The organism is Pseudomonas sp. JAI120, from assembly GCF_014207255.1.
Lineage (GTDB): Bacteria > Pseudomonadota > Gammaproteobacteria > Pseudomonadales > Pseudomonadaceae > Aquipseudomonas.
On the sequence record NZ_JACHCZ010000005.1, the window covers coordinates 230,167 to 345,509 of the forward strand.

Annotated in this window: 68 protein-coding genes and 8 pseudogenes (1 of these 76 running past the window's edge); 24 read left to right on the plus strand and 52 right to left on the minus strand. The window is 62.6% G+C overall.

Translation table 11 applies throughout. From position 1 onward, the window contains the following. Positions 1 to 25: 25 nt before the first annotated feature. Entirely contained in the window at positions 26 to 463 is a 438-nt protein-coding gene (locus HDC32_RS24825; RefSeq protein WP_184745889.1) for a carboxymuconolactone decarboxylase family protein, read from the minus strand. Between the two features lie 107 nt (positions 464 to 570). After that, the gene (locus tag HDC32_RS24830; protein WP_184745891.1) at positions 571 to 1,041 is read right to left on the minus strand and encodes an Lrp/AsnC family transcriptional regulator; all 471 of its coding nucleotides are present in this window, start codon (positions 1,039 to 1,041) and stop codon (positions 571 to 573) included. A gap of 123 nt (positions 1,042 to 1,164) precedes the next feature. On the opposite strand from HDC32_RS24830, the gene HDC32_RS24835 reads away from it, so the two are divergent. Then, positions 1,165 to 2,448 carry a methionine gamma-lyase gene (locus tag HDC32_RS24835; RefSeq protein ID WP_260403720.1) on the plus strand — a complete coding sequence of 428 codons (1,284 nt, stop codon included), beginning with the start codon at positions 1,165 to 1,167 and terminating at the stop codon, positions 2,446 to 2,448. On the opposite strand, the gene HDC32_RS24840 is transcribed toward HDC32_RS24835, so the two are convergent. Further along, positions 2,384 to 4,015 (minus strand): PvdJ/PvdD/PvdP-like protein, encoded by a 1,632-nt coding sequence (locus HDC32_RS24840; protein WP_184745893.1) that lies wholly within the window; start codon positions 4,013 to 4,015, stop codon positions 2,384 to 2,386. The two genes, HDC32_RS24835 and HDC32_RS24840, sit on opposite strands and share 65 nt — an antisense overlap. Before the next feature lie 142 nt (positions 4,016 to 4,157). Between HDC32_RS24840 and pvdM the strand changes: the two genes are divergently transcribed. From pvdM to HDC32_RS24855, 3 genes are read left to right on the plus strand one after another with little or no spacing between them, the layout of a single operon-like run. Next, a complete protein-coding gene (pvdM, locus tag HDC32_RS24845) occupies positions 4,158 to 5,507 on the plus strand; it encodes a pyoverdine-tailoring dipeptidase-like protein PvdM (protein ID WP_184745895.1) in 1,350 nt (449 codons plus the stop codon). 18 nt (positions 5,508 to 5,525) lie between these two features. Further along, positions 5,526 to 6,797, plus strand: coding sequence for an aminotransferase class V-fold PLP-dependent enzyme (locus HDC32_RS24850; protein ID WP_184745897.1), 1,272 nt, complete (start codon positions 5,526 to 5,528; stop codon positions 6,795 to 6,797). A gap of 31 nt (positions 6,798 to 6,828) precedes the next feature. Next, on the plus strand, positions 6,829 to 7,701 hold the full coding sequence (locus tag HDC32_RS24855; RefSeq protein ID WP_184745899.1) for a formylglycine-generating enzyme family protein: 873 nt from the start codon (positions 6,829 to 6,831) through the stop codon (positions 7,699 to 7,701). Positions 7,702 to 7,804: 103 nt separating this feature from the next. On the opposite strand, the gene HDC32_RS24860 is transcribed toward HDC32_RS24855, so the two are convergent. Then, complete coding sequence (locus HDC32_RS24860; RefSeq protein WP_184745901.1) at positions 7,805 to 8,650, minus strand: N(5)-hydroxyornithine transformylase PvdF; 846 nt, start codon at positions 8,648 to 8,650, stop codon at positions 7,805 to 7,807. 200 nt (positions 8,651 to 8,850) lie between these two features. Between HDC32_RS24860 and HDC32_RS24865 the strand changes: the two genes are divergently transcribed. Both HDC32_RS24865 and HDC32_RS24870 read left to right on the plus strand, forming a co-directional pair. Continuing rightward, on the plus strand, positions 8,851 to 10,503 hold the full coding sequence (locus tag HDC32_RS24865) for a cyclic peptide export ABC transporter (protein ID WP_184745903.1): 1,653 nt from the start codon (positions 8,851 to 8,853) through the stop codon (positions 10,501 to 10,503). Positions 10,504 to 10,603: 100 nt separating this feature from the next. Further along, positions 10,604 to 13,045, plus strand: coding sequence for a TonB-dependent siderophore receptor (locus HDC32_RS24870; RefSeq protein ID WP_184745905.1), 2,442 nt, complete (start codon positions 10,604 to 10,606; stop codon positions 13,043 to 13,045). A gap of 152 nt (positions 13,046 to 13,197) precedes the next feature. On the opposite strand, the gene HDC32_RS24875 is transcribed toward HDC32_RS24870, so the two are convergent. The 6 genes and pseudogenes from HDC32_RS24875 to HDC32_RS24885 all read right to left on the minus strand — a co-directional run bounded on the left by HDC32_RS24875 (position 13,198) and on the right by HDC32_RS24885 (position 49,987). Beyond that, on the minus strand, positions 13,198 to 28,158 hold the full coding sequence (locus HDC32_RS24875) for a non-ribosomal peptide synthase/polyketide synthase (protein WP_311771984.1): 14,961 nt from the start codon (positions 28,156 to 28,158) through the stop codon (positions 13,198 to 13,200). A 10-nt stretch (positions 28,159 to 28,168) separates the two neighbouring features. Continuing rightward, positions 28,169 to 28,423 (minus strand): phosphopantetheine-binding protein, encoded by a 255-nt coding sequence (locus HDC32_RS32535; protein ID WP_390897267.1) that lies wholly within the window; start codon positions 28,421 to 28,423, stop codon positions 28,169 to 28,171. A 162-nt stretch (positions 28,424 to 28,585) separates the two neighbouring features. Beyond that, a pseudogene (locus tag HDC32_RS32540) lies at positions 28,586 to 32,656 on the minus strand (amino acid adenylation domain-containing protein); the annotation flags it as partial. A gap of 147 nt (positions 32,657 to 32,803) precedes the next feature. Beyond that, positions 32,804 to 34,525, minus strand: a pseudogene (locus HDC32_RS32545) (amino acid adenylation domain-containing protein); the annotation flags it as partial. 21 nt (positions 34,526 to 34,546) lie between these two features. After that, positions 34,547 to 35,950: pseudogene (locus HDC32_RS32550) on the minus strand (condensation domain-containing protein); the annotation flags it as partial. A gap of 3 nt (positions 35,951 to 35,953) precedes the next feature. After that, on the minus strand, positions 35,954 to 49,987 hold the full coding sequence (locus HDC32_RS24885) for a non-ribosomal peptide synthase/polyketide synthase (RefSeq protein ID WP_184745909.1): 14,034 nt from the start codon (positions 49,985 to 49,987) through the stop codon (positions 35,954 to 35,956). Between the two features lie 211 nt (positions 49,988 to 50,198). Between HDC32_RS24885 and HDC32_RS24890 the strand changes: the two are divergent. Both HDC32_RS24890 and HDC32_RS24895 read left to right on the plus strand, forming a co-directional pair. Continuing rightward, positions 50,199 to 50,449: pseudogene (locus HDC32_RS24890) on the plus strand (type II toxin-antitoxin system HicA family toxin). After that, positions 50,446 to 50,811, plus strand: a complete 366-nt coding sequence (locus tag HDC32_RS24895; RefSeq protein ID WP_184745911.1) for a type II toxin-antitoxin system HicB family antitoxin — start codon at positions 50,446 to 50,448, stop codon at positions 50,809 to 50,811. Before HDC32_RS24890 ends, HDC32_RS24895 begins: the two are co-directional and overlap by 4 nt. Before the next feature lie 31 nt (positions 50,812 to 50,842). Here HDC32_RS24895 and HDC32_RS24900 read toward each other — a convergent pair whose 3' ends face one another. From HDC32_RS24900 to urtA, 13 genes and pseudogenes are all read right to left on the minus strand, one after another. Continuing rightward, positions 50,843 to 52,015, minus strand: a complete 1,173-nt coding sequence (locus HDC32_RS24900) for an MFS transporter (protein ID WP_184745913.1) — start codon at positions 52,013 to 52,015, stop codon at positions 50,843 to 50,845. A gap of 40 nt (positions 52,016 to 52,055) precedes the next feature. Then, positions 52,056 to 53,411 (minus strand): MATE family efflux transporter, encoded by a 1,356-nt coding sequence (locus HDC32_RS24905; protein ID WP_145337233.1) that lies wholly within the window; start codon positions 53,409 to 53,411, stop codon positions 52,056 to 52,058. Between the two features lie 37 nt (positions 53,412 to 53,448). After that, entirely contained in the window at positions 53,449 to 54,441 is a 993-nt protein-coding gene (locus tag HDC32_RS24910) for an AAA family ATPase (protein ID WP_131700173.1), read from the minus strand. 3 nt (positions 54,442 to 54,444) lie between these two features. Further along, entirely contained in the window at positions 54,445 to 55,488 is a 1,044-nt protein-coding gene (locus HDC32_RS24915) for an aliphatic amidase (RefSeq protein WP_131700172.1), read from the minus strand. A gap of 15 nt (positions 55,489 to 55,503) precedes the next feature. After that, the gene (locus HDC32_RS24920; RefSeq protein ID WP_131700171.1) at positions 55,504 to 55,851 is read right to left on the minus strand and encodes a zinc ribbon domain-containing protein; all 348 of its coding nucleotides are present in this window, start codon (positions 55,849 to 55,851) and stop codon (positions 55,504 to 55,506) included. Between the two features lie 2 nt (positions 55,852 to 55,853). Beyond that, the gene (gene fmdA / locus HDC32_RS24925; protein WP_131700170.1) at positions 55,854 to 57,083 is read right to left on the minus strand and encodes a formamidase; all 1,230 of its coding nucleotides are present in this window, start codon (positions 57,081 to 57,083) and stop codon (positions 55,854 to 55,856) included. Between the two features lie 89 nt (positions 57,084 to 57,172). Beyond that, positions 57,173 to 57,313 (minus strand): annotated as a pseudogene (locus HDC32_RS32135) (GntR family transcriptional regulator); the annotation flags it as partial. Positions 57,314 to 57,563: 250 nt separating this feature from the next. Beyond that, on the minus strand, positions 57,564 to 58,724 hold the full coding sequence (locus HDC32_RS24935) for a hypothetical protein (RefSeq protein WP_184745915.1): 1,161 nt from the start codon (positions 58,722 to 58,724) through the stop codon (positions 57,564 to 57,566). Positions 58,725 to 58,973: 249 nt separating this feature from the next. Next, positions 58,974 to 59,663 carry an urea ABC transporter ATP-binding subunit UrtE gene (gene urtE, locus HDC32_RS24940; RefSeq protein WP_145337231.1) on the minus strand — a complete coding sequence of 230 codons (690 nt, stop codon included), beginning with the start codon at positions 59,661 to 59,663 and terminating at the stop codon, positions 58,974 to 58,976. Between the two features lie 10 nt (positions 59,664 to 59,673). Then, positions 59,674 to 60,432, minus strand: a complete 759-nt coding sequence (gene urtD / locus HDC32_RS24945; protein WP_145337230.1) for an urea ABC transporter ATP-binding protein UrtD — start codon at positions 60,430 to 60,432, stop codon at positions 59,674 to 59,676. Beyond that, positions 60,429 to 61,580, minus strand: coding sequence for an urea ABC transporter permease subunit UrtC (urtC, locus tag HDC32_RS24950; RefSeq protein ID WP_145337229.1), 1,152 nt, complete (start codon positions 61,578 to 61,580; stop codon positions 60,429 to 60,431). Before urtC ends, urtD begins: the two co-directional genes overlap by 4 nt. A gap of 10 nt (positions 61,581 to 61,590) precedes the next feature. Then, positions 61,591 to 62,508, minus strand: coding sequence for an urea ABC transporter permease subunit UrtB (gene urtB / locus HDC32_RS24955; RefSeq protein WP_178116768.1), 918 nt, complete (start codon positions 62,506 to 62,508; stop codon positions 61,591 to 61,593). 103 nt (positions 62,509 to 62,611) lie between these two features. Continuing rightward, positions 62,612 to 63,820 carry an urea ABC transporter substrate-binding protein gene (gene urtA / locus HDC32_RS24960; RefSeq protein ID WP_131700166.1) on the minus strand — a complete coding sequence of 403 codons (1,209 nt, stop codon included), beginning with the start codon at positions 63,818 to 63,820 and terminating at the stop codon, positions 62,612 to 62,614. 215 nt (positions 63,821 to 64,035) lie between these two features. Between urtA and HDC32_RS24965 the strand changes: the two genes are divergently transcribed. Together HDC32_RS24965 and HDC32_RS24970 are read left to right on the plus strand one after the other, a co-directional pair. Then, complete coding sequence (locus HDC32_RS24965) at positions 64,036 to 67,419, plus strand: ATP-binding protein (RefSeq protein ID WP_131700165.1); 3,384 nt, start codon at positions 64,036 to 64,038, stop codon at positions 67,417 to 67,419. Next, the gene (locus HDC32_RS24970) at positions 67,394 to 68,059 is read left to right on the plus strand and encodes a response regulator (RefSeq protein ID WP_131700164.1); all 666 of its coding nucleotides are present in this window, start codon (positions 67,394 to 67,396) and stop codon (positions 68,057 to 68,059) included. Before HDC32_RS24965 ends, HDC32_RS24970 begins: the two co-directional genes overlap by 26 nt. Positions 68,060 to 68,068: 9 nt before the next feature. On the opposite strand, the pseudogene HDC32_RS24975 reads toward HDC32_RS24970, so the two are convergent. Beyond that, positions 68,069 to 68,170, minus strand: a pseudogene (locus HDC32_RS24975) (IclR family transcriptional regulator); the annotation flags it as partial. A 31-nt stretch (positions 68,171 to 68,201) separates the two neighbouring features. Between HDC32_RS24975 and HDC32_RS24980 the strand changes: the two are divergent. Further along, a pseudogene (locus tag HDC32_RS24980) lies at positions 68,202 to 68,445 on the plus strand (ABC transporter substrate-binding protein); the annotation flags it as partial. A gap of 34 nt (positions 68,446 to 68,479) precedes the next feature. Here HDC32_RS24980 and nadE read toward each other — a convergent pair. The 3 genes from nadE to HDC32_RS24995 are packed head-to-tail and all read right to left on the minus strand — an operon-like array spanning position 68,480 to position 71,164. Continuing rightward, positions 68,480 to 69,286: an ammonia-dependent NAD(+) synthetase gene (nadE, locus tag HDC32_RS24985; protein ID WP_184745917.1), complete on the minus strand. Its 807-nt coding sequence runs from the start codon at positions 69,284 to 69,286 to the stop codon at positions 68,480 to 68,482. 1 nt (position 69,287) lies between these two features. Next, positions 69,288 to 70,505 carry a nicotinate phosphoribosyltransferase gene (pncB, locus tag HDC32_RS24990; protein WP_184745919.1) on the minus strand — a complete coding sequence of 406 codons (1,218 nt, stop codon included), beginning with the start codon at positions 70,503 to 70,505 and terminating at the stop codon, positions 69,288 to 69,290. 11 nt (positions 70,506 to 70,516) lie between these two features. Then, positions 70,517 to 71,164, minus strand: a complete 648-nt coding sequence (locus HDC32_RS24995) for a nicotinamidase (RefSeq protein ID WP_184745921.1) — start codon at positions 71,162 to 71,164, stop codon at positions 70,517 to 70,519. Positions 71,165 to 71,310: 146 nt separating this feature from the next. Here HDC32_RS24995 and HDC32_RS25000 point away from each other — a divergent pair, with 146 nt between their 5' ends. After that, positions 71,311 to 72,003, plus strand: a complete 693-nt coding sequence (locus tag HDC32_RS25000; RefSeq protein ID WP_167655420.1) for an NUDIX hydrolase — start codon at positions 71,311 to 71,313, stop codon at positions 72,001 to 72,003. A gap of 140 nt (positions 72,004 to 72,143) precedes the next feature. Here HDC32_RS25000 and HDC32_RS25005 read toward each other — a convergent pair whose 3' ends face one another. Together HDC32_RS25005 and HDC32_RS25010 are read right to left on the minus strand one after the other, a co-directional pair. Beyond that, complete coding sequence (locus HDC32_RS25005; RefSeq protein WP_145337226.1) at positions 72,144 to 72,917, minus strand: L-iditol 2-dehydrogenase; 774 nt, start codon at positions 72,915 to 72,917, stop codon at positions 72,144 to 72,146. 21 nt (positions 72,918 to 72,938) lie between these two features. Then, entirely contained in the window at positions 72,939 to 74,198 is a 1,260-nt protein-coding gene (locus tag HDC32_RS25010; protein WP_405046434.1) for an ABC transporter substrate-binding protein, read from the minus strand. A 262-nt stretch (positions 74,199 to 74,460) separates the two neighbouring features. Here HDC32_RS25010 and HDC32_RS25015 point away from each other — a divergent pair, with 262 nt between their 5' ends. The 3 genes from HDC32_RS25015 (at position 74,461) to HDC32_RS25025 (ending at position 77,545) form a co-directional block, all read left to right on the plus strand. Further along, positions 74,461 to 75,399, plus strand: coding sequence for an AraC family transcriptional regulator (locus tag HDC32_RS25015; RefSeq protein WP_167655419.1), 939 nt, complete (start codon positions 74,461 to 74,463; stop codon positions 75,397 to 75,399). A 155-nt stretch (positions 75,400 to 75,554) separates the two neighbouring features. Next, positions 75,555 to 76,502: a nucleoside-specific channel-forming protein Tsx gene (locus tag HDC32_RS25020; protein ID WP_027607506.1), complete on the plus strand. Its 948-nt coding sequence runs from the start codon at positions 75,555 to 75,557 to the stop codon at positions 76,500 to 76,502. A 14-nt stretch (positions 76,503 to 76,516) separates the two neighbouring features. Next, entirely contained in the window at positions 76,517 to 77,545 is a 1,029-nt protein-coding gene (locus HDC32_RS25025) for a purine nucleoside permease (RefSeq protein WP_167655418.1), read from the plus strand. Positions 77,546 to 77,561: 16 nt separating this feature from the next. Here the strand turns inward: HDC32_RS25025 and HDC32_RS25030 are convergent, their stop codons facing one another. From HDC32_RS25030 to HDC32_RS25040, 3 genes are all read right to left on the minus strand, one after another. Next, positions 77,562 to 78,521, minus strand: coding sequence for a zinc-binding alcohol dehydrogenase family protein (locus HDC32_RS25030; protein ID WP_184745925.1), 960 nt, complete (start codon positions 78,519 to 78,521; stop codon positions 77,562 to 77,564). A gap of 30 nt (positions 78,522 to 78,551) precedes the next feature. Beyond that, positions 78,552 to 78,725, minus strand: a complete 174-nt coding sequence (locus HDC32_RS25035) for a DUF1427 family protein (RefSeq protein WP_131700718.1) — start codon at positions 78,723 to 78,725, stop codon at positions 78,552 to 78,554. 69 nt (positions 78,726 to 78,794) lie between these two features. Next, entirely contained in the window at positions 78,795 to 79,571 is a 777-nt protein-coding gene (locus HDC32_RS25040) for a helix-turn-helix transcriptional regulator (RefSeq protein ID WP_184746063.1), read from the minus strand. A 117-nt stretch (positions 79,572 to 79,688) separates the two neighbouring features. Here HDC32_RS25040 and HDC32_RS25045 point away from each other — a divergent pair, with 117 nt between their 5' ends. Both HDC32_RS25045 and HDC32_RS25050 read left to right on the plus strand, forming a co-directional pair. After that, positions 79,689 to 79,931 carry a DUF6555 family protein gene (locus HDC32_RS25045; RefSeq protein WP_131700717.1) on the plus strand — a complete coding sequence of 81 codons (243 nt, stop codon included), beginning with the start codon at positions 79,689 to 79,691 and terminating at the stop codon, positions 79,929 to 79,931. 16 nt (positions 79,932 to 79,947) lie between these two features. Beyond that, on the plus strand, positions 79,948 to 80,211 hold the full coding sequence (locus HDC32_RS25050; protein WP_145337223.1) for a hypothetical protein: 264 nt from the start codon (positions 79,948 to 79,950) through the stop codon (positions 80,209 to 80,211). Positions 80,212 to 80,256: 45 nt separating this feature from the next. Here HDC32_RS25050 and HDC32_RS25055 read toward each other — a convergent pair whose 3' ends face one another. From HDC32_RS25055 to HDC32_RS25065, 3 genes are all read right to left on the minus strand, one after another. Then, positions 80,257 to 80,427 (minus strand): metallothionein, encoded by a 171-nt coding sequence (locus HDC32_RS25055; protein WP_131700715.1) that lies wholly within the window; start codon positions 80,425 to 80,427, stop codon positions 80,257 to 80,259. 88 nt (positions 80,428 to 80,515) lie between these two features. Further along, the gene (locus HDC32_RS25060; protein ID WP_131700714.1) at positions 80,516 to 80,968 is read right to left on the minus strand and encodes a DMT family transporter; all 453 of its coding nucleotides are present in this window, start codon (positions 80,966 to 80,968) and stop codon (positions 80,516 to 80,518) included. Positions 80,969 to 80,972: 4 nt separating this feature from the next. Beyond that, positions 80,973 to 81,461: a DMT family transporter gene (locus tag HDC32_RS25065; RefSeq protein WP_065939787.1), complete on the minus strand. Its 489-nt coding sequence runs from the start codon at positions 81,459 to 81,461 to the stop codon at positions 80,973 to 80,975. Positions 81,462 to 81,579: 118 nt separating this feature from the next. Here HDC32_RS25065 and HDC32_RS25070 point away from each other — a divergent pair, with 118 nt between their 5' ends. From HDC32_RS25070 to HDC32_RS25080, 3 genes are all read left to right on the plus strand, one after another. Continuing rightward, positions 81,580 to 82,512, plus strand: coding sequence for a LysR family transcriptional regulator (locus tag HDC32_RS25070; RefSeq protein ID WP_145337222.1), 933 nt, complete (start codon positions 81,580 to 81,582; stop codon positions 82,510 to 82,512). A gap of 126 nt (positions 82,513 to 82,638) precedes the next feature. Next, positions 82,639 to 82,989: a type II toxin-antitoxin system Phd/YefM family antitoxin gene (locus tag HDC32_RS25075; protein WP_371920983.1), complete on the plus strand. Its 351-nt coding sequence runs from the start codon at positions 82,639 to 82,641 to the stop codon at positions 82,987 to 82,989. Then, positions 82,986 to 83,363, plus strand: a complete 378-nt coding sequence (locus HDC32_RS25080; protein WP_131700710.1) for a type II toxin-antitoxin system VapC family toxin — start codon at positions 82,986 to 82,988, stop codon at positions 83,361 to 83,363. The genes HDC32_RS25075 and HDC32_RS25080 overlap by 4 nt, the downstream gene beginning before the upstream one ends. Positions 83,364 to 83,384: 21 nt before the next feature. Here the strand turns inward: HDC32_RS25080 and HDC32_RS25085 are convergent, their stop codons facing one another. The 3 genes from HDC32_RS25085 to HDC32_RS25095 form a co-directional block, all read right to left on the minus strand. After that, positions 83,385 to 84,704: an Nramp family divalent metal transporter gene (locus HDC32_RS25085; protein ID WP_131700709.1), complete on the minus strand. Its 1,320-nt coding sequence runs from the start codon at positions 84,702 to 84,704 to the stop codon at positions 83,385 to 83,387. A 41-nt stretch (positions 84,705 to 84,745) separates the two neighbouring features. Next, entirely contained in the window at positions 84,746 to 86,299 is a 1,554-nt protein-coding gene (locus HDC32_RS25090) for a DUF726 domain-containing protein (RefSeq protein ID WP_131700708.1), read from the minus strand. Between the two features lie 93 nt (positions 86,300 to 86,392). After that, a complete protein-coding gene (locus HDC32_RS25095; protein WP_184745927.1) occupies positions 86,393 to 87,175 on the minus strand; it encodes a helix-turn-helix domain-containing protein in 783 nt (260 codons plus the stop codon). A 103-nt stretch (positions 87,176 to 87,278) separates the two neighbouring features. Between HDC32_RS25095 and HDC32_RS25100 the strand changes: the two genes are divergently transcribed. From HDC32_RS25100 to HDC32_RS25110, 3 genes are all read left to right on the plus strand, one after another. Beyond that, complete coding sequence (locus tag HDC32_RS25100) at positions 87,279 to 88,136, plus strand: EamA family transporter (protein ID WP_131700706.1); 858 nt, start codon at positions 87,279 to 87,281, stop codon at positions 88,134 to 88,136. Positions 88,137 to 88,262: 126 nt separating this feature from the next. Further along, positions 88,263 to 90,071, plus strand: a complete 1,809-nt coding sequence (locus tag HDC32_RS25105; protein ID WP_131700705.1) for a monovalent cation:proton antiporter-2 (CPA2) family protein — start codon at positions 88,263 to 88,265, stop codon at positions 90,069 to 90,071. A gap of 72 nt (positions 90,072 to 90,143) precedes the next feature. Next, positions 90,144 to 90,698, plus strand: a complete 555-nt coding sequence (locus HDC32_RS25110) for a hypothetical protein (protein ID WP_145337217.1) — start codon at positions 90,144 to 90,146, stop codon at positions 90,696 to 90,698. A 131-nt stretch (positions 90,699 to 90,829) separates the two neighbouring features. Here the strand turns inward: HDC32_RS25110 and HDC32_RS25115 are convergent, their stop codons facing one another. From HDC32_RS25115 to HDC32_RS25125, 3 genes are read right to left on the minus strand one after another with little or no spacing between them, the layout of a single operon-like run. Further along, positions 90,830 to 91,549 carry an alpha/beta hydrolase gene (locus HDC32_RS25115; RefSeq protein WP_184745929.1) on the minus strand — a complete coding sequence of 240 codons (720 nt, stop codon included), beginning with the start codon at positions 91,547 to 91,549 and terminating at the stop codon, positions 90,830 to 90,832. A gap of 11 nt (positions 91,550 to 91,560) precedes the next feature. Beyond that, positions 91,561 to 92,316, minus strand: coding sequence for a precorrin-6A synthase (deacetylating) (cobF, locus tag HDC32_RS25120; protein ID WP_184745931.1), 756 nt, complete (start codon positions 92,314 to 92,316; stop codon positions 91,561 to 91,563). A 45-nt stretch (positions 92,317 to 92,361) separates the two neighbouring features. Further along, positions 92,362 to 92,916, minus strand: coding sequence for a histidine phosphatase family protein (locus HDC32_RS25125; RefSeq protein ID WP_131700701.1), 555 nt, complete (start codon positions 92,914 to 92,916; stop codon positions 92,362 to 92,364). A gap of 158 nt (positions 92,917 to 93,074) precedes the next feature. Here HDC32_RS25125 and HDC32_RS25130 point away from each other — a divergent pair, with 158 nt between their 5' ends. Beyond that, positions 93,075 to 97,685: a dermonecrotic toxin domain-containing protein gene (locus HDC32_RS25130; RefSeq protein WP_184745933.1), complete on the plus strand. Its 4,611-nt coding sequence runs from the start codon at positions 93,075 to 93,077 to the stop codon at positions 97,683 to 97,685. Positions 97,686 to 97,711: 26 nt separating this feature from the next. Here HDC32_RS25130 and HDC32_RS25135 read toward each other — a convergent pair whose 3' ends face one another. The 11 genes and pseudogenes from HDC32_RS25135 to HDC32_RS25185 form a co-directional block, all read right to left on the minus strand. After that, complete coding sequence (locus HDC32_RS25135) at positions 97,712 to 98,689, minus strand: LysR family transcriptional regulator (RefSeq protein ID WP_145338847.1); 978 nt, start codon at positions 98,687 to 98,689, stop codon at positions 97,712 to 97,714. Positions 98,690 to 98,740: 51 nt separating this feature from the next. Further along, positions 98,741 to 99,682 (minus strand): peptidylprolyl isomerase, encoded by a 942-nt coding sequence (locus tag HDC32_RS25140; RefSeq protein ID WP_184745935.1) that lies wholly within the window; start codon positions 99,680 to 99,682, stop codon positions 98,741 to 98,743. Further along, positions 99,679 to 100,140, minus strand: coding sequence for a YbjN domain-containing protein (locus HDC32_RS25145; RefSeq protein WP_167655409.1), 462 nt, complete (start codon positions 100,138 to 100,140; stop codon positions 99,679 to 99,681). Before HDC32_RS25145 ends, HDC32_RS25140 begins: the two co-directional genes overlap by 4 nt. Positions 100,141 to 100,160: 20 nt before the next feature. After that, on the minus strand, positions 100,161 to 100,787 hold the full coding sequence (locus tag HDC32_RS25150) for a DNA repair protein (RefSeq protein WP_184745952.1): 627 nt from the start codon (positions 100,785 to 100,787) through the stop codon (positions 100,161 to 100,163). An 18-nt stretch (positions 100,788 to 100,805) separates the two neighbouring features. After that, the gene (locus HDC32_RS25155) at positions 100,806 to 102,506 is read right to left on the minus strand and encodes a putative porin (RefSeq protein WP_145338844.1); all 1,701 of its coding nucleotides are present in this window, start codon (positions 102,504 to 102,506) and stop codon (positions 100,806 to 100,808) included. Between the two features lie 46 nt (positions 102,507 to 102,552). Beyond that, a complete protein-coding gene (locus HDC32_RS25160; protein ID WP_131700694.1) occupies positions 102,553 to 103,257 on the minus strand; it encodes an energy transducer TonB in 705 nt (234 codons plus the stop codon). Positions 103,258 to 103,260: 3 nt separating this feature from the next. Then, positions 103,261 to 103,686, minus strand: coding sequence for an ExbD/TolR family protein (locus tag HDC32_RS25165; RefSeq protein ID WP_131700693.1), 426 nt, complete (start codon positions 103,684 to 103,686; stop codon positions 103,261 to 103,263). 11 nt (positions 103,687 to 103,697) lie between these two features. After that, positions 103,698 to 105,497, minus strand: a complete 1,800-nt coding sequence (locus HDC32_RS25170) for a DUF2341 domain-containing protein (protein ID WP_184745954.1) — start codon at positions 105,495 to 105,497, stop codon at positions 103,698 to 103,700. A gap of 24 nt (positions 105,498 to 105,521) precedes the next feature. Further along, positions 105,522 to 107,111, minus strand: a complete 1,590-nt coding sequence (locus HDC32_RS25175; RefSeq protein ID WP_131700691.1) for a ShlB/FhaC/HecB family hemolysin secretion/activation protein — start codon at positions 107,109 to 107,111, stop codon at positions 105,522 to 105,524. Positions 107,112 to 107,376: 265 nt separating this feature from the next. Further along, positions 107,377 to 107,473, minus strand: a pseudogene (locus HDC32_RS32555) (transposase); the annotation flags it as partial. A 1,215-nt stretch (positions 107,474 to 108,688) separates the two neighbouring features. Further along, positions 108,689 to 115,343, minus strand: the 3' portion of a protein-coding gene (locus tag HDC32_RS25185; protein WP_184745956.1) for a filamentous hemagglutinin family protein. It continues 5,627 nt past the right edge of the window; 6,655 of the gene's 12,282 nt are visible here — the last part of the coding sequence; the start codon falls outside the window, past its right edge; it ends in the stop codon at positions 108,689 to 108,691.

A 115,343-nucleotide genomic window follows, 5' to 3' on the forward strand; every position in this document is an offset into this window, starting at 1 on the left:
ACAAAAGAGCCCTTCTCAACCACCTTTACTTGGGCATCTTGCGAAACCCTACCGCGAGTCGATTCCAGCTGTTGATGGTGGCGATGGCCACGCTCAGGTCGACTTGCTCCTGGGGGGTGAACTCAGCGGCAAGCGCAGTGAAGTCTGCGTCCGGGGCGTGAGTCTGGCTCAGCAGTGTCAGGCTCTCGGCCCAGGCCAACGCCGCGCGTTCACGCGGGGTGAAGAACGGCGTTTCGCGCCAGGCCGACAGGGTGTACAGGCGACGCTCGGTCTCGCCACCCTTGCGGGCATCGGCGGTGTGCATGTCGAGGCAGAACGCGCAGCCGTTGATCTGTGATACACGCAGGCGTATCAGTTCCAGCAATGGCAGCTCGATGGACAGTTTGCCGACGGCGGCTTCCAGGGCGAGCATGGCTTTCATGGCGTCTGGGGAAGCGGTGTAGAAATCGGTACGGGCTTGCATGAGGAACTCCAGAACGGTGGGAAGTGGTGGCTAGGTTAGCCACCGGGCCGTACGGGAGAAATAGCCAATTGCGGGGAAGAACAGGTGACCAATGGGGCGGTGTGTGATCAACCCGGCAATGGAATCACCCGCAACGGCCTCACCGATTTATAGGAAAAACTCGAATAGATCTCCTTGACGCAAGGCAGCGTCTGCAACACCTCCCGCGCAAACTCGCCGAACGACTCCAGGTCCTTCGCCACCACCTCCAGCAAAAAGTCATAGCGCCCCGACACGTTATGACAGGCCACAATTTCCGGAATATCCAACAAGCGCTGCTCAAACGCGCGGGCAATTTCCTGGGTGTGGCTCTCCATCATGATGCTGACAAACGCCGTCACCCCATACCCCAGCGCCTTGGGCGAGAGGATCGCCTGGTAGCCACTGATCACCCCGCTCTCCTCCAGGTTCCTGACCCGCCGCCAGCACGGTGAAGTGGTCAGGGACACGCGCTCGGCCAGCTCGGCCACGGTTAGACGGGCGTTGCCTTGCAGGGCGTTTAATAGTGCTTTGTCGGTGCGATCCAGCGTGACGGGCATGATGTGCCTCTGTTTATTGTTTTTAGCGATTTTTCATCCCAGGACAGGGGACTTGTCGGCAATATTTGGAAAATACAGCCGTGGTTATGAGCATAGCATTGTAGGAAATAAGGAGCGTCCGACATGAACAATAAACACAACGCATTCGGCTTTTCCACCCGTGCCATCCACCACGGCTACGACCCCAAGGACCACCACGGCGCACTCGTGCCGCCGATCTACCTGTCGGCCACGTTTGCCTTTCCCACCGCCGAATACGGCGCCGCCTGTTTTGCCGGTGAGGCCAGCGGCCATTTCTATACACGCATTTCCAACCCGACCCTGGCGCTGCTGGAGTCCCGCATGGCCACCCTGGAAAACGGCGAGGCAGCGGTGGCGTTCAGTTCCGGCATGGGCGCAATTGCCGCAACATTCTGGACCCTGCTGCGCCCAGGCGATGAGGTGATCGTCAGCCAGACACTCTACGGCTGCACCTTCGCCCTGCTGCATCACGGTATCGGCGAGTTCGGCATCAAGGTGCGCCACGTCGACCTCACCGACCTGGCCGCCCTGCAAGCGGCGCTGAGCCCCGCCACGCGCATGATCTACTGCGAGACCCCGGCCAATCCCACCCTGCGACTGGTGGACATCGCCGCCGTGGCCGCCCTCGCCCATCAACAGCCGAATGTGACCGTGGTGGTCGATAACACCTACTGCACGCCGTACCTGCAACGGCCCCTGGAACTGGGCGCCGACGTGGTTGTGCACTCCGCCACCAAATACCTAAGCGGCCATGGCGACATCACCGCCGGTATTGCCGTCAGCAACCAAGCCCTGGCCCAGCGCATTCGCCTGCAAGGCCTCAAGGACTTGACCGGCGCGGTGATGTCGCCCCAGGACGCTTCGCTGTTGATGCGCGGCCTCAAGACGTTGGCCCTGCGCATGGACCGCCATTGCAGCAACGCCCAGGCCGTGGCCGAAGCCTTGCAGGCGCATCCCGCCGTGGAGTGGGTGACGTATCCGGGGCTGCGCAGCTTCGCGCAATACGCATTGGCGGCGCGGCAGATGAGCCAGGCCGGCGGCATGATCGCCTTCGAACTCAAGGGCGGGATCGACACCGGTCGACGCTTCATGAATGCCCTCAAGCTGTTCACCCGCGCGGTCAGCCTGGGCGACGCCGAGTCACTGGCCCAGCACCCGGCGAGCATGACCCATAGCACCTACACCCCTGAAGAGCGCGCGCATCACGGTATCAGCGAAGGCCTGGTGCGTTTATCAGTGGGGCTTGAGGACGTTGCCGACCTGTTGGCGGACGTGCAGCAGGCGCTGGCCAAGTGCAGCCGCGCCGTGCCGCGCCAAACGCTCAAGCCTCCCGCACCTTCACCTTCAAATGCCGCGCATACCAAGGCCGCTGCGGCACGCGCTTGAACAGGCCCTGCAACAGGTTCTCGTCCTCGCCAAAGGTAATGCGCAATGCGAGCTTCATGGTTTCCGGGTCCATCTCCATCGACTTGCCCATCTGCAACCCCGGTGTGGTGCTGCAGCCATGAGTGTCCGGGCCCAGCCACGGGTCGCCGACTTCGACCCAGCGCCCCGGCGCGAACCAAGCCACGCCATTGACGTCCAGGCGCCTGACCTCGCCGGGGTTGAAGCGTTCGTGGGCGCGGTACCAGTCTTCTATGCGGTCGTCGATCCAGCCGTGAAAGTGCCAGAACACCGGGTTTACGTGGGATGAAAACGGGTCGCCGAGGAAGTCGTTTTCTGCCGCGTACCAGCGCGCGGCAAAGTCTGCCGGGTCGCGGGCCAGGGGTACCGGGGCGCCGTTGGACGGGTCGCGGGGCACCGAGGCCCAGCGCATGTGCAGCCAGTCGTGCAGGCCCAGTTCCATTTCGGAGCCGAGTTGACCAAGGGTGCGTTTGGCCAGGTAGCGCGGGTCGCGGTATTGGGATTCCCAGACCTGGAAGTTGCTGTGGTAAGTCTCGGCGGCCTTGATGTCGGCGACCCACTGGGTGTACTCGCTGTCATCCGGCTCCGACCAGGTGGGCGGCAGCGCGAAGCCGTCGTGGTTGTCGAAGTAACGCAGGAAACCAAGGCGATCACGCTCCAGCGCCGGTTGCGGTTCGGGGAATGCGGGCCACGAGGGCAAGTCCTGCATGGAACGCGCGGTGCCGAGCATATGGCGGTGCATGAAGAAGAAGTCGATGCCCGAGCCGTTGCGGTCTTTGAGCTTGCCGCGGGCGTCGCGCTCTTTACCGCGCGGGCCGGGTTGCCAGCCGATGCCGCGCAGGGCGTCGCGTTTTGCTTCGGAGAGTTTGTGCCACTGGTCACGGGTGGCGTGCCATAGCTGGTGAAACAGGCGGTGCTCGGGGGCGATCAGCCAGGCCAACAGGGTCGGATTGAGGCCGATGCGTTGGCGGGCTTCGGGAAACAGCTGTTTGTGGGCGATAAAGCGGTTGTCGTGCTCGGTCAGGGCAAGCGGCCGATCCAGGTCGAGGATTTGCCCACTGAGGGTGCCGCTGCCGGCATTGCCGAAGTCGGCCCAGACCTCATCGAGGGTCATCTTGAACTCATAGGCGGGCCTGCCGTCGAGGGCATCGCGGTCGATCAGGCGCCAGTAGAGCAACGCGCCCTCGCCCGTCAGCAGGTCACCGAGCACGCGGTAGCGCGGTTCGCCTTCGCTGCGCAGGTTGGCGGCGGTGTCCAGGTAGCCGCGCAGGCCACGGCCACGGGGAGCGATGTCGAGCAGCAGTTCCAGGCCTTGCAGCGGCAAGCCCTTGAGGCCGGCGTCGCGGCCTTCCAGGCGCAGGCTCCACACCCCGCGCAAGGTGTTGGCCAAGTGCTGCCCGGCGGTGTCGGCCAGGTCAACGGTGGCTTCGCCGGGAGTGATGGGGAATTCTTCTTCGCGCGTCAACTCGCGATGGGCATAGAAGGCGGCCGGCACAGCCGCGCCGGTCAGCGCCAGGCCTGCGATGAACCCACGTCGAGAGATGGTCATTGTCTACCTTAGGAAACGGCTTTATCAGAGCTAGAACGTTTGCAGGCCAGGGAAATTTACCGCCCTGCCCGCGCCGCCTAAATTTCCCAGCGCATCACTCGTTCCTCCCTGATAGCGAAGGCCTCAACTGACTGAGATGGCAATGACAAAACCACGTTCGAAAAAGGCGCTGTACATCGGCTTGCCGCTGGCATTGGCCATCGGTGCCGGCGCAGGCTTCCTGGCCTGGGATCATTGGTTCAAGGGCAATGCCGGCTACCCGCTCGCAGTGATCAAGCAGGCCAATGAAATGCAGGACCGCTTGCTGTCGTTCGACAGCCATATCACCGTCCCCATGGACTTCGGCACCGCCGGCAACGAGGTGGACAAGGACGGCAGCGGCCAGTTCGACCTGGTCAAGGCGGCACGCGGGCGCTTGTCCGGCGCTGCCCTGACGATTTTCGGCTGGCCGGAAATCTGGAATGGCCCCAACGCGCCGCACAGGCCCACTGACGGCTTTGTCGAGGAAGCCCGCCACGAGCAGGAGGTGCGCTACAAGATCATCTCCGGCATGGTGCGTGATTTTCCCAATCAAGTCGGCATCGCCTATACCCCGGACGACTTTCGACGCCTGCATGGCGAAGGCAAGTTTGCGATCTTTATCAGCATGCTCAACGCCTACCCGCTGGGCAATGACCTGAACCAACTGGACCTGTGGGCGGCACGTGGCATGCGCATGTTCGGCTTCAGCTATGTGGGCAATAACGCCTGGTCGGACTCATCGCGCCCGCTGCCGTTTTTCAACGACTCGGTGGATGCGCTCGACGGCCTGTCGGACATCGGCAAACAAGCGGTGCAGCGCCTCAATGACCTGGGGGTGATCATCGATGTGTCACAGATGTCGACCAAGGCCCTGGAGCAGGTGGCGCAGTTGAGCCGCACGCCGATGGTGGCGTCGCACTCGGCGCCGCGCGCAGCGGTGGACATCCCGCGCAACCTCAGCGACAAGGAACTGCAACTGATCAAGCGCAGCGGCGGCGTGGTGCAAATCGTGGGCTTCTCGGCCTACCTGCGCCCGCTGAGCCAACCGACCCAGGACAAGCTCAACACCCTGCGCGTCCGCTTCGACCTGCCCCCCCTGCCCAACCTGGCCGTAGCCTTGATGCCGGGTGACGCGATCATCGCCGCCTGGCCCGAGCACAGGTTCGGCGAGTACGCCAGCGCGTTGTACGCGATCCTCGATGAGGAACCCAAGGCCACGCTCAAGGACCTGGGCGACGCCATCGACTACACCGTGCGCAAGATCGGTATCGATCACGTCGGTATCGCTTCGGACTTCAATGACGGCGGCGGCCTCGACGGCTGGAACAACGTCGGCGAAATCCGCAACGTCACCGCCGAGCTGATCCAGCGCGGTTACTCCGAAGCCGACATCGCCAAACTGTGGGGAGGCAACTTCCTGCGGGTGTGGGACCAGGTACAAAAAGCCGCCAAGCCCTTGGCCAATCGTTAATCACCTAGAAGCAAGTCCATGACTGACCGCCGTACGTTTCTCAAGTTGGCCGGGGTAGTTGCCGCCAGCCTGCCATTGGGCGCTGCACGCCTCCCGCAAGCACTGGCTGCCAACACAACAGATGACCCATGGACGGGGTTCAAGCAGTTGTTCAACCAGGATCCGGATTACCTGCACTTCTCCAATTTCCTGGTGGCCTCGCACCCCAGGCCGGTACGCGAAGCCATTGAGCGCTACCGCGCACAGATCGACCGTAACCCGGGGCTCGCCATGGACTGGGACCTGGAGGAAACCTGGAAACGCGAAGGCCAGGTGCGCGAATGGGCCGGCCGCTACCTCAAGGCCGCCCCGCCGCAGATCGCCCTCACCGGCAGCACCTCCGAAGGCCTGGCGATGATCTATGGCGGCATCAAGGTGCGCCCGGACCAGGAAATCCTCACCACCGTGCATGAGCATTACGCCACCCAGAACGTGCTGGATTTTCGCGTGCTCAAGGAAGGCACCCAGGTACGCCGGATCACACTGTTCGAGCGCGCCAGCCAGGTCTCTGCCGACGAAGTAGTGGGAAACATCCAGCGCAATATCCGCCCCAACACCCGCGTGCTGGGAATGACCTGGGTACAGTCCGGCAGCGGCGTGAAACTGCCCATCGGTGAGATCGGCAAGCTGGTGGATGAGCACAACCGCAACCGCGATGACAGCGACCGCATCCTCTATGTGGTGGACGGCGTGCATGGTTTCGGCGTGGAAAACCTCGACTTCCCCGACATGCACTGCGACTTCTTTATCGCCGGCACCCATAAATGGATGTTCGGCCCCCGCGGCACCGGCCTGGTCTGCGCCCGCAACCCTGAAAACAAGTACGTCACGCCCATGGTGCCGACCTTCTCCGAGGACAAGGACTTCGCCACCATCATGACCCCCGGCGGTTATCACGCCTTCGAGCATCGCTGGGCGGCGGATGAGGCCTTCAAGCTGCACCTGCAACTGGGCAAGGCGCCGGTGCAGGCGCGCATTCATGGGCTGAACGCCGAACTCAAGGAGCAATTGCTGGCGCACCCGCAGATCGAATTGGTCACGCCGCGCAGCCCCGAGCTGTCCGCCGGTTTCACCTTCTTCCGGGTCAAAGGCCAGGACAGTGGTGCGGTGGCGGCCCACATGCTGAAAAACCGCGTGGTGATCGATGCGGTGGACCGCGACGTCGGCCCGGTGATCCGCACGGCGCCCGGCCTGCTCAACAATTCCGAAGAAATCCAGCGCTTCATGACCCTGCTCAGCCAGCGGTTGTGACACCCCTTTCCCCTTTGAACGAGAGGTCCACATGACGCCATTGCGACTCAAACCCCTGACGGCCCTGGCGCTGACCGCCCTGTGCGGCGCGCTGCTGCCAGGCCTGGCCCTGGCCGCCACACCGCAACCGGGCAAAGTGTTCAAGGACTGCAAGGACTGCCCGGAAATGGTGGTACTCCCTGCGGGCACCTTCACCATGGGCACACCGGAAGACGAAGTCGGCCGCGAGCCGGACGAAGGCCCGATGCATGACGTGACCTTTGCCAAGCCGTTCGCCATGAGCCGCTTCCACATCACCGCCGCTGAATGGGACAGCTATATCCGCCAGACCGGTGTGAAGATCGCCGACGGCGACACCCGCCCCGGCCGCGAATGCATCGCCAGCAAGCCGCGCTACCCCCAGGGCCCGCGCCAGCCGGCGGTGTGCATGGACATGGACGACATCAAGCACTATGTGGCCTGGCTGTCGAAAAAGACCGGCCAGCAGTACCACATGGTCAGCGAAGCCCAGCGCGAATACGCCGCGCGCGCCGGTTCCACCGGGCCATTCCCCTTCCCGTTCGACGAGGGCAAGGGCTACAGCATCGCCCAGCATGCCAACACCTACGGGCCGGCGGACGGGTACAGCTATTCTTCGCCGGTAGGCAGCTACCCGGCGAATGCGTTTGGCATGTACGACATGCATGGCAATGTCTATGAGCGGGTGGCCGACTGCGAGCACCCCAACTATGTCGGCGCGCCGACGGATGGCAGCGCCTGGATGGAGCCGAACTGCGAGGGCTACATGATTCGCGGCAATGACTGGGGCGAAGCGCCGGTGTTCTCGCGTTCGGGCAACCGCAACACCATCTATCCGCAGACGCGGGGGGATTGGATTGGCTTCAGGGTAGTGCGCGATCTCTGAAGCTGACGGGATTTAATGTGGGGGGCTTGCTCCCGATGGGGTGCGGCAGTCGACATCGCCATTGACTGATACTCCGCCATCGGGCGCAAGCCCCCTCCCACAGTCAAATCGTGCGTGACTTAGACCCCTTCTGCGCCAACAACTCCAGGCCTTCATGCAGCGCCGGGAACAGGCTGTTGTTGAAGTTGTTCCAGCGCAGCTCGAGGATGGTGTCGTCCGGCGAGATCTCGGTCTTGAGCACGTCGTGGAACACTTCGCCGGAGTCGATGCCGTTGTCCACGTAGTGGAACGATGCGCCAGTGAGGTACAGCGGTTCACACGGCTGCGTCTGCTTGGTCGCCCAATCCACCACGGCTTGTCCACGGGCACCGTACAAGGCATTCCAGGTGGCGTAGGCACCCCGGCGCTCATAGGGCGATTCGATACGGGTGATACCGGGGTGAATGTTCATGATGCGACGGGCAAACGGCGCACCGGGGCGCACCAGTTCGTCCAGGATCACCAGCAGGCCGTCCAGCACCACGATATCGGCCTTCAATTCCACCAGCGTGTCATGCAGGCGGCGTTCGAAGTCCTGCTTGCCGGCGATATGCTCGGCGCTGCCCCGTGGCAGGCGGCGATAGGTGGACGGCACGCTCAGCAGCAGGTCGTTGACCAGGTTGCCCTGTACCTGCAAATCCGCCGGATAGAGCCACTGGCGCCCCGGTTTATAGGCAAACCCATAGTCAGCCACCAACTGCTGGTCGCGCGGGTTCTGCTCATCGTCGTCATACACCACGCCCACCAGGTTGTAGGCCTCGCCCAGCGACGTGTCGTTGAGCGACCCCACCAGAAACTCCAGCACCGACTTCATGTAACGCTCGTGGTCCTTGTAGGCCACCGGCTGCCCGGCCTTGTCGGCGGCGGCATTGCGCAGGGACCACACGTACACCAGATTCTTTTTCGTCATTGTTTCGCTCTCGCTGGATAGATCAGGCACGCGCCCATACGCGTGCGCCTACACCACAAGAACGAACCAGCCGCCGGGCAATTTATCCACCCACCACTCCGCTGGGCATGCCGAGGTAAATAGTCGCGCCAATCCTTCGTTTGTCATGGGTAAGGGTCTGTGTGCCCAGCCCCCTCTTTTTCACTTTCCGGGAAGTACTTATGACCGACCCCAAGCGCGGCGCCTTCAAAGGTTTGCTTGCATTGCTCAGGCCGTTTCGCACCATCGTGACGGTCTCCATCGCCCTGGGCATGGCCGGCGGCCTGGCCATCACGCTGTTGCTGGCGACCATCAACAACGCGCTGCACTCTTCGACCGGTATGACCCAAGGCGTGATCCTGAGCTTTGCTGCGCTGTGCGTGCTGGCGCTGACCAGTTCGATCGTCTCCGATATCGGCACCAACTACGTGGGCCAGCGGATCATTGCCGCCCTGCGCAAGGATCTCGGCGAAAAGGTGCTGTCGGCGCCCATCGAGCAGATCGAACAGTATCGCTCCCACCGCCTGATTCCGGTGCTGACCCATGACGTCGACACCATCAGCGACTTTTCCTTCGCCTTCACCCCACTGGCCATCGCCACCACGGTGACCCTGGGCTGCCTGGGCTACCTGGCGTACCTGTCGGTGCCAATGTTCCTGATGATGGTGGTGGCGATCATCATCGGCAGCAGCGTGCAATTCATTGCCGGCGCCAAGGGCATTCGCGGCTTCGACGAGGCCCGCGACCAGGAAGATGAGCTGCAACGCTACTATTCGGCGATCGCCTCCGGCGCCAAGGAGCTGCGTATCCACCGGCCACGGCGCTACCGCATGAACACCCACCGCATCCAGGAAACCGCCGACCGCATCAGCGATATCCAGGTGCGCTCGGTGAACATCTATATCGTCGCCAAGACCTTCGGCTCGATGCTGTTCTTCGTGGTCATCGGCCTGGCGCTGGCGATGCAGGCCTATAACCCGAACCCTGACCCGGCGGTGATCACCGGTTTCGTGCTGGTGCTGCTGTACATGAAAGGCCCGCTGGAACACGTGGTGGGTTACCTGCCGATCATCGGCAAGGCGCGCATTGCGTTTGCGCGCATCACCGAACTGTCCGAACGCTTCTCCTCGCCTGAACCGCACTTGCTGATGGACGGCAGCGAAGCGCCGACACCAGTAGTGCACAGCCTGGAGTTGCGCGGCGTGAGCTACAGCCCGCCGCCGGTGGAAGGCAGCCAGCCGTTCCACCTGGGGCCGATCAACCTGAGCATCAAGCAGGGCGATATCGTGTTTATCGTTGGCGAGAACGGCTGCGGCAAGACCACCCTGATCAAGCTGCTGCTGGGCCTGTATCAACCCCATACCGGGGAAATCCGCCTCAACGGCGAAACCGTGACCGACCCGGCGCGCGACGACTATCGACAGTTGTTCACCACGGTATTCGCCGACTACTACCTGTTCGACGACCTGGTCCAGGGCAGCGCCACTCAGTCGTTGGACAGCGCTGCCAAGTACCTGGAGCGCCTGGAAATCGCGCACAAGGTCAGCGTCAAGGACGGCGTATTCAGCACCACCGACCTCTCCACCGGCCAGCGCAAGCGCCTGGCACTGGTCAACGCCTGGCTGGAAGAACGCCCGGTGCTGGTGTTCGACGAATGGGCCGCCGACCAGGACCCGGCCTTTCGCCGCGTGTTCTACACCGAGCTGCTGCCGGACCTCAAGCGCTTGGGCAAGACGATCATTGTGATCAGCCATGACGACCGCTACTTCGATATCGCCGACCAGCTGGTGCGCTTGAGTGCAGGGAAAGTCGTTGCGGAGTTGGAGCCCGCATAATTTTTTCCGGTTTATGCGAGTGCGAACGTCTCATATGCAGCAATGAGAATTAACCGCATTAAGTACCCATCTGCCAACACTTAAAAAGAGAAACAACACCATGCCAGTACGGCTTGCCCTCAGCCCATTGAGCACCGCACTTTCCATGCGGCGGGCCCTGAAATTCAACGCTCTGCCCAATAGCCTGGCCCTGGCGGCCAGCCTGTCGATGGCGGGTTATGTGCAGGCGCAAGAGTTCGAATTGAACATCCCCGCGCAGCCGTTGAGTACTGCGCTGCAGGTATTTGGCCAACAGACCAACCTGCAAATCCTGTACAGCCCGGAGACCGTGCAGAACAAGCACAGCACGGCAGTCAGCGGCAAGATGGACCCGGTACGGGCGATCGAGCAAATGCTGGGAGGGACCGGCGTCAGCTACAGCCTGCAAGGCAGCTCGATGATCATCAACGCGCCCGGCTCCGGTAGCGGCGCCCTCGAGCTTGGCGCCACCCAGATCAACGCCAACCAACTGGGTACCATCACCGAAGGTTCCGGTTCCTACACGCCAGGCACCATCGCCACCGCCACCAAGATGGTGCTGACACCGCGCGAGACGCCGCAGTCGATTTCCGTGGTCACCCGCCAGACCATGGACGACTTCGGCCTGAACGGCATCGACGACGTGATGCGCCACACACCGGGCATCACCGTCTCGACCTTCGACAGCGAGCGCACCAACTATTATTCCCGGGGCTTCCCGATCCAGAATTTCCAGTACGACGGCGTGCCGACCACCCGCAACGAAGGTTACTCGGCCGGCCAGACCCTGAGCGACATGGCGATCTACGACCGTGTCGAAATCCTCAAGGGCACCACCGGCCTGATGACCGGCGCCGGCGGCCCGGGCGGCACCATCAACCTGGTGCGCAAGAAGCCGACCGCCGAGTTCCAGGGGCATGTGGGCCTGGGCGCCGGCTCGTGGGACAACTACCGCTCGGAGCTGGACGTGAGCGGCCCGCTGACCGAAAGCGGCAACGTGCGCGGGCGTGCCGTGGCGGTGTACCAGGACAAGCATTCGTTCATCGACCACTATGAACGCAAGACCAATGTCTACTACGGCATCCTCGAATTCGACCTGTCGCCGGACACCCTGCTGACCGTCGGTGCCGACTATCAGGACACCGATCCCAAGGGTTCGAGCTGGTCCGGCAGCCGCTCGTTGTTCGATGGTGCAGGTAACGAGATCAGCTTTGACCGTGGCTACAACAATGGCCCGAAGTGGAGCAGCTGGGGGCAATACAGCCGCAGCGTTTTCGCTACCCTGGAGCACGCGCTGGATAACGGCTGGATCGCCAAGGCCAACTACAGCAACCAGCTCAATGGCTACAACGCGCCACTGGGTTACGCTTCTCCAATAGACAAATCCACCGACAGAGCCTCGGTCTATGGTTCCAAGTTCACCGGCAAGACCATCAGCAACAACGGCGACTTCTACCTCTCCGGGCCATTCAGCCTGGGCGGTCGCGAGCATCAACTGGTCGTCGGTTCTTCGGTTTCGCGCTCGCACTGGGAAGGCAACGACTATTACGGTTACGAAGCGACCTACAAGGACAGCAATAACTTCCCGCTCTATGAGTGGAACGGCGACAGCCTCGAACCGCAATGGGGCCCGGCCCACGAAAAAGACGACATCACCCGCCAGGCAGCGGTCTACTTCTCGACACGCCTGAGCCTCACTGACGACCTGTCCCTGTTGCTCGGTTCGCGCCTGACCGACTACCGCCTGACCGGCACCAACGACTCGCGCGAGACCGGCAAACTCATCCCGTATGCGGGCGTGGTGTACGACCTGAATAAAAACTTCTCGGTGTACGGCAGCTATACCTCGATCTTCATGCCGCAGCAGCTGCGGCCCGACCGCAACAACAAGATGGTCGAGCCTGACGAAGGCGAGAACTATGAACTGGGTGTGAAGGGTGAGTTCTATGACGGCCGCCTGAATGCCAGCCTCGCCTACTTCGAGATTCATGAGTCCAATCGCGCCGAGGAAGACACCGAGTACAACAACAATATGCCGGCCAACTCGCCTGTCGAGTGGGCCTACATGGGCGTCCAGGCCAAGACCAAGGGCTATGAAGCCGAGATTTCCGGTGAGCTGCTGCCAGGCTGGCAGGTGCAGGCGGGCTACACCCACAAGGTGATCCGCGATGACGATGGCAAGAAGTTCTCCACCTGGGAACCTCAGGACCAGCTCAATTTCTACACCAGCTACAAGCTGACCGGCGCCCTCGACAAGCTCACCCTCGGCGGCGGTGCGCGCTGGCAAGGTGAGGCGTGGCAGGATGTCTACAACCGCGGCAAGAGTGTCACCCAGCGGTTCTCCCAAGACCCGTACTGGCTGGTCGACGCCATGGCGCGCTACCAGATCAGCAAGAACCTCTCCGCCTCGATCAACGTCAACAACGTGTTCGACAAGCGCTACTACACCAACATCGGCTTCTACACGTCGTCCTACTCGGGCGACCCGCGCAACGTGATGCTGTCGACCCGCTGGGACTTCTGATCTAACCCCGGCAACCTCCAGACACCCTGCGCAGCCCGCCTGCCCAGGGTGTTTTTTATGGGCGATGCTTCGCCGCCCCTCCCCCCACAGCCCACCCACAAAAAAGCCCCGGCTCACACCACATGAGCCGGGGCTTTCTGTCCAAGCGACGGTTACGCCATGGCTGTCACCAGGCTGCGTACAAATTCGGCGTTGTCGATGATGCGCTCATGGTCCACCTCAATCACCACCGACCGCACCACACAGCCCTCGCCAATCACCCGCTGCATACTGGCCTCGATCATCGCCCGGTGCTGACCGGCCCGGCTCATGGCGGCCCACCAGCAACTGACAGGCGCCTTGAGTGGCTTGAAGTCAGCCTGCTCCATGCGCTTGACCAACGTACGGTCGACGTCCCAGGACACCTGCGCTTCGTTGCCCTCCAACAGCGCTTGCCTGATGTCGAGGAAGGCGTCACCCAAGGTGGCCTCGGCCCATTCGACGAAGCGTGCCCATTGCGTGTCTTCATCGGCGTGGGTGGCCTGCACGTCCTGCCAGGTGGCATGGACAGCCTCTGCAAACGCCGGGAACATCACTCCGAGCAAGTCCACGCGCCGTTCGTTGTCGGATATCTCGCTGTCGTCAGTCACGATTGCCGCTTCCCAGTACGGGGTGAGCCAGCGCGGCGGCGACGAATCGATCCAGCCGACAAACTCCACCTGTCGGCCCGCCTGTTCCAGGTGATAGGCAACCTCTACCGCCAGGTTGCCGCCCAACGACCAGCCCGCCAGGCGGAAGGACCCTTCGGGCTGGGCCTCCAGCAATTGCGCGGTGTAGTCCTCGACCATGCCGGACCAGGCCGGCACTTCGGCGCCCTCCTCGGCCAACGCACGACAGATCACCCCGACCACCGGCCGCTGTTCACGCAACGCCAGGGCGATGGCCTTGTAGCAATGCACCGAACCGTAGCTGGGGTGGAACAGGTAGAGCGGCGTGCCTTCGGTGCGGCTGTTGAGCGGCACCAGCAGCGAGCGGCGAGTGGTGCCTTCGAGGCAGCCGACCTGCGCGCGCACGGTCGGGTTGAGCATCAACTGGCTGACCGAAAGGCCGATACCGCTGGCCTTGCGAATCCGTTCCTTGAGCATCAGCACCAACAGCGAGTGGCCGCCCAATTCAAAGAAGTTGTCATTCATCCCGACGTGTTCCACACCGAGCACATCGGCCCAGATCGCGGCGACGCTCTGTTCAAGCTCGGTCCGTGGCGCTTCAAACCGCTGGGTCGACTGCGTGTTCGGCTTCGGCAATGCCTTGCGGTCCAGCTTGCCGTTGGGGCTGAGGGGCATCTGTTCCAGCAGCAACCATTGCGTCGGGACCATGTAATCCGGCAACTGCACAGCCAAGTGTGCACTGAGGGTTTCACGCCAGCCCTCGCCCTGCTCCTGCAAGACCAGGTAACCCACCAGGTGCTTGCCGTCCACCGCCAGCACCGCCGCCTCGCGCACCGATTCGTGCTCCAGCAGGCGTGCTTCGATTTCACCCAGCTCGATACGCAAGCCGCGCAGTTTGACCTGATGGTCGATACGCCCGGCGTATTCGATCACACCGTCAGGGCGGTAGCGCGCCAGGTCACCGGTACGGTAGAGGCGCTCGCCCTTGATGAATGGATGCGCGATAAAGCGCTCGGCGGTCAAGCCCGGACGCCGGTGATAACCGCGCGCCAGGCCCACGCCGCCCAGGAACAGTTCACCCAGCACGCCGGCCGGTACCGGCTCGAAATGGCTGTCCAGGACATAGCAGCCCAGGTTGGCAATCGGCTTGCCGATCGGCACCGCGTCGCGGCCTTCATCCACGCACGTCCAGTGGGTCACGTCGATGGCCGCTTCGGTCGGGCCATACAGGTTGTAAAGCGCGGCATGCGGCAGCTTGGCAAACACTTGCTGTTGCGCGTCCACCGGCAACGCCTCGCCACTGCACACAATGCGCTGCAGGCTGGCGCAGGAAGACACGTTCGAATCCTGCAGGAACGCTTGCAGCATCGACGGCACAAAATGCAGCGTGGTGACCTGTTCACGCGTGATCAGGCCGACCAGTTTGTCCGGGTCGCGATGGTCCCCCGGTGCGGCGACCACCAGGCGTGCGCCGGTCATCAGCGGCCAGAAGAACTCCCACACCGAGACGTCGAAACTGAACGGGGTTTTCTGCAACACGGTGTCGCGGGCATCCAGCGCGTAGGCCTCCTGCATCCAGCACAGGCGGTTGGTCAGTGCGCAATGGCGGTTGCCCGCGCCTTTGGGTTGCCCGGTGGAACCCGAGGTGTAGATCACGTAGGCGAGGTTTTCACCGTCCAGGGCGAGCCCTGGGTTCGCGTCGCTGTAGCCTTCGCACCCGGCGTCGCCCAGCACCAGGGTTTCCAGGCCTTGGGGAATCGGTAATTGCTCAAGCAAATGGGCTTGGGTCAGCAGCAGTTTCACGCCGCTGTCGTCCAGCATGTAGGCCAGGCGCTCACGCGGGTATTCGGGGTCCAGCGGCACATAGGCACCACCGGCCTTGAGCACCGCGAGCAGGCCGACGACCATTTCGATGGAACGCTCCACCGCCAGGCCTACCAGCACGTCCGGGCCTACGCCGGCTTCGATCAGGCGATGCGCCAGGCGGTTGGCGCGGCGGTTCAACTCGGCGTAGTTCAGGCGCTGCGCGCCAAATACCAGGGCGGGAGCCTGCGGCGTCAGGGCGACCTGATCTTCGATCAATTGGTGCACACCGCGTGGCAGCGGGTACTCGCGCGCCGTCGCATTCCAGTCCTCGACGATCACCTTGCGCTGTGCCTGCGGCAGGGATGGCAGGTCCGCCAGGCGCTCCACCTGCGGCAGAGTGAGTGCCTGCAATACCTGCTCGAAGTGCTCGGCCAGATGGACGATGTCCTGCTCGCCGAACGCAGCCGGGTCGTAGTTGAACTCCACGGCCAGGCGTTCACCCATGGCCAGCAATACGGTCAAGGGATAGTGCGTCTGTTCCAGGCTGTCCATCGCGCCGAAACGCAGGCCCGCCGGGGCGCCCTGCTCCAGCGCCGCCGACACCGGGTAGTTCTCGAACACCAGGATGCTGTCGAACAGCGCTTCGCCACCGAGCCCGGCCCAACGCTGAATGTCGAACAACGGCGTGTGCTCCTGCTCGCGCAGGCGCAGGTTTTGCCCCTGCACCTGCTGCAGCCAGGCGTCCACGCTCAACTGCGGGCTCGGCGTCGCCACCACTGGCAAGGTGTTGATAAACAAACCGACCTGCTGCTCGATGCCCGGCAACTCGGCCGGACGTCCCGCCACCGTCGCACCGAACGCGACGGTGTCCAGGCCGGTATGCCGTTGCAACAGCAGGAGCCAGGCACTTTGCACCAGGGTATTGAGGGTAACCTTGCGCCGCTGGGCAAAGGCCTTGAGCTGCTCGGTGGCCGACTGCTCCAGCACCAGCCGGTGAATGCCGTTGACCTGGGAAACACCCTGCTCGCGCCTGGCACCGCGCGACAGCCGGGTCGGTTCCTGCATCCCCGCCAGCTGCGCCTTCCAGAAGGTTTCGCTGGTGACCGGGTCCTGTGCCTGCAGCCAGGCGATGTAGTCACGGTAACGCCCGTTCGGCGCGCGCAACACCTCGCCGGCGTACTGCTGCAGCACCTCGCCGAACAGCTGCGATGAACTCCAGCCATCCATCAGGATGTGGTGGTTGGTGTAAATCAGATGATGGCTGTCGGCACCGGTACGCACCACCACCAGGCTCAACAATGGGGCCTGCTCAAGCACAAAGCCTTCGGCCCGGGCGGCTTCGGCCAGTGCGTCGAGTGCTTCGGCGCGGTCCGCGCGGTGCTGCCAATCGTGTTCGAGCAAAGGCACCCGCACCGTCTTGTAGACCACTTGCAACGGCTGCTCCAGCTCGGTCTGCCAGAGGAACGCCGTGCGCAGGATATCGTGGTGTTCCACGGCAACCTGCCAGGCCGCCTGGAACCTGCTTACATCCAGCCCTTGCACATCGACGCGCATCTGGTTGATGTAGTCGCCGGAACCCTGTCCATACAAGGATTGGAACAGCATGCCCTGTTGCATCGGTGACAACGGGTAGATGTCCTCGACCCGGTTCAACGGCAACGACAGGCCATCCAACTGTGCCTGGCTCAAGCGCGCCAATGGGAAGTCCGACGGCGTGGCACCGGTGTTTTCAGGCTGGCAGCAATGCGCGATCAGTGCCTTGAGTTCCTGGGCATAGTCATCGGCCAATTGCTGGATGCTGGCCGGGTCGAACATCTGTTGGCTGAAGCTCCAGGTCAGGTTCAATTCGCCGCCATACACCTGGCCGTTGATTTCCAGCCAGTTGCCCAAGGACGCCTCAGGGCTTTGATCAGCCCCGGCAGCGTCACCGGAAGGCGCAAACAGGCCCTGCTCCTCGCTGTCATCAAAACTGGCATCGAACTGGCCCAGGTAGTTGAACGTAATGCGAGGCTGCGGCAAGCCCGCCAGGGCTTCACGAACCTGCGGTTGCCCCAGGTAACGCAAGGCACCAAAGCCGATGCCTTTGTCGGGAATGGCGCGCAGTTGCTCCTTGATCCCCTTCAACGAGTCCGTCAGGGTCAGGGCCGGCGTCAGTTTGACCGGGTAGAGACTGGTGAACCAGCCGACGGTGCGCGTCAGGTCGATATCGTCGAACAGGTCTTCGCGGCCATGTCCCTCCAAACGGATCAGGGTCGACGCGTGCCCGGTCCAGCGCCCGATCACTCGGGCCAGGGCGGTCAGCAACACATCGTTGATCTGGGTGCGATAGGCCGCCGGTGCGTCCTGCAACAGGCGTCGGGTGTGGGAGACATCCAGATGCGTGGTCGCACTGCCAGCATGCCGGTTGCTCAAGCTGGCGCCCGGCCTGGCAGCTGGCAGGTCGACCTCGGCGCCGTGCAACTGCGCTTGCCACCATGCCAGTTCGCCGGTCAGCGCATCGCCCTGGGCGTACTGCTGCAGTCGGTGTGCCCAGTCACGGGTGGAGCTGGTCTTGGCCGGTAATGCCACGGCAACGCCACGGGCGAGCTGCCGGTAAGCCGTTTGCAGGTCCTCCAGCAGGATCCGCCACGACACACCATCCACCACCAGGTGGTGGATCACCAACAGCAAGCGCTGTGCACCACCGTCCAACTCGACCAGCACCGCCCGTATCAGCGGGCCGTAGCCCAGGTCCAGGCTGCGTTGTGCCTCTTCACCCAAGGCCGCGAGTTCGTCGATGTCCTGCAGCGTGCGGTGCCACAGAACGGCATTGGCCTGGTGCTGTTCGGCACCGCGATAGACGCCCTGCCAGCCATCCGCACCGTCAACGAACTGCGAACGCAACGCATCGTGATGCACGATCAACGCCTGCAAGGCCTGGGTCAGCGTCGTGGCGTCGAGGTGTTCATGGGGTTGCAATACCACCGATTGGTTCCAGTGATGACGCTCGGCGATCTCATCGGCGAAGAACGCTTGCTGGATAGGCAGCAGCAAGGTTTCGCCACTGAGCGCGGCCTGGCTGATCGTCACGCCTTCGACGCCTTGGCGCGCGACACCGGCCAGGCTTTGTACGGTCTGGTGCTGGAACAGGTCCTTGGGCGTGAACCGAATACCCGCCTGGCGAGCACGGCTTACTACCTGGATCGAGATGATCGAATCACCACCCAGCTCAAAGAAGTTGTCGTTCAGGCCCACTTGCGGCAGGCGCAATACCTCGGCCCAGATCGCGGCAATCTGCTGCTCCAACTCGCTCTGCGGAGCCACATAGGCTTGTTGCAACAGGCTGGCGTCGGGTTGCGGCAGGCCCTTGCGGTCGAGCTTGCCGTTGGGGGTCAGCGGCATTTGCGCGAGGAACATGAAGTACGTCGGCACCATGTAATCCGGCAGGCGGGTTTTCAGGGCACGGCGCAGGTGGTCGCGGAACTCGGCTTCGTTGACCAGGCTGGCGTCAGCCGGCACCACGTAGGCCACCAGCTGTTTGCCGGTCGGGCCTTCCTGCGCCACCACCACGGTTTCGCCGACGTTGTCCTGCTCACGCAGGCGCGCTTCGATCTCGCCCAGCTCGATACGGAAGCCACGGATTTTCACCTGGTGGTCGACGCGACCGAGGTAATCCACCACGCCATCCGGGCGCCCACGGGTCAGGTCGCCGCTGCGATACACACGACTGCCGGGCTTGCCGAAAGGGTCCGGCACGAAGCGCTCGGCGGTCAGCGCCGGACGTTCCAGGTAACCGCGGGCCACGCCCTCGCCGCCCAGGTACAGCTCACCGGCGACGCCGATGGGTTGCAGGTTGAGTTGCGCGTCCAGCACGTAGCCGCTGCGGTTGCCCAGCAACGTGCCGATTGGCGCGTAGACGGCGCCGCAGGGATCGCCTTTACGTGCTTTCCACAGCAACGGTGTGACCACGGTTTCCGTCGGGCCGTAACCGTTGAACAGGTAGGTCGGCTTGAGCGCGCGCCAGGCCAGGTCATAGCTGGCCTGGGCCACTGCGTCGCCGCCAAAGCAGTACACACGCACCTTCGGTGGATTACCGTCACGCTCGGCATGCTCGGCCAGCTGTTGCAGGTACACCGGCGGGAACACCGCCATGGTCACGTTGTGACGGTGCATCTGTTCGTAGGTGTACTCGGGCAGCCATAGGCTGTCGTCACGGATCAGCACGCTGGCGCCATTGATCAGCGGGTGCATCCAGCCTTCGTGGGAGCCGTCGAAGGCGAAGGACATGAAGTGCAGTTCGCAATCGGCCGGGGACGTTTCATAACGCTCGCCAGTGGCAATGATATGCGCCACCAACGGCCCATGAGAGACCGCCACGCCTTTGGGCATGCCGGTGGATCCCGAGGTGTAGATCACGTAGGCGAGGTTGTCGCCGTCCAGGTTCACGTTTGGCGCGGTGTCACTGTAATCGGCCCATTGCTCGGTGCGATCAATCGCCAGGCTGTCCAGGCCTTCGGGAATCGGCAGTTGCTGCAAGGCACTGGTGTGGGTCAGCAGCAACTTCGCACGGCTGTCCTGCATCATGTACAGCAGGCGATCACGCGGGTATTCGATGTCCAGCGGCACGTAGACGCCGCCGGCTTTCATCACCGCCAGGAACGCCACCATGATTTCGGCGCTGCGCGGCATGGCAATCGCCACGCGCACTTCCGGGCCGACGCCACGGGCGATCAGAGCGTGGGCCAGGCGGTTGGCCTGGCGGTCAAGCTCGCCGTAGCTCAGGGTTTGCGCGTCGAATTTCACCGCGACTGCATCCGGTTTTTCCCGGGCACGGTCGGCGACCAGTTCGTGCACCAGGCGCTCGGCTGAGAAGCCGGCAGCGGTTTGATCCCACAATTGCAGGATCTGCTGGCGTTCGGCCGGGTCCAGCAGGTTCAACTCGCCGATGCTGTGCTGTGGGTGCGCAACCATGCCCTGCAACAGGTTCTGCCAGTGGCGCGCCATGCGCTCGATGGTCGAGGCGTTGAACAGGTCGGTGGCGTAACCCAAGGTGGCCCAGATGTTGTCGGTGCCTTCATGCACATCCAGGTCCAGGTCGAAATGGGCGGTCTGGCTCTCCCATTCCAGGCCTTCGACGCGCAGTGCGGACAGCGCGTGTTCGGCGCCGCCCAGGCGCGCTTCGGTCTGGTGGTTGAACATCACTTGGAACAACGGGTTGAGGCTCAAGCTGCGCTCGGGTTGCAGCGCCTCCACCAGTTGCTCGAACGGCAGGTCCTGATGGTCCTGGGCCTCCAGCGCACGCTGGCGGACCTGCTGCAACAGTTGCGTGACCGAAGTCTGCTCATCGATATCGGCCTTGAGCACCTGGGTGTTGACGAAGAAGCCGATCAGCCGCTCGGTCTCGACCCGGTTGCGGTTGGCAATCGGCACCCCGACGCGCACGTCTTCCTGGCCGCTGTAACGGTGCATCAGCGCCTGGAACGAGGCCAGTAACAGCATGAACAGGGTCACGCCTTCGCGTTGCGCCAGGCCCTTGAGGTCGGCAACCAGCGCGGGCGGCAGCTCGACATACAGGCGCGCACCACGATGGCTTTGCTCGGCCGGGCGCTGGTGGTCGAAAGGCAACTCCAGCACCGGTTGCTCGCCGCCCAGCAAACCTTGCCAGTACGCCAGCTGCCGGGCTTTTTCGCCCGCGTCCATCCACTCGCGCTGCCAGCGGGCATAGTCGGCGTACTGGATCGGCAAGGCCGGCAGTTGCAGATCCAGGCCCTGGCTGTAGGCGCTGTACAACTGCACCAGCTCATCGACCATGATTTGCATCGACCAGCCGTCGGAGACGATATGGTGCAGCACCAGCACCAGTACATGCTCGTCCTCGCCCTGGCGCAACAACGTGGCCCTGAGCAATGGCCCGGCCTGCAGGTCGAACGGGCGGGCGATCTCGGCTTGGACCTGGGCCTTGAGCCGGGTCGGGTCGCTCTCGACCAGAACGATGTCGACCGTGGCCTGCGCCGCAATCACCTGCACGGTCTGCTCATCACCCTGATGCAAATGGGTGCGCAGGCTTTCGTGGCGCGCTACCAGCGTGTCGAAGCTGCGTTGCAGCGCGTTCAGGTCCAACCGGCCCTTGAGGCGCAACGCGCTGGGCACATGGTAGGCGGCGCTGTCGGGCTCCAGCAGCCAGAGGAACCACTGGCGCTCCTGGGCATACGACAACACCAACGGCACATCGCGGGAAGACGGCACCAATGCCGGCGCCGTCGAACCGCCCCGCTTGCCCTCGGTATGCACGGCCGCGACAAAGCCGTCGAGGCGCGGTTGTTCGAACAGCACGCGCAGCGGCAACTCGATCCCCAGGTTATGCCGCAGGCGCGACGCCACTTGCATGGCCAGCAAGGAATGGCCGCCCAGCTCAAAGAAATGATCGGTCAGGCCAATACGTTCGGCACCGAGGATATCCGCCCAGATCGCGGCAACCTGCTGCTCCAGCACACTGACCGGCGCCACCCAACTGTGCAGCGCCTGGCTCGCATCCGGGCGTGGCAAGGCATGGCGATCCAGCTTGCCATTGGGGCTCAATGGCAGTGCCTTCAGGAACATGAAGTGCGCCGGCACCATGTAGTCCGGCAGCTCATCGCGCAAGGCCGCGCGAAGCTGCTCACGCAGTGCGTCCTGCTCGGACTCGGCCGTGGAGGTGACGAGGTAGGCGATCAGTTGCTGGTCGGCAGCAATCACCAGCGCTTCGCGGACCGCATCCTGGGCCAGCAGGCGCGATTCGATTTCACCCAGTTCGATACGGAAGCCACGTACCTTGACCTGATGGTCGATACGCCCGATGTACTCGATCACGCCATCGGCGCGGTAGCGCGCCAGGTCGCCGGTGCGGTACAGGCGACCGCCGCCAGCGGGGTCAAAAGGGTCGGGAATAAAGCGTTCGGCGGTCAACGCCGCGCGGTTGAAGTACCCCCGCGCCAGCAATGGCCCGCCGATCACCAGTTCGCCGGCCACGCCCACGGGCACCGGGTTGAGGCTGGCATCCAGCAGGTAGATGGCACGGCCGTCCAGTACGCGACCAATCGGCATCATTTGCGTGACGGCTTCGCTGCCATCGACATAACCCGCACAATCGAGGGCCGTGACCGTGACGGTCGCCTCGGTGGGACCGTAGGTGTTGAGCAGACGCACATGGCCCAGCCCGGCATCGCGCCAGGAGGCCAAACCTTCCGGCGGCATGGCTTCGCCGCCCGCATGCACCTGGCGCAACCGCCCATAGTCCCGCACACCGCGCTCGGCAAAGTCCCGGGCGATCAGGTGCCAGTAGGCGGTGGTGAGGTCGACCACCGAAATCTCATGTTCGATCAGTTGGGTGTAGAAGGTGTCGCTGTCCCACAGCTCGCCGCCACGCACCACCACCGCAGCCCCGCAGCAGAGTGCCGGGTAGAGTTGCTCGACGAAACCGTCGAAGTTGAACGTACCGAATTGCAGCACGCAGTCTTCGGCGGTCAGCGCAAACACCTCGATAAACACCTCGACGTGGCGTGCCAACGACGCCTGGTCGATGCCCACGCCCTTGGGCCGCCCGGTCGAACCCGAGGTGAACATCAGGTAGGCCAGGTTGGCCGGGAACGCGCGCACCTCGGGGTTGCTCGACGGGTACTCGGCCAACCACTGCGGATCGCACTCCAGGCAGATCAACGCCAGGTCGGCACTGATCGGCAGGCGCTCCAGCAACGGCTGCTGGGTCAGCAACAGCTGCAAACCGCTGTCTTCGATCATGCATTGCAGGCGGTCGCGGGGGTATTGCGGGTCCAGCGGCACATAGGCGCCGCCGGCCTTGAGCACGGCCAGCAGGGCCACGATCATTTCCAGCGAACGGTCCACGGCCACGCCGACCAGGCTGTCGGCGCCCACGCCCTGCTCGATCAAGGCGTGGGCCAGGCGGTTGGCGCGCTGGTTGAGGTCGGCGTAACTCATGCGCCGCTGATCCATGATCAGGGCGACGGCGCCGGGCCGGCTCGCCACCTGCTGCTCGAATTTAACCAGCACGCTGCTTTGGGCGGCACGCGCCGGCTGCGGCGGATTCCAACCATAGAGCATCTGCGCTTGCTCATCGCGGCCCAACATCGGCAGGTCGGCGATACACTGCCGGGCCGTACCCACCACGCTCTTCAGCAGGTTTTGCCAATGCGCGGCGAAGCGCTGCAGGGTACTGGCGTCGAACAGTGCGGTCGCGTAGGTCAACGAAGCGTGCAGGCCCTCGGCAGACTCCTGAGTATCCAGGCTCAGGTCGAAATGCGCCGTATGGCTGTCCCACTCCAGCCCCTGCACCTGCAGCCCCGGCAATTGCTGGCTGCTACGGTTGGCATGGGCGTCGGACTGGTGATTGAACATCACTTGGAACAGCGGGTTGTGGCTCAGGCTGCGCTCGGGTTGCAGGGCCTCGACCAACTGTTCGAAAGGCAGGTCCTGATGGGCCTGCGCACCCAACGCGTGCTCCTTGACCTGCTGCAACAGCTGGGCAAAGGTCATGTGCCCGTCGATCTCGGCCTTGAGCACCTGGGTATTGACGAAGAAGCCGATCAGTTGCTCGGTTTCCAGGCGGTTACGGTTGGCGATAGGCACGCCGACACGGATGTCCGACTGGCCGGTGTAGCGGTACAGCATCGACTGGAAGGACGCGAGCAGCAGCATGAACAGGGTCACGCCTTCGCGCTGCGCCAGGGCGCGCAAGCCTTCGACCACGACGGGCTCAACCAGCACATCCAGGCGTGCGCCTTCGTAACGTTGCATCGCCGGGCGCGGGCGGTCCAGTGGCAGCTCCAGTACCGGCTGCACATCACCCAGGCGCGCCCGCCAGTAGGCCAATTGCCGGGCTTTTTCGCCCGCCTCCATCCAGCCACGCTGCCACTGGGCGTAGTCCGCGTATTGAATCGGCAGCGGCGGCAGCATTGGCTCCAGCCCCTGGCTGTAACCGGCATACAAACTCACCAGTTCATCGACCATGACCTGCATCGACCAGGCATCCGACACGATGTGGTGCTGGACCAGTATCAGCACATGCTCGTGCTCGCTCAGTTGCAGCAGCTTGATGCGCAGTAACGGGCCGGCCTGCAGATCGAATGGCCGGGCGATTTCGCGCTCCACCCACCCCTGCAATTCGCCGGAGGTGGCTGCGCCCACGACCTGGTGTTCAATCACCGGCGCAGCCTGTTCGAGCACGCGCTGAACGGTCTGGCTCACGTCGGAAAAAAACACCGTGCGCAAGGTTTCATGGCGCTGCACCAGGGTGTCGAACGCACGTTGCAGGGCCACACGGTCAAGCGCACCCAACAGGCGTAGCGCGGCAGGAATGTGATAGGCCGCGCTGTCGGGTTCCAACTGCCAGAGGAACCACTGGCGCTCCTGGGCATACGACAGGGCCAACGGCTGTTCGCGATCCGCGCGGGTGATCTGCGCGACCTCGGCGCGTGCATCCCCCAGTGCCGCCACGAAGGCGCCCAGCACCGGTTGTTCAAACAGGCTTTTGAGCGCCACCTCGATACCCAGTGCCTGGCGCACACGCGACACCATGCGGGTCGCCAGCAGCGAATGACCGCCGAGTTCGAAGAAATGGTCTTCCAGGCCCACCTGCGGCACGCCCAGCACCTCGGCCCAGATCGCGGCCACCTGCCGGGCTTTCTCACCGACCGGCGCCACATAGCGTTTTTGCAGCAGGCTGGCGTCTGGCTTGGGCAGCGCCTTGCGATCCAGCTTACCGTTCGGTGTCAGCGGCAGGCGTGCCAGGAACAGCATGTGCGCCGGCACCATATAATCCGGCAGCACCTCGCGCAGCGCGGCCTTGAGCGTTTCGCGCAAGGCGCCCTGATCGGCTTCCGGCGTCGAGTTGTCGGTCACCAGATAGGCCAGCAACTGGTCGTGCTCGGCCACCACCACGGCTTCGCGGATCGCATGCTGCTCACGCAGGCACGCCTCAATCTCTCCCAGTTCTATACGGAACCCACGCACCTTGACCTGATGGTCGACGCGGCCGATGTACTCGACCACGCCATCCGCGCGATAGCGCGCCAGGTCGCCGGTGCGGTACAGGCGTTCGCCGTTAGTAGCGAACGGGTTAGGCACGAAACGTTCGGCAGTCATCGCTGCGCGGCCGTGGTAACCACGGGCCAGGCCGACACCGCCGATCAGCAGCTCACCGCTGGTGCCTACCGGGCTCGGGGTGAGCTCGGCATTGAGGATAAACAACGAGGTGTTGGCGATTGGCCGACCGACAAACGGCAACGGTTCAACCAGTAGATGGGCCGCCGACCAAATAGTGGTTTCGGTCGGGCCATACAGGTTCCACACCGTGCCCTGCTGGGCCAGCATGCGCTGGGCCAGGTCGGCCGGCAACGCCTCGCCACCGCACAGGCACTTGACCCCGCGCAGCAAGGCGCGGCGTTCGCTGTCCAGGAGCATGCGCCAGCTCGAGGGCGTGGCTTGCACCACACTGATCGCTTCGCGCTGTACCAGATCCAGAATCGCCTCGGGGTCCAGGGACACGTGCTTGTCGGCCAGTACCACCGTCGCACCTGTCGCCAGCGGTACGTAGAGTTCCAGGGCAAAGATATCGAACGAGAACGTCGTCAACGACAACAGCCGCGCGTCAGCGCCAATGGACAGGGTGCTGGCCATGCCATGGGTGAAGCTGCTCAGTGCGCCATGACGCACCATTACGCCCTTGGGCTTGCCGGTGGAGCCGGAGGTGTAGATCACATAGGCGAGGTGTTCGCCCGTCAGTTCGATGTCGGGGTTGGCGCTGCTGTAGCGCGCATCTTCCTGTGGGTCCATGAGCAGCAATTGCTGGTCAGCCGCCAGTGGCAGGCGTTCGTGCAGGTCGCCGGCAGTCAGTAATACGCGTGCGCGGCTGTCTTCGAGCATGAACGCCAGCCGATCCGCCGGGAACTGCGGATCGAGCGGCACATAGGCACCACCGGCCTTCAGGGTTGCCAGCAAGGCCAGCACCATGTCCACCGAACGGTCCAGGGCAATGGACACCAGCACGTCCGGGCCAACACCGGCGGCACGCAGGCGATGGGCCAGGCGATTGGCACGGCGGTTCAGTTCTGCGTAGCTCAGCGCCTGGCCATTGCAGACCAGCGCGATCGCGTCCGGACGGGCCTGGGCCTGGGTTTCCAGCAAATGGTGTACACCCACATCCTGCGGGAACGCCTGGTGCGTGTCATTCCAGGTATGCACCAGTTGCTGCCACTGCGTATCGTCCAGCAACGGCAACTCGCCGACCCGGCCGTTACAATCCTGGACCACCAGGTGCAACAAACGGTGCCAGTGGCCGAGGAAACGTTCCAGGCCCGGCGCATCAAACACGTCGGTGGCATAGGTCAGGGACGCCTGGATACCATCAGCCGATTCCTGGGTGTCGAGGTTGAGGTCAAACTGCGACGTCTTGCTTTCCCACTCCAGCCCTTGTACTTGCAGGCCCGTGACGCTGCCACCGCCGCGTTGGGTGTCGGTCTGGTGGTTGAACATCACTTGGAACAACGGGTTGTAGCTCAGGCTGCGCTCGGGCTGCAGCGCTTCCACCAGCTGCTCGAACGGCAAGTCTTGATGGGCCTGGGCCTCGACCGCACGTTGGCGGGTTTGCTGCAGCAATTCACGGAAGGTCATTTGGCCGTCGATATCGGCCTTGAGGATTTGCGTGTTGACGAAAAAGCCGATCAGGCGCTCGGTCTCCACCCGATTACGGTTGGCCACCGGCACGCCGATGCGGATGTCACCCTGGCCACTGTAGCGGTGCAACACGGCCTGGAACGACGCCAGCAACAGCATGAAGACCGTCACACCTTCGCGCTGTGCCAAGGTCTTGAGGGCCGCCACCAGCGAGGTTTCCAGGGTCAGGTCCAGCCTTGCCCCGCGGTAGCTCTGTACCGCTGGCCGCGGGCGGTCCATGGGCATTTCGAGGACCGGCTGCTCGCCGCCGAGCATGCCTTTCCAGTAACCCAACTGGCGCTCACGCTCGCCCGCCTCCATCCAGCTGCGTTGCCACAGCGCGTAGTCGGCGTACTGGATCGGCAAGGCCGGCAGTTGCAGGTCCTGGCCCTTCACATAGGCGGCGTACAGCTGCACCAGCTCGTCGACCATCACCTGCATCGACCAGCCATCGGAAACGATGTGATGCTGCACCAGCACCAGCACGTGCTCCTGGGGCGCCAGGCGCAGCAGCTTGACCCGCAACAGTGGACCTTGCTGCAAATCGAACGGCTGGGCGATCTCGGCTTCCACCAGCGCCTTGAGTTCGGATTCCTCGGCGTCGACCAGGGCGATCTCCACCCGGACCTGATCGGCAATCACCTGCAGGGCGCTGTCGCCGTCCTCCTGCAAATGCGTGCGCAGGCTTTCATGGCGCATCACCAGTGTGTCAAAGCTGCGCTGCAACGCAGTCACGTCCAGCTGACCGGTCAGGCGCAGGGCCCTTGGCACGTGATAGGCAGTGCTCTGCGGCTCCAACTGCCACAGGAACCACTGCCGTTCCTGGGCATAAGAGAGTCGAAGGGGCTCACCTTCCTGGCGCTTGAAAACCGGGGCAATCTCAAACAGGTTGATGCCTTGCTGCTTGAGCATTACCGCCAACGCTTTCTTTTGTTGCGCTGAAAGTGACCCTACCGACTCGATTAATGCTTGCACGCCACGCCCCTCAGGAAATCAATTTATCCAAATCTTCTGCTGATAGACGTTTGAGAGCCTCCAAGGATTTAGCCAATGCGTCCTGCACCGGCGAATTATTTGTCTGCTGGCCAGCCACATAGGCGCTGAAGTCGGCCAGGGTCGGGGTGGTGAAGATCGATTTGACGTCGAATTCGGCGTGCAGCTGCTCACGCAGGCGCACCACCACCTGGGTCGCCAGCAGCGAGTGCCCGCCCAGTTCGAAGAAGTTGTCGTTCAAACCCACGCGCGGTACCTCCAGGACCTCGGCCCAGATCGCGGCGATCTGCTGTTCCAGCTCGCTCTGCGGCGCGACATACTCCCGCGCTTGCAAACTGGCGTCCGCCTTGGGCAAGGCCTTGCGATCCAGTTTGCCGTTGGGGCTCAGGGGCATCTGCTCCAGCAGCACCCATTGGGCGGGCACCATGTAGTCCGGCAACTGCTGGGCGAGATGGGCGCCGAACACATCGCGCCAATCGTCCCCGGCGTTTTGCAGCACCAGGTAGCCCACCAGGTATTTGCCGTCGACCGCCAGCACGGCAGTCTCACGGACCCATTCGTGCTCCAGCAGGCGCGCCTCGATTTCCCCCAGTTCGATGCGCAGGCCGCGTAGCTTGACTTGATGATCGATGCGCCCGGCGTATTCGATCACGCCGTCTGCGCGGTAGCGTGCGAGGTCGCCGGTACGGTACAGGCGCTCGCCCTGGATGAACGGGTGGGCGACAAAACGTTCGGCGGTGAGTGCCGGGCGGCGGTGGTAACCACGGGCCAGGCCCACGCCACCCAGGTACAGCTCGCCGAGGACGCCGACCGGTACGGGTTCGAAGTGGCTGTCGAGGATGTAGCAACCGAGGTTGGCGATCGGGCGGCCAATCGGCACCGCGTCGCGGCCTTCGTCCACGCAGGTCCAGTGGGTCACGTCGATGGCGGCTTCGGTCGGGCCGTACAGGTTGTAGAGCCCGGCCTGCGGCAGCTTGGCGAAGACTTGCTGCTGGGCGTCCACCGGCAAGGCCTCGCCGCTGCACACGATGCGGTGCAGGCTTTGGCAGGTCGACACCGCCGGATCCTGCAGGAACGCCTGCAACATCGATGGCACGAAGTGCAGCGTAGTGACCCGCTGTTGATTGATCAGGTTGATCAGCCTGGCCGGATCGCGATGATCCCCCGGCGCGGCGACCACCAGGCGCGAACCGGTCATCAACGGCCAGAAGAACTCCCATACCGACACGTCGAAGCTGAACGGGGTCTTTTGCAGCACTGTGTCGCTGGCATCCAGGCCATAGGCTTCCTGCATCCATTGCAGGCGGTTCAGCAATGCCGAATGACGGTTGCCGGCGCCTTTGGGTTGACCGGTGGAGCCCGAGGTGTAGATCACGTAGGCAAGGTTCTCGCCGTCCAGGGCGATCCCTGGGTTGGCGTCGCTGTAGCCCTCGAAGGCAGATTCGCCCAGCACCAGGGTTTCCAGGCCCTGGGGAATCGGCAACTGCTCACGCAAATGCGCCTGGGTCAGCAGCAGTTTCACCCCACTGTCGTCCAGCATGTAGGCCAGGCGTTCGCGGGGGTATTCCGGGTCCAGCGGCACATAGGCACCACCGGCCTTGAGCACCGCGAGCAGGCCGACGACCATTTCGATGGAACGCTCCACCGCCAGGCCCACCAGCACGTCCGGCCCCACGCCGGCTTCGATCAGGCGATGCGCCAGGCGGTTGGCGCGGCGGTTGAGTTCGGCGTAGCTCAAGCGCTGCTCGGCAAACACCAGGGCCGCAGCGTCCGGCGTACGCCCCACCTGCTGTTCAATCAGTTGATGCACGCAGTGCTGCAATGGGTAGTCCCGCGCCGTGGCGTTCCATTCCTGCACCACCTGCTGACGTTCAGCCACATCGAGCATAGCCAGGTCACCCAGACGTTGCTGGCCGCCCTCGAGCATGGCTTGCAGCAGATTGAGCAGATGGCGGCCGTAGGTTTGCACCGTGCCCAGGTCAAAATGCGCACGCGCGAAACTGAACTGCACCGATAGCGTGTCACCCACGTCCACCAGCACCGTCAGCGGGAAGCTGGTTTGCTCGCGGGAATCCGGCAGGCCAAAACGGATACCGCTGCCGCCACTCTGCTCCAGGGCCTTGGACACCGGGTAGTTTTCGAACACCAGGATGTTATCGAACAAGGCTTCACCGCCCTGCCCGGCCCAGCGCTGGATATCGTACAGCCCGGTATGTTCATGCTCGCGCAAAGCCAGGTTCTGCGCCTGCACCGCCTGCAACCAGTCGGCCACGGTTTGCTGGCCATCCACTGCGCAGATCACCGGCAAGGTGTTGATGAACAGGCCGATCTGCTGCTCCACCCCCACGAGGTCTGCCGGGCGCCCGGCCACGGTGGCGCCGAACGACACCACCGCCTGCCCGCTATGGCGCTGCAACAGGACCAGCCATGCCGCCTGGATCAGGGTATTGAGCGTGACCTTATTGCTGCGCGCAAAAGCCTCGAGGCGACCCGTCAGCGGGCGATCCAGGCTCAGTTGGTGTTCGCCATGCCCATTCGCCGCGCTTGGCTGGCTGCTGCCCAGGCGGGTCGGCGCTTGCAATGCACTCAACTGCTCGCGCCAGAAGGTTTCGGTCGCACCGGCATCCCGCTGCTGCAACCAGCCGATGTAATCGCGATAGCGACCCGCCGCTTCAGGCACCGCCACACCGGCGTAACGTTGCAGCACTTCACCGAACAGTCGCGAATTGCTCCAACCGTCCATCAGGATGTGATGGTTGGTGTAGATCAGCTCATGGCGTTGCTCGTCGGTGCGCACCAGCACCAGACGGACAAGGGGTGCCTTGGCCAGGTCAAAGCCCTGGCGACGCTGGGCTTGCTGCAGGTTTTGCAACGCCAGCTCACGCTCCGGCATGGCGCGCCAGTCGAGGTGTTCGATCGGCAACCGGGCCTCGCGATACACCACCTGGCACGGCCATTCCAGCTGGCCTTCCCAGTAGAACCCACTGCGCAACACATCATGGGCCTGCACCGTGACATCCCAGGCCTGCTGGAACCGCGCTACATCCAGGCCCTCGACCGTCACGCGGATTTGGTTGATGTAGTCGCCGGCGGCCTGTTCGTACAGGGTGTGGAACAGCATGCCCTGCTGCATGGGCGACAAGGTGTAGATGTCTTCAATCCCATCAGCGGCCAGCGGCAAGGATTCAAGCTGCTGCTGGTTCAGGCGGGACAACGGGAAGTCCGAGGCCGTCACGCCGTGGTTGCCGGGGGTACAGCAATGTTCCACCAACGCCGTCAGTTCACGGCTGAAGGCCTGGCTCAAGGCGTCGATCTGCGACACCTCGAACATCAGCGGGCTGAAGGTCCAACCCAGGTGCAGCTCACCGCCGAGCACCTGACCGTTGAGTGTCAACCAGTTGCCCAGCGGCGCCTCCGGGCTCTGCTCGGCACCGGCACTTTCTGCGGCCAGCGCGAACAAGCCGTCCGGCTGGTCAAAGCTGCCGTCGATCTGGCCCAGGTAATTGAAGGTGATACGCGGCACCGGCAATGCGCTGAACGCCTGGCGCGTGGCCTCGTCGCCGAGGTAGCGCAGCGCGCCGAAGCCCAGGCCCTTGTCCGGCACGGCGCGCAGTTGCTCCTTGATCTGCTTGATAGAAGCGCCAAGGGATTCGGCCGGGGTCAGGCGCACCGGGAACAGGCTGGTGAACCAACCCAGGGTGCGGGTCAGGTCGATATCGTCGAACAGGTCTTCGCGGCCGTGGCCTTCCAGCTGGATCAAGCTTGAAGCCTGCCCCGTCCACTGGCAGATGACGCGCGCCAGGGCGGTCAGCAGCAGATCGTTGATCTGGGTGCGATAGGCCGCAGGCGCCTGTTGCAGTAATTGCCGGGTGTGCTCGGCGTCCAGCTGGCTGACCACGGTCTGCGCCAGGCGGACAGGACGCGCGCCTTGCGGATCACGGCATGGCAGATCGGCAGGCACGCCCTGGAGTTGTTGCAGCCAGAAGTGTTTCTGCGGCTGTACCGCTTCGCTGCGGGCATGGGCCTGCAAACGCTCGGCCCAGGCCTTGAACGACGAGGTCTTGGCGGGTAACGGCTGTTGGCGGTACAGGCGTTGCAGGTCCTCAAGGAACACCCGCCAGGACACGCCATCCACCACCAGGTGGTGCATCACCAGCAACAGGCGCTGGGAACCGTCGGCCAGTTCGGCAAGGACCGCACGCAGCAAGGGCCCCTGTTGCAGGTCGAGGCTGCGCTGGGCTTTTTCGCACAGCGCGGCCAGTTCGTCGGCATCCTTCACCGTGGCTTGCCACAGCACCTCAGGGGTGGCGGCTGCATGCTCGGCCTGCCACCCTTCGGCGTGCTGGCTGAAACTCAGGCGCAGCACATCGTGGTGCTGGACGATGGCGTGCAAAGCCGCTTGCAGTCGACCTGCCCGGACCGGCTCGCGTGGCACCAGCAGCAAGGACTGGTTCCAGTGGTGGCGGTCCGGCAGGTCCATCTCGAAGAACAACTGCTGGAACGGCAGCAAAGGCGTCTGGCCCTGCACCGGGCCTTGGTCGATCACCTGCGCTGTCTGCAACTGCGCCGCCCGGGCGAGGCTGCGCACGGTCTGATGCTGGAACAGCGCCTTGGCGGTGAAATGAATACCGGCGGCACGGGCGCGGCTGACCACTTGAATGGAGATGATCGAGTCACCGCCGCGCTCGAAGAAGTTGTCATTCAAACCCACCTGTTCGACGCCCAGCACCTCGGCCCAGATCGCCGCGATCTGCTGCTCCAGCACACTGTGCGGAGCTTCGTAGGGGTGGGTGGCTTCGGGTTTGGGCAGCGCCTTGCGGTCGAGTTTGCCGTTGGGACTCAGGGGCATCTGTTCCAGCAGCATCCACTGTGCCGGGACCATGTAGTCGGGCAGGTGTTGAGCCAGTTGGGCACTGAGCACATCGCGCCAATCGTCCCCGGCGTTTTGCAACACCAGGTAGCCCACCAGGTATTTGCCGTCGACCGCCAGCACGGCGGTCTCACGGACCCACTCGTGCTCCAACAGGCGTGCTTCGATTTCACCCAGTTCGATGCGCAGGCCGCGCAGCTTGACCTGATGGTCGATACGCCCGGCATACTCGATCACGCCGTCTGCGCGGTAGCGTGCGAGGTCGCCGGTACGGTACAGGCGCTCGCCCTGGATGAATGGGTGGGCGATAAAACGTTCGGCGGTGAGTGCCGGACGGCGGTGGTAACCACGGGCCAGGCCGATACCGCCCAAGTACAACTCGCCGAGGACGCCGACCGGTACGGGTTCGAAGTGGCTGTCGAGGATGTAGCAACCCAGGTTGGCAATCGGGCGGCCAATCGGTACCGCGTCGCGACCTTCATCCACGCAGGTCCAGTGGGTTACGTCGATGGCGGCTTCGGTCGGGCCGTACAGGTTGTAGAGCCCGGCCTGCGGCAGCTTGGCGAAGACCTGCTGCTGGGCGTCCACCGGCAAGGCCTCGCCGCTGCACACGATGCGGTGCAGGCTTTGGCAGGTCGACACCGCCGGATCCTGCAGGAACGCCTGCAACATCGATGGCACGAAGTGCAGCGTAGTGACCCGCTGTTGATTGATCAGGTTGATCAGCCTGGCCGGATCACGATGATCACCGGGTGCTGCAACCACCAGGCGCGCACCAGTCATCAACGGCCAGAAGAACTCCCACACCGACACGTCGAAGCTGAACGGGGTCTTTTGCAGCACTGTGTCGCTGACGTCCAGGCCATAGGCTTCCTGCATCCATTGCAGGCGGTTCAGCAATGCCGAATGACGGTTGCCGGCGCCTTTGGGTTGGCCGGTGGAGCCCGAGGTGTAGATCACGTAGGCGAGGTTTTCGCCGTCCAGGGCGATCCCTGGGTTAGCGTCGCTGTAGCCCTCGAAGGCAAACTCGCCCAGCACCAGGGTTTCCAGGCCTTGGGGAATCGGCAACTGCTCACGCAAATGCGCCTGGGTCAGCAGCAGTTTCACGCCGCTGTCGTCCAGCATGTAGGCCAGGCGTTCGCGCGGGTATTCCGGGTCCAGCGGCACATAGGCACCACCGGCCTTGAGCACCGCCAACAGGCCGACGACCATTTCGATGGAACGCTCCACCGCCAGGCCCACCAGCACGTCCGGCCCCACGCCGGCTTCGATCAGGCCATGCGCCAGGCGGTTGGCGCGGCGGTTCAGTTCGGCGTAGCTCAGGGACAGGTCGTTGAAGCGCAACGCCGGTGCATCCGGCTGTGCCAGCGCCTGGGCTTCGATCAACTGATGCACCCACTGCCCTTGCGGGTAGTCGCGCGCGGTGGCGTTCCATTGCGAGAGGATTTGCTCGCGCTCCTCGGCATTGAGTGTCGCCATATCCTGCAAGGCCAAGGCAGGGTTCGCCACGCCCGCACGCAACAGACTCAGCCAATGTTCGGCCATGCGCGCGACGGTGGCGGCGCCGAACAGGTCGGTGGCGTAGGTCAGGGACGCCCAGATCGCATCGCCGCTTTCCTGGGTGTCCAGGCTCAGGTCGAACTGGGCACTCTGGCTGTCCCATTCGAGGTTGGCCACGCGCAGGCCCGGCAGTTGCTGCGCGGCGACGGGGGAATTGGCCTGGTGGTTGAACATCACCTGGAACAGCGGGTTATGGCTCAGGCTGCGCTCCGGTTGCAGCGCTTCCACCAACTGCTCGAACGGCAAGTCCTGATGGGCCTGGGCTTCCAGCGCGCGGCGCTTGGTCTGCTGCAGTAACTGGGCGAAGCTCATCTGACCATCGAGGTCAGCCTTGAGCACTTGCGTATTGACGAAGAAGCCGATCAGCGATTCGGTCTCGACGCGGTTGCGGTTGGCAATCGGCACGCCCACGCGAATATCCTGCTGGCCGCTGTAGCGGTACAGAAATGCCTGGAAGGAGGCCAGCAGCAACATGAACATCGTCACGCCTTCGCGCTGGGCCAGGGCTTTCAACCCTGCAACCAGTGCCGGTTCCAGCGCGATGTCCAGACGCGCGCCACGGTAGCTCTGTTGCGCCGGGCGCGGCTGGTCGAATGGCAGCTCCAGCACCGGCTGCGTGCCGCTGAGCAGTTCACGCCAGTAGTCCAGTTGGCGGGCCTTCTCCCCCGCTTCCATCCAGCTGCGTTGCCACAGTGCGTAGTCGGCGTACTGGATCGGCAAAGGCGCCAGCACGCAGTCCTGGCCCTGGCTGTAGGCAGCGTAGAGCTGCATCAGCTCCTGCACCATCACGCCCATCGACCAACCATCGGAGACGATATGGTGCTGCACCAGCACCAGCACGTGCTCGTCTTCACCGAGGGTAAGCAGGCTGACGCGCAGTAGCGGGCCTTGCTGCAAGTCGAACGGGCGGGCGATTTCGGCTTCGACGCGGGCCTTGAGCTGCGCCTCGTCGACCGAGCTTTCAGCGATCTCGATCACGCCGTGGGCCAGCACTTCCTGGGAGCGCTGTTCATCATCCAGGTGCAGGCGCGTGCGCAGGCTTTCATGGCGCACCGCGAGGGTGTCGAAGCTCTTTTGCAGCGCAACCTTGTCCAGGCGCCCGCTCAGGCGCAGGGCGCCCGGCACGTGATAGGCGGCGCTGTCCGGGTCCAGTTGCCAGAGAAACCACTGCCGTTCCTGGGCGTAGGACAACGGCAGCATCTGGCCGTCCTCACGGATCGAGGCAATCGGCAGCTGGGCGAAGCTCATGCCCCGGCTTTGCAGGCGCTGGTAAAACTGCTGGCGTTGTTCCAGAGGCAGGCGAAGAAAGCGCGAAACCAGATCGATATTAGGGTTGGAAAGCATGGGTCAAATCGCCTCTAGTTCGCTCAAAAAGTCACGAAGGTCATCAAAATCTTCCGCAGTGCCTGCACGGAAGGTGGCAGCGGCCTGCACATAGGCGCGCAGCGTTTCGGTCTGGAACACTTCCACCAACGGCACTTCCAGGCCCAGCTCGGCCTGGACCCGCGAGGTGATCTGGATCGCCAGCAACGAGTGGCCGCCGACTTCGAAGAAGTTGTCGTTCAGGCCCACCTGCGGCAGGCGCAATACCTCGGCCCAGATCGCGGCAATCTTCTGTTCAAGCTCGGTTTCGGGGGCCACATAGGCCTGTTGCAGCAGGCTCGCATCCGGCTCGGGCAAGCCCTTGCGGTCGAGCTTGCCGTTGGGGGTCAGCGGCATTTGCGCCAGGAACATGAAGTACGTCGGCACCATGTAATCCGGCAGGCGGGTTTTCAGGGCACGGCGCAGGTGGTCGCGGAACTCGGCTTCGTTGACCAGGCTGGCGTCGGCCGGCACCACGTAGGCCACCAGCTGTTTGCCGGTCGGGCCTTCCTGGGCCACCACCACGGTTTCGCCAACGTTGTCCTGCTCACGCAGGCGCGCTTCGATCTCGCCCAGCTCGATACGGAAGCCACGGATTTTCACCTGGTGGTCGACGCGACCGAGGTAATCCACCACGCCATCCGGGCGCCCACGGGTCAGGTCGCCGCTGCGATACACACGACTGCCGGGTTTGCCGAACGGGTCCGGCACGAAGCGCTCGGCGGTCAGCGCCGGACGTTCCAGGTAACCGCGGGCCACGCCCTCGCCACCCAGGTACAGCTCACCGGCGACGCCGATGGGTTGCAGGTTGAGTTGCGCGTCCAGCACGTAGCCGCTGCGGTTGCCCAGCAACGTGCCGATTGGCGCGTAGACGGCGCCGCAAGGATCGCCTCGACGGGCTTTCCACAGCAGCGGCGTGACCACGGTTTCCGTCGGGCCGTAACCGTTGAACAGGTAGGTCGGCTTGAGCGCGCGCCAGGCCAGGTCGTAGCTGGCCTGTGCCACTGCGTCACCGCCGAAGCAGTAGACCCGCACCTTCGGCGGGTTGCCGTCACGCTCGGCATGTTCGGCCAACTGCTGCAGGTACACCGGAGGGAACACCGCCATGGTCACGTTGTGACGGTGCATCTGTTCGTAGGTGTACTCGGGCAGCCATAGGCTGTCGTCACGGATCAGCACGCTGGCGCCATTGATCAGCGGGTGCATCCAGCCTTCGTGGGAGCCGTCGAAGGCGAAGGACATGAAGTGCAGTTCGCAATCGGCCGGGGACGTTTCATAACGCTCGCCAGTGGCAATGATATGCGCCACCAACGGCCCATGAGAGACCGCCACGCCTTTGGGCATGCCGGTCGAGCCGGAGGTGTAGATCACGTAGGCCAGGTTGTCGCCGTCCAGTTTCACCTGCGGTGCCGTGTCGCTGAAGCCTGCCCATTGCTCGGTGCGATCAATCGCCAGGCTGTCCAGGCCTTCGGGAATCGGCAGTTGCTGCAAGGCACTGGTGTGGGTCAGCAGCAACTTCGCACGGCTGTCCTGCATCATGTACAGCAGGCGATCACGCGGGTACTCGATATCCAGCGGCACGTAGACGCCGCCGGCCTTCATCACCGCCAGGAACGCCACCATGCTCTCGGCGCTGCGCGGCATGGCAATCGCCACCCGCACTTCGGGACCGACGCCACGGGCGATCAGGGCGTGGGCCAGGCGGTTGGCCTGGCGGTCAAGCTCGCCGTAGCTCAGGGTTTGCGCGTCGAATTTCACCGCGACTGCATCCGGTTTTTCCCGGGCGCGGTCGGCGACCAGTTCGTGCACCAGGCGCTTGGCCGAAAAGCCGGCGTCGGTCTGGTCCCACAGTTGAAGAATGTGTTGTTGCTCGTCCTGGCCCAGCAGGTTGAGTTGGCTGATGGCTTGCTGTTGGTCGGCAACCATCGCCTGCAACAGGTTTTGCCAGTGGCCGGCCATGCGCTCAATAGTGGCTGGGGCAAACAGATCGGTGGCGTAGCTCAGGGAGGCTCGCAGGGTCGCCTGGCTTTCCTCCACATCCAGTGCCAGGTCGAACTGGGCCACGCCTTCATCCCAGCTCAGCACCTCGACATCCAGTTCGGTGAGGCGCTGCAGGTGATTGGCTGCCGAGGTCACGCGATGGTTGAACATCACTTGGAACAGTGGGCTCAGGCTCATGCTGCGCTCGGGTTGCAGCGCTTCGACCAGCTGTTCGAACGGCAGGTCCTGGTGGGCCTGGGCTTCGAGGGAACGTTGGCGTACCTGGTGCAGCAGTTGCACAACGCTCATCTGCCCGTGGATATCGGCCTTGAGCACTTGGGTATTGACGAAGAAGCCGATCAGCCCCTCGGTTTCCAGGCGATTGCGGTTGGCAATCGGCACCCCGACACGCACGTCTTCCTGGCCGCTGTAGCGGTGCAGCAACGCCTGGTAGGACGCCAGCAGCACCATCGGCAACGTCACTCCGGCGCCCTGCGCCAGACGACGCAAACCGGCCAGCAGCTGCGGTTGCAACTCGATGCCCAGGCGTGCGCCACGATGGCTTTTCACGGCCGGACGCAGGTAGTCGAAAGGCAATTCCAGCACCGGCTGCACGCCACCCAACTGTTCATGCCAGTAGGACAGTTGACGGGCCTTCTCTCCCGCCTCCATCCATTGGCGCTGCCACACGGCATAGTCGGCGTACTGGATCGGCAAGGCCGGCAGGGTTGGCGTCTGCCCGTGGCTGAAGGCGGCGTACAGTTGCACCAGCTCCTCGACCATCAGTTGCATCGACCAGCCATCGGAGACGATGTGGTGCTGCACCAGCACCAGCACATGTTCGTCCTCGGCCAGGCGCAGCAACCGGGCCCGCAGCAACGGCCCGCGCAGCAGGTCGAATGGCTGCGCAACGACGTCAGCCACCCGTGTCTTGAGGCCGGCTTCATCGGTGTCGGCCAGATCGATTTCAATCAGGCCCAAGTCTTCAATCACTTGGACCGTGCCGGCGGCGTCCTGGCGCAAATGGGTGCGCAGGCTTTCATGGCGTGCCAGCAAAGTGTCGAAGCTGCGTTGCAGCGCTGCCAGGTCCAGCGGGCCTGTCAAACGCAAGGCGCTGGGGATGTGGTACGCGGCGCTTTCGGGGTCGAGTTGCCAGAGGAACCATTGGCGTTCCTGGGCATACGACAGCGGCAACGGCTGGCTGCGATCGGCCTTGAGCAGCGCCGGCGCGACCACGCCCTCCTCACCCAGGGCCACCACGAAGTCACCCAGCAACGGGTGTTCGAACAGGGTCTTGAGCGCCACTTCCAGCGCCAGAGCCTGGCGTACCCGCGATACCACCCGCGTGGCCAGCAGCGAATGCCCGCCCAGCTCGAAGAAGTGGTCGTCGAGGCCGACCTGGGGTACGCCCAGCACCTCGGACCAGATCGCCGCGACCTGTTGTTCGCGCGGGGTGACGGCGGCCACATGGCTTTTCAGCAACAGGCGGGTATCGACCTTGGGCAAGGCCTTGCGGTCGAGCTTGCCGTTGGGGGTCAAGGGCAGGCTGTCGAGGAACATCACGTGCGCCGGCACCATGTAGTCCGGCAGGCGCTCACGCAAGGCCGCTGTGTAGGCGTGCGGCGGCTGTGCCGCAGACGTCACCAGGTAGGCGATCAAGCGGTCGTTGTCGGCGAGCACCACGGCTTCGCGAACGCCTTCATGCTCGCGCAGGCAGGCTTCGATCTCGCCCAGTTCGATACGGAAACCGCGCACCTTGACCTGATGGTCGACCCGGCCGATGTACTCCACCACGCCGTCGGCACGGTAGCGTGCCAGGTCACCGCTGCGGTACAGGCGCTCGCCCGGCGCGCCATACGGGTTGGGCACGAAACGTTCGGCGGTGAGGGCTGGCCGCGCGTGGTAGCCGCGCGCCAGGCCGACGCCGCCGATCAGCAGTTCACCGGCCGCGCCCACCGGGCATGGGCTGAGCCCGGCATTGAGGATGAACAACGCGGTGTTGGCGATCGGTCGCCCGACCAGAGGTTGCGCCTCCAGCAGGCGATGGGCCGCCGACCAAATGGTGGTTTCGGTGGGACCGTAGAGGTTCCACACCGGGCCTTGCAGGTCGAGCATGCGCTGGGCCAGGTCGGCCGGCAGCGCTTCGCCGCCGCACAGGCACTTGATGCCGCGCAGCACGTCGGCACGCGGGCTTTCCAGCAGCATGCGCCAAGTGGACGGCGTGGCTTGCAGCACGTTGGCGGATTGGGCGGTGACCAGGTCGATTATCGCCTCCGGGTCGAGCGCCAGTTCCTGGCCACTCAGCAGCACCGTGGCGCCGACTGTCAGCGGCACGTACAGCTCCAGGGCAAAGATGTCGAACGAGAACGTCGTCAGCGACAGCACCCGCGCCTGCGCGCCGATGTCCAGGGTGCCGGCCATGCCGCAGGTAAAGCTGCACAGCGCCTGGTGCGGCACCATCACGCCCTTGGGCTTGCCGGTGGAGCCAGAGGTGTAGATCACATAGGCCAGGTGGTGTGGCGTGACGCTGACCTGCGGGTTGTGTTCGTCACCGCCGGCGTCCTCGACCAACAGCACCTGCAGGCCTTGCGGTTGCACCAGGCGCCCGATCAGCGGCGACTGAGTCAGCAGCACCTGGGCGCGGCTGTCTTCGAGCATGAACGCCAGGCGATCGGCCGGGAATTGCGGGTCCAGCGGCACGTAGGCGCCACCGGCCTTGAGGGTCGCAAGCAGGCCGACCACCATGGGCAGGGAACGCTCCACATGCACCGCCACCCGCACGTCCGGGCCGACGCCCGCCGCGATCAGGCGATGGGCCAGGCGGTTGGCGCGGCGGTTGAGTTCGCTGTAGCTCACGGCCTCGCCGTTGAATTGCAGCGCGATGGCGTGCGGCTGCGCCAGGGCTTGCGCTTCGAACAACTGGTGGACACAGCGCTCGCGTGGGTAGTCGACGGTCGTGCGGTTCCAGTCTTCGACCATCTGCTGCCATTGCGATGGGTTGAGCATCGCCAGCTCGTCCAGAGCCTGGGAGGCATCGTTGACCACTGCGCGCAGCAGGTTCTGCCAGTGCACAGCCAGGCGCTCCAGGGTGGCGGCGTCGAACAGGTCGGTGGCGTAGGTCAGGGATGCCCAAAGGCCGTCGACGGACTCCTCGGTTTCCAGGTTGAGGTCGAACTGGGTCGTGTGACCGGTCCAATCCACCGGCTGCAGATCCAGGCCAGGCAGTTGCACCGGGCCGGCGCGCAGGTTGTCCTGGTGATTGAACATCACCTGGAACAACGGATTATGGCTGAGGCTGCGTTCCGGTTGCAGCGCCTCTACCAGTTGTTCGAACGGCAAGTCCTGATGGGCCTGGGCCTCCAGGGCACGTTGCTTGACCTGGGCCAGCAACTGCTCGAAGGCCATCTGCCCGTGCAGGTCGGCCTTGAGCACCTGGGTGTTGACGAAGAAGCCAACCAGACGCTCGGTTTCCAGGCGATTGCGGTTGGCGATCGGTACCCCGACACGAATCTCGGCCTGGCCGCTATAGCGGTGCAGCAAGGTCTGGAACGACGCCAGCAGGAGCATGAACAGGGTTACGTCCTGGCGTTGGGCGAGTGCCTTGAGTTCGGCCACCAGGGCGTTGTCCAGGTGTACCCGCCGACGCGCACCGCGATGGCTTTGCACCGCCGGGCGCGGGTGGTCCAGGGGCAGTTCCAGCACCGCGTGTTCGGTACCCAGGCGTGCACGCCAGTAATCAAGTTGGCGTTGTTTCTCCCCGGCCGCCATCCAATCGCGCTGCCACACGGCATAGTCGGCGTACTGGATCGGTAAGGCCGGCAACAGCGCCTGGCCTTGATACAGCGCCAGCAGTTCGTCGACCATCACTTGCATCGACCAGCCGTCGGAGATGATGTGGTGCTGGGTGATCACCAGCACATGGTGCGCGGCCGTGATCTCCAGCAGCATGACGCGCATCAGCGGGCCGTTGAGCAGGTCGAACGGGCGTTGGATTTCTTGCGCGACCGCCTGCTCGATGGCCGAGTCTTGCACCTGCTGGCGTTGGATCACCACCGCCAGGTTTGGCTGGATGACCTGCCAGGTGTGCTCAGCCTCTTCCACGAAGGTGGTACGCAACGGTTCATGGCGTTGCACCAGGGCCTGGAATGCGTGTTCCAGTGCCGGGACATCCAGCTCACCGCGCAGGTGCAATGCGGTCGGTACGTGGTAGGCGGCGCTGCCGGGGTCCAGTTGCCAAAGGAACCATTGGCGTTCCTGGGCGAAGGACAGTGCCAACGGTCGGTCGCGCCCCAGGGCCACCATCGGGCTGGCAGTGCCGGCCTGCAACCCTGCGCAGGCCACCGCGAACGCTTCCAGCGTGGGCTGTTCGAACAACGCTCGCAACGGCACTTCCAGCTTGAGCTCGTGACGCACGCGGGAGATCACCTGAGTGGCCAGCAGCGAATGGCCGCCGCGTTCGAAGAAATGGTCATCGAGCCCCACCTGCTCGACGTGCAACACCGCTTGCCAGATCGCCGCCAACTGCATGTGCAGCGGGCTTTGCGGAGCGCGGTAGGCCTGCCGCGCCTGGCTCAGGTCCGCCAGCGGCAGTGCGCGGCGGTCAAGCTTACCGTTGTTGTTCAACGGCAAGGCATCGAGCACCAGCCAATGCCCCGGCACCATGTAGTCCGGCAAGGACTGGCGCAAGACCGCCGCCAGCGCCTGGGTATCCAGTGGCTGGCCGTGGGCCGCGACCACGTACGCCACCAACTGCGTGCCGGTGGCACTCGGCTGCGCAACGACGGCAGCTTCGCGCACCCCCGGCAGGGCTTGCAGGCTGGCCTCGATTTCGCCCATTTCGATACGGAACCCGCGGATCTTCACCTGATGGTCGATACGCCCCACGTACTCCAAGGCGCCCGCCTCGTTGTAACGGGCCAGGTCGCCACTGCGGTAGAGCCGCGCACCGGGCACCGCCGAAAACGGGTCCGGGAGGAAACGCTCGGCGGTCAACGCCGGGCGGTCGAAGTAACGCTGGGCCAGGCCGAACTCGGCGCCGATGCACAGCTCGCCAACGCCATCGGTGGCCAACAGTTCGAAACCGCTGTCGAGTACGTACAGCGAGCGGCCAGCGATCGCCCGGCCAATCGGCACGCCGAACGCATCACTGGCATCCGCCAGTTGGCACTCATGCACGCTGGACACCACGGTGGCCTCGGTCGGCCCGTAGGTGTTGACCAGGCGCACGCCGCCCAGGCCGGCCGCGTGCCAGGCGCGCAGCCCTTCCACCGACATGGCCTCGCCGCCCACATGCACCTGGCGCAGGTTACCCAGGGCACGACCATCGGCCGCGCACTCTTTGGCCAGCAGATACCAGTAGGCCGCCGGCAAGTCAGCCAGGGTCACGCCCTGTTCGACGATTTCCCGTGCCAGTTGCCCGGCATCCCACAGTTCATCGCCACGCATGATCAACGCGGCGCCCACACACAGCGGCGGATAGCACTGTTCGACAAAGCCGTCGAAACTGAAGGTCGCGAACTGCAGCACGCGGTCCTCTGCACACAGTTGGCTGTAGACCTCGGCGCTGTCGCAGAATTGGCCGAGGGCCGCATGGTCGATGGCCACGCCCTTGGGTTGGCCGGTGGAACCCGAGGTGTAGATTACGTACGCCAGATCGGCAGCGGCAGCGTGGGTGAGTGGGTTGCTGGCAGGGTAGCCGGCCAGCTCGGTACCGGAGACGGTGAAGTCCAGGCGGGCCAGCCCTTGCGGCAGCGGCAGGTCGGCCAGTAACCCGGTTTCGCTGAGCAGCAGGTCCAGACGGCTGTCCGCCAGCATGTAGGCCAGGCGGTCGGCGGGATAGTTCGGGTCCAGGGGCACATAGGCCGCGCCGCTTTTGAGCACGGCCAGCAGGCTGACGATCAGTTGCGGGCCGCGCCGCGACGCCAGGCCCACGCGCTGGCCCGGGCCCACGCCCAGCGCCAGCAGACGATGGGCAAGCCGATTGGCACTTTCATTGAGCTGGGCATAGCTCAAGCGTGCTTCGCCAGCCTGCACCGCCAGCGCGTGCGGTGTGGCAGCGGCCTGGGCCGCGATGCGTTCGTGCACGCGCGAATGGCGCTGGGCCGCGCCCGGTGATTGGCTGAGGGCAAGCACGTCGCGTTGTGCGGTGGCGTCAAGCAATTGCAGGTTGCCAAGGGGCGCCTTGGCATCGGTGAGCAACTGCACCAGCAGGTGCTGCAGGTTGGCGCTCAAGCGGGCGACCTGCTCAGCGCTGAAGCGGGCCCGGTCGTAACTGAACTCCAGGCGCAGGCTGGCTCCCAACTCAATGCCCAGGGTCAGCGGGTAATGGGTGCGTTCATGGTTGTGCATACGGCCAAACGTAAGGCCTGCGGGCGCGCCCTGCTTCAGGGCCTCGGCCACCGGGAAGTTTTCAAACACCAGCAAGGTGTCGAACAATGCGCCCTGCTGGCCGGCCCAGCCTTGTATGTCGTACAGCGGCACATGCTCGTGGTCACGCAGGCTGAGGTTCAGGGCTTGCAACTCGTTGAGCCATTGGGCGACCGGCTGGGCTGGCGACGGCGCGCTGACAATGGGCAGCGTGTTGATGAACAGGCCCAGTTGCTGCTCGATCCCCGGCAGCGGTGCCGAACGCCCGGCGACGGTGGCGCCGAAGGCCACGCAATCCTGGCCGGTGTAGCGCTGCAGCAACAGGCTCCACGCCCCTTGCAGCACGGTATTGAGGGTGATTTTCTGACGACGGGCGAACTCGCCGAGGGCCTGTGTGAACTCGCCCTCGAGGATCAATTGATGCTCAGCCGTGCCCAGGCCATCGACCGGCGCGCGCAGCGCTTGCGCGAGCAAGGTAGGTGTTTGCAACGGCGCCAGGGCGGCTTTCCAGAACGTCTCACCCGAGGCTTGCTGTTGCAGCCAGCCGAGGTAATCGCGGAACTGCCCCAGCGGCGCGGGCAAGGCCTGGCCGGCATAGTGAGCGATGACTTCACCCAGCAACTGGGCGTTACTCCAGCCGTCCATGAGGATGTGGTGGCTGGTGAAGATCAGGTGCCAGGCGTTACCGGCGCCCCGCACCAGCATCAGGCGAAACAGCGGCGCGGCATTGAGCGCGAAGCCCTTCTCGCGTTCAGCCTCGGCAAGCGCATCGAAGTCGGCATCGATGTCTTCGATCACATGCAACTGCATGTCGACCTGACGCAGGATCACTTGATGCGCACTGTCCAGTCCCAGCCAGTGGAAGCTGCTGCGCAGAATGTCATGGCGGTCCAGTGCCGCCTGCCAGGCGCGGCCGAAAGCCAACAGGTCGAGGCCGTCGATATCCAGGCGCAACTGGTTGATGTACGCCTGGGCTTCTGGTTCGTAGAGGGTATGGAACAACATGCCCTGCTGCATCGGCGACAGCGGATAAAGGTCGGCAATCGCCGGCCCCGCCACCGGCAACGCGTCCAGTTGCTGTTGGCTCAAGCGTGCCAGTGGGAAGTCCGAAGGGGTAACCTGCCCTGCCGGGGTGGCTCGGCAATGCTCGATCAAGGCCTTGAGCTCTGCCGCGTAGTCATCCGCCAACTGCTGCACCGTTGACGCCTCGAACATCTCGCGGCTGAAGCCCCATTGCAGGGCCAGTTCACCGCCGTACACCTGCCCTTCGACCGTCAGCCAGTTGGCCAGCGGTGCCTCGGCATCCTGGGCCTGGCCGCTGCCCTGGGTGGCCGGAATAAACAGCGCGGATTCGTTGAACTGGCGGTCGAACTGGCCCAGGTAGTTGAAGGTGATGCGTGGCACGGCCAGGTTCGCCAAGGCTTCGCGGGCCGCAGGCGGGCCGAGGTAGCGCAGCAGACCATAGCCGATGCCTTTGGCGGGCACGGCACGCAGCTGCTCCTTGACCGACTTGATCGCGGCCGACAGCTCACCGTCGGCTTGCAGGCGTACCGGGAACAGGCTGGTGAACCAGCCGACGGTGCGGGTCAGGTCGACGCTGTCGAACAGGTCTTCGCGGCCATGGCCTTCCAGTTGGATCATTGCGGCGTTCTGGCCGCTCCAGCGGCTGACCACCCGCGCCAGGGCCGTGAGCAACAAATCGTTGACCTGGGTACGGTAAGCCGCTGGCGCGTCCTGGAGCAGTTGACGGGTGTGTTCGGCATCAAGGCGGATTTCGAGCTTGCTGCCCAAGCGGTTTTGCAGGCCGCCCTTGGGGTTGTCGCACGGCAAGTCCGCGTCCACCGACTGCGCCTGCCAGTACGGCAGTTGGTCGTCCAGCGTGCGGGCATGGGCTTGCAACTGTTCGGCCCACAGCTGGTAGGCGCTGGTTTTGGCCGGTAGCGATGCCTTGCGGTAAGCCTGTTGCAGGTCTTCCAGGACGATACGCCAGGACACACCATCGACCGCCAGGTGATGGATCACCAGCAGCAGGCGCTGGCTGCCATCGGCCATGCGCACCAACGCGGCACGCAGCAGCGGGCCTTTCGCCAGGTCGAGGCTGCGCTGGGCCTCATCGCACAGCGCCGCCAGCTCATCGTCGCTGCCGGCGTGGGTTTGCCACAGGCCCGACTCGGTGACTGGCGCGGCATAGGCTTGCTGCCAAGCGTCAGCCTGTTGCACGAAACGCAGGCGCAGGGCGTCGTGATGGTTGATCACCTGAGTCAGGGCGGCTTCCAGGCGTGCCGGTTCCAACAGCTCGCGCGGGGTCAACAACAACGATTGGTTCCAATGCTGACGCACGGGGATCGCCTGGGCGAAAAAGCCTTGCTGCACCGGGGTCAGGATTACCTCGCCGCTGGCAGGCCCCTGGTCGATTACAGTGGTTTGCTCGAAGCTTGCCACCAATGCCAGGCTGCGCACGCTCTGGTACTGAAACAGGTCGCGTGGGCTGAGGCGAATCCCCGCCTGGCGCGCGCGGCTGACCACCTGGATGGAGATGATCGAATCGCCGCCCAGCTCGAAAAAGTTGTCATCCAGACCGACTTGCTCGACACCGAGCACATCGCTCCAGATCGCCGCCAGGGCTTTTTGCAGGGTGTTTTCCGCAGCGACATACGCCTGTTGCGGCGCAGTATCGGGCACCGGCAGGGCTTTGCGGTCGAGCTTGCCGTTGGCGGTCACCGGCAGCTTGGCCAGGTGCACCAGGTGGGTCGGCACCATGTATTCCGGCAGGCTGCCGAGCAGCCAGGCCTTGAGGTCGGTGGGCGCCTCGCCCTCCAGCACCAGGTACGCCACCAGTTGCTTGCCGCCGTGTACCAGCACCACCGCCTCACGCACCGCCGGGTGTTGCATCAGGCGCGTCTCGATTTCGCCGAGTTCTATTCGCAGCCCGCGCAGCTTGACCTGGTGGTCGAGGCGGCCAAGGTATTCGATCACACCGTCGTCACGCTGGCGCACACGGTCGCCGGTACGGTACAGGCGCGCGCCGTCACCGAAGGGGCTGGGCACAAAACGTTCGGCGGTCAGTGCCGGACGGCGATGGTAACTGCGGGCCAGGCCGGTGCCGCCCAGATACAGCTCGCCGGACACGCCGGCAGGCACCGGGTTGAGCTGAGCATCGAGCATGTAGGTGCCAAGGTTGGCAATCGGACGGCCGATGGGCACGGCGTCACGGCCTTCGTCGATGCAGGTCCAGTGGGTCACGTCGATGGCCGCTTCGGTCGGGCCGTAGAGGTTGAACAAGCCGGCCTGGGGCAGCTTGACGAACACCTGCAATTGCGCGTCCAGGGGCAAGGCTTCGCCACTGCACACGATGCGTTTGAGGCTTATGCAGGCCTGCACGCCTGGTTCATGGATAAACGCCTGGAGCATGGACGGCACGAAGTGCACGGTGGTGATCGCGTGCTCGCTGATGGTCTCGATCAGCCGCGCCGGCTCGCGGTGTTCGCCAGGGGCTGCGACTACCAGGCGGGCGCCGGTCATCAGTGGCCAGAAGAACTCCCATACCGACACGTCAAAGCTGAACGGGGTTTTCTGCAGCACCGCGTCACTGGCATCGAGGCCGTAGGCCTGTTGCATCCAGCACAGCCGGTTGACCAGTGCGCGATGGCTGTTGCCGGCGCCCTTGGGCTTGCCGGTGGAACCGGAGGTGTAGATCACATAAGCGAGGTTCAGCGCGTGGATGTCGACGGCGGGCGCTGCGACGCTGTAACCGTCGAGCCAGCCTGGCGCCTGGTCGAGGAGCATCACCCGAATACCTTCGCCAGGCAGCAGCGGCAACAGGCTGTGCTGGCTGAGCAGCAGCTGGATGCCGCTGTCTTCGATCATATAGGCCAGGCGTTCCTGGGGATATTCGGGGTCGAGCGGGACGTAGGCGCCGCCGGCCTTGAGAATGGCCAGCAGGCCGATGACCATCTCAAGGGAGCGCTCAACGCAGATACCCACCAGGGCGTCAGGGCCGACCCCCTGCTCGCCCAAGGCATGGGCCAATTGGTTGGCGCGGGCGTCGAGTTGCGCGTAGGTCAGCGTGGTCGCGCCGAACACCAGCGCCGGCGCATCCGGTGTGCGCTGCACCTGGTCTTCGATCAGGTGATGAATACCGCGCTCGGTCGGATACGCTTGCGCGGTCTGGTTCCAGGCGTGCACCAGCATGTGTTGCTCATCGGCGGCCAGCATCGGCAGTTCACCAATGCGCTGCTCGCCATCGGCGACCATGGCCTGCAACAGGCTGATCCAGTGGCGCGCCATACGCGCGATGGACGGCGCGTCAAACAAGTCATTGGCGTAGGTCAGCGCAGCGTGCAGGGTGCCGGATTTTTCATAGGTGTCGAGGGTCAGGTCGAACTGGGTGGTGCGGCCTTGCCACTCCACCAGGGCCAGTTCCAGGCCGGAGGCGGTGCTGACCGAGGCGATATCGGCCACCACCGGCTGATGGTTGTACATCACCTGGAACAGCGGCGTATGGCTGAGGCTGCGCTCGACATTCAGGGCTTCCACCAGGCGCTCGAACGGCAGCTCCTGATGGGCCTGGGCGCCGAGGGCATGCTCCTTGATCCCTTGCAGCAACTCGGTGACCCGGGTTTGCCCGCTCAGCTCAGTGCGCAAGACTTGCGTGTTGACGAAGAAGCCGATCAGCCCCTCGACTTCCGTACGGTTACGGTTGGCGATCGGCACGCCGACGCGGATATCGCCCTGGCCGGTGTAGCGATGCAGCAGCACATTGAAGGCGCCGAGCAGCAGCATGAACAGGGTGACGTTGTGCTGTTGCGCGCAGGCGCGCAACAGCGCGGCCAGCGTCGGGTCAATCGCGAAGGTGTGGCGGGTGCCCTGATAGCTGGGCATGGCCGGGCGCGGGTGGTCGGTGGGCAGTTCCAGCACCGGATGCTCATCACCCAGGCGCGCCTGCCAGTATTCCAATTGACGGGCCTGCTCCCCCGCTTCCAGCCAGCGCCGCTGCCACAAGGCGTAGTCGCTGTACTGGATCGGCAGCGCCGGCAATTGCGGCGCTTCGTTGCGCTCGTGGGCGTCGTAAAAACGGATGAACTCGTCGATCAGCACGTTCATCGACCAGCCATCGGAGACGATATGGTGCAGGGTCAGCAGCAGCACGTGCTCCTGGGCATCGAGCTTGAGCAGTTGCACGCGCAGCAGTGGGCCGTGCTCCAGGTCGAACGGCAGCAGCGATTGGCGGGTGGCCGCGTCGTTGACGGCGTGTTCGCGTTCGGCCGGGGCCAACGCCGTTAGATCGAGCTGTTCAATGGCCAACGACGGCGCTACGGCCACCTGCATCAAGCGTTCATCGGCCTGGCGCTGGAACACCGTGCGCAGGGTTTCGTGCCGGGCCACAAGGCTGGCGAACGCCTGCTCCATGGCGCCAAGGTTCAGCGCACCCTTGAGGCGCACCGCACCCGGCAGGTTGTAGGCGCCGCTGCTCGGGTCCAGTTGCCAGAGAAACCACATGCGCTGTTGCGCGTAGGACAGCGCCTGGCGGTCCTCTGCCTCCACGCCGGCCGGAATCGGAAACCGCGAAAAATCCACCCCTTCTTTCTGCAGTGCCTGCAGGAACAGCTGGCGTTTTTCCAGGGGCAACCCGATAAACCGGCGAGCAAGTTTCAAGGAGTCTTCAGCATTCATTTGTTGGAGTCCGGAGCAATAGGCAGGAAGCACAAAGGCACGTCGTCCCTATAAAACGAACCGGACAGGGAAAAATTAGCGGGGGATGGGCGGCGTAGAGCGAGCTGTCATCAGGGGTTACATCAATCCCCGGGAAAGACACACGAACCCCAGCTAGCATTGACGAACACCACTTTTTTGCAACTACATCTAGTTACACGCAGGGAGCGCCGTGTCCAAAAATGAAAAGCTGCTCGCCAAATGGCTCAACGAGCAGATGGCATTTACCTGGCCAGAGCTCGTCACGCTGCTGCGTCGTCTTGGCTACACACAGATTGAGGGGCTGGAAGCCGCGTCAAGTTCGACCTCGGCGATCCGGGTGCAATGAGCACCTTGCACAAGCCTCATCCCGGCAACGAACTGAAACACTACATTCGGCGCCAGATCATCGAACAATTGAAATCAGGAGAACTGATTCAGTGAACAACCAACTGAAACACAATGGCTACATCGGCTCTATCGAAGCCAGCCTCGAAGACAACTGCCTGTTCGGCAAGATCCTGTTCATCAAGGCACTGGTGAGCTACGAAGGCAAAACCGTCGCCGAACTGGACGCTGCATTTCGCGAAGCTGTGGACGACTACCTCACTACCTGCCAGGCCCTTGGGCAAACACCGGAGAAGCCGTGCAAAGGCTCTTTTAACGTGCGGGTCGGCCACGATCTTCATCTTGCCGCCGCCCTTGAAGCGACACGTAAAAAGGTGACCCTGAACGACCTGACGCGCCAGGCGCTGAACGAATTCCTGCAACATCACCGAGCGGACTCCGGCCCCGTGATTGGCTGACGTTTCGACGTTTCATTGTGGGTTATGACGCTCAACCCAACCGCCGATACCCCAGCACCGCTGACCCCATCACCACCGCCCCCGCCGCCAGCGCCACCCAGAATCCGCTGGCGGCGCCAAAATGGTCGATCATCCAGCCGGAGCTGGCGGCACCGATGGCCACGCCGATGCTCAGGCCGGTGATCAGCCAGGTCATGCCTTCGGTCAGGCGGCTCGCGGGCACGATCTTTTCCACCAGGGCCATGGACACGATCAGGGTCGGGGCGAAGAACAGTCCGGAAATGAAGATGGCCACCGCCAGGCCCGGAATGTGGGTGACCAGCAGCAACGGCAAGGTGGTCAGCGCCGTGGCCACGCCGCAGAACAGGAACTGCCGGGGCAATGGCGTCTTGAGCTTGAGGGTGCCAAAAGCCAACCCCGCCAGGCACGAACCGATGGCGTACACCGAGAGCACGATGCTTGCCGCCGCCGGCTGGCCCTGGTGCTGGGCAAAGGCCACGCTGACCACATCCACCACGCCAACGATCACCCCCATGGCCAGCAGCAGGATCATCAGGATCAGCACCGACGGTGACGCGATCAGCCAGCCCCGATGATGAGCGTGGTGCTCATGCACCGGGGGTTCGGTCGCACGTTGCATCACAAAGGTGGTAACGCCAACCGCCAGCAGCAGCGCGGCCACCAGAGGGCCGGCTTCGGGGAACAGCACCACGCTCAAGCCCACCGAAATCGGTGGGCCGATGATGAAGCACACCTCATCCAGCACCGATTCCAGGGCGAATGCGGTCTGCAGCTTAGGCTGGCCCCGGTACAGCTCGGTCCAGCGCGCCCGCACCATGGCTGACATATTCGGCATGCAACCTGCCAGGGCAGCAAACAGGAACAACGTCCAGGTCGGCGCCTGCAACCGCGTGCACAGCAACAGCATCAGCAGCGCCCCGCCGCCGATCAAGGCGGCAATCGGCAGCACCCGGCCTTGGCTGTACCGATCCACCAACCGTGACACCTGCGGCGCGCAAAACGCCGTGGCCAGGGCGAACACCGCCGCCACCGATCCGGCCAGGCCATAGCCGCCGTGCACCTGGGAGAGCATGGTGATCAGGCCAATACCGGCCATGGACACCGGCATGCGCGCCAGCATGCCGGCCAACACGAAGGCCCGGGCGCCGGGGACCTGGAACAACTCGGCGTAAGGGTTTGCCATGATTTAAACGTCTTCTGTCCTTAAATTGCGCATCCTTTTATCACACCAACCGCTTGATCTGCTTATGCCGCCACACCAACCGGTAATACGCGATCTGCAACCCCAGCATCGCCAGGTACGTCACCGGGAACGCCATCCACACGCCTTCCAGGCCGAAGTGCGCATTCAGCAGGTATGCCATCGGCAGCTCGACACACAGCACGCAGAAGATCGAAATCGCCACTGGCATCAGCACCACGCCGCTGGCGCGCATGATCCCACCGATCACGGCCTGGAAGCCGAATACGAGGATGCTCCACAACATGATGTGCAGCAGGTGTTCGGCGTTGATCCGCGCGGCATCGTCGGTGATGAACAGGCCCAGCAACCAGTGGGACAACCCATAACCCAGCACGATCAGGCCACCTGTCAGGCACGTATTGATCAACAGCCCGGTGCGCAGAATCGGCCCGATACGCTCCAGGCGCCCGGCCCCAATCGCCTGGGCCCCGAGGATCGAGGCGGTGATGGCGATCGACAGCGCCGGGAATTGCACGTAGTTGACGATCTGCGTCACCGCCCCATAGGCCGCCGTGGCCTGGGACCCGTGGCCGTTGACCAAAGCCAGGATGACCAGCTCCGACAGCGACAACACCACCATCTGCAAGCCTGTAGGCAAGCCGATGCGCAGGACTTTGCCGAGGATGACGCGGTCCAGGCGCAAGGCCGCGAGCAGTTCGCGATCCGGCGCCATCACATGGTTTTTATGGCGCAGGCGCAGGACCAGAAACAGCATTGCCGAGGCATTCCCCACCAGGCCTGCGTACACCGCGCTCTGGATACCCAGGGGCGGCAGGCCGATCCAGCCGCGAATCAGCGCCGGGGTCAGCAGCAGGCCGACCAGGGTCGAGACCATCAGCGCCAGCAGCGGCGAGATCGTGTCGCTGACACCGCGCAACAGTTGGGTGTAGAGGATAAACACCAGCAGCAGCGGCATGATCAACATCATCATCTGGGCATAGCCCACTGCATCATCGAGTACATCAATCGGTGTGCCCAATGCCTGCAACGCCGGGCGCGCAAACAGGCTGCCCAGCACCGCTGCGATCAGACCCACCAGTGCGCCGAGGGTCAGGGTGGCGCCGGTAATCGCCTTGACCATCCCGGTTTCCTGGGCACCCCACGCCTGGCCAATCAGCACCGAGGCGCCCGCCCCCAGGCCGATCACCAGGGCAATAAAGAAAAACACGATGGGAAACATCCCCGACACTGCCGCCAACGCCTGGGTGCCGAGCATTTGCCCGACATAAATGCCGTTGAGGGTGCCGGAAAAGCTTTGCAGGAAGTTGGACAGCACCATCGGTGCCAGAAAGATCAGGTAGATCTGCCACAGCGGGCGTTGCACAGGGCTTTGCATGAAAAACGGGGCCTCGGAGAACTAAAGCGTCCGAGGGTTATACCGTAATTGGATCCGATCTTCCTGTGCTTTGTCCTTGTACCGCGTCCACCACCAGGCAGGCATTGCGTACCGTGGCATTCAGGCGCAGGGCATTGCCCTCCAAGATACATTCGGCAATCGCCGGCTCCAGCTCCACCCGCAAACGCCGGCCCAGCGCACGTGCGCCGAACCGCGCATCGTGGTGACGGCACAGCCAGGCCCGCGCGTGTTCATCCAGCACCAACGAGCACTGTTGCGCCGCCAAGCGCTGATTGAGTTTGCCCAGCTCCACCTCCAGCAGTGCTTCCAGCCACTGAGCGTCGATGGGTTCGAACATCAGGATGCGGTCGATACGATTAAGGAACTCCGGTTCAAAATGACCATGCAGCGCCTCTTCCAATACAGCCGCCTCATCCCGGACAAATACCCGCAGCAACCGACGCCAACCTTGGGCGAACCGCTGACGATGACGACGCGCCTGCCGCGCGCCGATATTGCTGGTCATGAAGATCAGGCAGTTGCGAAAGTCCAGGGTGCGAGTGCCTGCGGCCAACGTCAGTTGGCCATTTTCCAGAATGCCCAGCAGGCTGCGCAGCACTTCCTGGCTGGCCTTTTCCAGTTCGTCGAACAGCACGATGCCAGGTCGGCTGTAGGTACCCTGGATCAACTCGCTGTTGAACAGGCTGATACCCTCCTTGCTGCCCACATAGCCGGGGGGCGCGCCAGTGAGCGCAGCGGTGTAATGTTCCTGGGCCAGGGTGTGCATGTCGATGCGGCAAAAGCCGTCGGCGCGGCCGTGCAGCGCCTGGGCCAGCAGGCGCACGACCTCGGTCTTGCCCACACCGGTCGGGCCCATGAACAGATTGACGCTTAGCGGTCGATCACGCTCACCGATATCCGCCTTGACCACCTTGAGCAAGCCTTCCACCTGAGCCAGTGCAGCGTCCTGGCCGACGATCCGGCTGCGCAACAACGCCATCACCTGCGCCGGTTCAAAGGTAAAGCGCATGCGCTACTCCAGCGTCTTTTCTTTACCGCCATGGGGCAATTGCCCCACCGGGCACTCGGCCACGCCCACCGTGCTGCGGGTGATTTTCTCCACATTCTCCTGCGCCTTTTGCGCATCCAGCACCCAGGTACGGTAGAACTCGAACGGACAGTCGGCCACGCCCTTGTCGCCATCGCCCGAGGCATGCATACCGGTGTAGCCGCGGTGCAGCAGCTTGAACAGATGGTTCTGCGACTGGTCATTGGCTCGCGCATCGCGAATCTGCGACACCGACAATTGCGCGTACTGGATGCCCATCTCCTCCTCACCGCACTCGCCCAACGTGCGCCCGTCAAAGCCGATGATCGCCGAGTGACCGAAGTACGAATACACCCCATCGAACCCAGACGCGTTGGCCACCGCCACGTAGCAGTTATTCGCCCAGGCCATGCTCTTGGACATCTGCACCTGCTGCTCCTTGGCCGGGTACATATAGCCCTGGCAGCGCACGATCAGCTCCGCGCCCTTCATCGCGCAATCGCGCCAGATCTCCGGGTAGTTGCCGTCATCACAGATGATCAGGCTGATCTTCATGCCTTTGGGTCCGTCGCACACGTAGGTGCGATCACCCGGGTACCACCCCTCGATGGGGCACCAGGGGATGCACTTGCGATAGCGCTGCACAATTTCGCCGCAGTTATTGATCAATACCAACGTGTTATAGGGCGCCTTGTGCGGATGCTCCTCATGGCGCTCGCCAGTGAGGGAAAACACGCCCCAGGTATTGGCCTGGCGGCAGGCGGCCGAGAAGATCGCCGTCTCGTCGCCAGGAATACTCGCAGCGGTCGCCATCATCTCGTCGTGGTCGTACATGATGCCCATGGTGCTGTATTCAGGGAACACCACCAAGTCCATGCCGGGCAGGCCCTGTTTCATGCCGAGGATAATGTCGGCAATCTTCTTCGCGTTGTCGATGACCTCGGCCTTGCTGTGCAGACGCGGCATCTTGTAGTTCACCACCGCGACACCGACGGTGTCCGGGCTGCTGGAAATATCGCCATGACGCATTGCAGTGCTCCTGCTCTAGTGACTGATCATCCACGGCCGCGGGCCGGTCCTGGTCTTGAGGCCCAACGGGTTGGCCTTGCTCGGCAGCTCCTTTTTGCGGGTGCCACAGCAACTGCATCCGGTCGGGTGTCGACGGCTTTCCTGATACTCACCGACGGTTTGCGGCGCGTTGGCGCTGCGCTCGTTGCCGGCGATGGCCTTGCGCTGGTTGGCCGACAGCGTTTGCAGCGCCGGGGCCGACACCAATAGCTGCCCGCCGGGCCCGGCGCAGTAAGGGCACTGGTTGGGCTCGTGGCGCTGGGCGATAGGCCGCAACATCGTGAACGTGCCGCAGGTGTCGCAGGCGTATTCGTAGGTCGGCATGGCTACAGGTCCGGAGCGATGGGCAAGTCGATACTGCCGTCGAGAAATAGGGTCGGCCCGTTGGCGTTGGGGTTGATATCGAACTCGAAGATTTCCGTGGGCAACCACAAGGTCGCGCAGGCATTCGGTATATCCACCACGCCACTGATGTGCCCCTGCACCGGTGCCGAGCCGAGCAACGCGTAACCCTGGGCTGGCGAATAGCCGAACTTGGTCAAATAGTTGATCGCATTCAGGCATGCCTGGCGGTAGGCGACGTTGACGTCCAGGTAGTGCTGCTGGCCCTGCTCGTCCACCGAGATGCCTTCGAAGATCAGGTAGTTCTTGTAGTGCGGCGTGATCGGGCTCGGCTTGAACACTGGGTTCTTGATCCCGTATTTGGCCATGCCGCCTTTGATCAGCTCGACTTTCATATGCACCCAGCCAGCCATTTCAATGGCGCCGCAAAAGGTGATTTCACCGTCGCCCTGACTGAAGTGCAGGTCGCCCACCGACAGCCCGGCGCCGTTGACGTAGACCGGGAAGAAGATCTTCGAACCCCGGGACAAATCCTTGATGTCGCAGTTACCGCCATGTTCACGCGGCGGCACGGTGCGCGCGCCGGTGGCGGCGGCATCGTCGCGGGCCTGCCCCTTGAGCTTGCCCATATGCGCGGTGGCGGCCAGCGGTGCGTTGGCCAGTGGCGGTACACGGGTTGGGTTGGTGTCGATCAGCTCCTGTTCACGGCGGTTCCAGTCGGCGAGCATCACCGGATCGGGCAAGCAGCCAATCAGACCAGGGTGGATCAGGCCGGCGAAATTCACCCCCGGAATATGCCGCGAGCGGGTGAACATGCCCTTGAAATCCCAGATGGCTTTTTGTGCGCTGGGGAAGTGATCAGTGAGAAAACCACCGCCATTCTGCCGGGAGAAAAACCCGTTGAAACCCCACTGTGAATCGGCCTTGGCACCGATATCGAGCAAGTCCACCACCAGCAGGTCTCCCGGCTCGGCGCCGTGCACACCCACCGGGCCCGACAGGTAATGCACGGTGGACAGGTCCACATCGCGCACATCGCTGGCGTCGTCGTTGTTCTTGATTGCGCCGGCGGTCCAGTCGTAGGTTTCCAGGATGAAGTCGTCGCCCGGCTTCACCCAGCACGCCATCGGGATATCCGGGTGCCAGCGGTTATGGATTTGCTCGTTCTCGGTAACAGGCTGGTTGAGGTCGACTTTGATCAGCGTTTCGGTCATGGACTGGCTCCTGGACGGATGACGTAGGGCGTTCGATCCAGTCTCGGGGAGCCAGGTAAATCGGGGAATACGTTGGATGACGTATGAGGTCAGACCTTGTCGCGTTTCATCTGCATGGTCAGGGTGAAACGATCGGTGGGGTAGACCGATTCCGACACGGCGATCAGCCCACCGGGCTCATCGCGATATTGACGAATGATGGCCAGGCCCAGTGCGCCACTTTGCGCTTTGAAGCAGTGCATCACCGGCGCTGGCGTCGACCTTGATGCTCGACACACAGAAGTAATGCCCCCCGGTTCCAGCCCCAGTCGCCGGGCCAACGCACTATCGAGTACGTTCGAGTTGAATGTGGCCAAGCCGGTGCTGATCCACAACGTAGAGCATTCACTGTTTATGACCACAGCACTCAACCCCGTACTGGGCTATGAACGCGTCGCTACGAAGCGAGGTGCCACCGAGACGGTCGGCGGCACCCTCGGTTCATCCAGCGGCAGTTGCACGCTTTTTATCGATCACGTGATCCAGGTTCGCCAGATCAAACCGCCCGTCCTTGTACCCAGGGCCGCCTTTGTCATTAACGCCAACATCCGTATCTTCCAGAAGCTGTTTGCGCTTGAGAAGTTCTGCCGCCGCTTGGCGCGCTTCCGGACTGTAGGCTTTATCCGAAGGCAACAACCCTGCTGCTTGTTTCAACTCCTTGAAGTTGACATAGTCATCACCATCACCGTACTCGACAAAGTTCGCTTTAATTGTTCTAAGCAGCTCTTCATCACTCATGCCTTTAAATCTATTGGAGGTATTACCGAGGTCGTCCCGGGTAAAACTCCCATCCAGCGTGCCTGTTTTACCTTCATCAAGTTCCTTGAACAAACTCCCCCGCGCCAGCAGTTCCTTGGCAATATTTATCTCATCCTGAGTGGCAGGTGTACCGTCCAGACGGTACCCCGAGGCCACTGCATTCAGCGACCTGTCGGTTATGGCGCCAGGGGTATTCGGGTCTTCCAGGGAACTGAAATGGGAGAGTACCTGATTGGAAAAGTCTTCCTTGCTGAGGTGGGTATAGGACTTACTCTCGGCATCAGGCATGCGCAAGACCTGGCCCCCACCGTAGTAGGGTTGCTGCGCGGCGAAGTTTGAATTGTCATACCTCGGCGATTGCCCGAAGTGCGGCTGGGGAAACTGCTGGTTGACCCTTTGCTGCTGCATGGCGCCGTTATAAGGCCCCGAGCGCGGCGACTGCTTGAAGGGTGCCTCCTGCGCTTCATAATGGTCAACGACGGCGGATACGTCCCCATGGCTGATAACGCCATCCTCCTGGCCTCCGTGGTTGATTGCGTCAAGCAGGTGTTCCATTTTCGGATTGTTGAGAATCGCGCGGGCCAACAGGGTCATCTGATCATGATAGGGGTTTCCCGTCGGAGGACGACCGGCAGCGTGCTGAAGCGAATCACGCGACACAAAAGCCGTTCCCGGGGTTCTGAAGTAATCAAAATTACCTGAAAAGTCTCGCGCGATTCTAGAGCTCTGAGCGCCCTCATAACCGCTATAACCATGACCCCTTCCAGCGCCATCAGTGACTGGATTAAAGCCAGTGCCGGCAACTGGCTGACAGTGGGGTTGTTGACGACAATACAGTTCCATAGCTACACCTCAGTGTTATGGGGGTCGATAAATGCCAATCCAATAAAACTGCTTGCTGGATCAACGCCCCTCTCTGTGGTGACTGATAATAAGCCGGTTCCAAAAAACCAATTAAATGTACAACTAAGCGCGGGAAAACTACTTGGACATACTCTGCATGCGCCCCGAGCAGCAATACGATAAAACCTGCCATGGCTGTCGGAGAGCGCCTGGAATAAACTTGTATCCTCGCAGCCTTTGCCGCCCTGCTCACACCGACAAGTACCGACTGATCGTCGCCTCATCCACCCGATCCCGGGTCTCTTCAATCACGAACCGCCCCTTCTCGATCACCAGGAAGCGGTCGGCGATCTCCAAGGTAAACGACAACACCTGCTCCGACACCACAATGGTCAGATCCCGCAGGTTGCGAATCTCCTTCAACGTGCGCGCGATGTCCTTGATGATCGACGGCTGAATACCCTCTGTCGGCTCATCCAGCAGCAGCACCTTGGGGTTGGTTGCCAACGCCCGGGCAATCGCCAGTTGCTGTTGCTGGCCGCCGGACAGGTTGCCACCCTTGCGCGATTGCATGTCGTAGAGCACCGGGAACAGTGCATACAAATCCTCCGGCACTTTCCCCCGCGCGGACGCCGACAGGCCGGTCTGGATATTTTCCAGCACGCTCATGCTCGGGAAAATCATGCGGCCCTGGGGCACATAGGCAATCCCGCGCGCTACCCGTTCATGGGTTTCCAGCGCCGACACATCCTGCCCGTCAACGCTGACCTGGCCCTTCCACTGCGGCAGGATGCCCATCAGGCTCTTGAACAAGGTGGTCTTGCCCATGCCATTGCGGCCCATCACCGCGACAATCTCGCGCTTGGCCACGCTCAGGTCCAGGTCGTGGAGGATCTGGCTCTGCCCGTAGCCGCAGGACAACTGGTCGATCTTGAACATGCGCGGTTCCTCAGTGGCCCAAATACACTTCGATGACTTTCGGATTGCTTTGCACCGACTCCATGCTGCCCTCGGCCAGCACCTTGCCCTGGTGCAGCACCGTGACTTTGTGGGCGATGCTTTTGACAAACTCCATGTCGTGCTCGATCACCAGCACCGAACGGCCCTGGCTGATGCGGTTGAGCAGCTCGGCGGTTTGCGCGCGTTCGTTGACGCTCATGCCGGCCACCGGTTCGTCGAGCATCAGCAGCTCGGGGTCTTGCATCAGCAGCATGCCGATCTCAAGCCACTGCTTTTGCCCGTGGGACAGCAGGTCGGCCTGTTGCTGCAGCAAATCGCCAAGGAAGATCTCCCGCGCCACCTCTTCCACCCGTGCAATCACCTGGGGGTTACGCTTGAAAAACAGCGCCCCCCACACCTTGCGACCTGCCGGATAAGACATCTCCAGGTTCTCGAACACCGTGAGGTTTTCGTAGATGGACGGGTTCTGGAACTTGCGTCCCACCCCTGCGCGCACGATGTTGTACTCGCGCATCTTGGTCAGTTCCTGGCCGTCGAACTGGATACTGCCGCTGGTGGCGCGGGTCTTGCCGCAGATCAGGTCGAGCACCGTGGTCTTGCCGGCGCCGTTGGGGCCGATCACCACGCGCACTTCGTTGCGGTCGATATACAGGTTGAGGTTGTCGACGGCTTTGAAGCCGTCGAACGAGACAGTGAGGCCTTCGATGGCCAGCACCGGTTTATTCATTTCAAAGCCGACGGCGGTCATGGCTGGGTCTCCAGGATCTTGGTGTTGGCCTTGGCTTTAACCGGGGTGTTCGCCACAGGTGTGCGCCGCAGCAGTTTCGCCAACGCCTGGCGCCCATGACTGTCCCACAAGCCGGCCAAACCGTTGGGGAAGTACATGACCACGGCGATAAACAGCCCGCCCATCAGGTAAAGCCACAGTTCGGGGAAGGATTCGGAAAAGTAGGTCTTGCCGTAGTTCACCAGCAGCGCGCCATACACCGCGCCGAGCAACGACATGCGCCCGCCCACCGCCGCAAAAATAACCATCTCGATCGACGGCACAATGCCCACGAACGACGGCGACATAAAGCCCACCTGCAAGGCGAACATCGCCCCGCCAATCGCCGAAAACGCGGCGGCCACGCAGAACACGAAGATCTTGAAGCTGGCCACGTCATACCCGGAAAAGCGCACGCGTTCTTCCTTGTCGCGCATGGCCATCAACAGCCGGCCGAGCTTGGACGCGAGGATGAAACGGCCGATAAAGATGCAGCCGAACAACAAGCCGGCGTTGATGAAGTACAACATCATCTTCGCGCTGTCGGTACGCAGGTCCCAGCCGAGCAGCGTCTTGAGGTCGGTGACGCCATTGACGCCACCCGTCAGGCCTTGCTGGCCGACGATCAGCACCGTGAGGATCAGCGCAATCGCCTGGGTGACGATGGAAAAATACACATCGCCTACGCGCCGCTTGAACAGCGCCATGCCGATGACAAACGCCAGCAGCACCGGCACGGCGATCACCGCCGCCAGGGTAAAGCTGAAACTGTGGAACGGCTGCCACAGCCAGGGCAACTCAGTGATCTGGTTCCAGTCCATGAAGTCAGGGATACCCGGTGTGGATTGGATCCTGGTGCTCTGCGGGTCCGATGCCTCAAGCTTGAGAAACATCGCCATGCAGTAGCCGCCAACCCCAAAAAACACGCCCTGCCCCAAACTGAGGATGCCGCCATACCCCCAGCACAGCACCAGGCCCACGGCGACAAACGCGTAGGTCAGGTACTTGCCGACCATATTCAGGCGAAAAGCGTCCAGGGTCAGGGGGAATATCACCAGGATCAGCAGCGCCAACAGCACGAGGCCGATCATGTTTTGCTGGCCGCCCAGCAGCTTGTCTAAAGCCTTCATCTGCTCGCCTCTACTTGCGCACTTTGATGGAGAACAGCCCTTGCGGGCGCAGCATCAGGATCAGAATCACCGAGGACAACGTAAGTACCTTGGCCATCGAACCACTGAGGAAAAACTCCGACAGCGATTGGGTCTGCGCGATCACGAACGCCGAGGCAATGGTGCCAAACAGACTTTGCGCACCACCGAACACCACCACCAGGAAGGTGTCGACAATGTACTGCGAACCTGCCGTGGGTCCCGTGGAGCCGATGGTGGTGAACGCCGCACCCGCCACGCCCGCCACGCCGCAGCCGAGGGCAAAGGTCATGCGGTCGACCTTGCGCGTATTGATGCCCACCGCGCGGCTCATCAGGCGGTTCTGTACGGTAGCGCGCACTTGCAAGCCCCAGCGCGAGCGGTACAGCATCAGGAAGATCACAGCGGTCAGCAGCAGGGTCAGGGCCATCATGAACAGGCCGTTGCGCGGGATTTCGATGGCGTCGGTGAAGTTTACCGAGCCCATCAGCCAGGTCGGCGGTTCGGCGCTGACTTCGCGGGCACCGAATACCGAGCGGAAGGTTTGCTGCATCATCAGCGACAAGCCCCACGTGGCGAGCAAGGTGTCCAGCGGGCGCTTGTACAAACGACTGATCATCGCCCACTCCACCAGCCAGCCAACGGCACCGGCCACCAGGAATGACAGGGCGATGGCGAAGAAGAAGTAATAGGGTTGGAAGCTCGGCGCAAAGTGCGCGGTAAGGCTGGAACATACGTAGGTGGTGTAGGCGCCGATGGTCAGGAACTCACCGTGGGCCATATTGATCACGCCCATCTGGCCGAAGATGATCGCCAGCCCCAAGGCCATCAGCAACAGCACGCAGAATACGGACAAGCCGTTGAACCCCTGCATCGCCGCGATGGCTCCAAATTCCGATAGCCATTCCATGATGATGGTCTCCTACAAAGAGATAAAATGCAGTCTGCTTTGGCTTTGCTGTATGCGGGAGGGGGCTTGCCCTCCCACATGTGGATCTGGGTTCGCCTGTTACTTATTGGTAGCCTTTGGGGAACGGGTTCGGCTCGATCAGATCCGACTCGTAGATCACCTTGAACTGGCCGTTGGGCAGTACTTCACCGATGCGCGACTTGCTCCACAGATGGTGGTTCTCGTGGATTTTCACGTAGCCTTCCGGCGCGGTTTTCAGCTCGATGCCTGGAGACGCGGCGACGACTTTATCCACGTCGAAACTGCCGGCCTTCTCCACCGCCGCTTTCCACAACCATGGCCCGAGGTAGGCCGCCTGGGTCACATCGCCGATCACCGAATCCTTGCCGTACTTGGCCTTGAACGCATCGACGAAGGCTTTGTTGTTGGGGTTGTCCAGGCTCTGGAAGTACTTCATCGAGGCGTAGAAGCCGGCCATGTTTTCGCCGCCGATGCCGAGCAGTTCGTCTTCGGTCACCGAGAGCGTCAACAGCGTCTGCTTGGACGCATTCACACCTGCCGCATTGAGCTGTTTATAGAACGCCACGTTGGAACCGCCGACCACTGCGGCGAACACCACGTCCGGCTTCTTCAGCTTGACCTTGTTGATCAGCGACCCGAACTGAGTGTTGCCCAGTGGGTAGTAGTCTTCGCCCACCACGGTGCCGTGCAGCACGTTTTCAATGTGCTTGCGCGCGATCTTCATCGACGTGCGCGGCCAGATGTAGTCGGAGCCGACCAGATAGAAGGTCTTGGCGCCTTTGGTCTTGGCGATCCAATCGAGGCTGGCGAGGATCTGCTGGGTCGCTTCCTGCCCTGTGTAGATGACGTTTTTCGACTGTTCCAGACCTTCGTAGAAGGTTGGGTAGTAGAGCAGGCCATTTTCTTTCTCGAAAATCGGCAGTACGGCTTTGCGCGAGGCCGAGGTCCAGCAGCCGAACACGGCGGCGACTTTGTCGTTGACCAGCAGCTTCTTGGCTTTTTCGGCGAAGGTCGGCCAGTCGGAGGCGCCGTCTTCCTGGATCACCTTGATCTGCCGTCCCAGAATCCCGCCCGAGGCGTTGATCTGCTCGATGGCCAGGCGCTCGGCCTGGATCGAGCCGGTCTCGGAGATCGCCATGGTGCCGGTGGCCGAGTGCAACTGGCCGACGGTGACTTCGGTGGGGGTCACAGCCAGGCCTTCGTTATCGGCCAGCACGCCCTGACTGAACAAAGCGGCCGCCAGTAATGACAGGGCCAACAGCGGTTTGGAGCGAATCAATCGTGATGCCATGGGGCGACTCCTCTGCAATGAGGAGGTCAGCATGGCGGCAGCCGGCCAGAGCGGGTATACGCAGCCTGACGTAACGGCATACGTCATTTGACGTATGCCGTTGCGCACGGTTTCAAGGCAGGTTGTGGCGAGCGACTTCACATGTGGGTCCTCAGCGTCTGCTGAGGCATAGAACTTGCTCAGTAATCACGCCAACTTCCCGGAGCCTACCCACCGTGCAATCCCCTCCCGGCACCCAGCGCATCGTCAAGATCCGCCGCGACTACAACACCTGGGTCGCCGACGAGACGATGGAAGACTACGCCCTGCGCTACACCCCCAAGTCCTTTCGCAAATGGTCGGAGTGGCGTATCGCGAACACCGCCTTGGGCGCGGTGTCGTTCCTGGCGCTGGAAGCCATCGGTGGCGTACTGGCCTTGAGTTACGGCTTCACCAACACCTTCTGGGCGATTCTGACCATCAGCCTGGTGATCTTCCTCACCGGCCTGCCCATCAGTTATTACGCCGCGCGCTACGGCGTGGACATGGACCTGCTCACCCGTGGCGCCGGCTTCGGCTATATCGGTTCCACCATCACCTCGCTGATCTACGCCAGCTTCACTTTCCTGTTTTTCGCCCTGGAAGCGGCGATCATGGCCTTGGCACTGGAGCTGTATTTCCATATCCCTCTGGGCATCGCCTATGTGATCTGCTCACTGCTGGTGATCCCGCTGGTGGCGTACGGTGTGACCCTGATCAGCCGCTTGCAACTGTGGACGCAACCCATCTGGCTGCTGTTGCTGGTGTTGCCCTACGGCTTTGTGGGGTGGAAAAACCCCGACGCCTTCAGCGACTGGACCAGCTTCGTCGGGCGCACTGGCGATGGTGGCGGCTTTAACCTGTTGGCGTTCAGCGCCGCCTGTACCGTGGCCCTGTCACTGGTCACGCAGATCGGCGAGCAAGTCGATTACCTGCGCTTCCTGCCGGAAAAAACCGCCGCCAACCGCACACGCTGGTGGGCCGCCCTGCTCTGTGCCGGCCCCGGCTGGATCATCCCCGGGGCGTTGAAAATGTTTGCCGGCGCGTTCCTCGCGTTTCTGGCCCTGCAACACGAAATCCCCATGGAGCGCGCCGCCGAGCCGACCCAGATGTACCTCGTCGCATTCCGCTACGTGTTCAGCTCACCGGAATGGGCACTCGGCGCCATGGTGCTGTTTGTGTTCATCTCGCAGATGAAGATCAACCTGACCAACGCCTACGCCGGTTCCCTGGCCTGGTCGAACTTCTTCGCCCGCGTGACTCACAGCCATCCCGGGCGCGTGGTATGGCTGGTGTTCAACGTGGCGATCGCGCTGATGCTGATGGAGCTGGGCGTATTCGATGTGATCGACCAGGTGCTGGGGCTGTACGCGAATATCGCGATTGCCTGGATCGGCACGCTGGTGGCCGACCTGGTGATCAACAAGCCCCTGGGGTTGTCGCCCAGGCATATAGAGTTCAAGCGCGCGCACCTTTACGATATCAACCCGGTGGGGGTCGGCTCGATGCTGATTGCCTCATTGCTGTCGATCCTCGCCCACTTCGGCCTGTTCGGCGCCCTTGCCCAGGCCGCGCCGCCCTTCGTTGCGCTGGGCACGGCACTGATCATGGCGCCGCTGTTGGCGTGGCTGACCCAGGGCAAGTACTACATCGCGCGCACCAGCGAAGTGCACTTGATTCATCCGGTGGCGCCCGCGACCCACGCGGTCTGCGGGCTGTGCAGCAACCCGTTCGAGACCGCCGACATGGCGTTCTGCCCAGCCTACAGCACGCCGATCTGTTCGTTGTGTTGCTCGCTGGATGCGCGCTGCGGCGACCGTTGCAAACCCCACGGGCGACTGGTAAGCCAATTCGAAGGCGTGTTGCGCTGGTTGCTGCCCAACACCTTGATGCCGCGCTTGCACACGCGCCTGGCGCATTACCTGGGTTTATTGCTCGCACTGGTGCTGATGCTTGCGGGGGCATTGGCGTTGATCTATGTCCAGGCTGCCCAAGGCTTGCCCCATTCGGAAACCCTCTACCAGGCGTTCTTCAAGGCTTTTCTCACCCTCTCGGTATTGGCCGCCGTGCTCGCGTGGTGGGTGGTGCTGACGCGCGAAAGCCGCCGCGTCGCCCAGGAAGAGTCCGACCGCCAGACCCTGCTGCTGATGCAGGAAATCGATGCCCACAGCCTCACCGACCAAGCCCTGCAACAGGCCAAGGAAGCCTCCGAAGCCGCCAACGCCGCCAAGAGCCGCTATGTCACCGGGTTGTCCCATGAACTGCGCACGCCGCTCAACAGCATTCTCGGCTTCACCCAGATTCTGCAGCGCGACAGCGCCATGCCCGAGCAGCATCAGGACGCACTGGCGACCATACTGCGCAGTGGCTCGCACCTGCTGTCGCTGATCGACGGCCTGCTCGACGTGGCCAAGATCGAGGCCGGCAAGCTGCGCCTGGAACTCACCGAAATCCCCTTTCCCGAGCTGATCCATGACCTGGAGCAAATGTTCACGCCCCAGGCCCGTGACAAGGGCCTGCGCTTTCGCCTGGACTGCGTGGGCAAGATCCCGGCAGTGGTGCGCGGCGATGAAAAACGCGTGCGCCAGATCCTGATCAACCTGCTCGGCAATGCGGTGAATTTCACCGACAGCGGCGAGGTGTGCCTGCGGGTCAGTTATCGGCGCGAGACCGCCAATTTTGAAATCATCGACACCGGTATCGGCATCGATCCGGGACAGTTGGAGCGGATTTTCCAGCCATTCGAACGTGGTGACCTGATGCGCCAGGACAAGGGCGTGGGCCTGGGCCTGACCATCACGCGCATGCTCACCTCGTTGATGGGTGGCGAGTTGCGTGTGACCAGTGAGCTGGACAAGGGCACGTGCTTCCAGGTGCGTTTGTTCCTGTCCCAAGTACGCGCGCCGCAAGCCGTGGTGCATGTGGAGCACGACATCATCGGTTATCACGGAGTACGCCGACGCATCCTGGTGGTGGATGACCATGTGGACCATCGCAAAGTGCTCAGCGGCATGCTGACGCCGCTGGGGTTTGAAGTGATCCAGGCCAGCAATGGCCAGGATGCGATCCGCCAGGTGGCGTTGCTGGCGCCGGACCTGATCCTGATGGACCTGTCGATGCCGACCCTGGATGGCTGGGAAACCAGCCGCCTGATCCGCCGCAATGCGCTGTCGAACGCGCCGATCATCGTGATCTCCGCCAACGCCTTTACCGACGACCGCGAACGCTGCATCGCCGCCGCCTGCAACGACTACCTGGCCAAGCCGGTGCGCACCCCGGAACTGCTCGGACGCCTGCAACAGCATCTGGATCTGCACTGGCTGCGGCGCACCAGAAGCTTGACACCGCCGACGCGACCCAGTGTGTTGCCCAGCCCTGACGACCTTGCCGCACTTGCCGAACTCAGCGCCATCGGCTATGTGCGCGGCCTGCACGAAAAGCTCGACACGATCCTTGAACAGCGCCCCGATACCAAACCCTTTATTACCAAGGTTCGCGGGCTGCTCAAGGGTTTCCGCCTGGATGAACTCAACCGAACCCTCAAGGAGGCCGAAGATGAATGCACTCACCCGCAGCACTGAACCCGGCGTGGTGCTGATCGTCGACGATACGCCCGACAACCTGGCGATGCTCTCCGATGCCCTCGACGACGCCGGCTACATGGTGCTGGTGGCCCTCGACGGCCTGAGCGCCCTGAACCGCGTGCAACGCCGGCGTCCGGACCTGATCCTGCTGGACGCGATGATGCCCGGCCTGGACGGTTTCGAGACCTGCCGCCGGCTCAAGGCCCAACCGGCCAGCGCGGATATCCCGGTGGTGTTCATGACCGGGCTGACCGACAGCAAACACGTGGTACGCGGTTTTGAGGTGGGCGGCAGTGATTACGTGACCAAGCCGATCCAGACCGACGAAGTCTTGGCGCGGGTGGCGGCGCATTTGCGCACGTCACGGATTTTGTTGTCGGCGCGAAAGGCGCAGCAGTCGAACGTGTTGACACTGGAAGATGAGCCGGCGCAAAAACTGCTATCGGCCAGGTTTCAACTGACCGAGCGCGAGGTGGAGGTGCTGCGCTGGGTGGCGTGCGGGAAAACCAATCGGGATATTGGCGATATTCTGGGGTTGAGTCCGCGCACGGTGAACAAGCACCTGGAGCATGTGTACGTGAAGTTGGGTGTGGAGACTCGGACAGCGGCCACATCAGTGGCCCTGGCAGCGATCTGAATGTGTGTGAGGCCCCAGGCGATCACTGATGGTCGCTACGCTCAACGCTGCCACCGCATGCCCATCGCGATTGAGGATCGGCACCGCCAAGCCCGCCATGCCTTCCAGCACCCACGCTGTACCTGGGCATGAACGGCGGCACCATGGTTTCCTGATGTTCAACCGCCTGCAGGGCGGCGACGAAACCAACGTGGAGCCCGGCTTCAAGGCCTGGCCAAAAACCGTCGGCCCCAACGTGCTGGAATACATCGCCAGCTCGGCGAAGATCTCCGAGGGGGGTGCAAGCCGACGAAGCCGCACTCTTGCCCCTCACCCCGACCCAGGTCGCTACCCAGAAACTGCTCGGCGTGCCGATGGAATATGCGCGGCCCAAGGAAGGCGCTGTGGAGTCGGTCGATTGAGCGTTGAGCATGGGAACGATCATGGAACGATGGGTTGCGCGCGTTTGTGGGCGGTCTTCAGGTAGGCGCGTTCCACGATGTCCCGCACCCGCTCACTCACCGGCTCGCCCATCAGGTACGCATCGATCTCTTCGTACGTGCAGCCATAGGCCTGTTCATCCAGCTTGCCCGGCGCCAGTTCCTCGAGGTCGGCCGTGGGTTGCTTGTGCACCAGGTTCGCCGGCGCGCCAAGGGCACTGGCCAACAGGCGCACCTGGGTCTTGGTCAGGCCCGACAGCGGTGCCAGGTCGCAGGCGCCGTCGCCGAATTTGGTGAAAAAACCCATCAGTGCTTCGGCGCCATGGTCGGTGCCGACCACCAGGCCATTGTGCAGGTTGGCCACGGCGTACTGGGCGATCATGCGGGTGCGGGCCTTGACGTTGCCTTTGATGAAGTCGACCTGGGCGGCGCTGGCGGCGGTGGCGGTCAGGCTGGCCATCAGGCCGTCGACGCTGGCGCCGATGTTCAGGGTGTCGATGTGGTCCGGGGTGATGAAATCCAGCGAGGCCTGGGCGTCGCTCTCATCGGCCTGGGTCTTGTAGGGCAGGCGCATGGCGATAAAGCGCGCGGCGTAGTCCTCGGTACGCAATTGCTCCACCGCCAGCTGGCACAGGCGGCCGGCGGTGAGGGAATCGACGCCGCCGCTGATCCCCAGTACCAGGGCCTTGCAGCCTGAATGGCGCAAGGTGGTCTTGATGAAGTCAATGCGCCGCTGGATTTCCTGGGATTCACCGCCCTTCACCAATGTGCGATCGATATTGAGTTCCTGCGCGATACGTTCCTGCATGTCACACCTCCACGTTGCCGACATTGAATACCTTCGCTGCGTACTGCAAAAACGAGGGGTCTTCGCAGACGTTCTTCACCGGGTCATCGGAGAACTTCACCACCGGTTCGCCGTGCACGCGCACCAGCTTCATGACGATGCTCAGCGGCTCCACGCCCTCCACATCACAGGCCAGGCTGGTGCCCATGCCGAAACCGAACTTGGCCTTGCCACGGATGTGCCGCAGGATCGGCAGGCACTTTTCGAAGTTCAGGCCGTCGGAGAACATCAGGTCCTTGGTCATCGGGTCGATGCCCAGCTGTTTGTAGCGGGCCAGCACCTTGTCGGCCCAGGCGATGGGATCACCGGAGTCCTGGCGCAGGCCGTCGTAGAGCTTGGCGAAGTACAGGTCGAAATCCTTGAGGAAAAAATCGGTGCTGATGGTGTCGGTCAAGGCAATGCCCAGGCGACCGCGGTATTCACGCACCCAGTTTTCCAGGCCGGCGTTCTGGCTTTCGCGCAACCGCCCCAGTTGCTGGTGCACCATCATCCACTGGTGCGCCATGGTGCCGATCAGCGGCAGGTCGAATTCGTAAGCCAGGTGCGCATTGCTGGTACCGACGAACTGGCCGGGGAAGTCGCGGCGCATGATGTCCACTACTTCGCGCTGGGCCTTGAACGACAGGCGCCGGCGCGTGGAGAAGTCGGAGACGCGCAGGTCGGCCAACTCGTCGCGGCTGAGGTTTTTCTCCAGCCAGTCGAACTTCTGGTAGAGCTTGCGGGTGACGTCTTCCAGGGTCACGTCGGGGTATTTGGCGCGGTTGCGCAGCTCGCTGACCAGTGCCAGTACCGGTTGCTCGAACATGATGCAGTGCAGCATCGGCCCGACCACACGGATGTTCAGTTGGCCGTCGACTTCGCTGACGTGGATATAGCGCAGGTTGAAGCGGAACAGGCCGAGGAAGCGTTCGTAGTCGGGGGTCAGGTATTCGCGAAAGCGTGGGTTGAACAGAAAGCGCAACTCGCCCTCACGCATCTGCAGGCCGGCCATGTTCTCAAGCTCGGCGCGCAGTTCGGGGATCAGGTGGCCGAGGTTTTCCTTGGAGCGCACGATGAAGTTGTATTCCACATCGACATTCGGGTGCTGGTGCAACACCGCCTGCATCATGGTGAAGGTGTAGTAGTCGGTGTCGAGCAAACCCTGGATAACCGGGGCTTCGTAGTCGTAGGCACTTTCCATGGTGTATCTCCTTAACGCGTGGCCATCGCGGCCAGTTCTTCGCGGGTGCTGCTGATGACAGCACCGGCCTTGAGCAACTCATTGACGGCCTGTACGCCGCCCTCCTCGCTGATCCCCCGGCACGCCGGCAGGTGCAGGACCACCTCCAGGCCGGCCTTGAGCAGTTGCAAGGCGGTGGTCTTGACGCAGTAGTCCAGGGCCAGGCCGCCGACGATCACGCGGCTGACGCCCTGGGCCTTGAGGTACTCGATCACGCCGGTGGAGAGTTTGTCGTGCAGGTCGTGGTAGCAGGCGCCATAGGGGTGCAGGTCGGGTTCGACGCCCTTCCAGATGAAGTAGTCGTAGTCATAGGGCGTGGGCAACTCGTCGAGCAAGGTAAAGCCTTCGGTGCCCGGTACGCAGTGGCTGACCCAGGTTACATCGGCATGGGCCAGGCCGGTGGGCTGGAGCATCTCGCTGTGCTGCGCGACCACCCAGGGTGCGTGCGGGGTGTGGGCGTCCTTGCTGCCGACGCGGTGGCCGGCGAGGCTGGCCATGTAGTTGAGTTCGGCACCGATCTGGTCACCGCCGGCCACCGGCAACTCGTTGGGGCACAGCGGCGTGAAGCTCTTCTGGGCATCGACGTCGAATGAAGCAATGGCAGTTTTCGCAAGGGTCATGGCGGTTCTCCTGTGGCCCGAAAACAAAAGTACACGTCATGTACTTTCATTGCAAGAAACATTTGGTTATCTACCCTGGAGCCAGTACATGACATATCTGTTCGATCCGTTAGACTGTGCCCCACCGCTGTTCAGAAGGACGTCACATGCCCCTTAGCCCCTACCTCCATACCGTCGACCTGTGCGTGCTGTGCTACTGCCGCGCCGCCGGGGAACTCAAGTTGTTGCTGAACAAGCGCGAAGCCGAGCCCTTCGCCGGGCATTGGGCGCTGCCGGGCGTGGTGGTGAATGGCGGCGTGCAAGATCTGAGCCTCCAGGATGCGGTGGAACGCTTGCGCGCCAGCAGCAAGGTCGGCCTGGAGCTGGCCTGGAGCGAGCAAGTGGGCACGGTGGGCGATGCGTTTCGCGATCCGCGTTGCTGGTCGTCGTCAACCTACTACCTGGCGATCATCGCGGATGAGGTGGCGCCGAGTGAGCATCAAGGCTGGTTCCCGCTGAAGGCGGTGGCCGATGGCAGTATCAAGTTACCGTTCGACCACAACAGCATCGTCGCGGCGGTGCAGGACCGGCTGTTTTCCAAGTCGCTGTACAGCAGCTTGCCGCTGATGTTCCTGGGCAATGAGTTCAGCGCGCCGGAGGCGACCACGATCTTTTCCCTGGTGCTGGAGCGACCGGTGCTCAAGACCAGTATTCGCCAGCGCTTGTTGAAGCTGACGGAGGCGGGATATTTGCGCGAGACGGGGCGCAAGAAGCAGGGTGAAGGCGGCAGGCCTCAGGCGACGGTGGAGAATCTGAAGCCTGGGGCGGTTTACTTCTTTGATCGCAGTTTTGCCGACTAAGCCGCCTTTTCAAGAACGATGACGTTCAAATGTGGGAGGGGGCTTGCTCCCGATAGCAGTGTGACAGTCAGCAAATAAAGTGACTGATCCACCGCTATCGGGAGCAAGCCCCCTCCCCCAGTTTTGATTGGGGAATTGCTTTAGCTCATCCAGTTGCCGCCGTCGACGTTATAGGTCTGGGCCACCACATAATCCGCCTCCTTCGACGCCAGGAAGATCGCCATTCCGGTGAGGTCTTCAGCCGTACCCATCCGCCCGAACGGCACCTCTGCCCCCACGCGCCGCTTCTTCTCGCCAGGCGCCAGGCCTTCATGCCTGGCAAACAGCGCATCCACCCCATCCCAATGCTCACCATCGACCACACCGGGGGCGATGGCGTTGACATTGATCCCTTGCTTGATCAGGTTCAGCCCCGCCGATTGCGTGAGGCTGATCACCGCCGCCTTGGTCGCGCAATACACCGCCACCAACGCCTCACCGCGTCGCCCGGCCTGGCTGGCCATGTTGATGATCTTGCCGCCGTGCCCCTGGCTGATCATCTGCCGGGCAGCGGCTTGCAGGGTGAACAGCGTGCCGGCGACGTTGATCGAGAACAGCCGATCAAAGCTGTCGCGGCTGATGTCGACGATGGGTGCCAGGTCGAACAGCGCCGCGTTGTTGATCAGGATGTCGAGCTTGCCGGCCTGGGCAACCACGGCGGTAATCGCGCTGTCGATGGAAGCCTGGTCGGTGACGTCCATCGCTACCGCGTAGGCTTGTGGGCCAAGCTCGGCGGCGGTGGCCTGGGCCCGCTGCAGGTTGATATCGGCGATGGCGACGGTCGCGCCTTCATGGATATAGGCCTGGGCAAACGCGCGGCCAATCCCGCGTGCCGATCCGGTGATCAGCGCGCTCTTACCTTCGAGTCGTTTCATAAGGCATCTGTCCTTTGAACATTATTTGGGATAGCCGGCGCGTTTCATTTCGCGCTCGGTGGTGGACTGCGCCTGGAGCAACGCCTGCTCAACCGACATGCCCCCCGTCAGCGCCGCCGAGAACAGCTTGCCGACGGACGTGCCGATGGCCTGGAACTCCGGGATGGTCACGTACTGGATACCCACGTACGGCACGGGTTTGGCCGACGGGTGCGCGGGGTCGGCGTGCTGCATCATCTCCAGGGTCACCTGGGCAAACGGTGCGGCCTTGAGGTACGCCGCGTTGTAGGTGGACTGGCGGGTACCGGGCGGTACGTTGGTGATGCCTTCTTTATCGGCGACCAGCTGGATGTAGTCCTTGGACGTGGCCCAGGCGATAAAGGCCTTGGCGGCGTCCTTGTGCTGGGAAGTGGCCGGGATCGCCAGCGACCAGGCGTACAGCCAGGAGGAGCCTTTGTCGGTGACTTCGGTGGGGGCCGCGGCGAAGCCTACGCTGTCGGCGACTTTGCTTTGACTCTTGTCGGTGGTGAAGGAGCCGGCGACGCTGGCATCGACCCAGATCGCGCACTTGCCGCTGTTGAACAGCGCCAGGGTTTCGTTGAAACCGTTGCTGGACACGCCGGGCGGCCCATATTGCTTGAGGGTGTTGACGTAGAAGTTGGCGGCGGCGGTCCACTCGGGGCTGGTCAACTCAGGCTTCCACTGCTCATCGAACCAGCGCGCACCAAAAGCGTTGGCCATGGTGCTCAGCAGCGCGATGTTCTCGCCCCAACCGGCCTTGCCGCGCAGGCACATGCCGTACTGGCCTTTGTCCTTGGCGGTGAGCTGGGCGGCGAATTCACCGAGCTGCGTCCAGGTCGGGTGCGCCGGCATGCTCAGGCCGGCTTGCTTGAACAGGTCGGTGCGGTAGTAGGTGACGGTGCTTTCCCCGTAGAACGGCAAGGCATACAAGGTGCCGTTGACCGACAGGCCCTGGCGCACCGAGGGGAAGATATCGTCGGCGTCGTAATCGGCTGGCAGTTGGGTCAGCGGTTCCAGCCAGTGCTTGGCGCCCCACAGCGGGGTTTCGTAGGTGCCGATGGTGAGCACATCGAACTGGCCGCCCTGGGTGGCGATATCGGTGGTGAGGCGCTGGCGCAGCACGTTTTCTTCGAGCACCACCCAGTTGAGCTGGATGTCCGGGTGCTGCTGCTCGAACACCTTGGACAGACGCTGCATGCGGATCATGTCGCTGTTATTGACGGTAGCGATGGTCACAGTGTCGGCAGCATGGCTGGGCATGGCCAAGGCCAGGCCGGAAAGCAGGAACAACGCTTGCGGGAGCTTGAACATAGCGGTTTCCACCTGTTGTTTTTGTTGTTGAGGGCCGATTACAGCAGCTTGGGCCGGGCCCTCACAAACGCCTGACGCATGCCTGGCTGATACTTTTTTAACCGCTGCATAGGGCGCAAAAAAGTATCAGTGCCAGGCGAAACCGGGGGTAGCGAAGGTAGCGCCAACCCGCGTATTTTGAGGCGACTGCACCCATAGAAGAGGCATCACCATGCCCGTCAGTCGCGCCACGCTGTTCGAACACCGCCCCGCCGAGCTTGAGGTGATCCTGCCCGAGCCGCAGCACTGCTTTCGCTGGTTCGAACACGACTACCCTTACGATCTGGCGCGCTGGAACCACCACCCTGAATTCGAAATCCACCTGATTCGCCAGGGCAGCGGCAAGTTGGTGGCGGGCGACTATATCGGTGCGTTCAGTGCCGGGCATGTGGCCCTGATCGGCCCCGACCTGCCCCATGACTGGATCGGCGAACTGGCCCCCGGCGAACATTTGAGCGGTCGCGACGTGGTGCTGCAATTCGACGGCGCCGCCCTGCTTGCCCTGCGCCAGACCCTGCCCGAACTCGGCGACTTGCAGCCGTTGTTCGAACAGGCCCGGCGCGGCCTGGAATTCAGTGGCGACACCGCCGTGCAGGCCGCACGGTTGATGGAAGCCATCGGCAGCGCCCACGGCCTGCAACGGCTGACCCTGTTCCTGCAACTGCTCGACTACCTGAAAAACGCCCCGGCGCAGCAGGTAAAGGCCCTGGCCAGCCCCTGTTACGCTCCGACCCTGGACGCCCGCAGCGCCGAGCGCATCAACAAGGCCTTCGACTACCTGATGCGCGAACTCACCGGCGACGTGCGCCTGTCAGTGATCGCCCAACAGTTGGACATGAGCGAACCTGGCTTCTCACGCTTCTTCAAGCGCAACACGGGCCATGGATTTATCGACCTGATGCGCAAATTCCGCGTGCAACGCGCCTGCCGGTTGTTGCTGCAAAGCGAGATGTCGGTGGCGGATATTTGTTTTGAAGTGGGCTACGCCAACCTGTCCAACTTCAACCGGCACTTTCGAATCGAGATGCACCAGACGCCCAGTGAATACCGCCGTGAAACGGCGATGCACCTGTTCAACCCCATCGAGAAAATGACACCCAGTCATTTCTGATCAAAAGGTCGAGTAATTCTGCTTTTTTCCATGGCATTCAAGCCATTAAGTAAAGTTGGTACAGCCTGTGCAACCGTTTGCGGTACGAACTTGACCGCCAAGTTCCCCACGACCCGATGAATCGGGTTCAAACCGCGTACGAATAGGGACTTTCAATGCACCCAACCTCAAGGCCCCGTGCCTGCTTTGGTGTTTCCTTGCTACTGGCCGCCGTAACGGGAGTACTCAGCGCGCCCATTTTGGCGCAGGAAAAACCCGTCGATGACTCAGCACAGGGCGAAACCCTGAGCCCTGAGGCCAGCCCGGCGAAAAAAGGCGTCTATCTGTCGGAATGGTTCAACCAGGACCTGACGCTGATCGGCAGCAAAGACATCAGCTTCGGCCCCAAGCCCCAGGATGATGTCTACCTGGAATACGAGTACTTCGGCCGCAAGGGGCCCTTCGAGTTGTACGGCTACATCGACGTGCCGAAGATCCTCGGCATCGGCAACAGTAACGACAAAGGCGCGTGGGACCATGGCTCGCCGGTCTTCATGGAGCACGAGCCGCGTATCTCCATCGACTACCTGGCCGGACGCAGCCTGGCCATCGGCCCGTTCAAGGAATGGTATGTGGCGTTCGACTGGATCTACGACCACGGCAGCAATAAGGCCAACCGAGCCAACACCCTGTACAGCGGCCTCGGCACCGACATCGACACCCACTCGCGTGTCAACCTGTCGGCGAACTTCTACGGGCGTTACCAATGGGAAAACTACGGCGCCAGCAATGAGTATTCCTGGGACGGCTACCGCGCGCAGATGAAATACATCGTGCCCATCGGCAAGTTCGACAACGGCGCCTCGCTGACCTACATCGGTTTCACCAACTACGATTTCGGCTCGGACCTGCACAAGGACAACCCGGCGCGCACCGCCAACGCCCTGGTGGCGACCAACGTGCTGCTGTATTCGTTCACCCACCTGCGCTTTACCCTGGTCGGTCGTTATTTTCATAACGGCGGCAACTGGGAAGACGGCAGTGAGTTGAACTTCGGCGAGGGTAACTTTCGCGCCCGCTCCGACGGCTGGGGTTATTACGCCGGCGTGGGCTACCAATTCTGATCAAGGAGTATTAGATGAATACGTTTACCCGTCTTTCGCTGGCCGTCGGCCTGGCGCTGCTGCCCCACGTGGTGCTGGCTGATTCTGCTGCCCCCATCAAGCCCAAGGTGATGCTGATCACCATGTTCGCCCCCGAGGCGCAAACCTGGATCGACCGCCTGGAACTCAAGCAGGAAGTGCGCGTGCCGGGCCTGTCCGCCGAATACCCGGTGATCCGCTGCAACACCCGGGACGTGTGCCTGCTGGTGACCGGCATGGGCCAGACCAACGCTGCCGCGTCCACCCTGGCCCTGGCCTTGTCGCCCAAGTTCGACCTGCGCCAGAGCTATTTCCTGATCGCCGGGATTGCCGGCATCAGCCCGAAACACGGCACCATCGGCACCGCCGCCTGGGCCCACTACCTGGTGGAATTCGGCACCCAGTGGGAACTGGATTCGCGGGATGCACCCAAGGATTGGCCGACCGGCTACCTTGGCATCAACACCAAGGGCCCCAACGAAAAGCCGCCACTGGACTACAAGACCGAAGTGTTTGAGCTGAACCCCAAACTGCAGGCCAAAGCGTTCGCCCTGTCGCACACAGTCGAACTTACGGAAAGCAAAGAGTCCGCCGCCTGGCGCAAACACTACCCCGCCGCACCCGCCAACCAGCCGCCGCAAGTCACCCGCTGCGACACCCTGGCGGGCAATACCTGGTTCTCCGGCACGCGCCTGAGCGAACGCGCCGAGGTGTGGACCAAATTGCTCACGGATAACAAAGGCGAATACTGCACCACCCAACAGGAGGACAACTCCACCTATGAAGCCCTGCTACGCGCCAGCCGTGAAGGGTTAGTGGACATCCAGCGCCTGGCCGTCGTACGTGCCGGATCGGACTTCGACCGCCCGTACCCTGGCTACAGCGAAGTGGACAACCTGCTCAAATACGCCGACCAGGGTGGGTTCGTACCGGCGTTGGAAAACCTCTACCGCACGGGTAACCCGCTGGTACAGGCGATCCTCAAGAACTGGTCGGCATGGGAAAAAGGCGTCCCAGAAGCCTAGTGCACATCAGAATGTGTCAAGGCAGCAAAATGATCTTGTCCGCACTGCCTTGACTCACGTCCTCATAGCACTGCACGCCATCGGCCAGCGCCACTTCGCGCAGGCCGGTCGGCAGCGGCAGCAGGCCGTCATCGAAGAAACGCCCGAACTGCTCCAGCATCACCGCGCACTGTTCACAGTTGTAGAGCAGTGAATTGATCCCCACCACCGAGCCGCCCTTGCGATACAGGCCCAGGGCCGGCAGTTGTACGTGGCCGTCCACCGGCGCGGCAATGATCGCGATGCGACCGAACGGCGCCAGGCCCGCCACGGCCGCCGGCAGCCAGAAACCGGTGGTGTCGAAGATCACATCGGCGCCACCCTTGAATACCGCATTGACCTGCGCGCCCAGCGCTTCGGGCTTGCCCAACGCAATCGCGTCGACCCCTTGCGCCTGCAACACCTCGACCTGGTCAGCCTTGCGTACCGCTGCCAACACCTGCGCACCAAGTACCCTCGCCAAGGCCAATGCCGCACTGCCCACCGCCCCATTAGCGCCGATCACCAGCAACCGCGTGTCTTTGCCCACGCCACTGCGCGCCAGCGCATCCCAGGCGGTGGTGTACGGCACCCCCAGGCTGGCGGCCTGGGCAAAACTCAGGTGGGCGGGTTTATGCGCCACGCCTTTGGCCGAGACGGTGAGGTACTGGGCGTGGGAACCGTCGGCGAAAAAGCCCAGGTCGCGACCGGTGCCCCAGACCTCCTGCCCCACCAGCGCCTGCGGACCTTGCACAACCACGCCGGCAAAGTCGCGGCCCGGTATGCGTGGCACGCTGGTGTAGGGGAAACGCCCGAGTACGTTCTTCACATCGCTGGGATTGAGGCCGGCGGCCTTGATCTGTACCAGCACTTCATCGGCGGCCGGCACCGGCGTGGCGACGTCGACGAAGCTCAGGGCGGTGAGGTCGCCAGTGGCGGAAAATTGCAGTGCTTTCATTGCCAGTATCCATCGAAGGGAGAAAAGGAATCAGGACAACCAACCGCTGACCAACTGCCGGCCCATGGGCCAGAGTTTTTCGCCGAGCAGCATGCCCATCAGGCCCACCAGCGCAATGGCGGGTGGTGCGGGCGAGCGGAAGTCCAGTGCGCCGTAGATCACGCCGACAAAGAGGCCAATGACAAGGGAGATCAGGTAACTCATGGGGGCAGCGCCTGGTGATTTGATGGGCTTAGTGTAGGAAGCCCATCCCGGCAGCATCGGCCAAACGCTTCAGGATTTCGGCCAACTCACATACTGAGAAGGCGCCATCCCCAGTTCTCGCCGGAACATGTCGCTGAAACTGCTCGGCGAATAGCCCAGGGACCGCGCAATAGCGCTGACCGACTGGCCCTGGATCAACTCGGCCACCGCCGTGGCCAATTGCACCTGGCGACGCCATTCGGCAAAGCCCATGCCCAGGTGGTGCTGGAACAACCGCGCCAAGGTGCGCACGCTGGCACCTGCCGCCTCAGCATGCTGCTCGAAAGGTATCTCCAGGGACGGCGCCGCCATGACCGCCTGGCACGCGCTGATCAGCCGGCGATCGGCCTCCACCGGCATGGCGATACGGATCTGCGAGCGGCGTGCCCGGCGCAACTCCAGCAGGGCCAGGCCGACCACCGCGTCGTAATACCCCGCGTCACCGCTGTCGCCCTGCTCCACCAGCGTGACGACCAATTCGCGCAGCAGCCCACCGACTTCAATCACCTGCACCTGGCTGTCCAATGTCGCCGCCAAGGCCGGGCGCAAGTAGATATTGCGCATCTGCAAATCCGACACCACCCGGATGCCGTGCTCAACCCCCGGCGGCAGCCAGACCGCACGCTGGGGCGGCACCACCAGGGCTTCACGAGGCGTCTCGACCCACATCACGCCGCTCATGGCATAGAGCAATTGGCCCCAGTCGTGCCGATGGGGCTCCACATACAAGCCACGCGGGTACGTGCGTGCCAGGGGTTGCACGGGGACAGCGTGATCACTGAGGTCGGGGGGCGCGGCCAGGGCCATGAGGTGCACGTCTATCGATGGGTAAGCCGTCATGGTAATGACCACCGCTCGACAATCCGAGTGAATTTTTGCCGCCTGGGGCGATCACTTGTTTACACCACCAGGGTTGATGGGCCAATGAATAACGCAAAACTGTTTGTGATCGACTACACCCTCCATGGCGAAGCCAAGTCATTCATTATCCGTCTGGAAAAGCTGGATACCTTGGAGGCCTGGCATTGGGCAAGCTGTGACGCTGGCGTGGGCCGTATCGGCCGTTTCGCCCGCGAGCAGGTGAAGAAGACCAGCCAGGAACAGGCCGAGAAATTTGGCATAAAAAACGTGCAATGGCGCCGCTCGGATGTGCGCGCCCAGGCTTGATCAAGGAGAAATGAGCATGGATTCAATCAACGGCAAAGCGCGCATCGATTACACCCGGGACACGTTGTTCGGGCCATTGGCCAAGCATGTCGAGTGCCAGGTGAGCGTGCAGCACAAACCCGGCTGGCTGGTGCTGAAGGTGTTCCAGCCGTTGCCGGACGATTTGCATGATGCGCAAACCCTGGTGCTGGCACTCGAAGGTCGACGAACAAGCGGCGTGGTAAAAGACAGCCGGCATTTGTCCGACCACAGCCTGCGCCTGGAGCTGGAACCCCAATAATCGATACGCAGGGAGCCCACTATTTCAGGCTCCCTGCGAACGTATTCAGCCTTTGGCCGACTTGGCACACTCGCACCCCGTTGCAGCCGAACAAGGCTCGCCATGGGCATGGTGCTCGGCACAGCCCTGGCAGCAATAGCCCTTACCGTCCTTCATTACCGCATCGACGCCCAGCACACACTTGCAATGTGGGCAGGCACAGGTTTGATCAGGCATGGCCAGACTCCTTCTTCATGGTCGTCCGGTGCGGCGGTTGCCAGCACCTTAAGCAGTGACTGCCCGCCGTCGGCGATGGTTCAAACCATCAGTCGGTACGCGTATTGCTGCGGTACATGAACACCAAGGCCAGCGCCAGACACACCATCGCCAGGATGCGGCTGCTCGACAGTTCGACAGCCGGGTTGCCCAGCCACCCGAAGTTATCGATCAGCATGCCCATGCCCAATTGCCCGGTGATCACGGCCACGGTTGCCACCGCAGTACCGACCACCGGCACCGCCCCGACCATCACCATCATGTACACCACGCCGAACAATGCGCCGGTCAGTTGCCATTTGGGGACGTCCAGCAGGCTGAAGGTCTGGGCCGGTTCGAAGAAGAAAATCAGCAGTGCGGTGGTGAGCGCGCCCACCGCAAACGTCAGCAGACTGCTGCGCAACACGCCTACCGACTGGCCGAGGCGCCCATTGATCGCCGCCTGCACACTCAGCACCGCACCTGCAGCAATCACCAGCACCAATAACAGAATCAGATTCATCGCCTTACCCTCGTGCTATCAGAACAAGTGCCGCCACAATCAACGCCAGGGCTATCCAGCGCTCGCCATTGACCCGTTTGCGTGCGGTGCCGAACCAACCGAAATGATCGATCAGCACGCTCTTGCCCACCTGGCCGGACAAAATCGCGATCATGGTCATGGCAATACCGATGTGCGGCGTGGCCAGGGTCAGCACCACCACATACATCGGCCCCAGGAACCCACCGATCAATTGCCAGCGCGGCAGCTCGGACAGCGCCGGCCCCTTCTGCGGGCCGCTGAACAGCAGCAGCAAAAACAGAATCGCCGAGCCCACGCCGAAGATGCTCAAGGTTGCCCACAGGTGCCCCACTTGCACGCCGAGCGGCCCGAGCAATCCTGCCTCGACCGACAAGCCCATGCCGGCCAGGATCACCAGCGGCAACAGCAGCAGCCGTAGGAGGTTTTTCTTCGGCGTGGCTTGCGCCACAGCCTCGATGGAACTTGCTTGCATACATCACCTGCACGTCAACAAAGGATTGGATGACGCGCATTATCCGGTGGTCGTTCTGTGCGATAAATGGGAGTATGCGGACAACACCTTTGCGCAGAACGCACAGCACGGAGCCACGATGCAGGGTTTGAATGAATTGAGTTTCAAGGCGCTGCGCCTGTTCGTCGCCGTGCTGGATCACGGTAGTTTTTCTGAAGTAGCCCGCCGTGAAGGCTTGGCGCCCTCCTCGATTTCCCGGCAGATCCAACTGATGGAACAAGCCCTCGGCCAGCAGTTGCTCTATCGTCACACCCGCGCGGTAAGCCCCACCGAGGCCGGGCGCCTGCTGGGGCGGCACGCGCGCGTGATGCTCGAACAACTGGAAGCCGCCGGCCAGGCCCTGCAGGAGCAGGAAAGCGAACCCAGCGGCCTGGTACGCATCAACGCACCGATGGTGTTCGGCCAGCGTCACCTGTCACCGTGGCTGGGTGAGTTATGCCGGCGCTACCCGAAACTGCAACTGGACATCCAGCAAACCGACACCTTCGTCGACCCGCTGCAAGACGGCACCGACCTGCTGTTTCGTATCGGCGTGCTCAACGATTCCAGCATGCAGGCACGCATCTTCGCACCCCAGCGCTTTCGCCTCGCGGCCAGCCCCGCCTACCTGGCCCGGCATGGCATGCCCCGACACCCTGAAGAACTGATCCACCACCAGTGCCTGGCCTACAAGGGCATCACCGGCCAGCAACGCTGGTTTTTCCGCAAGGGCCAGGACGACTGGACACCCTATAGCGTTAAGGGCCCGATCACCGGCAACCATGCCGACACCCTCACCCACGCCGCCGAACAAGGCCTGGGGCTGGTGGTGTTTCCGTCCTGGCTGATCGGCGAAGGCCTGCGCGCCGGCACCTTGCAGGCGGTGCTGACGGACTACGATGTGGCGACAACCCTCGAGCCCCAGCAGATTGCGGCGTTGTGGCCGGGGAGCCGGCGCCTGTCGCTGAAAGTGCGCACGGTGATTGATTACTTTGTGGAGTGTTTTGGGACGGTGCCGTATTGGGATCGATGAGCGGTTGAGGAATTTTCCGAGTAGTAAAAGTAGGCTCGGTCTGATTTAACGAGCCACTATATTTTGGACTGGGTGCATTGCGGCAGACTTTGGCGATGTCTTTTTTGGAGAGATGCCATGGTTTTCATGTACCCAAAGCCATCGCGCGATGAACGCGCGGCGGCAACCAGCGGTCGGCCCGTCTTGGATAGCTCGCCCAGTTTTGGCTATATTTGGCCAAAATACGCGGAGCACCTCATGATTACCGTACCCTTGGGCGAAGCAAAAAATAACCTGTCAAAACTGGTGGATGACGCCGCCGCCGGCAAAATTATCACCATTGCCAAGCATGGACGTGCGATGGCGCAACTCGTCCCCGTGGGGAAATCCAAAGGTCAGCGAATTGGCGTGATGAAAGGAAAGCTGGTTGTCCCCGAGGATTTTGAAGCGCCCCTGCCAGATGACCTGCTGGATACGTTTGCAGGCAGCCATCCATGAGGGTGCTGCTGGATACCCATGTTCTGCTCTGGGCACTGAGTGATGACCCGAAGCTATCCAGCAAAGCCCGACGACTGATCGAGAATGCCGCAGAGATTTACGTCAGCGCGGCAACCTTCTGGGAAATGGCGATCAAGGTCGGCCTTGGAAAACTCGATGCCGACCTGGACGAAATCCGGGAATATTGCCTTGAAAGCGGTTTCGTCGAACTGCCCATCACCTCAGAACACGCGATTGCCGTAAAGGATCTTGAGCATCATCACAAAGACCCTTTTGATCGGCTCATCGTAGCGACAGCCATCAGTGAACCGATGAGGCTAATGACCGCCGACGCGCAGATTGCCCAATACACATCCCTGGCCATTCTGGTGTAGTCCACACCCACTGCCCGGAACTCAGAACACCCACTGTCCAATCAACCACGCATTGGCCCCACTGATGACCGCAAACAGAAACCACGCCAACACGCGGGTATGCAGGCGATTGACGAACGGCCCCATCAGTTGCTTGTCGCCGGTCATGCGGATCAAGGGGTACAACGCGAACGGCAACTGCAGGCTGAGCACCACCTGGCTGAGGATCAGCAGCTTGCCAATGGCCTGGTCACCCATCAACCACACCCCGAGAAACGCCGGGATCAGCGCCAGCCCACGGGTGATCAGGCGGCGTTGCCAGCAGGGAATGCGCAGGTTGAGGTAGCCCTCCATGATCACTTGCCCGGCGATGGTGCCGGTAAAGGTCGAGCTTTGCCCGGACGCCAGCAAGGCGATGCCGAACAGGATGCTGGCAAAGGCGCCGCCCACCAGCGGGTCGAGCAAGCGGTAGGCGTCCTGGATCTCGACCACCTCAGTGTGCCCCGTCTTGTAGAAGGCGGAGGCGGCGAGTATCAGGATGGCGGCGTTGACCAGCAGTGCCAGGGCCAGGGAGCCAATGGTGTCGATCCGGGCCAGCTTGACCGCGTCCTGTTTGCTCGCGAGGTCTTTGCCGATCAGGCGGGTTTGCACGATCGAGCTGTGCAGGTAGAGGTTATGGGGCATCACCGTGGCGCCGAGAATACCGATAGCCAGGTACAACGGCGCGGCATCGCTGATGGCCGAAAGGGATGGGGTGAAACCACTGAACACATCCGGCCAATAAGGTTTGATCAGCACCAGCTCAATAAAGAAACACACGCCGATGGTCGCCACCAGCGCCAGCATGATCGCTTCCAGGCGGCGAAAACCACGGTTTTGCAGGGCCAGGACCAACAGCGTATCGAAGGCGGTGATGACAATGCCGGTGGTCAGGGAAACGCCCAGCAGCAGGTGAAACGCCAGGGCGCAGCCGAGCACTTCGGCAAGGTCCGTGGCGATAATGGAGATTTCCGCCAACACCCACTGGGTGCGTGCGGAGCGTTTGCTGTAGCGCTCACGGCACAGTTGTGCGAGGTCCTTGCCGGTAGCGATGCCAAGGCGTGAGCACAGGCACTGCACCGCCATCCCCGCCAGACTGGCGAGCAACACCACGAACAACAGGCTGTAGCCGTAGCGCGACCCGGCTTCGATGGCCGTGGCCCAGTTGCCCGGGTCCATGTAGCCGATGGAGATCAGCAGGCCGGGGCCGGCAAACATAAGAATGCGTTTGAAGAACGACGCCGTGGGGTCAACGGCGACGGAGCCCGCCACTTCCGGCGGGCAGAATGGAGCGGTAGCGATTTTCGGCAGGCTGAATTTCACGCGGTATCCCAGGCAAACACACTCGACAGGGGCTCAGCTTATCAGTCAGACGCAACGGTGCGCATCACCGTCTCCCGAGGCAGGTCAAACGCCTCCACCACCTGCACCACCAGGTCCATCTCCTGGTTCAAGGCTTCACGCTCCATGCGCTGGCGAATCACCCCGACCACCAACACCGCCAGGGTGGTAATCGAATAGGCCGGGCCGGAAAACGCCCGTACACCGCTCACCAGCAGCATCGCCGCCGCCAGCGCCTGGCCCACCACCGGGATCGCCGTGGCCGCACCACGACGCAGGATAAACCCGGTCAACCCGGCCAGCGCCGTGCCACTCAATGCCGTAGTGGCCGAGCGGCCGACATCGAAACGGCTGAACAGCCCCTGCTCTTTCTGTGCAGCCGCCTTGAGCTCTGCGTCGAATACCTGGCGGTCGGCGTTGCTGAGTTTGTCCTTGTACTGCTCAATCAGTTTTTCCGCGACCAGGGCTTCAAGGTCAGCCAGCGCAACGGTTGCGACGGGCTCGGAAAACTTGATCCCCAGCCGCTGCGCCACATCTTCGGCAATCTGGCGATAGTTCACGCCGTGGCCACGGGCCAGGTTCATAAAACTATCGCCGCCCATGCGCTGCAACTCGATGGCCAGCTTGAGCGGCTCGCGCACCGTGGCGTCGATCGATGCACTGCGCTTTTGCGCCATCAATTCGGCGAGAAACTTCAGCTCTTCCGGCCGCGCCTGCACCAGGGCCGGAAACAAGTCGACGTCCTCTTCGGCAAAGCGTACCTCGCTGCTGCGCTGGTCGGAACGAATCAGGCCGCGCCGCTCCTGCAACAGGTCGGTGTACTGCACCACGGTCTGCAACTGCGGCCAGTAGGCGGCGTGATCGAAGGTGGCCAAGTGCACATTGGTGACCTTGGCCTTGAGCGCCGGCGTCACCGGGATCGCGTACCGGCCGATGCACCGCTCGGTGTCCGGCTTCATCGCCAGGGCCCAGTCCTTGCTGGAATGGCAATTGATCACCCGCCCCTTGAGCGGCGCGCACACCTCTTCCCAAGGGCTAGACGTACAGATCGCGCCGCCCATCAACAGCAGGTTGTCCAATGGCAGCTCGCGCGCGGTGTCCGGGCTGGCCAGCAGGCTCTTGACCAGAATCCGCGCCCCCAGGGAATGACCGATCAGGTTGATACGCCGCACCTCCAGCGACTCGCCATGCAGGTAGCTGGCCAGCTCCGGCAGCAAGCTCCTGGCCACTTCGTCCACCCGCGCCTCGACGCTTTTATAGTGGTCGAGAAAATACGCAATCGCCTTGCCCACGCCTACGGTCGCAGCACCGATGCCACCACCACCCAGCATCGCGGCGATCACATCCTTGAAGGGCGCAAACAGGTTTTCCAGGAAATGCCCCGCCGGCCAGAACAGCATCAGGTTGGTCGACCCTTCGATACCCGCGAGCTGCGCCTTGAAATTGCCCAGTTGTTGCCGGTTGAAGAACGCCGAGTAACCGTGCACATAGAGATTGAGCACATCCCCCTGAGGCTCGCCGCACAATACGAACGTGGGCTTGCGGGTGCGGTGCATTTCATCCCACTGGTGCTGCATGGGCCGGTGACTCCTGGTGACGAGGGACGGCGATAATACCAAAGGGAGGCTTGTAGGACGGTGAATCCTGACCGGCGTGGCGGTCGCGAAGGATCAGAACTGCGCCGCAGCCTTTGATTTGGCCAGGTAGCGCGCCGGCGAATCCCCCAGGTTGCGCCGGAACACGGAGGTGAATGCACTGGAACTGCTGAACCCCAATTCGAGCGCTACCTCGGTGATGGACGCGCCGTGGCTTAGCCGTGCGGTGGCTTCCAATAGGCACACCTGCTGGCGCCAGGACACGAACGTCATCCCCGTGCCCTCGTAGAAATGGCGGGTGAAGGTGCGCCGGCTCATGTTCGACCAATCAGCCATCTCATCAAGGGTGATTTTCTGCGTGGGCGCATCCAGGAAGCGCTGACAGGCTCGCGCCAGCCGCGACTCGCACGGCAATGGCGCGCTGAGTGGCAGCTCGGGCATGGCTCCGATTTCATCAATCAACAGCGTCAGCACGCAGTGATGCCTCACGCTGGGTAATGTCGAGGAGTCGATAGCCAACGCCGCCTCAAGCAAATGCCTGAGCAGGGGCGACACTTCAAACACTTGGCAGCGCTCCTGCAACCCCGCCCGCTCAGCCGCCTCGGCGTTCAAGTAGGTATTGAGCATCACCACATCCCCGCGCATATGCATAGCGTGGGGCACACCACTCGGCACCCAGATCGCCCGCTGCGGCGGTACCACCCAGTTGCCGAGATCGGTGAACATTTTCAGCGCGCCGGTGGAGGCATAGGCGAACTGCCCACGTGAATGCGTGTGCCGCTCAAAGACGGTGCCGCAAGGGTATTCGCGCAGTGTTACCACGGCTTCAGGGCTGGCGGGGTCAAAGGTCGGAATCATGGCCTGATTCTGTCAAAATATGACCTTACATAGCAAGCGGGCCAGCCAACCACCCCCTAACATCCACGCCCTTGGATAACTGTAATGACCAAGGGAACATTCCATGCTGAAAAAACATCTGGCGCTCGCCGTGCTCGTCACCTTGGTATGGGGGGTGAATTTCCCCATTACCAAACTGGGCCTGCGCTCGGTCGACCCCTTCGTCCTCACGGGCATCCGCTTTGCCCTCGCCGCCCTGCCACTGGTGTTCTTCATCAAGCGCCCCGCTGTCAAATTCAGCTACGTGGCCGCCTACGGCGTCATCTTCGGGTTGGGCATGTGGGGCGTGATCAACTATGGCATCGAAAGGGGTGTGAGCCCCGGCATCGCGTCATTGATCATTCAACTCAGCGTATTTTTCACCATGGGCTGGGGTTGCGTGTTGTTCAGGGAAAAACTCCGCGGGACGCAAATGGCAGGTGCATTTCTAGCCCTGATCGGCCTGGCAGCTATCATCTCCACCCGGGAAGGCAGCCACGCAGTGCTGGGCGTGATGCTGATCGTATTCAGCGCGCTGGCCTGGAGCGTGGGCAACGTCATCATCAAGAAGTCGGGGGTCACTGAGGTCTTCTCGTTCATGGTGTGGGCCAGCCTGTTTCCGCCGATCCCGTTATTTCTTATGGCCTGGCTGATGCATGGCAGCGCGCCGTTCGAAGGCTTGCAGTCGAGCCTCGACATCATGGCGATCCTGTCCATTCTGTTTCAGGTGTACCTGGCGACGCACTTTGCCTACTGGGGCTGGAACTCGCTGCTCAAGCTGTACCCGGTGTCCACGGTGGCGCCACTGTCGTTGTTGATTCCGGTGTTCGGGATCAGCAGTTCGATGCTGCTGATTGGCGAGCGTGTTTCCACGCCGGACCTGATCTCGATTGCGATCATCATCGTCGGCCTGGCCGTGGGTTTGTACCGCAAGCCGGCGTGAACCGCCCGCCGCCAAACACGCACTGGCGTGTTGTCCCTTCAAACGCAGCAAAAACACAATTTTCGAAAGATAAAAAGCGCTCTAATACCCTCCTGTCGATTGGTTTTAAAGATCCTGGAGTTCGAAATGCCCCATGAAGGCAACCTGTTACAAGCAGCCGTGGTGTTCCTGCTCGCGGCCGTGCTGACCGTGCCCCTGGCCAAGCGCCTGCAATTGGGCGCGGTGTTGGGCTATCTGTTTGCCGGTGTGATCATCGGTCCGTCGGTGTTGGGCCTGATCGGCAACCCGCAAAGCGTGGCGCAGTTCTCCGAATTAGGCGTGGTGTTGCTGCTGTTTATCATCGGCCTGGAGCTGTCGCCCAAGCGTTTATGGGTGATGCGCAAGGCGGTATTTGGCGTCGGCCTGGCCCAGGTACTGCTCACTGGCCTGGTCATGGGCGTGGTGGCGTTGTGGCTGTTTGGCCAGTCGTGGAACAGCGCAATCGTGCTCGGCCTTGGCCTGGCGCTGTCGTCCACCGCATTTGGCCTGCAAAGCCTGGCCGAGCGCAAGGAGCTGAACCAGCCCCACGGACGCCTGGCGTTTGCGATCCTGCTGTTCCAGGACATCGCCGCGATCCCGTTGATTGCCATGGTGCCGCTGCTGGCCGGCAGCGATCATCCGACCACCGAAGCCCAAGGCCTGCAACACGTCCTGCAGATCCTCGGCAGTATTGCCGTGGTGATCATCGGCGGGCGCTACCTGCTGCGGCCGGTGTTTCGCATCGTCGCCAAGACCGGCCTGCGCGAAGTGTCCACCGCCACCGCCTTGCTGGTGGTCATCGGCACCGCCTGGTTGATGGAACTGGTGGGCGTGTCCATGGCCCTCGGTGCCTTCCTCGCCGGCCTGCTGCTGGCGGACTCGGAGTACCGCCACGAACTGGAATCCCAGATCGAGCCGTTCAAGGGCCTGCTGCTGGGGCTGTTCTTTATCAGCGTGGGCATGGGCGCCAACCTCAGCCTGCTGCTCAGCTCGCCGCTGGTTGTGATCGGCCTGACCCTGCTGTTGATCGGTTTGAAGCTGCCGCTGCTGTACGCCGTGGGGCGTATGGTGGGTGATCTCAACCGCGAAAGCGCCCTGCGCCTGGGTGTGGTGCTGGCCGCGGGCGGTGAGTTCGCCTTTGTGGTGTTCAAGATCGGCCGCGACCAGGGCCTGTTCGAACCGCACCTCTACGACGTGCTGGTGCTGACCATCACCCTGTCCATGGCCGTCACGCCGCTGTTGCTGCTGGTGTGCCCGAAGCTGTTCAAGCCCAAGGTCAAGCCGGTGGAAGTACCGGAGGAATACCGCACCATCGAAAGCGATGCGCCGCGGGTGGTGATCGCCGGCATGGGCCGTATGGGCCAGATCGTCGCGCGGATCCTGCGTGCACAGAACATCTCCTTCATCGCCCTCGACACCTCGGTGGAAACCATCGAGCTGACCCGCAGTTTCGGCGGCATGCCGGTGTTCTACGGTGACCCACAACGCCCCGAGATTCTCCACGCGGCCAAGGTCGACCAGGCGGAATTCTTCGTGATCGCCATGGACGACCCGGAGATCAACATCAAGACCGCCGAACTGGTGCGCAATCTCTACCCGCACATGAAGATCATCGCCCGCGCCCGTAACCGCCAGCACGTGCACCGCCTGGTGGACCTCGACGCGTCACCGGTTCGCGAGACCTTCTACTCCAGCCTGGAAATGAGCCGCCGTACCCTGGTGGGCCTGGGGTTGAGCCAGGCCCAGGCCGATGCCCGCATCACCCGCTTCAAGAACCACGACCTGCAAGTGCTCGCCGCCCAGCATGCGGTGTACGACGATGCGGCCAAGGTGATGCAAACCGCCCAGGAAGCCCGCGCCGAACTGGCGCGACTGTTTGAGATGGATCGACTTGAGGAAGAGTCCGACAAGGTGTGAGGCTAAGGATGAACGATATTGCGAATTTTCTGACAGAATACGCCGCAATTTCGTTCATCCTTGGAGCGCTTCATGGTCAATTTCACCAAGACCGCAGTCCTGTTGGCCCTCGCGCTTACCGCCGGCAGCGTGTTCGCCGCCGCCAAGCCGGCCACGCAAACCATCTCCACTCTGGGCGGTAAGTTCAACTTCAACCTGCCCAAGGCTTACGCCGCCGACGCCCTGCCAGCCGGCAAGGCCGAGGACGGCACCGCCGATACCCAAGGCACGATGTACGCCAACCAGACCACGAAAAGCGTGGTGATCGTCGCCGAAACCGTGCGTAACGACGGTGTAACCATCAAGGACAACGACCCGCAGTTCCTCGACGGCGCCGTGGCCGGTTTCGTCAAGGACCAGAGCGCCGCCCTGCCCGACTTCAAGAAGCTGAGCGAAAAGAAACTGACCTTCAAGGGCCTGGGCCTGCGCCAGGTGGACAGCACCGCCACCCAGGGCGGTGGCAAGACCTTGAACTCCACGTTCCTCGGCGGCTCCGGCAACCACTTGCTGGTAATCCAGGCGATCTCGCGGGCCGATGATGCGAAGGGGCATGCAGAGCTGGTGAAGCAGATTACCGGCGGCAAATAACAAATAGTCCTGACAACACCCATCAAATGTGGGAGGGGGCTTGCCCCCGATGGCGGTGGATCAGCTAATGAATCTGTTCACTGTCACTGCGCTATCGGGAGCAAGCCCCCTCCCACCTTTGTTCAGCGCGCTCACTTCAAACTCGTTTCCAGCCACGCTTTCAAGTCCTGCACTTCCGCCTCACTGACCGTGTGGTTCATCCCCGGATAGCCATGAAACTCCGGCTTCAACCCAAGCCCCACCAACACCTCATTGGCCCGCGTCGCCGACGCATACGGCAGTGCCTGGTCCAGGGTGCCGTGGCCAATAAAGATCGCCAGTTTGTTCAAGCGTTCGTCCGGCTTGAGCTCAGCCTTGAGCACCGGCAGCACGCTGCCACTCAACGCCGCAATGCCGCGCACCAGCTGCGGGTCACGTAGAGCCACCTCATACGACATGATCGCACCCTGGCTGAACCCCACCAGGAACACCCGGTCAGGCTGGGTGTGATACTTGGCGGTGGCTTTGCCGACAAAGTCCTTGATCAGCTTGGCGCTGCTGTGCAAATCAGCGGTCACACCATCGTAATCGCCGTCACCCGGTGTGTTGGTAAACCAGCGAAAGCCATTCGGCTGCACCGGCGTCGGCGCGCGGGCCGACAGGTAGGTCCAGGTGGGCGGCAGCGCGTCCTTGATGCCGAACAGGTCTTGCTCATTGCTACCGAACCCGTGCAGGAAAATCACCAGCGGCTCGTTGCGCGCATCGGCCTGGGTCTGTTCCAGGTACGCCAGCGGCAAATCGGTGTGCAACTCGGAATCAGCGTGGGCAACGCTGGCCATCAGGGTCAGCGCGAGGGCAAGCAGTTTGAACATGGGACGTTACCTCAGGGTTTGCGTAACAAGTAAGTGTCCATGATCCAGCCATTCTCAAGGCGCGCCGCCTTGCGCACCCGTTCGATCTGTTCTGCCACTTCACCGACCTTGCCGCTGATCAGGATTTCATCCGGTGTGCCCAGGTAGGCACCCCAGTAAATATCCAGGTCCTGATCGGCCACCGTACGATAGGAATCTTCCGCGTCGAGCATGACCACCAGGGTATCGGCATCGCTGGCCTGCCCCGCCGCCAATCGACGCCCGGTGGTGATCTCGATGGACTTGCCGATACGGTTCAACGCCACCTTATGCTGGGCCGCCAGGGCTTGCACGCTGGTGATGCCGGGAATCACCTCGAATTCAAAGGCGCAGCGGCCACTGGCCAGGATCGCCTGCAGGATGCGAATGGTGCTGTCGTACAGCGCCGGGTCGCCCCAGGCCAGGAAAGCGCCCACTTCACCATCGGCCATTTCCTCGTTGATCATGCGCTCGAAGGTGGCCTGCTTGTCGCGGTTGAGGTCCTGTACGGCGGTGGTGTAGTCGATCTCACCGCGTATGCGCTCGGGGCAGTCGGCCTCGACAAAGCGGTAACCGGGTTCGGTGATATAGGTCTCGCAGATCTCGCGGCGCAGGTCGATCAGCTTGTCCTTGCTCTGGCCCTTGTCCATCAGAAAAAACACGTCGGTGCGGTTCAGCGCTTTCACGGCCTGCATCGTGATGTAGTCAGGGTTGCCGGCGCCAATGCCGATGATGAGGATGCGTTTCATGGGTTGCTCTCATTGCGGGGCGTGGATTTTGCCATGTTCACGCACTCAGGCGTGAGTTTCCAGGCGCAGGCGCCACACCGTGTTGAAGCGCAGCTCGGTAGCGGACAGGGGCTCGACGTCGATCTGGTAGAACATCGAGACCGGACACTGCATGACATACAGCATCGCCGCGCGAATAACAAAGGGATGGGTGATGGCCACTACGTGCCCGGGTTGGGCCTCCAGGGTTTTCATCCACGCTGCGACCCGCGCGCAAATTTGCTCAACCGACTCGCCACCGTGGGGCGCACTGGCGCTGTGGGTCATCCAGTCCAGCAACGCATCGCTGTCCAACTCGCTGATGGCTCGGCCCCTCCAGTCGCCAACGTCGCCATCGCGCAAGGCGTCTTCAATCACTGCTTGACCGCCGAACAACCCTGCCGTCTGCCAGGCACGTGCCTCGGGCGCGCACACCAGACGCAGGTTTTTCTTATAGCGCCCGGCCAGAGATAGCGCTGCGGCTTGCCAATCCATCATCACGGACTCGTTATCGGGAAAACGCCCGTACTTTTGAGCGGGTGTGGCGGCATGGCAAATGAGGGTCAAGCGGGTGGCCTGCATCACTGCTCACTCTGCATCGGGATAGCGCTCTGTATACACCTGATACACATGTGCGGAACCGCCGAGTTTAAACACACCACTCCCTACAAGCCACACGGTACACGCATCAAAGCGCGATCACGGTGTCGCCTTTTCCCTCATTATTACGAGAAAGCCTTATGAAAATCGCGCCCCAGACGTTTGCCGTACAGCCGCATCCGGTCGCGCAGCAGTCCGGTCAGAACAGTGAAGCGCCAGAACATTCGAGAGCCAAACGATCACTGACTCAGACAATCACACAGCGGCCTGTGAATCCGCTACAGCCCTCCCCTACGGATGCACGTTTTCAACGCATTCAGGAACAAAGCAAACACCTTGTGCAGAAAAGCGACAGTGAAATGGCAAGCCAGTATTGCGCTGCATTGATGTTGCTGGATCGTCACAAGACGTCAGTGAGAAAAAACGCTGATCAACCTCCAACGGTCACTGACATACCAGCGTTTTCCACCTTCGGCCAGGCGTGGGCACTCTTCACGCAGGCGCTCAAACAAGAGCCATTTGCACGCTATGCCAAAGACAACAACATCGATATCTCAAGCCTGAGGTGGTTCCCTTCTGCGGATTCAATAGAGTGCAGCATCAACGGCAAAATTCAACTCTTCTCGCGCAATACGCCCGGTTGGAAAGAAGCCTCCGCTGCTGTTGCGGCTGCGGCAAAAGAAGTGGCCGCCGGTCGACTTGAATCGTTCCAGTACACCGGCGAACACAACGCGCCCATTGACGTGGTGGGTAACTTCTATGGCGAAGATCCCGTGAACCATCGAGGCGAACTGCTCAGTTCGATCAGCGACTTACAGCACAGCGATAAATTCAAATCCCTGATGCCCTTCAACGGCCCACTTACGCCGCAAATCACGCGCGTCAGGGCGGCACAAGCCGAAGTAGAAAACGCCATCGCCACGGCAACCTATAGCCATACCAGGGGGATAGCGGACGCTAACCGCACGCCGACACCTTCGGAACGTGTCGAGGAAGCCGACCGCGAAGTTGCTCGCCTGGTCAGCAGAATAGTGACACACAAAGCCATAAACCCCGGCACCAGCGCTAGTGGGGGCATCATCGGCACGCCTGAAGACTCATCCTATGGACAGGCAGTGCAAGCCTATAAAGAGGCCCTCTCCGGCGACGCGTTTAAGCGCTTCATGCACGCACAAAATCTAGATCCCCGAAGCGTACATATCAATTTGGATGGAAGTCTGTTGGCCTTGGGACCAGACTCAGACGGCAGCCTCAAATGGCTCACATTCCCCGCTGAATATGCACCGTGGGCAGCCGTTCAACCTGACATCTTGAAAGCGGCCCGCGAGATAGGAGGTAGCGGGCCGATGGGCTTACCGAACTACAACTTCGTAGAGGATCGCTACCCGATGGCGGGCATCATGGAGTTTTACGGAGTCCGCGAGCATTACGGCTCACCGCAGTGGCTCGAACAAAACGCGGGGCTCATTCGCGACGGTTTCCCCGCCCTGCTCAAAAACAATCCTCCGAACGACGCCCCCTCCCTTGCGGTTCGCGAACGCCAACAGACAGCCAAGCAGCGCCTGGCGCGCCTCCAAGGCCTGCCATCTCCAAGCGTCCAGACGCCCACGCCACCGTTCAGACGCAACCTGGTCGACGCGGCTATACCCACGCCACCGCCCGTTGGGTCCGTGGACATCATCGGCCAGCGTCTGTTTGAAGGGGAACCGAACAGGCAAACAGTGGTAGCCGGATTGCTCAAAGACGCCATCAGCAAGGCATTGCCCGCACTGAATGTGGATGTCCAGCAGTTGGCCTTCGCCGTCCCCAACCCGGCAAATCCCGGTCAATTCCTGGAAACACCGCTGATGGAGTTGGCCATTAACCACGTAGAAGGCGCTGATGCTCCGGTGTTCAGCAGTGACGGCAAGTTTGTCGACACCCGCGCGGACGTACAAGCACGTACCGGCGACCCTGCGGGCACCGCGCTCGACATCGATAAAGCGGCTGTCCAACAGGCTATCAGCCAGTTGCCAGGTAAACTGAACGAAGCACTTCAGACAGCCAGGCTCGATTATTGGGGCAGGCCACCGTTCAATGACCCCATTCCTGGTTCAGGCACCGACACGTCAGTGAGTGTCACGCCCATTTTCGCCGGAGACCGCCGGTTGATGCTCAGTGACCTGGTACGTAACAACCTGCGCCTGGCCAGCATCAAGCAACCGGGGCTGGATGACGAGCAACGCGAAACCCTGGACATGCTCGTGAGGTATCCCCAGGGCTCGACACGCCCCAAACTGGCGGATGATTCTGAAGTAGCCGTGCACATGCTGGCCAGCACCGAGAATAACCATTCAGGCACCCCGGAGTTTCAAACCCCCAACCTGGTTATCGAACGCAAGGTCGCAGGGCGCACGATCGTATTGGTCTGCGAACCGAGCGGCAAGGTAACCCCTTATGCCTCCCTGGCTGCCGTCAAAGATAAATGGGACCAACACCTCGAACAGGCAAGACCACACGAAACATTCAGCACCCACTTGACCAAGGTAGACGTCGATGCGTTCTATATCCAAGCGAACATCATTATCAACGGGCATGAAGCAAAAGCAGTGGCCACCGAGCCAACACTGCTCGACACGCAGCGACCGGATCGCTCTCAGCACAAGGTGTCCGATTGGATAAAAAATACCTCCGATGCCAACCGCTTCATCTTGCACGACCTCGTCCTGGAACTGGCGGGTTATATGTACCGCCACAAAGAGCAAACCTATAACAGCGGTATCCCGGACATCCGTACTTTTATCCAGAGCCAATTAAACGCACTCTCACCGCCTCCCGTCCCCTATGACATCAATGATGTGGAAGTGGTATTCCACACGCCGTATGCCGTGCCTGTCAGCGGCTTCGGAGCCATCCAAACCACCAGGATGCCCCTCAGCGACGCCTTCATTCAAAACCTTGCAGGACTACCGGGCGGTCGCATAGAGGTTCGTCACAAACCAACCGGGGCATTGATACCTGCCTTGGGGCAAGAGGGTGCTCTCAAAGAACTGATTCAAAAAATAGATGCCGGCAAAAACTATCCCGAGCTGCTTAAACGCGAGTTGCTCAACGACCCCGCCAAAAAGACAGAACGTCAATTACGCTTTGCGCAACAAGTGCCAATCGAGTTGAAGATGAAAGCCTTGGAGCTGACCAGTAAAGGCGCTGAGGGTTTTGATAACGCCATGGGTTACCGGTACCTCCAGGCAATACTTGACCCCATGCCAGGGAAAAAGTATGCCAATGGCAACGAGATCACGATGCGTCCCTTGGCGTTCGAACGCGAGCCGGGCGCCACACCCGATGTCGTCGAAAACATGTTCCTGATCGAACCCAAGGACAGCTCGGTAGGCCCGCATATTCTCTATCGCCCCTTGATAGCAGAAGAGCCCTTGCTACAGTTTCCTTCGCGCCAGGCGCTAATGGAGGCACTGCGTAAAACAAAGTCGCTCCAAGATGACGCAGTTGCCTGGCTACCTGATGAAGCGACCCGCTCCATTTATGATCACGGTGGTTTCAGCGAGCCCCATCTACCGAGAAACAGAGTGTTTATCGATGAATTCACGTTACCGCGCAGGCCTGCCGCCCCAACGTTGGCGACCAACGGCGATGCCATCGACAAACTTGCAGAGAAGGTGCAATCCGGGCAACTGATGGACTACCTCTACGATGCCAACGCCAACGCCCTGGCAACATTGGCCGAGCGCCAATCGGTGTCCAATTCGCAAAGCCGTTGGGCGACCTTCAAAGAAGGCGGCTTCCTGCTGCTCAACGCAATACTGCCGGCCCTTCGCGGGCCGGCGGCCGTTGTGGGCCTGGCACTGCAGACCCAGGGCATCCTCGGCGATCTTAAAACCTTGGCCAGTGAAAAGGAGGGCAACAAGGACGCGGCCATGGCGGATCTGTTGGCCAACCTGGCATCGTTGGTGCTTCATTCCAGTGTGCGGCGACAATCCAAACCGGCAAGCGTTGCCCCACCGAGGCAAGTGCCGCCCAAACCACCCATAACGGTCGTTGAAAACAATCATTTGCCCACCACCGAAGTAACAACCTCGACTGCAACAGATGGAACACAATATCGCCCCATCATTGAAGCCTTCCAAAAAGACGGATTACTGATCAGAACCCTTCAGCTCAGGAATGCGCATCTGGAGTTTCATAACACCGGTGAGAACCTTGACAGCATTCGTGCGCAGGGCGAGGCCAATAGAGGACACGGCGGGCTGCGCAAATGGAGCCTGGCTCAAGCAGACTTGTTGCCCAACTACTACAAAATGGGTGACAACGCTGGAGCCCTGCCGCGAAACATGGCCATCCTGGCGCTGCCGGAAAAACTCCAGGACAACATCACGGCCATACATGAAAAAGACGCCTTCTCTGGGAACATCCAGGCCGACACGCGATACCTGGGGCGGGAGAAGGCCCGTGAAGGCATGCAAGGCTTATTGAATGACCTGAAGAACCAACAAGGCGAGCACCCCGGCAGCGCGCTTGAAAACAGCGAAATACAGACGGTAGGCGTGCCACCCGATGCACTGGTCGGCCTGGTTTTCTATGGCTCAAACGGTCAGACCTGGGAGGCCGCCAAGCCACAGTTTCAGAAAGCCATTAACCGAGCCGGCCCTGAGTTCGATGGGAAGTCATACCCTGTCTTTACCTACAAGGTAGAGGGCGGAAAAACCAAGCTGGAATACCTCGAAACACTGAAGGTTGATACCAAGACCGGCTAGCAACACCCTTTGCCGGCCAACGCGCGTTAATCAAACCACTCCCGCCGCCCCTCGAACGTACTCACGATCAGCTCGACGATCATCTGCACCGCTTCGGGGTGGCGCACCTGCGCGTTCACCGCCAGCCACACCTGACGCTGCATGCGCTCGGCCAACAGCCCTGGTAACGCCACCAGCCCCCGGTCGAAGCTGCTCATATAATGGGGCAGCAAACCGATGCAGGCGCCGCAGCGGATCATCTCCAGCATCAGCGAATAGGCATGCACCTGCACCACCGCCGCCAGGCGCTGTTGCACCACCTGGTTCCACGGCTGCAGAGCCTCGACCTGGGCGTCCGGCTGCCATTGCACCAGCATGTAGTCGGCCAGGTCTTCCACGCTATCCGGGCGCGTGATCAGCCGTGAATAGCGCTTGGCGATATGCGGCAGGTACTGCAATCGCGCCAGCGCCCGCGGCGGTTCGGTGACAAAGCTCGGGCCCGGCTGCGGGCCATCGGTGTCCGCCAGCCACAGCACCACGTCCACGTCCACCGCTTGCAGTGACAAGTGGCTGTCGAGGGAGATGATCTCCAGGCGCACGCTGGCATTGCGGCGCAGCAAGGCGATCAGGTCGCGGCCGAGGATGTCGTGCAGGATCGGCTCGGCCACCGCCAGGCGAATCAGCGGCTGCTCCAGCACCGGCAGGCGCCGCTCATGGGCCAGGGCGATGAGTTGTGCCTGCAATTGCTGGCCGTCACGGCTGAGCACCAGGCCGTTGCCCTGGTAGCTGAACAGCGCATGGCGCAGGTGTTCCTCCAGCTGGGCCAGGCGCTTGCGCAACAGGGTTGCCTTGATATTCAGGCTGCGCGCGGCCTGCATGAAACAGCCGCAGCGCGCACTCACCAGAAAGTAGCGTGCCACCTCCGGATCGATCTCACTGGCCAGGGCCAACCAGGCACTGCGTGGCTCGGAGGGTGCGCGATAAGCAGTGGGCCCCTGTGGGGCAGACGGTTCGAGAAATGCCATGGGAGACTCCCTGTCTGGTTGGTCTGTGCATCCAATGCGGGTTGAGGCGTGTTACTCCAGCACTTTGTTCAACTCGGCGCCGTCGATACTCAAGGTCGCGGTGTTGAGCATGCCTTCCAGGTAGGCCTTGGCGATCTGTTCCTGGCGCTGGGCGCGCAGGGCCTGGGTCAGGCGTTCACGCAGCTCGTCCAGGGTGGCGGTACGCGCCGGCTGCTGGCCGATGAGCTTGAGCACATGGAACCCGGCAGGACTTTGCACCACGTCCGAGACCGCACCGACCTTGAGCCGCGCCACCGCGCCGCGCACTTCCGGCACCAGTTGCTGCAACGGCTGCATCCCCGAGTCACCACCGCGCGCGGCGCTGTCGGGGTCCTGGGAAAACTGCGTGGCCAGGGCGGCAAAATCAGCCGGCGCGGCCTGGGCCTTGCGGCTCAGTTCCTGGGCCTGGCGCCGTACGGCATCGAGGTTTTGCGGGTCATTCACCGCGAGGAAAATCTGGCTCACCCGGTACAACGGCGGCGTCACCCACTGCGCCTTGCCACTGTCGTAGGCCTGTTGCAGTTCGGCGGCGCTGGGGTAGTCCGCCGGCACCTGGCTGACCGAGAGCATGTAGTCGCGAAACACGATCTGCTCGGTAGCGGCGCGGGTCTGCTGCTCCACCTCCGGGCGCTGGCGCCAGCCCTGGGCATCGGCCTGTTCGAGCACAGCCTTTTGCGCCAGACGCGAGCGAATCCAGGTTTCCAGGGCGCCACGGTTGCCGCGCAGTTGCTCGCGGGACTCGGCCGGCAGGCTGGCCAGCACGCTTTTCAGCTCCGGCAGGTCGATCTGCTGATTGCCCAGGCGCGCCACCGCCGGCCCACTCGCTGCCGGATTGATCACCGGCGCCGGTTGCTGCGCCGCCACCGGGTCTTTGCCCGGTCGCAGGCTCAAGCCCACCGCCACCACCAGCAAGGCCAGCGCACCCGCGCCGACCATCAGGGTCGGCTTTTTCACAGGACCGCCGCCCCTTCACCCACCGCGGCGGCCTGCAACTGCGCGGCCTGCTGGCTGTACTCACGCAGGTAGACGATAAATTCCTGCAACAGGCGGTCCCACAATTCCAGCTGGCTGCGCAGGTGCGTGGCGCCAACGCCAGCCACCACCACGTCCATTTCCATCAGCAGGAACTCACCCTGCACCGACAAACGCGCAAAGCGCCGCGAGGCGTTCCATACCGGGGCCAGGCCTTCGGGCAACTCACCCTGCACCCGCAGCGCGCAACTGTAGGTGAAATCCACATAGCTGCCCTGCTCCGCCGCCGGGTTACCAAAGCGCACGGCAAAGCCAATGCCCTGGCTGGCGCTGAGCAATTGCACGATGCCGTTCTGTTCGCTCTGGTTAACCCGGTAGCCGGCGTCCTGCAACAGTTCGGTAAGGCTCTGGACGGTGACGCTGGTGATCAATTCGCTCATGGTGATTTCTTCCTTGTCTATCAGTGATTGGCAGTTGCCTGGGGCGCATCAAAACGGCTCTTGTACAGATCATCGCCAAAACCCTGGGCCAGTTCCTCGAACTTCACCCGGGCGCTGCCGGCGAACGGCTGGCGAATGCTCATCACCTCGGCCACATCGATTTTTTCGTAGGCCGCGAGCAGTTGCTGGGCCACGCCGTACATCTGTTGATTCTTGACTGAACATTGCTGCACTTGTGTGTCACGTTCGCTTAAGGCCGCCTGCAAGCGCGCGCGCTCGGCTTCCTTGCCCTTGGCCAGCACCAGCAGTTCGTCATAGGCCTTCTTGAACTTGCCGATCTGCTCGTTGCTCGCCGCCACCTGGGCCTGCGCCTGGCTGTGCAGGCTCTGTTGCTGGCCGGCCAGTTGCTCAGCCGTGCCACGGGCCTTTTCCAGCTCGGCCGTCAGTTGCTTGATTTGCGCCTGGGCCTGCTTGGCCTGGTTTTCGGCGGCCAGCCGTGCGGCACTGGCCTGGGCCTGTTCGCTTTGCAGCGCCTGCAATTGCTGGGTGGTGCTGCGCAATTGCGTCCGCAGGCGTTCCTCCATGCCTTCGGCCGAAGCGCCAGTGGTGACCAGCAGCAGTAACAGCGCGCAGATTCGCGTGTTCATGTGGCATCTCCCTGCGCATCAAAAGCGCGTGTTGAGTTCCAGTTGCATCACATCGACTTCGAACGGCTGGCCGTACACTTCGGAGGCGCTCAACCAACGCGCACTGGCGTAGATGTTCTTGTCGATACCGTAGTTGCCGCCGATGAAATAACCCTTGGCGTTGGTGCCGCCCAGGTGGAACGACGAGTCGTTGAAGCCGTCGGGCAAGGCGTCGGGCTGGATGTACTTGTAGCCGGCCAACACGTTCCAGTCGCCGCGCTTGCGCATCTCCAGGGCGCTGCCGAGGGTGAACGAGACCATCAACGCATTGCCGCCACTTTCAAACTGGCCATTGCTGTTGAGGTTGTTGACGATCTCGCCTTCGCTGCGCTTGAGCATCTCGCCCTTGTCGTAGGCCAGGTTGTGGATGAAGTTCGCCTGGCTGCGCAGCTTGAAGTCGCTGGGCAGTTCGCTGTCCCAGACCAGGTTGAGGTCCAGCACATCGAACTTGGACGCCAGGCCTACGTATTGCGGGTCGGGCGTGCGGACAGGATCAGCCGGGTTGGTGGTGTTGTTGCGCAGGTTGAACACGGTGTTGCCTTTTTGCATGAAGGCCACACGTGTGCCGTCGGTGTCGCAACCTGCCGCGCCCTGCCAGGTGGAGCAAGGACTGGAGCGCTCGCCTTCGATGTCCTGGAACTGGTAGTAGGCAGCGGCGAGCTTGAGACGGTTACTGCGGTTGATCTTCCAGTCAGCGCCAATCTGCCCGCCAAACAGCCATTTGGTCTCGCTGTCTTCCTTGTCGATGCCATTGCTGCTGGCGGTGTCGGAGGTGTATTCGACCGGGAAGGCGCCGAGGGTACCGAACAGGCCCCACTCGCTGTTGAGGCTGTGGTTGAAGATCGCGGCCACACCGTCAAAGTTGAGGTCGTTGGAATACATCATGTCGGTGGCGTAGAACGGGTTGCCAATGCGCCCGGCGGTCAACGTCATGTAGTCGGTGGTTTTCCAGCTCAGGTAACCCTGGTCGAGCCAGATGTCCTTTTTGCCAAAGCCGCCGCCCAGGGTCTGGGTGGTGGACACCGGGTTATTGTCGGAGCCGGTGGCGATACGAATGCCGGCGGTCCATTCGGGCGAGATCACCGCTTTCATGCCCAGGCGTGCCCGCAGGCGGAACAGGTTTTCGCGGTCCTCGCGGGTGTTGATCAGCGGGGGGAACTTGGTGTTGGAGTTTTTGTTGACGTCGTAGGGGCCGGTGTCGTTCAGCTTGGCGTAGTCGGTGATGGTGTTGTCGTTGCGGCCGGAGAAATAGCGCGACTCGTCGCGCAGACGAATATCGCCATCGAAGCTGATGCGCGAGATCCAGTCGGGGAAGGTATTAGGCTGCGCCCAATTTTCCTTCTTGGCGGTGGACATGACTTCGGCTTTGACCTGGTCGCGGATCTGGTCGCGCACCGCCTGCGGCACGTACTGCACACGCACATCGCCAGGCGCGGTCGCCGGGCCGCTGGCGACCACCGGCGCGGCATTGGCCTGGCGGGCCTGCTGGGCTTCTTTTTCGGCCTGGGCGATCAGCCCATTGGCGGTGTCCTGGGTCAGCACACCTTGCTGCACCAGCAGGCGGATCAGGTTGATGGTGACGTTTTCCGAAGGCGCAACCGGGGCTGCCGCCGCTTGCCCGACCAGGGTCGCGATGACCATGCCAACCGCCAGGGTCAGTCGATTCACGGGGGAAATCATGTGTACGCAACTCCTGTAAAAACCGTAGATAAGAGGTTTCGTGCAATCAATCCGGGCGCCGGCCCTTGAGGGACAGGCGCATGGGCAGCGTCAGCGACGCCGGAGGTTTCTGTGTGGCACGCGGCGCTCGGATCAACGCGAGCATCTGCGCGTCGGTCTCGGCATCCCCGCTGGACTTGGCCACCACGGCCTTCGTCACCTGGCCATCGGCGCCCAACCACAGGTCTATCTGTATCGAGAACGCCTTCTTGCGCAGCTCAGGGTCTTCGCGCATCAGGCGCTGATACGTACCGGCCAGGTACTGCTTGTACGTGCCGGTCCCCAGCCCACCGCCGCCACTGCCGGCCATGCCGCCGCCCTTGCCGGCGCCGATGTTGAAGCCGTCGTTGCCGGACTGCGCATCGCCGTCGATCTGCATCGGGTTGGCCAGGTCTTCATTCGGTGAAGGCGGTGCTTCCTCGGCCGGCTTGACCTCTTCGGGCTCGGGGCTCGGCACCGGCTCCGGGACTTTCTCTTCAACCTGGGGCTCGGGCTCCTTGGGCTTCTCCGGGGGCGGCGGCGGCAGTGGCGGCAACGGGATAATCGTCGGCACCTTCGGCGCTTCACGGCGTACGCCACTCATGTCATTGGCCCACTGCCAGAGAAACCAGGCCGCCACGGCGCCCAGCAACAGGCCGGCGCCCCACTTCAATGGGCGCAACGGCGGTTTGTTCTTCACCGGCAATGGCGCGATCGGGATCTGTGCGGTCATGACTCAGCCCTGGCTCGGTTTGCCGGTGACCAGCCCGACCTGGGACAGCTCCAGCCGACGCAGCAGGTCGAGCACCTCGATGACCTTCTGGTACTGCACCATCGCATCGCCGCGCACGATCACCGGGAAGTCCGGGTTCAGCGCTTTCTCGACGCGCAGGCGTTCCTCGAGTTCGCCGAGGGTCACCGGGTAAGCGTCGAGGAACACCTGGCCGCCGTCGTTCACGGAAATGGCCTTGGTCTTGGCCTCCGACAGCGACACCGAGGCGCTGGCCTTGGGCAGGTGAATCTGGATCCCCGAAACCTGGGCGGTGGCGGTGAGGATAAACATCACCAGCACCACCATCAGCACGTCCACCAGGGGCGTGATGTTGATGCTGTCAACGGCGGCATCATCGTCATCGTCGTGGGAGGCATTTACGGAAGCCATGGCGATTCTCCTCAGGCCGGAACCGATGCGTGATGGTCGCGACGGTGCGCGGTTTCACTGTGCTGGCTCTCGCCGTGCATCTCCGCCAGGCGGGTGATGAACTCGTCGACGAATACCCGCATGTCGGCGCTGACTTCCTTGTTACGCGTGATCAGGCGGTTGTAGCCAAACAACGCGGGGATCGCGACGAACAGGCCCATGGCCGTGGCCAGCAAGGCCGCCGCCATGCCTGGGGCGATGGCGTTGATGTTCACGTCGCCGGCCATGGCCGTGCCGAGGAACACCACCATGATCCCCAGCACCGTACCGAGCAGGCCGATGTACGGGCCGCCGGCGATGGCGTTGGACAGGGTCGACAACTTGGAACTCAGGGCCTGGTTCTCACGGGTACGCACGCCGTCCATGGAGCAGCGGATCGCTTCGATGGTCGCCGCCGACACCGACGAGGTATCGGCGCCCTGGGCACGGCGGGTGCGGATCTCCTTGACCGCCACCAGGTACAGGCGCCACAGCGAAGAATGGCTCAGGCGCTCAGCCAACTGCGCGTCGTCGGCATACATCTCCAGGCGCGTGCCGATCTGGGCGAAGTGCTCGCGGAACACTTCGTTGGCACTGCTCAAACGGCTGACCTGGCGGTTCTTGCGCAACATGATCACCCACGACTGGAACATCATCGCCACCAGCACCAGGATGATCACCCAGGCGTCCACCGGCACGGCGTTGAGCAAAAAGCCCAGGCTGCCGAAACCGAAACCGGACTGTTCTTCATCCACGCCGTAGGCCACCAGTTTCGACTCGGCGCCCTGGGCACTCGCGTCAGCCAGCAACAGCACGGCCGGGCGTGCCACCTTGGACAGGCGCAGCTCATCCATGGCCCCGGCGAACGGCAGGTACGTGCTGCCGGCTTCCGGCAGGTCGGCGCCGATCGCCAGCTGCGTATTGAACGCGGGCATGGCCACGGCGAGGTTGGCGGTTTCACGGCCATTCACGTACAGCGTGACCTTGTCGCCCTCGGCGGTGAACGCCAGGTGCTGCCATTGGCCAGGGTTCAGCGGTTGGGTCGACACCGCGCGCTGGCCGTCGATCTCCACAAACGGCGAGCCCTGGTTCAGGCCCAGCAACAGGCTGTGGGGGCCGTCACGCCGGGCCAGCACGATTTGCTCGCCACTGGCCTGGTCCAGGCGCAGCCAGGCGCTGAAGGTGAAGGCAGCGCCGGCGGCGTGTTGCAGCGACGGGCTGGCCGGCAACAGCAGCGGCTGGCCGGCGAACTGCAAGGCACGGCCGATCACGCCGTCGATGCTCGCGCCGGTGGCGTTCAACGCGGTGTTGGCGTAGGCCGTGGTGTCCCGTGGCGGCGTCGCGTTGGCGCCATCGAAGTGATAGAGCGCGGTGTAATTCGGGTCGAAAGTCAGTTGGCCGTTAGCGGTGGCCGGGGCCTTCTGGTTGCCGTAGTACATCCAGATGTCCTGGCGCTGGCCGCCCTCGACCTTGGGCACATCGACCCAGATCAACGCCATGCCCATCAATGGGTCGAAGCTTTCGATCTGGTGATTGAATACGGTCTTGTCATCGGCACTCACAAAGCGCAGGTCGGCGCCGTCGTCCTTGACCCCGTCAAAGGTGAAGTTGCCGGTGTGCAGGCGCACCAGCAACGCGGTGCGGCCCAGGGCCTGATTGATCGCGGCGCCTTGGGCGGTGGTGTCCACCGAAATCTGTTTGCGGTAGTGCCAATCGTCCTGCCACCAGGCATGGGCGGTGGCCGGGAGCGCGAAGCCCAGGCAGATCAACAGGCTCAGGAATAGGCGTTGCATGGGTGAAGTCTCCGGAAGAAAAAGTCAGAAAGTCGCCTGCACACTGAAGTGCAGTCGCGAGTCCTGTTTCTGGGTGTTCGGTCCATCGAGCAGCGGGTAACCCCAATCCAGGCTGCCGGACAACCACTTGCTCAAACTGGCGCGGGTGCCAAGGCCGACACTGGCCAGGCTGTATTCGTCTTCTTGCTCGGGCAGCGGGTCGTGCAGGCGCATGCGCGCGCCTTCGGCGAACGCATAGAAGCGCCACTCCTGCACGTAGCTGCCGAGGAACTTGGCCAGGGACGGCGTGCGCAGTTCCTGGGAAAGCAAATACCCCTCGTCCCCGGTACGCTCGGCCGCCAGGTAGCCGCGCACCGAGGTGGCGCCGCCGGCGGAATACTGCTCGTTGGACACCAGCGGCCCGGAGGCCAACTGGAAAGCGCCCTTGGAGGCCGACTGCCAATCGTTGGCGAAGGTGTAGGTGTAATTCAGGTCACCCTTGAGCACGGCAAAACTGGCACTGGCCTTGTAGCGCTTGTAATCAAACTCTTCGGCGTCGCTGCCGTAGCCAAAGAATGCGCGGGTGCCGACCACCAGGTTCAAGCCCAGCCCCAACTGGGATTGCTCGGTGTAGCGATAGCCGTTGTAGCCCAGGGTGAACGGTGCGTACTTGAGCGGCACCTGGTCGCTGCTGGAACCGAACTTCAACTGCTCGTCAAAATCCTTGAAGTCGATGCCGAACGAAAACGAATTGGCCCAATTGCCCGCCGCCGGCAAGCTGTAAATGGCGGACACGCCATAGGAGTGGCCCTTGCCCAACACGTTGCTGCCGCCGATGGTGGCGATGTTGCTGTCGGACTGGTAACCGGAGAACTGCAAGGTCCAGCGTTCGTTCAACGGCGCACTGTAGGAGCCCGACCAGACCTTGGCATTCTCGGTGTCCTGAGGCGCGGTGAAGTAGGTCAGGGAAATGCTGTGGCCCAGTTGCCAGAGGTTGTCGTAGCCCAGGGTGGCGACCGAGCGCAGCTTTTCGGTGTCGGCGCTGTAGTCGTTGTTCAAGCCGATACTGGCGTGCCAGGGGTTCTGGTCTTCGACCTGCAGATCCACGTCCATGGTGCCGGGGCGCTGGCCTTCGCGTACCAGTGGCGTGACCTGCCGACCGGCACTGCGGTTGAGCCCGGCCAGTTGGGTTTGCACCGTGGTGAAATCCGGTACCGCACCTTCCTTGAGCCCCGGCACTTCGTCGCGGATCTCCACCGGCGAGTAGTGCTTGGCGCCGACCACACGCACGCGGCCCACCTTGGTCTCGCTGACCTGCAGATAGACGATGCCGTCATCGACCTTCTGCTCCGGCAGCTCGACAAACACCGACTGATAGCCACGCGCCTGGTAGATCTTCTGCAACGCATCGCGCGCGCCTTCGATATCGTCCAGGGTCTTTTGCGGGCCGAGAAACGGGTACACCGCCTCCTCGATCGTCGCCGCATCGAGCACGGTATTGCCGCGCACGAAGTACTCGTTGACGTCCACCTTGCGCGCCGGGGCCTCATCGCCCTCCTCGGCCCACACCGGTTGCGCCAGGACGCCCAGCGTCAGGCAGCACAACGCCAGCGTTGATTTGAACAGATGCTCCACACCGCCCCCTAACTGTCTAAGATTTTTCGCCGTCGCCGATTGCACGGCGTCTGGCCTGCTCAATTACTGCTGGTCGAAAGATGGCTGTGCCGCGCCAGCCAGGTGTGCAGCAAGGCGAAGTTCAGGGAGAACTCCGGCATGTGCAGCAAGGCGCCGCAGAACACTTCACCGATGATGGTCTGGATCAACTGCACCGCCTGCGGGTTGTTCAACAGGCTGGCGATGTCGCGCTGCAGGACGTGGATGCTCCACACCTTCTGGTTCAGCTCCAGGCCGACGAACCAGCGGAACAGCAGGTTGTAGTTCAGTTGCTCGTGCAGCTGCTGTTCGCTGGGCACCGAATACAGCAGTTGCAGCAGCAGGATCTGCACCACGGTCTGCGGCGCGATCAACATGCCCGGCTCGGCCTGGAGCAGGTCGCGATGCTGCTCGAGCACCTCGTCGATCTGCGGGCGCAACAACACCAGCGAATGCCCTGCCGGGATGTAGCTGGACACTTCCTTCAACGCGCCCTGCCAGTCGTCCTGAGAGACGATCCACACCCACGGCGCGCCGTAGCGGTACACCGAAACCGGCTTCTTGCGCGCGGCCTCGACGATCTTCGACAGGCGCTGGTCGAGCTCCTGCATGCCGACTTTCGAGTAACGTTCCATAGTTCCCATTGCCCCACTCCTGGCGTCCCGCTGACGGCTGGGGAGGCGGCTCGTGGCGGCCTCCAGCGCGTTACATAGGCAAGACGGAAGTGGCGATGAGCTACCGAACTTTTGTCATGAAAGCTTCATTTGGGATTGTGAGGGGGGCAATTTTTCGGGGGGCTGCATTGGCGGCCCTAGAGCTGAGCGGAGTTGTGCCCGGTGTACTCGGTTGGAAATGTGGGAGGGGCGGTGCGACGATTCGACTTGCCCCCGATGGCGGCCTCTAGGCCGACCATTTTTTTTGGATTGGACCGGGTACATATCCGTTGCTGCGGTAACGGCCACCTAGGGTTCCGCTTTTACAGCGGGTCACTTTGGAAAAGCCCCAAAGTAACCAAAGGGCTCTTGCCCCACCACTCGGTACCTCGCCTAGGCTCGGTATGCCCGAACGCAGGCTTTGGAGCGTGGGTAACCCGGCAGGACGCCGGGTTAGCCGCGCTGGGCCATGGATGGCCCATCGCGGCGGCCCACGCTCCAAAGCCGGAGTGAGGGCACACCGAGCCTCGGCGAGGTGCCGAGTGTTGGGGCGAAGCGTTTTTGGTTACTTTTGGCGCTCTTCCAAAAGTGACCCGCTGTAAGAGCGGAACCCTAAGCAGCCGTTACCGCAGCAACGGATATGTACGCATTCCACGCCAACATTCTGATCGGCCCCAAGGCCGCCATCGGGAGCAAGCCCCCTCCCACATTTCACTCCCAGGGCACCCGTTAGAGAGTCGTCGGCTCCCGAGCCTCCACAGGGCAAGTCGAATCGTCGCCCCCACAGTTTTAACCGACTCCCCCCAATACCGCTCGGCTATAAGCTCGCCACCCTTCTGCTTCCCAAAAAAAATGGGGCGATCACTGATCGCCCCGAACGGTACATCGAGAGGTCCTTATGAAACTCTACAAACTGATCTGCTTACGCTCCTCATCCGTCAACCGCGCCCGCGCCTGTTCACTCAGCGGCCCCGCGCCCAGCACCTGCACCGGGCTGTTGGGGTTGTAGCTGGAGTTTTTCTGCTGCGGCTCCGCATCGCGCGGCAACGGCTCGCTGCCCAGGCTCAACACCTCCACGGTCATGATTGACGGCCGGCCCTGTTTGGACGCCGCCTGCTGGCTGCGCGCCGCGTCTTCTGCGGCCTGGGACGCCGCCGCCCCCGCCGCGCTGGCCGAGCTCATGGCGCCCGTGTTGACCGTGGCCGACACCGGCACCCCGGACGACTTGCCCTGGGTCTGGATGTTCGCCGCGTTCACCACCCGCAAGGCGGCGATGTTGACGTTACCCGACACCCGAATCCCCGCCTCCCCCGCATCGATGGTGCCCAACGGTGCGATCAGGTCGATGTCCCCCGCCGGCACTTCCGGGATCGGGTTGAGCGTGGCGATCCCCGCGCCTGTGCTCGGCACCGACGGCGACAGGCTCACGTTGCCCCAGTTGTCATAGACGCGCTTGGGCGGCGTGTACACCACGGTGGTCTTGGAGCCACGCCCGGCGTTGATGTCGCCCGCGCTGGTCCAGGCCATGATCGAGCCGCCGAAGGTGGTCATGATGCGGCTCTGCCCGAGCAGGATGCTGCCCAGGGAGTACAGCTGGATATCTCCCGCGCCCTGGGTGATCACCCCAGCCGTGGACGGCGGTGCGGCGCCTTCGATGCCGAACGTCTGGCGGCCACCCGGCGTGAGCATCTGGATCGAGCCACCGAAGTTGGTGTGCACGCCCGCGCCGCCGAACATCGTGATGTCGCCTTTGTAGGTGATCGGGTTACCGGCCACGTCGGTCTCGGGGAACAACCGGGCAATCGCAGCACGACCACGCACATAGCTGCCCTGGCGCACACTGCCGTCCTGGTTGTACTCACGGCCGGCGGCCTTGAGTTCGGCGAAGTACACGTCGCGGGCGAAGATCCGTTGTTGTTCGGCGGGCAGTGCGGCGTAGTAGGTACGGGCTTGTTCGCTGTCGCCAGCAAAGCCGAAGCGTTCGGTGAGCCAGGTAACCAGCTCGTTTTCGTAAGTCTTGGCCACCTTGGCGCCTTGCAGGGATTCCCCCGGTTGCGCCAGGTTGGCGGGGTTCAGGTAGGCCTCGACGAAGCGGCGGTAATCCGGACCATTGGGGCCCATGCCGGCTTGCATGACGATGCTTGCGCCAGGGCGGCTGTCGCCGGCCGCGACAGCGCCAAGGCTGTTCACCGCAACTTTGTCTTCCATCTGAATATTGCGCCCCGCCGTCAGCTCCAGGGTGCCGGGGCCGGCAACGTTGAAGCTGCTGTAGAGGATGTCGCGGCCGGCGCTGGCGATGGAGATATCGGTGGGGCTGTTGTGTACGAACAGGTTGCCGATGAAGGTGTATTGCCCCGTGTCCGTGACACCACCGCTGGCACCACTCAAGCGCGTGCCGCTGCCGACAATATCGCGCCCGGCCTGCATCCACACCGGGCCTGCGCCTTCGTAAAAGGTTTGCCCGAGCCGAGCGTCACTTGCCCCCGTGATCGTGAGGGCACGCCCACTGTTGACGCCCAGCAGGTCCCCGCTCAGCGCATAGAAACGCGCGGGCTCCAGGGCATCACCCCAAGCCATGCTGGCGGTGTTGGGGCCAAAGGCAAACAGTGGAGACACCGTCAAGGTGGCAAGGTTGCCATCGCTGGAAAGATTGCCACTGCCCACTATTGCCGTTTTTTGATCAGTCAGGAAACCGGCGAAGGCCGGACGCAGAATAGTCGCCAGGCTATCGGGTGCTGCACTGGAGCGGCTGATCGTCAGATCGCCGCCGGAGATCGAATCACCGGCCAGCAATTCCAGTTGCCCATTGGACGAAGGTGCGAGTACCAACGCCCTGAGCGGCTGCACGTCGCCAGGATTACTGGTCGAGGCGCTGCCGTAATAGAGACTGCCGTTAGCGGCAACCGCGCGCAATGTCGCGGGATAGACCGCCGCCATATCGGTTTCCAGGGTCTGGGTCAGGGGCGTGAGGTTGCCCCCGGCAGAGAACAGGTCCACTGCTGTGCGGTCGGTCCACAGGCTGAACCAGCTTTGCCCAATCCCGTTGACCCCCTTATTGACGAAGCTCAAGGCGTTCATCTGCGGCGCGCGCCCAGGGTCGGCGACATCCTGCAACACCAGGTCGCCACGGGTGGACAGGCTGAAAGTGGCGTCGCCCGGCAACAGGCTCAAACCTCCCGCAGCAAAGGCCGAAGTGGCGCGCAACGGATCGTAGGCGCGTACCTCACTGGGACTCTGGTTTTTGAGTTGATTGCCATACCGCAGCGTCAGACTGCCCAGGGCGCCGCCGGTCAATTGCACGTGCCCACGCAGGTTCACCAGCGCACCATTGAGGTGCTCTGCAAAGGTCTGGCTGGCGGGGTTAACCGCTCCGCCGACCCGCAGGTTCAGATCACCGCCACCCGTCAGTTGTACACTGCCATCGGCCCCGACCCGACCGGTGCTGCCGACTGCCAGTACCAGGCCTTGGCTGCGGCGATTGACGTTCAGAGCTGCTGACGAGACAGGGCTGATAAGTCCTGCATCGCCCCCCACATCAACATTCAGGTTGCCGCCTCCCAGGGTGCCAAACCCGGTGAACCCGACCATCTGGTCCGAACGGTCGGTGGCGACGTAGGAACCAAAATTGATCCACCAGGCGGTGGCTTGCGCCTGGCTCCCACTGAGCCCATTGCCCTGACGCCACAGCCAGTTGCCGACGTTGGCTGAATCCTGGCCCTGGTCGCTGGGTACCGGACGACCAACGCCATTCTGCGCCGGGCTGGTGATATTGCCCGTCAGGTCGCCGCCCACTTTAAGTAGCAAGTTGCCGCCCGTATCCGGGTACCAGGCACGGTACAGGCTGCCGGTGTCTGCGTTGACCAGCTTTTCGTTGCCCCCGGCGTTAGCCAATACCTTGCCATTGCTGCCCAGGGCTCGCTTGAGGTTATACGGATCGTTGGGCGAGGTGCCGGTGGACGAGCTGCCTGCCGTGTATACGCCGAACAGCGACTCCATGCTCAGGTTGCCGGCGGCCAGCAGGTCAAGGTCTGCAGCGCCGGTGCGGATTACGCTGAAGCGAGTGCTGCCGCCCACCAGCAGCGTGTAGGCCTCACCACTGATAACGCAGTATTCCGGGAGGTCGTCACATACGCCTGGGTATTGTATTGCATCGAAATCAACCGGTTGGCCTACCATGCTGTCATCGCCGAACCACCCCATGGAGCCCTCCTCGGTCCAGACCTGGGCTCCTTTCCCGAACGTCCCATAGTGACTGTCCGCCAAGCGCAGATTGCCGCTTACCGGATGCGGTTGCAGCAGGCGACTGTCGGCTGCCTCAGTGTCGGCCCCCGCAACCAGGCGAATCGACCACGACTGCGCACCCTCCTCCAGCATGGGAGCAATTGCCCAGTTTTTGCCCGGATGGCCGGCGTCACGCAACGTCACCGACTCCACGCCGCCCGGCAGCTTCACGTCTGTCCCCGACGGCAACAGGGCGCCCCGGGGCAGCACTTGGCTGGCGGCCAGGGTCACCTTGGTGGCCAATGGCACGCCCTTGGGCCAGATCAAGCCGTCGACACTGGCTGACGTGCTCAACAGGCTGCCGGCATCCAGGACACTGCCGATGGCGAGGGTCTGGCTCTGAGTCAGCAACGTGCCCGCCGCGAACAGCACATTGCCCGAGGCATCCCGAACAGCCGCCGCCAACACCGTACCCGCCGGGAGTACCAACGGTTGTTTGAGCGTAGCCGCGACGGGCAATCGGGTGCCCGGCAGCAGAAACAGGGGGTTGGTCAGTACATCGAAATTAAGCGCAGCGCCCGCAGGGAACACAGTGCCCACCTCCAGGGTCACGCCGCTGCCCGGTACCACCACGGTGCCGCCGGTGTAGTCGATACCGGCGCGCAGCACCCAGCCATTGTCATCGTCGGTGGCCGGTGGCGCGGCAAAGCCGTCGTTGATGCTGCCATAGATATTCAGGTCGCCACCGGCGCGCAGGGTCAGGCTGCCGGACTCGGTCTTGGCCGTTGATTTGAGGCTGGCGTAACGATAGCTGGAGAGGTCCAGATCGCCCTGCACCACCAGGTCGCCATCCGGGGTTTTGCTGATGATCTCTACGCCGGGGCGCAGGTGGAACACATCGCCGTACGTGGCGTTGTTCAAGCCGGCGAGCTTCTGCAGCAAGTTGCTGTTAACACGCGCGGCGTTGATGAAATTCGTATTTGCTGGATCGACGACTTTCGTGAGGTAGTCCTGATCAATCACTTGGTACGGGCGCCCATTGGGCGTTTCATCGGTGTTGGTCGGGGCATCGTCGTAGGTTCTCATGCCGTTGAGCGCAATCGAACGCGCGCCTTGGATAGTCAACTGCCCACTGGCGTCAATGGCGATGTCATTGCCGCCCACGCGCGGCGCGTTGAGTTCCAGCGTGCCACGGCTGCGCCCGTCATTGCCGGTCGCGGCCTCGGTGCCATGGCGCAGGTCGATGCGCGCGCCGTTGGCCAGGGTCAACTGGCCCTGGCCTGAGCTGAGGACCACGATGGCGCGGTTAGGCGAATCGATGATCTTGCCGTAGCTGTCCACGCGCAATTGTGTGCCATGGGCGTCCAGCACGGCGCTGCCGTCGAGGGTCAGGCCCTGCTTGGCGGCCAGGTTTATGCTGCCCACGCGCTCGCCGCTGGCATCCACCAGGCCGGTCACGCGCAGGCTGCCATTGTCGATCGAGACGTTGACGCTGTTGGCCTTGACGTCATTGCCGATGGTCAGGTCGCCCTGCTTGAGCTGGAAGCTACGCGCACCGTAAACCTGGCCTTGGTTGAGGCGTTGGTTGAGCGCTGCGAACTGGTCGCTGAGCGTACCGCTGCCGCCCAGGCGCTGGGCCTGGATCTCCACCGCACCCGCGAGGTATGGCACCCGCGTGCCACCGGCATCGTAGTCACCGCTGCTGCCGGCGATGATCTTGCCTGCCAGGTCGACGATCCCTGCAGCGCCGTCCACCGCCACCGCGCGCAACTTGCCCGCCTGGTTGTGCTGCGCCGACAGGTCGATGGTCGAACCGGCGGCCTGCTGCACATTGCCGGCACGGCTCTCCAGCAAAACCTCGCCGCCTGCGCTGTATTTGGTCAAGTCATTGAAGGCAATGGCCCGGCCGGACACATCAATCGAGGCGGCATCGGTCAATACCACGTCGCCCCGCGCGCCCAAGGTGACCTTGCCGCTGGGCAGTACCACGGCAGTGGCCAGGCGAAGGCTATCGCCTTGCAATGACAATTCGCCGCCGATGCCGTCCACCTTGCCTACTGCGCCAGCCGAGGCGCTGACATCAATCGCGCCACCGGCGGTAATACGGTTGACCGAACCGGCCTCACCGGTCATCAGCGGCGTGAGGATATTCAGGTTGCCGCCGCTGTAGGCAAAGCCCTTGATCGCATCAAACGCGCCCTGGCTCTGGTACACCGAGAGGCTACCCTTGTGGTTGGCGGTGATGCGCTCACTGGCATTGAGGTTGACGTTGGCAAAGCCCAGGGCGAGGCGGTCGAAGGTCTTGGTCGTGCTCGGCTGGGCAAAATCCCCATAGCCGAATTCGATACGCTCGGCATTGATATCCAGGCGCCCGCTGCCGCTGCCGGCACCGCCGGTCACCGCCGCCACAGGCGGCGCGACGGCACCTTGCCAGATCAGGTTGGCGGTGTGGATAGTCGCCACGTCGTTCAAGCCGCCAGAGCCGTAGATCGCCGGCGTGGACAGCATCAGGTTGCTCAGCAACGACTTGCCGGTCACGGCGTCGTAAGTGTCCAGGGTGGTGGTGCCGTAGAAGTTAAAGCTGTCACGCGCCGACAGTTGCAGGGTTTCCAGCGCCGGGGCGCCGAATTGGGTGTCACCGCGCAGCAGGCGTTCCAGCACTTGCTGGTTGAGGGTCATGCCCACCGGCAGGCGATTGTTGGCGGCTGCATCGGCCAGGGCTTCGGGGCTGCCGACGTTGATGCTGGACACACCCAGGTTCAGGTGGCGGGTGCCATAGCGCACATCATCGCCCATCTGCAGGGAGCTGTCGGTCAAGGTAACGATGCTGCCTTCGGAATACAGGGCTGTCTGGCCGCTGCAGGGCGCGCTGTTGCACACGCCTAACTGGATGCCCCCACTGATGACTTCGCCCAATGACGGCGCGGCGACTACGTTGAGCAAACCGTTGGACACCGCCAGCACATTGCTCAGGTTGTAGATAAAACCGTCACGTGCGTCGTAGCTGGCCTTGCCCTGGCCTATCGTGTTGATCGAGGCGCCTTGTTCGAGCGTAATTTTTCCGGTGGAGGTCAACAGTAATACCTCCGGTGCCGCCAGTTTCGCGCCGTCGCGCAGGATCATGGAACTGGTGATACTGCTGGGGAGGTTGATGTAGTTGCCACCCTGGCCGTACGTGACATAGGTCACTCCACCGATCAGCAGGCGAGCCGCGCCCATTGCATTCAGGCTGTCCGCATCCACCGTAATGCCTTTGAAATTGGCGGTAGCCGCGTTGCCTGCCGCGACAATTTCGATGTCCATTCCCAAGCTGCCCTTTTCTTCGTTTATCAGCGATACG

Coding starts and splice junctions, on each gene's coding strand:
- HDC32_RS24825 (WP_184745889.1), bottom strand. CDS start 463: ATGCAAGCCCGTACCGATTTCTACACCGCTTCCCCAGACGCCATGAAA.
- HDC32_RS24830 (WP_184745891.1), bottom strand. CDS start 1,041: ATGCCCGTCACGCTGGATCGCACCGACAAAGCACTATTAAACGCCCTG.
- HDC32_RS24835 (WP_260403720.1), top strand. CDS start 1,165: ATGAACAATAAACACAACGCATTCGGCTTTTCCACCCGTGCCATCCAC.
- HDC32_RS24840 (WP_184745893.1), bottom strand. CDS start 4,015: ATGACCATCTCTCGACGTGGGTTCATCGCAGGCCTGGCGCTGACCGGC.
- pvdM (WP_184745895.1), top strand. CDS start 4,158: ATGACAAAACCACGTTCGAAAAAGGCGCTGTACATCGGCTTGCCGCTG.
- HDC32_RS24850 (WP_184745897.1), top strand. CDS start 5,526: ATGACTGACCGCCGTACGTTTCTCAAGTTGGCCGGGGTAGTTGCCGCC.
- HDC32_RS24855 (WP_184745899.1), top strand. CDS start 6,829: ATGACGCCATTGCGACTCAAACCCCTGACGGCCCTGGCGCTGACCGCC.
- HDC32_RS24860 (WP_184745901.1), bottom strand. CDS start 8,650: ATGACGAAAAAGAATCTGGTGTACGTGTGGTCCCTGCGCAATGCCGCC.
- HDC32_RS24865 (WP_184745903.1), top strand. CDS start 8,851: ATGACCGACCCCAAGCGCGGCGCCTTCAAAGGTTTGCTTGCATTGCTC.
- HDC32_RS24870 (WP_184745905.1), top strand. CDS start 10,604: ATGCCAGTACGGCTTGCCCTCAGCCCATTGAGCACCGCACTTTCCATG.
- HDC32_RS24885 (WP_184745909.1), bottom strand. CDS start 49,987: ATGAATGCTGAAGACTCCTTGAAACTTGCTCGCCGGTTTATCGGGTTG.
- HDC32_RS24900 (WP_184745913.1), bottom strand. CDS start 52,015: ATGGCAAACCCTTACGCCGAGTTGTTCCAGGTCCCCGGCGCCCGGGCC.
- HDC32_RS24905 (WP_145337233.1), bottom strand. CDS start 53,411: ATGCAAAGCCCTGTGCAACGCCCGCTGTGGCAGATCTACCTGATCTTT.
- HDC32_RS24910 (WP_131700173.1), bottom strand. CDS start 54,441: ATGCGCTTTACCTTTGAACCGGCGCAGGTGATGGCGTTGTTGCGCAGC.
- HDC32_RS24915 (WP_131700172.1), bottom strand. CDS start 55,488: ATGCGTCATGGCGATATTTCCAGCAGCCCGGACACCGTCGGTGTCGCG.
- HDC32_RS24920 (WP_131700171.1), bottom strand. CDS start 55,851: ATGCCGACCTACGAATACGCCTGCGACACCTGCGGCACGTTCACGATG.
- fmdA (WP_131700170.1), bottom strand. CDS start 57,083: ATGACCGAAACGCTGATCAAAGTCGACCTCAACCAGCCTGTTACCGAG.
- HDC32_RS24935 (WP_184745915.1), bottom strand. CDS start 58,724: ATGGAACTGTATTGTCGTCAACAACCCCACTGTCAGCCAGTTGCCGGC.
- urtE (WP_145337231.1), bottom strand. CDS start 59,663: ATGTTCAAGATCGACCAGTTGTCCTGCGGCTACGGGCAGAGCCAGATC.
- urtD (WP_145337230.1), bottom strand. CDS start 60,432: ATGACCGCCGTCGGCTTTGAAATGAATAAACCGGTGCTGGCCATCGAA.
- urtC (WP_145337229.1), bottom strand. CDS start 61,580: ATGAAGGCTTTAGACAAGCTGCTGGGCGGCCAGCAAAACATGATCGGC.
- urtB (WP_178116768.1), bottom strand. CDS start 62,508: ATGGAATGGCTATCGGAATTTGGAGCCATCGCGGCGATGCAGGGGTTC.
- urtA (WP_131700166.1), bottom strand. CDS start 63,820: ATGGCATCACGATTGATTCGCTCCAAACCGCTGTTGGCCCTGTCATTA.
- HDC32_RS24970 (WP_131700164.1), top strand. CDS start 67,394: ATGAATGCACTCACCCGCAGCACTGAACCCGGCGTGGTGCTGATCGTC.
- nadE (WP_184745917.1), bottom strand. CDS start 69,286: ATGCAGGAACGTATCGCGCAGGAACTCAATATCGATCGCACATTGGTG.
- pncB (WP_184745919.1), bottom strand. CDS start 70,505: ATGGAAAGTGCCTACGACTACGAAGCCCCGGTTATCCAGGGTTTGCTC.
- HDC32_RS24995 (WP_184745921.1), bottom strand. CDS start 71,164: ATGACCCTTGCGAAAACTGCCATTGCTTCATTCGACGTCGATGCCCAG.
- HDC32_RS25000 (WP_167655420.1), top strand. CDS start 71,311: ATGCCCCTTAGCCCCTACCTCCATACCGTCGACCTGTGCGTGCTGTGC.
- HDC32_RS25005 (WP_145337226.1), bottom strand. CDS start 72,917: ATGAAACGACTCGAAGGTAAGAGCGCGCTGATCACCGGATCGGCACGC.
- HDC32_RS25010 (WP_405046434.1), bottom strand. CDS start 74,198: ATGCCCAGCCATGCTGCCGACACTGTGACCATCGCTACCGTCAATAAC.
- HDC32_RS25015 (WP_167655419.1), top strand. CDS start 74,461: ATGCCCGTCAGTCGCGCCACGCTGTTCGAACACCGCCCCGCCGAGCTT.
- HDC32_RS25020 (WP_027607506.1), top strand. CDS start 75,555: ATGCACCCAACCTCAAGGCCCCGTGCCTGCTTTGGTGTTTCCTTGCTA.
- HDC32_RS25025 (WP_167655418.1), top strand. CDS start 76,517: ATGAATACGTTTACCCGTCTTTCGCTGGCCGTCGGCCTGGCGCTGCTG.
- HDC32_RS25030 (WP_184745925.1), bottom strand. CDS start 78,521: ATGAAAGCACTGCAATTTTCCGCCACTGGCGACCTCACCGCCCTGAGC.
- HDC32_RS25035 (WP_131700718.1), bottom strand. CDS start 78,725: ATGAGTTACCTGATCTCCCTTGTCATTGGCCTCTTTGTCGGCGTGATC.
- HDC32_RS25040 (WP_184746063.1), bottom strand. CDS start 79,571: ATGGCCCTGGCCGCGCCCCCCGACCTCAGTGATCACGCTGTCCCCGTG.
- HDC32_RS25045 (WP_131700717.1), top strand. CDS start 79,689: ATGAATAACGCAAAACTGTTTGTGATCGACTACACCCTCCATGGCGAA.
- HDC32_RS25050 (WP_145337223.1), top strand. CDS start 79,948: ATGGATTCAATCAACGGCAAAGCGCGCATCGATTACACCCGGGACACG.
- HDC32_RS25055 (WP_131700715.1), bottom strand. CDS start 80,427: ATGCCTGATCAAACCTGTGCCTGCCCACATTGCAAGTGTGTGCTGGGC.
- HDC32_RS25060 (WP_131700714.1), bottom strand. CDS start 80,968: ATGAATCTGATTCTGTTATTGGTGCTGGTGATTGCTGCAGGTGCGGTG.
- HDC32_RS25065 (WP_065939787.1), bottom strand. CDS start 81,461: ATGCAAGCAAGTTCCATCGAGGCTGTGGCGCAAGCCACGCCGAAGAAA.
- HDC32_RS25070 (WP_145337222.1), top strand. CDS start 81,580: ATGCAGGGTTTGAATGAATTGAGTTTCAAGGCGCTGCGCCTGTTCGTC.
- HDC32_RS25075 (WP_371920983.1), top strand. CDS start 82,639: ATGTACCCAAAGCCATCGCGCGATGAACGCGCGGCGGCAACCAGCGGT.
- HDC32_RS25080 (WP_131700710.1), top strand. CDS start 82,986: ATGAGGGTGCTGCTGGATACCCATGTTCTGCTCTGGGCACTGAGTGAT.
- HDC32_RS25090 (WP_131700708.1), bottom strand. CDS start 86,299: ATGCAGCACCAGTGGGATGAAATGCACCGCACCCGCAAGCCCACGTTC.
- HDC32_RS25095 (WP_184745927.1), bottom strand. CDS start 87,175: ATGATTCCGACCTTTGACCCCGCCAGCCCTGAAGCCGTGGTAACACTG.
- HDC32_RS25100 (WP_131700706.1), top strand. CDS start 87,279: ATGCTGAAAAAACATCTGGCGCTCGCCGTGCTCGTCACCTTGGTATGG.
- HDC32_RS25105 (WP_131700705.1), top strand. CDS start 88,263: ATGCCCCATGAAGGCAACCTGTTACAAGCAGCCGTGGTGTTCCTGCTC.
- HDC32_RS25110 (WP_145337217.1), top strand. CDS start 90,144: ATGGTCAATTTCACCAAGACCGCAGTCCTGTTGGCCCTCGCGCTTACC.
- HDC32_RS25115 (WP_184745929.1), bottom strand. CDS start 91,549: ATGTTCAAACTGCTTGCCCTCGCGCTGACCCTGATGGCCAGCGTTGCC.
- cobF (WP_184745931.1), bottom strand. CDS start 92,316: ATGAAACGCATCCTCATCATCGGCATTGGCGCCGGCAACCCTGACTAC.
- HDC32_RS25125 (WP_131700701.1), bottom strand. CDS start 92,916: ATGCAGGCCACCCGCTTGACCCTCATTTGCCATGCCGCCACACCCGCT.
- HDC32_RS25130 (WP_184745933.1), top strand. CDS start 93,075: ATGAAAATCGCGCCCCAGACGTTTGCCGTACAGCCGCATCCGGTCGCG.
- HDC32_RS25135 (WP_145338847.1), bottom strand. CDS start 98,689: ATGGCATTTCTCGAACCGTCTGCCCCACAGGGGCCCACTGCTTATCGC.
- HDC32_RS25145 (WP_167655409.1), bottom strand. CDS start 100,140: ATGAGCGAATTGATCACCAGCGTCACCGTCCAGAGCCTTACCGAACTG.
- HDC32_RS25150 (WP_184745952.1), bottom strand. CDS start 100,787: ATGAACACGCGAATCTGCGCGCTGTTACTGCTGCTGGTCACCACTGGC.
- HDC32_RS25155 (WP_145338844.1), bottom strand. CDS start 102,506: ATGATTTCCCCCGTGAATCGACTGACCCTGGCGGTTGGCATGGTCATC.
- HDC32_RS25160 (WP_131700694.1), bottom strand. CDS start 103,257: ATGACCGCACAGATCCCGATCGCGCCATTGCCGGTGAAGAACAAACCG.
- HDC32_RS25165 (WP_131700693.1), bottom strand. CDS start 103,686: ATGGCTTCCGTAAATGCCTCCCACGACGATGACGATGATGCCGCCGTT.
- HDC32_RS25170 (WP_184745954.1), bottom strand. CDS start 105,497: ATGCAACGCCTATTCCTGAGCCTGTTGATCTGCCTGGGCTTCGCGCTC.